We start from the raw sequence: 115,343 nt of genomic DNA, 5'->3' as shown, positions 1-115,343 counted from the left end.
ACCGCATCGTGGCTGCCGACGGGCGTCACGCCGCGCATGCCGCCGGAACGGACTGGCCACTGCCGACCGTCGCACCCTGTCATCTCGAGGCCACGGTACGCGTGCTTCAGCGTCGGCCCACCAACCGCGTGGAGATCTGGGAGGAGGATCGGTATCGACGAGTGGCGTCGACACCGTCCGGCCCTGCGCTGATGGAGATCCTGCAACCTGGGTACGATCGATGAGCCTGACATCTGTTTGGCTGTCTTGAGCGGCGTGCGATCCAGGCGATCCGCGTATTCATCACCGCGTCGCCGCGAAAAACACTCGGGCTGCATATGCATCCGGCGTCTGTGCAGCGCGGGGCGGCGAGCTTGCAGGGTGTGCGAGCGACAGCACTCGCCCTCCGCGGGATGCGACCGCCACGGTTCCCCGATTTGTTCGAGACGTTCGGCAGCGCACACGCAGGCGCCATCGCGCAGGTCGCGTGTGCGGACTGTCTCAGGGGCCAAGATGGAGGCGACTGGTGGAGCCTCACGGCGCTGGTTCGTGCGGCGAGCTTTCTCATTCATGAATGCCGTGCTCCTGCACTGTCTTGAGCAGCGACAGGGTCGCTGTGACTATCGTTGCCCATCACCACCGCCGCATTCCGCTGTAGCCCCGCCAGCTTGGCACGCTTCATCGGCGACCTCCGGAACGCCGCCCTGAACTGCTCCTGATCGAGCGCCAGGATGTCCCGCGCCAGCGTCACCGCATCCTTGCCCGCGATGAACTTCCGCGCCCGGAACGGCGAATCGTCCGCCAGCTCCCGCGAAAACTTCCGGTTCCACGGACACACGCTCTGGGAGATATGTCGGTATAACCGTTTTGAGGTCGAGCTCGATACTGGGACTCGAACGCTCAGCAGGGCGAGTACGCGGGCGAGTGGCCCTATTCCCTTGCGGATGATCACTACACGTGGTGCGGACGCGGTCCACGGGCATGCGTCCCCAGGCGACATCATCACGACCGCGATCGCGGTCGTGATGGGGCTCACGCAAGGCGCGCAGGAAGCGATGAGAGAGGGGCGTCCCACTCATCCTCTGTCCGCCGAGTGACGTCGCCGCGCAGGTTCAATCGTCACGAGGGGCCCCGTCGGTGACGCGACATCGGCAAGCGTGTACTGGTCCAGATGATGGAGGAACGCCAGCAACGCCGCGTCGAGTTCGACGGCCAAACCACAGCGTCCGGACAGCACGCAACCATTGTCGGTGCTGACCTGACACTCCACGAGATTCCAGTCAGGCTCCATCTCGCGGATCACGGCGCCGATGTTGATGCGCGCGGCGGGCTGGGCCAGCCGAATGCCACCACCCACGCCGCGAACCGTCTGCAGCACACCCATCTGTCTGAGCCGGTGCGTGATCTTTCGCAGGTGTGCATCGGAGATCCCATACGCTTCGGCCACTTCCGGAATCGTGCACAGCCGGTCATCGTGGCGCGCCACGTACATCAGGAGGCGCATGGCGTAATCGGTCATCACGGTCAGGCGCATCTATGGTCAGGCGGTTGGTGTGTGACGAAACATCCACGGCGCGAAACGCCAAAGATACATGAGGAAGGCCACGATCCACGCCGCGGCGGACAGGTGCAGTAGATGCACGGCCCACGCGGCCTGCCACAGGGCGCCAAGGCGCAGCGCAGTCGCGACGACGATGAGCCAGTAGCTCCACCGCATACTGCCGTCGAGCGACATGCGCCGACCCAGATGTCCCAGCGCGGTACGCGTGACCATGCCGATGATGAGCACGGAGAAGCCTCCCATCGCGATCAGGTGCACCGGCAGCACGCGTGGCATCGGCACCCCCGCCACCTGTGCCGCCCTGGCGAGAAGGCCGACACCAAGCCCCGCATACCCGAGATAGAGAATCCAGAGCAGCGGGTGGGCGCGCACGCTGTTTGGTTGCCACGCGACGACCTGCCAGAGCGCGATTGCGCCGGCGACTCCCAGCGCAACAACGTGCAGCGTGCGAAAGGCCGTCATGAATGCGATGATCGAGATGACGGCGGCTGCAACCTGCAACATCCCCGTGCGCACATGCGGAGGAATGACGAGACCCGGTCTTGCGCGCATCGCGAAAAATGGAATCACGCGTCGAGAGATCAGCAACGCGATGAGCGCCATGCACTGCAGGCCAACATGCAGACGGAACATCAACTCGGCGTAGTCGCGGCCGCTCCATACGGCCCCGAGAAACGCGAGGTCCGTGGCTCCGAGTGCTGCGATGAGAAACGGGACGCCGTAATTGCGCGCGTTGCGGGAAATGAAAACCGCACGGCCCATTGCCGCGGCGGCGAGCAGGAACAGCAGGACCTCGGCCAGTGCGGCCACCCAGAAGGCCGCCGGCCCGGGGATGAGAAACCCAGTTCGCGCCCCCAGCCAAAGCCCACAGAGCACGCCGAGGGTACGCCGACTCATCGGTCGGATCCCCGTCCAGGAGGTGCCGGCGGTGAGAAGGAAGCCGACGGCAATCGTGGCGACGAAGCCCCAGAGCATTTCGTGGGCGTGCCACGCGACGCCGGTCAACCGCCCGCCGAGGAGGTGTGGCGCAAAGACCCAGACCGCCGCGACCACCGCAGCCCATGCCGTACCGGCGAGATAGAGCGGGCGGAACGGATCGTTCAATAGGGCGGATCGTTCTGACGGCGATTCCGGCGCAGGAGCGGGAAGTGTCACGAGTGGCAGGCGCATATCGACAAAGGTACAGCCAGCATATGTGTTTGGAAATGCCAGTGTGTCAGGCGCTCGCAGACACGCTACGAGCGGTTGCGAGAGGGCCGGACGATTTGTCGGGCTGGCGCTGGCGCCATGTGGCACGTGCACGGGCCGTGTGGTGGGAAGGGAGCGACCGACCTCGTCGTCTGGCCTCGGCAATCCTGTGATTCGTCTCATTCGGAGTTACCTGTGTCCACTGCTCCATGCACGTCGTACCATGCCCTCGCGGTCAGATCGTCCGTTTTCGCAACGGCGTTGGTGTTGGCCGTCGGCTGCGGCACGCCGGCGTCGGCCGATCCCAATCCGCTGGCCGACCGTCCGTCGGGCGCACTGCCCGTGGAGACGCTCACCGTGGCATTCGCGCCCAGTGTGCCCAAGGCCATCGCGAGGAAGACGCCCGCGCATGTCGTGATCAACCTCGAAACACGCGAGATCAAGCGTCGGCTGGCAGACGGTGTGGAGTACACGTTTTGGACCTTCGGCGGCAGCGTGCCTGGTCCAATGATGCGTGTCCGTGAAGGGGACGAGGTGGAGTTCCACCTCAACAACCATCCGACCAGCGTGATGCCGCACAACATCGACCTGCACGCCGTGACGGGACCGGGCGGCGGTGCGGCGTCGTCGCTGACGGTCCCGGGGCACAGTTCGCAATTCACCTTCTCGGCGCTCAACCCAGGACTCTACATCTACCACTGCGCGACTGCGCCAGTGGGCATGCACATCGCCAACGGCATGTACGGCCTGATCCTGGTCGAGCCGAAGGCTGGCCTCACGGCCGTGGACCGTGAGTTCTACGTGCTCCAGAGTGAGTTTTACACGACGGGGCGCTACGGCGCTGCAGGGCTCCAGGCCTTTGACATGGAGAAGGCACTGCATGAGGACCCGGACTACGTCGTCTTCAACGGATCTGTCGGCGCGGTCACCGGGAAGAACGCGTTGCAGGCGAACGTCGGCGAGACCGTCCGGATATACGTCGGCAATGGTGGTCCGAATCACATCTCGAGCTTCCATGTGATTGGCGAGATCTTCAATCGTGTCTACGGTGAGGGAGGCACCATGGTCAACCAGCAGAACGTGCAGACCACTCTGGTCCCCGCCGGTGGTGCCGCCATCGTGGAGATGAAGCTCGACGTGCCGGGCGATCTCATTTTCGTGGATCACTCGATCTTTCGCGCGTTCAACAAGGGGGCGCTCGGCATGATCAACGTCTCGGGCGCAGCGGTGGCCGGCACGTACTCGGGAAAGCAGCATGACGTGGTGTATCTGCCGGAGGGGGGCGCCATCCAGGCTGTCTCGGTCGACACGAACCTGGCGGCCGAGCGTGAATTGCCACGCGCTGAGCTGTTGGCTCGCGGCGAGCATGTCTACAAGGCCAATTGCGCCGCATGCCATCAGCCCGCCGGTCAGGGCGTCGCCGGCGCATTTCCACCGCTGGCGAAGAGCGACTACTTGATGGCTGACCGGGCGCGTGCCATCCGTGTCGTTATGCACGGCAAGAACGGTGCGATTACCGTGAACGGCACACCGTACAACGGTGTCATGCCCAGCCTGGAACTCTCCAATACGGACATTGCCGCCGTCCTCACGTACGTACGCAGTAGCTTCGGCAATGCAGCGACCGACGTCATCACCGTCGGCGACGTTCGGAAGGTTCGTACCAGCCCGCTGCCGAAGGAGTGAGAGCGTGAGCCCCCTCCGGCGGCGATGCGTCCGTCAGCACAGCCTGCTCGCACTGTGCATGGCGCTCTGTGGGCTGGCGGCGGAGGTCAGCGCACAGCACGCGTCACGGGCGTCTGGATCACGGCGCTCTCGCACCGGAGCGCACGCCGACATGCTGCCCGTCGCTGCTGGTCGCTATCAGCCGTTGTACACGGTCGACATTCCGGTGGACGGCGTTCCGGTCCACGCATTCCTGCTCGCGAAAACCGCCGTCACCAACGCCGAATACCTGCGATTCGTCACCGAGAAGCCGCAGTGGCGCCGCTCCCGCGTGAATTCGATCGTCGCTGATGCCTCGTACCTTCGCCACTGGTCCGGTGACCTGATCCTCGGCGGGCACGTCCGGCCGGACGCGCCGGTGGTCAACGTGTCATGGTTTGCTGCGTCGGCGTTCGCTGCGTGGGCCGACGCGCGCTTGCCGACGATGGCGGAGTGGGAACTGGCGGCCGGCCGTTTCCGGCACGCTGTGGGCCCTCGCCTGCAGCAACTCAACACCCGCGTGCTGGCGCTCAATGGAGTCGCGCAGGCGCCGCTCCCTGCCGTGGGTGGTGGCATGATCAGTGATGACGGCATCACCGACCTGCACGGGGTAGTGTGGGAGTGGGTGGACGACTTCAACGGGGTGGTTGCGAGCGGTGAATCGCGCGGCGGCGCCGGCGGTGGTGAGGCTGGCCTCTTCTGCGCGGGTGGTGCTGCCTTCTCGACCGACCCGTCGAATTATGCGGCCTTCATGCGGTATGCGGTGCGTGGGAGCCTGCACGGATCGTATACGCTCTCCACGCTTGGTTTCCGCGTGGCACGCGACAGTTCACGACCACGTCAGGAGCAATGGTGACTCTCCACCGCAGTGGTCGAATAGCTCGGGTGCTGCTCACGCTGATCTTCGCCGTGCTCGTGCGGCCGGTGTGGGCTCAGCAATCAGCCAGACGAGATCGCGGCTCGACTCCGGTGCCGGGCTCGCTGTACGCTCTTGATGCCATGTGGACGACGGAGCGTGGTGTGACCATGCCGCTTCGCGACCTGCGGGGGGACGTCGTCGTGCTGGCCATGGTCTACACGTCGTGCACCATGACGTGCCCGCTGCTCACCAACGAGATGCTTGCCGTGCAGCGCGCACTGCCGCCCGCGACGCGTGGTCGGGTGCGATTCGTGCTGGCGTCGTTCGATCCCGCCCGTGATTCAACGGCCGCGCTGCGTGCATATGTGGCTAAGATGGCACTCGACGAACGATGGCTGGCCATGCGCGCTTCGGCCGCTGACGTGCGCCAGTTGGCCGTCCTGCTCGGCGTGCGCTATCGCGCCCTGCCGACTGGAGACTTCGAGCATTCGAATATCATCAGCGTGCTCGATCCCCATGGGGTGCGCATCTTCCAGACCGAGCGCGTTCCGGTGGACCGGCCGGCGTTGGTCGGCGCGGTCATGCGTGCAATGCTGCCCAGCCCTGCAGACCGCGTACCGCAACGGTGATCATGCACCCGACCTCCCGTCTGGTACATGCATGCGTCGCGGTGCTGCAGGCCCAGCGGACGCGTGTCGGTCTGCGGCTGATTCGGTTGGCGCTCCGCTGCGGGACTGCGCTCGCACTGCTATGCGCTTCGTCCGCCATGGCTCAGCCTCCCGCCCGCTCGGATTCGAACGAGCGCACCGCACCTGCTGCGCCACGCCATGCGCATCCCGACTTTCGCAATCTACGATTCGACGAGGACTGGACGGAGGTGACCCGAAGCCGCGGCGTGGGCGACGCCATCAAGGCAATGCCTGTCACTCCAGGCGGGGCGCTCACGCTCACGCTGGGTGGACAAGTGCGATGGCGCGAGGAATTCGTTCGCGGATTCACGCTGCGCGATCTGGACGACGATCATTCGCAGTCGCGTTTGCTCGTGAGTGCTGACCTCCGGGTGGGGCGAGGCAATGGTCTGCGTGCACGGGCGTTCGTGGAGGGGCGTGACGCGCAGAGCTACGGGCGTACGTTACCCGGCGGGGCGGGCCCCTCCGACAAGGACAGGCACGATGTGCAGAATCTGTTCGGTGAGGTGGGGTATGGACCGTCATTTCTCCGTCTGGGGCGTCAGGAGATCGCCATCAATCGCGAGCGGATGTTCGGCGTCCCTGACTGGGCGAACACACGGCGCGGATCGCAGGGTACGCACCTGCAGCTCACGAGGGGGGCACTCACGCTCGAACTGCTCGACGTGCGTCCAGTGGTGGTGCGACAGATACTGAAGAATCGTGCCGACACCGCGGCGCGGGTTCACATGGTGTCGGTCGGCAGTTCGGCCAGCGCCGTACCGCTCGCTCGGGGGCTACCTGCCGTGTGGCAGGGGTATGTGATCGAGCAGCGGTTGCGCGCCCCGGCCAGTGCCACGAAGCGAGTGACCGTCGGGGGGCGGACGGTGTGGCGTGCGAGCGATACCAGTGGACGGCATCAGTATTCGCTTGAGCTGGAAAGCGCCATCCAGCGAGGCAGCTCAGGCATAAACCCGTTGCGCGCATGGTTCTGGGTCGCGGAATTCTCGGTGGAGTGGCGCCGAGTGCACGGTGTACCGTCGCTGGCGCTGGGAGTGGAGGAAGCGAGTGGCGAACGATCCAGTTCCCCTACCGTCCGCGAAGGCTTCGTCACGCTCTACCCTGCGGCGCATGCGCATGGCGGGTATGCCGATGTGATTGGTCGCACCAACATGCGGGAAGTGCATCTCATCGGCACGTGGGCGCCCCTGCGCACGCTCTCACTGCGCGGCGCCGCATATCACTTCGCGCGCCTTTCGCTCGAGGATGGTGCCTGGACGAAGCAGAACACCGTGTTCCGAGCAGCTGACGGATCCACCGCGCGGCACGTGGCCGACGAAGTTGACCTCACAGGAAGTTGGCGCGTCACTCGTCATCTCGTTGCGATTGCCGGTGGAGCGGTCTTACGCCCCGGTGCCTTCCTGACCGGGACGGCTGCTGGTGCTCGGACGGAACGTTGGTCATTTGTGGGGAGTGCGTTCACGTTCTGAACGCCGAGCGGGTCGTCGTTCGCGAGATTGCTCGGCGACGCCGAGGCATGGACGGCAGCCGCTGGCATCAAGCATCGGCCATACGCCGGCAGGTCACATCAGAAGTGTCGCAGCGCTCAGAACCGCTCGCCGCGGGCCTCGCGTATCTGGCTGCCCGTGGGCCGGATCCGCCCCCACATTGACCAGAAGTAGATGGCGAGTCCAAGCACCTGGCCGAACCCTCCGGCAATCGCCATCCACTCGCCCCATTGCGACTTGCTGTTGGCGAGTGCGAGCTCTCCGAAAACGCGCGTCGCCGTCGCAATGACGAGCACCCAATAGGCTGCAGCGATCCGAGCGGGCGCGTAGCGATGATCGTCCTGGGCAGGGCGTGGGAACAGCCACAGTGCCACGCCAAGGATCAGGAACATCACGAAACCCATCAGCAGTGCATGGATGTGCGCTGACTTGAGATAGGCACTCGGCCATACGTGCAGCAGATCCCTCTGCACCTCCATCCAAGCGCCGATCGCGAGGCCGACGAACAGGAAGGCGATACCGGTCTTGATGAAGCGTCGGACCAACGTGTACATGGCGTCAGCCCACCGGAACGGGCAATGCAACGGTCAGGAGGAACGACGCGCCTTCGGCCGACGACACACTGTGTACCACCGACTTCGGAAGACTGAGCAGGGCGCCGGTGTCGAGCAGATACTCGTCCTCGCCGACCTGCAGGCGGATGCTGCCTTCGAGCACGTGAATGCCGATCGGCCCGTCGGCGTGGTGCTCCGGCATGCCGCCGCCAGCGCCGAGCGCGATCAGCGTCATCCGTAGCGACCCTTCCTTTATCAGAGTGCGCGCAGCGCGGCCGCCTGCTGCGCAGGACTCCGGATCGCGAACGCGTGCACACTCGTCGGGGAGGTCAAACCGGAGCGGAGCACCGGCAAGCGATCGGTCAAGTGAACTCATGAGAGAGCCTCAGGTTGTGGGACGCAGATCTGGTCTGGAATACCCGCCATGTCAGTGGGAGCCGGTGACACCACGACCGCTGACGGTGTGAATGTCATGCTCGTGCACGATCCGTGCAAATTCTGATCCCAAAAGTCAGCGGCCTACCGGCACCGCGTTGGGTGACGAGTGGTGAAGGCACGCGCCTGCAGGCAGTTGCACGCGTGGCACGCGCGCGCTCGGAATTCGCTGGAGATCCGACAGGAGTGTGATCGTATCGACGAGCGGCGTCTGAGAGTCTGCGTGTGCCTTCCGCGTTCGGTCCGACTCGTGGTGATGAGGTGCTCGGAACGCTGCCGGAGCACCGAATACAACCCGCGTCAGACACCGATCATGGCGCTCATCTGCTGCGATCGACACACCTCGGTCGAGCTCTGTCAGTTCAACGGATTTCACGGAACCATGTTGTCCAACACGATTTCTGCATTCCGCTGCAGTCCCCGCAGCTTCGCCCGCTTCATCGGCGACTTCCGGAACGCCGCGCTGAACTGCTCCTGATCCAATCTGAGGATGTCCGTCGCCAGCGTCACCGCGTCCTTCCCCGCAAGAAACTCCCGCGCCCGGAACGGCGAATCCTCCGCCAGCACCTGCGAGAACTTCACATTCCATGGGCAGCAGCTCTGGGAGATGTGTCGGTATAACCGTTTTATGGTTGAGCTCGATACGGGATTCGGAACCACGCGCTCACGCGCCCGCTAACGCAGCAGCCGCCTCCCGATCCCGCATCGTGACTCGGCTGTCAATCGCGATGGGCCTCATGGATTTCCGCCCCCGGTGCCCGCGCCTGACGTCGCACGCAGTGCCTGGGAAAACGGAGAGCGCCCTTAAGGCGCGTCCATCGATCAGCTCGTCAACGACGAAATCCATGCCCCGGTACTGCCCGCAGCCGCTCGGGATCGGGGCTGGACCGCGGTGCCTGACGCTTGACCCGCAACCGCACCCTGCAGGCCTTCCGAGGAATACAGGCGGTGAGTGCGCTTCTTGTTGACCTGCCCCCCCCCTTCGCGTCGCTGCAGGATGCCGACCCCGGTCGCGCCATAGCGCGGTCGGGCATGCGCGATCTCACGGATGCGCGTGCGAGGCGCGGTCTGGTTCGCTGCCGGTCCTGGACGATGCCAAGCCGTCCGGCTGTGCACTACCAGCCGACTCGCGTGATCGATGCTGGTCTTGAACGTGATGACAAGCCACTTGGCCAGCGCTCACCGCCGTGACGACTTCAGGCTCTTTTCGGAGCGCCTCGGCCACTATACTCGCGCTTACTTGCGGTCGCTTTGCGCAATATATAATGTCAGCAATTCAGGGAATCTCGCACAATGCCTTTAAACTTCAAAGTTAGAGGATCCGATGGCAAGCGTCGTGTTCAAGAGTCGAGTTCCCTCCGGTTTCGGAGTGTGGGAGTACACCTACGGGTGCACCTGCGGCAACGCGTCTGGCAAAGACGTGAAAGTTACCGCAAGCAATCACACTGAAGGGAGAATGTTGGCTGAGATGGCGTGCGATGAGCAATGCGGTGAGGGCCGCTCCGCTTCAGAAAGCAACTACTACAATCAGGTCGCCTCCATTCTTAGCCGCGAGCAGGTCGACCCGGTGTTTGTCGTCGCGGTCAACGAAGTCACGCGTGACTTTCACGTAGTGACGCTGTGCACTGGTGATGAGATTGCCGTTCCCTCTTCAATTGTGAAGGACTTTCGCCTCATCGGCAATATGCAGGGAGGCGGTCGATCAAACACATACGCGCGGATGGAGCTAGACTCGGCCCGCCCAGAGGTCGTCACGATTTCACAGCTGGCGGCTGCGCTTCAGAGAACCTTAAAGGACAGTTCCGAAGCACGAGACGGCAAGTCCGCTGGCGAGGAGTACGCTGTCATTAGTATCCCCTGCTCGGGGGCTGCATGTAATCCGACTAACGCCTACTTCGACTGCGTCGGTGACATCACATCGGCAGTAATTAATCGTACTGAAGGTTGCTCCGCGTGGGGCCTCACGCGAATCGGGAAGAGGCGACTCCGCATCACACATGATGCCTTGAACGGCACGAGGTGCGGCACGGGATACGGTGGAAAGTGTTACGTCGATATCTCCTTCATCCGCTGAGGGTTGATGTCACAGGTCAATACGGAGATCGGCGACCCGTCGAGCCGTTGGATTATGAGGACGATTAACGGGCCGGACGGTCTTCGTGCAGTTGCCGTAACCCGGAACGGAAGCAGTTCGTTTGTCATCAAGTGTGACAATGCTGGGCCGAACTCCATCTACATCGACGTCCTTACATCGCCTCCATTTGGGGGCAACTTTGACAAGCGCCGCTTGGACTTTTCATTCGACGCCGAGCCCCTCAAAGAATCAGCGTGGACGTACTGGGAAGAGCACGTTGTGCTCTTTGACGCCGGAGCCTATTTGGAGCGCTTGGCGACGGCCGGGCGCGCTTCATTTCGCGCTTATCGAGCGGATGGAGCGGCTGTTGATCTCGTCTTCGATGTCGCCGGTGCAGATCTGGCCATCAAGTACGTCGCAGAAGTATGTCTCTCGGATCCTATCGCCGAAAACGATCCCATATTTGCAACCGTTTCTCTGGAGCAGCTTAACCGCGTGCGGGCGGCTGGCGACTAGCCTTTAACACTGCAGCAGCGTCCTCACGTACGTCCTTCATGCCTGCCTATCCGCGCAGCGTTCGCTGAATCGTTGGTGGACATGGGTGGGCTGAAACCGTTTCGGCGGCCGTGCGTGAACTTCGCATTCCAGCGGTAGACGGACTGGGAGATGTGTCGGTATAACCGTTTTATGGTTGAACTCGATACGGGATTCAGAACCACACGCTCACGCGTCCGCCAAACTCGGGAGCCGCCTTCCTTCGCCGAATCGTAAGTCGCCTGTCATTCGCGCCGGGCCTCGTTGATTTCACCCCCGGTCCCCGCGCCTGAGGTCGCACGCAGCGCCGGGGCAGACGGAGAGCAACCGCATGGCGCGACCATTCATCAGCTCGTCATAGAGAAATCCATGCTCCGTCACTGCCCGCAGCAGGTCGGGACCAGGGCTGGACCGCGGTGCCTCCGACGCTTGACCCGCAACCGCACCTGCAGTCCTACCAAGCAGTACAGGCGGAGGATGCGCTCGTGGTTGACCCGCGACCCTTCGCGTCGCAGGAAGATCCCAATCCGGGGCGCGCTATAGCGCGGTCGGGCAAGCGCGACCTTACGGCTGTGTATGTGATGCACGGTCGGGTCCGCTGCCGGTCCTGAACGGTAGCAGGCCATCCGGCTGAGCCCTGCAAGCCGACACGCGTGCTGGATGCTGGTCGCGCACGTGGTGACAAACTACTGGACCAGCGCCCGCCGCCTTGTCGGCGGCGGCTCGTCGGACGGGGCGGCATCCAGCATACAGGCGTCCGTGGTGCCCCCGACGTTGCCGACCACCACGACAGCGTTGCGCTTGAGCCCCCCGTGCTTGGCTCGCTTCATTGGCGACTTCCGGAACAGCGCGCTGAACTGGTCCTGATCGAGCGCCAGAATATCCCGCGCGAGTTCGAGAGAGGCTTTGCCCGCCATGAACATCCGCGCCCGGAAGGGCGAATTCTCCACCAACTCTTGAGAAAACTTCACATTCCATGGACAGCAGGACTGGGAGATGTGTCGTATTACCGCTTTGAGGTCACCTAACGACAGGACTCCGGACGCTCGCAGCGACTTGACGTAAGCACTTGGCGCGCAGGAGTTTGCAAGGGAGTGTGGGCTCTCTCCGTATTGTGGCTGCCGCGACCTGCAGCCGTGATCGTCCGGATACATAAGTTCTGGTTTGACCAATTCCTTCTGAGCGCCGCTCGCGCCCAATAATCACAGTTCCCGGCCCTCCGCTGGCGCGTGATAGAAGGCGTGGCGAAGATCTGTTGCACTTCAACTTCTTCGTTCGCCCGCGAGGATTCGGTAACAGGGCGCTCAAACGCACTCACCCAAGCTCGCCATGAGTCTCCATCCGGACGCCCGCCACACCCTGATCTACGAACTTGTGCGTGTCATCCGTCCTTTGTCGGGGGTGGCCTGGGAGCCTGTAGGTGATCTGCTCGCCGAATTCCTCGCCGAGATCCCTCTCCTGCACCGCGGGCAAGGTGTCAAGGGCAATCCCCAAGGCTATACCATCGACAGCTACAGCGCAGAGGGAGATGTTGCGGCGCAGTATGGAACAGCAGATAATTATTTCGATGATCTAAAGAAGCCAGCGATGGATTACGACCACGTTCGTCGACTCCTTCCAATGGCCAAGAAGATCTATCTGCTCTCATCGCAACAAGCGACAGCAGCCGAATTCACTGCGGTCACGGCTTGGCGTGATCAAGTCTGGGAATCAGACGGGATCGTCCTCGATGTGTACGATGCGAGGCGCCTCGCTGAGCACATTGCAGACGTCGTTATCGAGGATGAGGCTGCATACGACACGCTTGCCGGTCACCTAGAGCCACTTCGACAGCTTCGTGATCTCTATGCTTCGACAAACAACATTCCGAGTCTGCCATCCGGTGTGGTTGTGCGGGCTGAGGTAGAGGATGCGGTCGTCGCTGCTCTAAACGCACACGGAATCGCGTTCATTTCAGGCCTAAGCGGTGACGGCAAGTCCGTGACTGCGCTTTCTGTTGCGCACCAATTGCAAGACCAGTTCGCTTGGCCGATCTGGACAACAGAGTTGTCCGTGTCAGACGTGAAGGACCTCGGTGCCGTCGACGTCGCACGTCGGGGTATGGGCATCAACCTGGAGGCGATGCTCCGCTCTCGCCAATGCCTGCTGGTTCTCGACGATCTGCAGTCGAAATCCTCAATCGAGCAAGTGCTTGAGCAGATTCGGGACGCACGCTTCGTCGATGCTCGTGTGATCGTGACGTCGCAGCAGTTCATCAAAACTCCTTTTACGGTAGTGATGCCGCCGATGTCTCTCGCAGCGGCAAGACAGCTGCTTGAGTATCAGGCGGAGCGGTGCCCCGATACAGCGTTTGCAGCTATCATGTCTGCAGTCGGAGGGCACCCGATGGCACTGCGACTCCTGAATGGACTTGCGCGCGATGGGGCGGAGTGGGCAGACGTGGCCGCGGAAGTTTCGCGCGTTGGCGAGCTGACGGTGCCAGAGCGCGCTCAGCGCCTAGTTGACGTTGTCCTTTCCCACCGTCGGGCAGTGCTTGAGAGAGCGCTCGCGCTCTTCGCGTGGTGTCGCTCGCCGCGAGTGCATTCGGGCTTCTTTCGTAGCGCGATTGGGACAGACGCGGCGCGGACGCTCCAAAGGTACGGGCTCGTGACTGGCGATGAGCCAGACACACTCCGCCTGCATGACCTCATCTGGTCAAGCCTGCCCGCACTCACTCCCGCACTCACGATTCCGGTCAATGATTTAGAGAATGCACTGGATGCATATGTCCGAAGTTTGGCGAACAGCGAAGCGCGCGCGATGTTGGTGAAACACCTTGCTCGCGTGCACAAATCTCTTCTCTGGGATATCCTGCATTCCGGCAACTGGCGATACGGGCACCTGTACGCTTCGCTGCAGAGCGGAGTGCCGCGTGACGTCACAGCGAGCATGCTCCCCAGCGCGATTGAGCTTGCGAACACTGTCGCTGCAGACGGAGATGCATTTGGTGCTCGTGCCGCTTGCGAACTCGCCGAGGCGCTCGTGCGTTTGCAAAAGGGGACCTTGGATGCTCCGGCTGTGACCGACGCCGAGCTCCTCGCGCCTTTCGATTCTCTGCTCGCAAGCGCGTTTGTCCCTGCGGAGGAGAAGGTCTATGTGCGACACCATCGCGCGCGCGCTTTGAAGCTGCTCGGTCGGCATGAAGAGGCAGTTGCAGATCTTGAAGGCCTTCTGGCCAGTGTGGAGCCGGACGAAGGGCCGCCGGTTGTTCGGCTTCTCCTTGCGCGCACGCTTACTGAACTTCCTCGCGGTGTTTGCGTTCCTGACGGGGGAGATCGGGCTCGCGAACTACTCCTCGGCCTCTTGCGGGAGGCGAGGGACGAGCCGGGGCGGGTCAGTATGCCAGCTACGCTGGCTGCTGCCGAATTGCTGCGGCGTCACGCAGCCGGCGTAGACTTGGCCACAACACTTCCGGAGTTCATCGGTCTTCTTGAACCGCTCATCATGAGCGCCGCACGCCGTGGGCTACCTTTCGGCCCTCTCGCATTCGGGGCCCTCGCAAAGGTTTGGCGGTCGGTGGACCGAGACTCATTCTGGAGAGTATTCGACGCCTTGCCTGCTCCGTCGCTCACGGACGTGACCCACGCGAACGAGCGAACAGCTTGGGCGGAAGTCTATGAGAATGCCGCTGAACACGACCCCGCGCGGCGCGAGGCAAATCTCACTCAGGCATTGACATTCTTCGCCGCAGCGGACAACCCCTATGGGCAAGGACACGCAGCGCGGCTTGAAACTCAGCTCGGCCGACCAGGCGACGCTGTGTTGCGCCTGCGCGCAGTTCTGGAGAAGCAGATTGGGGCGAACGATCACGCGTGGACTCTTCGACACCTCGCGAATGCTGAGCTCGCTCTGGATCTTATCACCGAGGCCCGTTCGACAGCTCGCGATGCCTGCGAGCGTTTGCCGGAGGGCAGCGCATATGGAGATGATTTTCAAAGGTGGCGCGCAAGCATCTTAGAGTGACGAGGCGCCCAAGACGGTTCGGTGGTGCTGCCAAAGATCCGAGCGGGATCTGAAGATCGTACCGTTCATGCGGGACCGCGGAAGTAGCCCCGATGACAGGAGCGTGTCGATCATGCGCGGCGCTACCGCACATCATTCGACGTTCCCTTCAGGCTCCATCAATAAACCGACATCGGCATATTCACCGCTCCGTTGAGCGCGTGAGCGCGATGTTCTACGAGGAGGTCTCCATGCTCGCAACGGTCGCTCTGTCTGCCAAGCAGCGACAGCGGGGCACCTCGGAGGAAGGTCGATAAGTGCGTGGGGGCCGTGCTCAGTCGCGAGGCCCCGCCTCGCCGACGGACTGAGGTAGCGTATAGGTCGCCGCGAGAATTTCACATTGCCAGCGGACAGGCCCGGACGTACGTTAGCCTTCCGCGCATCCACGAAATCCGTTCCGACTGAGACTGCCCCCCCCTTGTATGGCCGTGCCGCGCGATCTACCCATTGAGAACATGGATGCCCGGCACCGTGCCCTTACACCGGCTATCGCTGCCAGCTTTCACGAGGCCGCCACGGTTTGCCTCGCCCGGCATCACGCGCCACCGACGGAGTTCGTCGTTCGCGCGCGTGACGTATCGGAGTCGACGCATGTCAGCTGGCCTGTTCCCGACCGACGGTGCCTCGACGCATGGAATAACGTGACCGACACGACTGAGGCGGGGGCCTGCGCGTGTGTCATCGCTGCTGCCGAGCTTCGTGAGCAGCTCTACGCCGTGCGGCGTGCCGAGCAGGGCACGGGCGCCGACTACTACATAGGTCCGGTTGGATCGGGTGTGGAGGACTTGGAGGACTGCTACCGGCTGGAGGTCGGCGGAACCGACGAGCGCAACGCCGCTGCCATCGAACGGCTGCTGCTTGAGAAGATCGCGCAAACGCGCCGCGGGCGAAGCAACCTTCCTGCCTTTGCAGGCGTGGTGGGCTTCTTGGAAAAGCGGATTCTGCTCTCCGACGTCATCTCCGGTCCATGACTTGGGCGTCGCACCACTCTGAGAGCGAGCGTCTAGCCAGTGAGGCGGAGGTCGTAGCCCGCGCGCGGGGGGCCGCCGCCGCCGAAGATCTGTACCGACGCGCTGCCGAGGCAGAGGAGCGCGCTCTCAATGATCTTGACGTGCACAAGCAGCGCACGCTCGGCATCACAGCGGTCAGCGCGACAGCCCTTTTTTACAAGGCGCATGAATACGCACGTGCGCAGCATCTCGCGCACACTTGGCTGGCCACGCGCTACCTCCCCGCCTTCGCCTGTGACCAGCTGCAGGACATCCTCATAAATCTGTGGTCTCGGGAGGAGCAGGAACGGGTTGGCCTCCATTTCTTGGAGGGTGATGTCCTTGTCTCGGTAAAGGGTGGCATGATCGTGCGAGGCGGTGCCCCTTTAGACCTCATCGTGAGCAAAGTGAAGGAGGTCCAAGCCTTCTTCTTCCGCACCATTGAGATGCTTCTTGATCAGCCGCTGCGCCGTCGCGGCGATCCGAGCCAAGAAGTGCAGGGGTACTGTCGGCCGTGGCTGTTTCAGGCTCCTCCTGGCAGTTACCAGTTCGCCGTCCGCGTCCAAGAGCCGCCACAGGGCGACCTATTCGCCGCCCAGCGACCGAAGATCGAGCAGGTCGCGACGACATTCCTAGAAATCGTTCGAGCGAGCGCGATAGACCCTGAGTCGCTCTCGACGGTCGTCCCTGATGCAGGATACCGGGACGTCTTCCTGAAGCTCGCGCGCAACTTGGCACCGACCGGCAAGAGTTACGAGCAAATTGACATCCGTGATGCGGCCCGTCCGGACGCGCGTACAGTCACAATGGTCTCCAATACGCGTGATGCCGTGAATCAAGCAATCCGAAAGGCTCGTCCCCCTAGGCCAACCTCACCTGCTGGGGCAGTTGAGCGACGGTTGGCGGGCGTGCTGCGCGCTGTTCACCTTGACCAGGATTGGCTAGAGATTGCGCTTGACGAGCGGGGCGGGTCTCATGTCAGAGTCCACGAAGCGGGTGAAGCCCTCGATGACGTTATCGGGCCGATGGTCAACCGCCGCGTGCTGATGGACGTTGTGCAGACTGGCGAGCGATTCTCGTTTCGGGACATTCAGGCCGAGGAGTAGGGTCCGAATCTCGGTATCTGAAGAGCAGTAGCGCGTCTAAGGACTCGGAATCGGCCCTCGGTGGTGCGCCAGAGGCCGCATAGGTTCAGGCAAAGAACCAAGATCGCATAGACCTTTTTTGACTCGGGACCAAGACAGAGTCGATTCAGCGAACGGTGGCACTTTGTCGCTGTTGCTTATGCGCTGGCCGGCGCTGCGGACAGGACTACCGCAATGGTGACGCGCAATCAACTTTGAAGAACCCGAGCTGGTCGCAAACCAAGACAACCATTCGCGTGCAGACCGTACGTCACGCCTGGCACCTGCGCAACCTCGGACCGCCGGCGCTCGGACGTCTTATTCGACTGACGGGGCGCATCTCTCGGCACATTCATCTCAAACTTCGCGATCTACGCCTGCGAGGCGACAGAAACATATGCGCGAGAGTACGCACTTGCGATGCTCAAGGAATGTTCACAGCAGCGACGTTGCCGGCAAACAGTTTGTCTAGCACCGTGAGGGACTTGGCACTCATCGTCTGTGTGAAAAGGGCGGCTAGGCGGCGCCTCGGCCGGGAGACGCTAACGTAGAACAGGTTTCTCGCCCGGCTGAATCCCTTCTGATGTGCAGCCGTAGGCGTCGCGCCATCAACCATGTACTCGAGCATTCGTGGCCAGTTGTAATGGTTCCAGCCTCCACCAAATACGACCAACACGTTCTCAAATTCGGCGCCTTTCACGCTGTGCTGAGTTGCAAAGGGCGTGAATCCTTCCACAAACCGAACTAGACTAACGAGCTCCTGGTACTTGACATCACGCAATCGCCGATGTCTGTCAACAGAAGGTTTCTCTGGCTCACCCGCAGTCGGATCAAACACCGCGATGTCGCACTCTCGCCGACTCACGCCGTCAGCCAATCGAGGGCGCTGCGTCGTCTTCAGCAAATCCAGCACATCGCCGACCGTTCCAGTTGCCCGCAGAACCTCGAGAGACTTCATGTCGTCTGCCCAGGCCTGCTTCTCTGAAGGCACCCGCAGCACATTCGTGCGGCCGAGCACTTCGAACATCTTCCCGTATTCCTTTGAATTGTATGCAGCACACATCGGTTCGACGACTCTGCCGAGAAAATCAAGGGTGACATCGTCAAGCTTTGAGAGCGCGTCTGAATAGGACTTGAAGATCTCAGCGATTGAGGGATAGCCCTGCTCAGCCCCGAGTGAAGCGTGTGTCAGCATCAAGACTTTCGTAACGCCTGCGGAAAAGTCCCAGCCCTCCTTCTCGAGTCGTGCACGTAGCGTCGCAACGTAGGCTCTTGTGACATCCGGTGGAGTGTCGAACTTCGAGTGTGCTGTATCCGACCGCTCTCCCGTGTATGTGTTCAAGTGAAATGCCCGAGCCTCCCCTTGCTCCGTCTCATCATCGACGACTTGAGGTAAGTCGGGGCGAAGGCGATTGAGCATGTCGACGATAGCGCGCGCAGAGCGAAAGTTCGCTCCCTTGTTGATCCCCTCCACGTTTGGCAACGTCGCCAGGTCGAAGTCGTCCCGATAGATCGTCTGCCAGTGATCGCCGAAAAGTCCGATCAGCGGTCCGGTCTTGGGTTCCAGATAATGAGTGGCCAGCGCACCCATGAAAGCGGAACTGGTGTCTTGGTATTCATCGATAAGGACTACCGGGTAAGTTCTCGCGAAGATCTGCTGGAACTTCGGCATTGCCAGAAACTTGGCCATCAACTCTGGGACATCGTCGTGGTGAAGAGTGATCCTGTCCTCATGAACACCGAAGAAGCCGAGGTCGTACTCAATACGTCGGTTGCCAAGACCACCCGCTTCTCCGATCTTCTCCGCGTGACGTGTTAGGCTCCCAAGCTCTGTCCGCAGAGCGGATTGATATTGGCTCATGCATCCCCAGCAAAACGCATGAATAGTCTCAACAATCACTGCTGGGTGGTCGTCGATTTGAAGCGCAATCTCCCTTTTCGCCACGTTAGTGTAGGTAATACAAGCGATCTTCTGGCCACGGCGGATGTACGTGTCACCGCGATTCGTGAGGAGTCTTTGCAGCGTATGAACTAGAGAGTAGGTCTTTCCAGCTCCTGCTCCCGCTTCAAGTCGAAACGATATGTTGTTGTCGATGCAGTAGTTGACTCTGGCTTGGGCGCTCTCTGCGGCTTGCCGGGCAGGCGATAACGTCTCAGGTGGCATGAAGCACCTCCCCACTAGAGGTTTGTGGCATGGGCAGCGGAGTGGGCTCCGCAAGCCAGAGAAGCCCCTCGCGAATGTATGCAGGAACGTGCCACTCGTCGTCCGAGAGGCCGTACTTGAGTGCAGTTTCGACTTTGCTCATATCTGCAGCGATCTCGAATGACTCGTCGCCCCAGTGCTCGCCATCCTTTAGGTCGAACAGTGAGGGATTGGCGAGGATGAACGCATCCTCAAACGTGCGCGCACAGTAGAGTGAGCCGGCCTCGTGGATCTGATATGCAATCCGACGATAGCCGCGGATCTTCTCCTCAGGCGCCTTGGCTTTCAGTGTCTCGAGCGTGAGCGCTTCGTCCGGCTTCGCCGAGAACCAGTCGCGAAGCGTCGTGTTGATGGATCGCTCTCCCTGCGAGTAGGGGCATTTTACGTAGCGATTTCCGTTGCCGAGCCTTACGGCGTCAAGGTCGGTGATCACCAATGACCGCAGTTCGAGAAAGTCGAGTAGCGGCGTGAAGATCTTCGCATTCGCTCCGTCGACCTCCACTGTAGAGACGTACTGGTGCGATAGCTTCTTGGAATCTTCCAGTCCGGCGTCAATAAAGGCGAACATCCGTGGCATCAGAAGGCGTTCGGTCGCACCTTCAATGAGAATCGCCTTGTCGGCGAAAAACAGGTCGCATTTTGTCAGCGTCATGTATTGATGCAGGAACTTCCGGTCGGTCGCGTTGATTCCGTCTGCTCCCTTCCGGAAATCCTTGATCACGGTTTCCCGTGACGTCTCATCGCTTGCGGTTCTAGCAAGAAAGTAGCGAACCGAGTCAAATGGGGCGGCGTTTGCAATGTGAGACGAGTGCGTAGTTACGACAAACTGGACAGGCCATTCTTGGTCGGGATATTCTCCAGAGAAGGCCTGAACTGCTGCACTCAATTGCTTGATGAAGACTTCCTGCATTTGCGGGTGCAAGTGAGCTTCAGGTTCTTCTATAAATATCAGATGCACTCCAGGCAACGTCGCTTTCGCACGAAAGGCCTTGTGAAAGCTTAGAAGCTGGAGAAGGATGTAGATGAGATTTCTAGCGCCAAGGCCATTGTAGCCCTCAGGCAAATGGACGCCATGAGCCCCGGTGTAGAAGACCTTCGTGTGCTCGCTGAGCAGACTGGCGACATTTAGTGCTGTCTGTGTGCGCAAGTCTGGGTCGTTGAGACCTGGGTATCCAAAACTTTTGATTCTCGGGAGCAATGCCGTGAGCTTCTCGTTGAAGCCGGCATGAATGCTTTGTTCGACTGTCGCGACCGCGACTTTAAGCTCTGCCGCAATTGCCTGGTCAGCTGTCGTCGCGGTGGCGCTTGATGCTGTCGTGAACAGGCCTTCAAGGAGCCTGCCAAGAATGTTTGGTTCGCCGCGCTTGTTGTGGTCAAGAAACCTTTGGGCGCTTACGAGCCCACATTGAAAGAGCATGCTGAGCTGTCTCAGCTCAACGGCGCGTACGTTCGTTGAATCGTTTGGGTCAACGGCTGTAACGTGGTACTCGTAGGCCTTGGGAATCGCATCGCGCAGGTTCCCGAAAAAATGCGCGGTGTCTTCTGAACCACCCGCTGTAAAGGGCGGGTGAAGCAGTAGTGCGAGGGATGTACGCGACGGCCGGTACTCGATGCGTATCTTGGCGGACTTGCAATCAGGGTCAAGGTCGACCACGAACGGCGCAAGCGCGCCAAGTGGCTCGTCCGGATCGTACGAAACGAAGATCGTAGCGGCAATGATCGGTAGCGCCGCGAGAACGTCGTCATCGTCTTTGCCTTCTTGACGCAGTTGCTTGGCGGTCAGGAACTTATCTCGTGTTGCGGCAGAGAAGTCCTCAAGGCGAAGCCGTTTTGGTTCTTCGCCCATGATGTGAGCGAAGAACTCAGTGATCGAAGTTTTGCCGCTGTTGTTGCGCCCGACAATCAGTGTTGTCGTCCTTTCGAGCGACATCTCCGCGCTCAGCAAGAGTCTGAAATTTTCAATCGCGAGCTTTTCTACGCGCATATCTTGTTAGGCCTTGATGAGCGTGGCTCTACAGCGGGATTGTTCTTTCCGCGACCCCCATACAGTCGGGTGACGGAAGTCGGATACGCTCACCGTGCCGGCTGACCTCGGTGCTCCTGCAGCAACTTATAGAATGGAAGCCCCTGCACGACCACTCCCGGGACGTCAAAGGTCTTGAACAGGCACTGGTGGTTCTCGAGCTGCTGCACCCGCGCGGCAAGCTCCGAACTGCTCCCCGGCATTCCGAGTGCTGCCAGTTCCTGCGCCGTGACGTTCGGAACCTTGTGGATGAACCAGGACAACAGTGGCTCGCGGTAGTCCGTAGCTCCCGCCTTGAAGTGGCGGAGAAACTGGGAGGCGAGGATCACTCCCACGCCGAACTCTCGCGCCTGCAGTAGCACCGAACGCAGGACGTCGAACTCGTACCGCATGATGTTGTCTGCCTCGTCGACCAGCAGGTAGGAGTCCACCGTGCGCAGCTGTGGGTCGGTTCCGCGGTAGGGGCGCTTTGGAAGGCGCAACATGTGCTCGTAAAACAGGTTGAGCATGATGGCGACCACCATGTTCTTCGTGCGGTCGTCCTGCCCGAGCTGGTCAAGGGAGAGCACCACCACCCCGTCGAGGAACCTCTCAAAGGCGCCAGCCTCGAGCGGCTCTTTTGTGAAGAGCTCCATGTCGACCATGTCGCTGATGATCGACAGCGGAGCGTCAAGCTTGCCCTGCACGAGCGCGTGGTACGTGTCATGGACATCATAGATCGTGGCTTCGCGACCCGCCGCCTTAGCACGTTCGTATGACGTCTTCACCGCCTGCTTCAGGTTTCCTAGCTGGACCGGCCCAATGCCGCTGTAGATCTTGCCGAGCACGTCCGCGAAAAACTTGAAGCGTGGCATCCACGGCGGTACGCCGACCGTGCCGCGGGTGTCGAATAGGTTCAACGGCAGTTGGTGCGGCATCACGACCTTTGCCCCCACCGCCTCTACGAAGTCGGCAGCAGCGTAGTCCTTCTTGTAGTCGAAGATCAGGAACCGCGGCTTGATACCGTCGTTGGAAGCCGACGAAGATGCAATCTGGTACACAATCGACTTGACGAGCTGCGTCTTGCCTGTGCCGAGGTCGCCGACGACGCCCATGTTCAGCTGGTTCAGTCGCGTCATGCTCGGGCGCAGCAACTTCTCTTCGGTTCGGAAGTCATCGACAGTGCTCCCGATGATCACGCCTATGCCGTCTGGCTTGCTGATCGGTCGCATCGGAGGTGGAGCTGCAGGCAACTGCTGATCGTTCGGCACAGGTACTTCTCGCACCGCACTCTCAAGACCCGTTGAGATGGGAGCGTACGTGCCGTCAAATGGGTCACCATCAACCGCAGAAGTAGTCGTATCGGAGTCAACCCAAGTGCTCGCACCCGTGGTGGGCTCCGTCGCGTCCTTCAGGATCTCAGGCGATTGAACGGGCGTTGTGACGCTCATTGGTCGGTTTTCGCTCTTGGTCTCCGAAGGTGCGGGCGACGAAGGCCTGCTTGCACCAAGGTCAGCCGCTTGCATGTCAGCTTGCACACGTGACGTTCCAGTCGGATAGAAACCCCAATCGCCAACAGCCGTGCGAATTGCGTCGACCAGCGCTTCCGAGCGGCCATGCACGATCTCTGCGCCGTCTCGCGTGTTCACGATGATCGACTCGTGATGCCCGTCGTCGTTGACATCGCGTTGGGCACTCGACGGTGAGCCATCAAAGACCACGAGCCTTCCAATGGCATCAATCTCGACGCTGGCAAGATCGCCAAGAATCGCGGCACTGACACGCTGGTGGAGGCGAGACCAGTCTGCAGGTGCGCGAAGGGCTGCGGGTTGTTGGCTGTAGACGCGGAAGCCAAAGTCCAGCATCGTCAGCAGCAAGTGTTGGAACGCAAGCTGCCAGATCACGAGGCCCGACTCAGTACCTCGGCTGCGTGCCTTCTCAAGGAGTTCGGCGAGCGCAGCCGACTGGGCGAGGGCATCTCGGCGATCCGACGTGCTCATGACCTCCTGTCGGTACTTGACCTCGACGGGCGTCACACGAATCCGAACGGATGAGTCGGTGATCACCATCGCGGCGACCAAGAGGTCTGGCCGCAACAGCTGCGACATGCCAAGCGCGCGCTGCAGGTCCTGCATGTAGCCGCGGAACGGGTCTACCGGGATGACCAGTGCGACTTCCTGCACCTCGCCATCGCTGCGCAGCACTGGGAGTAGTCCTGCCGAACCAGTGGCGCCCCTGAACTCGTCTTGAAGCAGGCGCCCGGCCATGAACAGCCCTAGGTCACCCGCAGCCCCTGAGTGTCCGGCGGAGAGGCCACGCACGGTCGGGATGCCGCGCCGTGCTACCTCGAAGAGAATTCCGGATACGGCTTCGTCATCCATGCCGTCGCACCCGGGCAGCCGCTTCAGGAGCTCGCGCAGCGCCTCGCGGTCGACGTCCTTGACGCGCGAGAGGAGGTAGTAGCCGCTGGTGTCGCCTGCCCGGTGGGAGTACGACGGAAGTTCATAGTCCCAGAGGTACGCGCCCTCAAGCCAGCCACCAAGAAAGCACGCCGGATCCACGGCGCTCGAGGAGACCGCCGTGAACTCTGCCTTCCGGTCGTTGACCAGGGTGCTCACCGCCTGAACGCTTGGCGCGAAGGTGAAGCCCTGTCGTGTGTCTCCGAGGTTCTCGAGCAGGGCTGTCGTGGCCGCGACGTGGTCGGCCAGCGCATCGCCAGACGGAGGGCCGGCTGTCGCCATTCGGCTCTCGCTCAAGAAGGCCCCTGCGCCCGCGCTGAGCTGCGTCCTGATTCTGTGCCGGACGAGCGCCCCAGTGCTCAGGGGCGACGCTGTCGAAACCTGTTCCGCTCCGGCGTTCGTCGTCTCAAGCTGCGCGATGATCCCGAGGTCCGGACGCGGACCGGCTGGCATGCCCGCGTACCAGCGAACCGCCGCATCCGTGTCTTCCGCCAAGTTGGCGATTTCTGACGCCTCCGGTCGTGCAGCGTCGCTGCGCTCATCGTACACCTGAAGCTCACGCGAACCCATCGCGAGCAGCGGACGCGGGCCAGCCTCTGTTACCGAGAATCGGTCGCGAGCCCAGTCGAGTAAGCCTTCGTTGCATGCCTCACTTTGCCCTAGGCTGCTTGCCACCAAGACGTTCAGGATCGGCTTCGCTGTGAGCAGCGTCGCGACATCGTCGAGCGCGCGGCAGACCTGCGAGGCGCTGAAGCCACTCGTCACCCCACCAAGTTGGAGTCCGAGCTCCTTGTCGAACGGTGCGAGCGCTCCATGCGTGCCGAGCCGCCCAACCCTCGTGCCGTTCCACAGGACAGCCCACGAGTCCGAGCCGCACTCTGTCGCCAACATCGGAACTCGGCGCGTACTTCCGCCCGCGGTGCGCAGCGGGAGGGCGAGGATGTCGGGGATACCGTCTGGATCGAGAATGCTCCCGGCGGGACATGGCATACCCGCACGGGACGCATCAAGGAGCACGCGCTGCGCAAGCGCCTGCCAGGCAAGCCTGAGTGGGTGCAAGGGTGATACGAGAACAGCGTCGGGCTCCTGTGCGAGCGTGCGGCCATCCCGTTCGAGCTCCGTGACGACGACGAGGTCGACCCACGCCGCAGCGTCTGGTGCCGCGGAAAGCCATGAGAAGTACGCGCGCACGTACGCGTCGAGCAGCTCGGCAGACTCGGCTTGTTGCAGCCACAACCCGAGCTCCGCAGCTTCCATGAGCCCGTGCCCATCCTCTCCTCTAATGCGAGCCGCCAGTTCAGTGCGCGCAAGGACGAACGCTTCGGGTGGGACAAGCTCGTCGAAGCTTGGACGGGGATCGTGAAGGAAGCGGCCTCGGGAGATGACAGTCCCTTCCTCCGTCTCCCATGATGGCGGACGCCAGCACTCTGCGCAGTCTGAGGAAATGACGACGGGATAGAACGAGCGCGCCACGGCGTCAGCGTCGAGAGCCCATGCCTGAAGGTCGGCGAGTCGAGACTGGCGGTCGATCTGCACAACCAAGCCCCCACGAGTGCGATCTTGCGCGCGATTGACCCGCACGAGCCGGTCGAACACGCTGCGGCACCCCTCGCTCGGCGCCTCCACACATGTGATGTTGAGCCGTAGTGTTGCGCTTGTGCCATCGGGCCACTGGACGGCGAGGTCGTAGTAGCACTCGCTTGTCGCGAGCAAGTCGACGCCCCATGGCCCGCCCGACTCCGCGACAGGCGGTACCACCATCGCTGAGAGTGGAGCTGCGCCGGCGGTGCTCGCGTCCTCGCCGGTTGCTATAGGGCCGAGCGCAATCCCACTCGCGACGTGGATGTCCAAGAAGTGTCGCGCTTCGCCACTCAATGACAGGTTGCACTCGTGTGTCACTTGGCTTCCGGCCTTGGTCCTACGCGGCAGCTCCAGCTTCACGGCGTTCCTGCAGGTCACGACCACGCCCGCCCCCCATGAGGCGAGCGACACGACACGAACGGTCGCCTTCTTGTGGCTTCCCGACAGTGCGACATACGGAACGGGACGCTCGTGCGGCGGGAGGCCATCGTCGCGCACGTCTGGGTTGCCGAGGGTGTCCACTATCCACTCGCGGCGATTGCCTTTTCCCGGCGCCTGACGGGTCACCGTGCCGTCGAGCGGTCCATCGGTTTCGGCTGGGCCCGAAAACCGCAGTTCAACGGGACCTGCGACGACAATGGGTAGTCCGCGGCCAGCCTTCACAAGCGCGTTCGTGCATTCGAGCCCAAGCGCACCGGGAGCGGGACCATCGCTGTCCTGCTCCATCAATTCGATGAGGCGACCCGAAGTGAGCACGCTCCACCAGCGAGGAGGCTCGGAAAGGTCGTCTGACGCGCACGGTCCGAAATAGAATGGCGCCGTTTCAGTCGTTAGCGCATTCGCTCGGTCGCAATTGTCGCGAAGGTGCCGAAGACACAAGTCGATGGCGAGTTGTTCGTCCTCGCTGGCTCCCTGTCGAAGGCGCTCCGCCGTGGGAGCGAACCCGTTGTTCTCCACCAACTCAACCAAATGCCTCAAAGCCTTGGTCTGCTGGTCCTTGTCAACTCCAGCGCCTGTCGGCGGGAAGCCGCATGCAAGGCTCCATTGAGTCGCGAAGGGAACACTCGGGTCGCTGATTGCCAGGACCCGTGCCAGCGCGGCCCAGCACCGGCGTCTCTCCCGGTCATTGTGCTGATCTGCGGCATCCGCCGCTCGAACTGCGCGCTCGAGGAGCGCCACGGCATCTGCGCGTTCTTTCTCACCGCGCCAATCGGTGCGCGAGAGCGCGGCGTCCACGATCTCCTGCACAAAACGGTCGTGCCACCAATCATCAACGGTGGCGCTGCCGCCGTTCGCTGCCTGCGCGACGCCGAACTCATCGCGCGTGTTCCCGAGGGAAAGGATCGCATCTTGGCCTGGAGTCGCAAGCGTCAAGAATCGAGGGCAGGCCGGCGTATTACGCAGCGCAATCAGGTGGTCGCGGTCGCAAAGTCCTGAAGCTCCAACAGCAGGGTTGCCACGACCGTTGGCGAGAGATGGAGCGGGCAAGAGCACTGGAAGCGTCACAGGTGTGCCATCCGCCAACTCAAGCTGCAGTCCATCCTCTGAAGCAAGCCGCTCGAGGACGAGTTGCATGTAGTGGACCGGAGGTCCGTGGAACACGCTGCGGAGCTCCGCATCCGGACGCTGAAGCGTGCGCACCATCGCACGCATCTGTGCCTCGACGCGTGATGCGAGCTCGGCAATGAGCTTGCTCATTCAATGCCTCCATTCTCGACGTCACGACGGCGCGCGCCAACGTCTCGTGAAATCTCGAACGGCGGAACAAGTAACATCCCGCTTTCCGCATCGGGGCTATCCAAAACGAGGCCAAGCATCCGCAAGCTCCGCCCAATCTCGCCCGTGGCGAAGTTGTCGGGGTACACCTTGAGGCCGTAGCACTCGAGGTGCTCAGAGAGTCGCTGTACAGACCTGGGACCAGCTGCCTCCGCGAGGCAGCAGTGAACGAGCGTCAGGAGTGCAACTGGGCCAAGCGAGACCACCCATGGGGCGGCAGCGTATCCGCCTCGCTTCTTCAGGTGGAAGCCCTGGTCATAGCCGCGCAAGCTGTCATCTGCCGTCTGGCGCTGGCCGAGGCTGTGGCGGCAAAACTCGGCGATGTTGGAGCCGATTCCGCGTTTGCACGCGAGTGTGCGCGCTTGTTCATCTTGCAGCTTGGCTAACGCTCCGAGCACATCGCGCTCCGCGAGCTTGGCGGAGCGGGACTGTACTGATGCCAGAAATGCCGAGACATCGGCGAGTGAGTCGAGCGAACCGGTCGAAATCCCCTGCAGCTCCAGCTCGTGGAGTACCAGGTTGATCCCGAGCCGCGCGTTCAGGTATCCTGATGCTCGATCACGCACGATGGGTATCGCTGGTGATCCATATACCAGGCTGCGACTGGCAGGAGCCACGAGCGTGCGCGTGAGCGCCGCCGCAGATGGTGCGTGACTGCCCCCAAGCACGGCGCGCAGTTCTCTCCAAAGGCGGTCGCTGACCTCACAGAGCCACATGACGTGAGCCACCGCACCGATGCGGAGAACTGACTCGAGTAGGCTTGACCACTGGCGCCGCGTCATTTGCCGCTTCGCTCGCAAGACGGCACGAAGGTCAAGCACGAATTGGCGTGCAGGAAAATGAAGCCCTTCGCGCTCCTGCGCTGGCCAACGACATAGTGCGGAGATGGACCGCGGCTGCCAATCAACCGTCACAAATCGTTGGCGCTCGAATTCGAGCTGTAGCCACCGTGCCCAGATATCGTCGTCTTCGCCCACGCTGAGAGCGTCGTGCAATTCACTCCAGAGAGACTGCGCCGCCTCATCGCTGGGGCAGCCGATGGCGACCATCGCGGACACCAGCTGCCCAGGATTCCAGGAATTGCCGCTCAGGCGAGCTGACCCAGAGTAGAGCGCAGTGTCTGGGATCACAGGACTTAGCTGCAGGAATCTCTTCGCTGATTGCTGCGGCTGTTTGGGGCTTTGAAGCGCCCCATGTAGGATCGTTCTCCACGTGTCCTGCTCGATTTGTCTTGGCCCCGCTACACTCTTGCGGACTTTGCGCGAGCGTTTGTCCAGCTCACGACCCTGCGCGGGAATCTGGCCCTCTGTCACGCCGAGGAAGCCAGCGGCACGATACGTTGACGCGAGCACGACTTCTGCCGTCGCAAATTCAGGCGCGGGCCGCAGGTTGAATGACGAGTTCTCGTAGGCAGGGTGTGAGCATGTCCACGGGCTGCTAAGGAAGGATTCGACGCTCACTGCTCGGCTCTGTCGCGTACGAGGAATTTGCCCATTTCGCGGACGATGACATCATCGCGAATCCCGATGAAAATTCTTGCCTGATCTAACTGCTCTTCATCTCGTACGACGCGACCCGCGAGACGCGCACGAACCGCGTCGAGTGAGGCCTTTACTGCGCGCGGCAACGAGGCGCTGAGCATGCCGTCCTGCAGTTCGCGAATTGAACGAAACAGCTCGTAGGTCAGCGGGATTGCCTGACTCGCGGCGTTTTTCCCGGCAGACAGGTAGCGAAGGTCAGACCGTGGGCGTCCTGCCCCGGTGGCCGTTGGTACGCGCACCTTCTGCCGGTCAGTGCGAAGCACCACGCGCCTGGTCTCTGGCGGCAGTGGCTCCCCGAACGTCGTTGTCAGGTCGACCACGAAGTGTTCTCGGTCATTGAGCTGTCTTTCTACCTCCCTGACCGCGTTGTACAGGAGCTGCTCATCGCCAGCGATCACGTGCTCAAAGTCGCGCAGCACCTGCGCATCGCGCACGACCGCTGCTGCTGCCCCAAGACTGCGCCGGACCATGCGGCACGCGAAATCGCGCAGGAGCATGTGCATGCGTGCCGCGGTTGCTGGCCGGCGCCGACGGACGTCTGACGCACCGACTCGCTCATCAGCTTCAGCGAGGCGAGTGAGGAGGTCGACCTCGAGCGGTGAGAGGCTGTGATACCGACGAATCATCGTGAGCCCCTCGCGTACGCCATGGCTGAATCGGGCGTCAAGCTCACGCAAAGGAACCTTAGAGCGCGCACTCACGTCCACGTCCGAATCGGGGTCTGCGAGCGCGGGATCGAGCAACGCACAGATGCTCGCCAGTTGGTCGCGGAGTGTGCCAGGAATGGACGCCGTGCGGTCCATGGTGAGGAAGTGGTGCAGTCCGAGCAGCGTGCTGTCCTGCTCCAGTCCCAGTTCCTTGAGGTCGGACCGAATTCCTGCCCGTCCGAGGCGTGGCCACTGTCCGAAGAGCGCGTGCTGGTATTGGGCAGCCACAAGGAGGAAGGGGGCCGCGAGCCGCGTGGCATCTGGTTTGCCGGACCCGCGGGCATTCATCTCTAGCAGCCGCGCGGCCCACTCGCAGGGCCCGAGGACAGTCCCCGCGGCCTCCACTGGTGCTCCTGCCAACACGTAGGACAACAGGGAGAGCAGATCGCGGAAGCTCCATCGTTTTCCTGAGGCAAGCTCGTACCATCGCAACACCTGCAGGAGCGATGTCCGGTGCCTCGCCCCGGCCAGCAGCCCGCGGCTGCTACAATGCGGGCAGCGGTCGCCCGCCGGGCAGGTACCCTCGGCTGGCCACCTATCGGCCGTCGTGGCCAATGCGAGCACTTGCATCGCAGGTGAGTCGCTGGGCTCATCCTCTGGCACGTCGCGCGTCACCAAGAGGGACTCCACATCCATCGGCCAGACCGCGACCGCTGCAAAGTCCAAGAGTGGCCAGCAGCGGGGGGCCGCGAGACCAGTGCCGGCGGCTCGAACAACCGCCTCAATCAGGGCGCGAACGTTCTCCCGGCCACTCTCCGTTGCGAGGATGAGCGCGTCATCAAGGACGCCGCGATTTACGCACGCCAAGTAGACATGCGACTTGTCCGCTGCGACCTCTCGCTCGAGATCATCAACTAACAGAGCGGCCGCGCTCTGCCCAGCTAACGCAGGGTCGGCAACCGACGCGTCCTGCACCAGAGTGAGTACCAACTCGCGCGCGGAGCGGAGCGCTGAGCCAATGTCTACTTGGACAAGTCGCGGAACCGTGGATCCGTCGGTCGGCGCGAAGCGTGGGGCAAGAATTGCCTCAAGCTCGCCATCGAGCGCGAGTTCACGCTCCAAGGCGCGGATCGCCTCCTCAACCGCCTCCGTCTTACCGTTGCCCGGCCCGCCGACGAGAAGCACGATGCGTGGAGCGTCAGCATGACGGCCAGCCACGTCGCGAGCCCAGTCTCGAAGCCGTGACAAGAGAGGTGTCTCAATCAAGTCCCCAGCCGGGCGGCCTGTCGCGCCATAGAACAGCCGGCGAACACCGCCGGTCCGGTGTCCTGCCCAATCGAGGAGCCCCCGTGGGTAGGTGTTCGCAATCAGCGCAGATTCTGACACAGTGTGGGCAAAGGGGGATGCCAGATGAGCAGGTGGGACCCGGGCTGGCTTCTTCAGAGGGGGGGCGTGCGCGGACGCGCGTTCCTTTTCGGCAATGGCACGTGCGCACGAACATTTAGCACGAGGCCCTGACAGTCGCCTCATGGTAGCGGATTTATCCTTATGCCCGGCGGAGTCAACCAGCCCAGCGGGATAATCTTTTGGCGTTCACCACACCGCCCTGAAATGTCACGGGCTTCAGGGGGCAGGGTGCGGCGGGCGTTTGTCTCGGACTATTCCCGAAGATTGCGTCCAAGAGCCCGGGCGACACGGGACAACGTAGCAGGCTCGTGCAATCGGCACTCCCAGATTCGCGCCACCCGCCAGCCGGAAGCACGCGGCGCCCTGGTCACTCGTCGGTCTCGTGCACGATTTGTCGCAACCTTGGTGGCCCAGAATTCGGGGTTTGCGCGCGGCGGCCGATAGTGCCTGGGGCAGCCGTGCCAAAAGCAACCGCATCAACAAATACGACGACCTTTTCGCGGCGCCACGCGAAGTCTGGGCGACCCGGGTACGGCTGGTGTCGCCGCCAACCAGAGAGGCCGTGCCTCCGGAGCAGGACCGCGAAGGCAGCCTCGGTAGTGAGGTTTCCCACTCCCCGTATCGCCCGCCAGATGCGACGCCGAGCCTCTGGCGTACTTGCGAAGGTAGGATCAGAGCGCTGCTGAGCTGGCAAGGTTTGGTCGCGCGTCGTGCTCGCCTGGAAGGTGACGTGACTGGGCCTTAGCTTTCCGTGATCCTTGCGGCCCTTAGGAAGCGGATCCGAATGCACACGAAGTGAATCTCACCCTTGTAGACCTGTTTGCGGGGTGCGGAGGGTTATCCCTCGGCCTCGAGCTTGCCGGTTTCGTGCCTGTGCTCGCAGCCGAGCTCAACAATTCGGCGCGGGCCACTTATGTGGCCAACCGCGACGGCTCTGTGCATGTCGAGACGGACGTGCGGCAGCTCGCAGACGCCGAGCCCAGCAAGCTGCGGAGGCTTGCCGGACTGGGCCGGAACGAACGCGTGACGTTGGTTGCGGGCGGGCCGCCGTGCCAAGGGTTCTCCGGCATCGGTCACCGACGCACGCATAGCGATGTCGAGAAGCATGAAATCGCGTCCAACCACCTGTACAAGGACATGATTTCGGTGATCGACAAGCTGCAGCCGGAGGCGTTCCTGTTCGAGAACGTCCGTGGGCTTCTGTCCGCACGCTGGTCACGGGACGACCCGCGAAAGGTCTGGGACCGGGTTCGTCGCCACTTCCTACGGACGCTCGGGGACAGGTATGTCATCGCGTACGACGTTGTCCGGGCCTACGAGTTCGGCGTGCCGCAGAACCGTCCGCGAGTGCTCATGGTCGGTCTTCGTGAGGAGCGGTGGGAGGCAATACGTGAACTTGCCCATCCTTCAGTACGCACGTTGTCACGTCAGGCCATAAACGCTTGCACGGCGCGTGACGAACAGCTTGCGACAAAGGCGCTGTTGCTGCCACCTGCGCTATCGCCTGAGAGGCGGCGCGAATTTTTGCCGGACATGGAGGAGCTCCTTGGCGACCTCATTGATCCAAGTTGGGAAGCGTGGGCACATGCCGGCTGTAAGGGGGCCTTCGAGACGTGCGCGTACCCCGCTGCCGCGAGAGCAGGCTGGCAGCATGCCATGCGCGCGGCTGTATCAGGTGACGGTGTCGCGACTCGGAAGGGTGCGCCTCTAGCGGAGCAAGCGTACAGCCGGCACGCCGCACATGTGCGAGCGCGGTTTGGGCTCATCCGACAAGGGAAGGAAGTTCCGGAAGCGCAGCGCACGAAGAAGTTCGCGCAGCGCGCCCTTCCAGCAACGTGGGGCGACAGGGCGCCGGGTATCACTGTTGCGTCGCTGCCAGATGATTACGTGCATTTCGCACAATCACGCTCGTTGACGGTGCGCGAGTGGGCCCGGCTGCAAGGTTTCCCCGACTGGTACCAGTTCAAGGGGCCTCGTACAACTGGCGGCGACCGTCGCGCGGGAGACGTCCGCAGTGGTGAAACGGTGCGCGAGGCGCCGCGGTACACCCAGATTGGTAATGCCGTGCCTGTGCCTCTAGCTGCTGCCATCGGCTGGCAATTGCGTCGGTGCTTGGCGAGCGCTGAACCTGACGAATCCCGTGGACACCATGCCGCTCCGCTCGCGCGCTTCCTGCGGGCAGCTTTGGACCGCGAACTCGGTGTGGATCTCGATGATTCCTCATCCGTCGTGCAGTACGAATCTGGACTCTGTAAGTGATCGTCTGAAATTCCCCACTCAGTGTGGAGAAGTGAGCGATATCGAACGGCGTTGACACCGGCAGCCTGCTCCCTGAGCAGCTCTGCAGACCGCATGGCGGGTGCCGCCGCCTAGAGTGCTGCGCATGCCTAACTGCGCTTAGGCGTGCGCAGCGGGGTGAGACCCCTAGACTGAAACGAACCGCGCGCCTGCACGAATCGCGCACCCGCGCGACAGCGCGCAGGTGCGAGAACCGAGCATGCGCGCGGGGACGCCCGTCCGAGTGAGCCAGCGTCCGCACGATCCGCCCACGTCGTGCAACGCCTGAACCCATCGCAGCCGCCCCCCCGCTGGATCGCGTGGGCAGCGCTCTCCCTCGGAGCCAGTCCGCTCCCGGCCTGGAACGTCGGTCGCAGCCCCCAATTGTCTGCAGGCAGCCTCCTCCGGCGCCGCAACCGGCAGCCCCCCCACGACCGCACTAGGCTTTCGCCACAGCCGATCCGACTGCCCCTCACGGAGTCGCCGGCGGTCCGAGCCGCGAGCGCGGCCTCGGTCACATCGTCGGAAGGGAGGTTGTTCAGATGGATATCACCACCAAGGAACTGCTGGCCGTGGCTCGGGGCCTCGTGGGTTGCAACAACAAGGCCTTCCCGACTGGGCGCGAGATTATCAAGGCTGCGCGGAATCGTGGCAGCGCTCTCCGGGCAAGCTATGCGCTTCGCGCCGTTCAGGTTGAGCGCGGCGTCAACGCGCACCTGCGTGCCACGCTGCCCGATGATTTCCTCGTCGAGCTGGTCGAACCGGCGGTCGCTCCGGTGCCGCCGTTCGACGATGTCACCGGCATCCCGACGGCCGCGCTGACGCTCCTGAAAGACGCAATCGTCGTCGCTGGTGCCGCGGCGGAGCGTGAGTGGAAGGACCTGCGTACGGTTCGCGCCGCTGAGGCAGAGGTCTGGCAGCGGGACACCGCGGAACTGGCGTCGCAGGTACAGACGCTTGCGGAACAGCTCGATGAAGCGACGCGTGCGCATCGGGAGACCGTAGCGATGCATGCCGCAGCGATATCAGCGCTCCGCGAGGAGGCTGGCGTGCTGCGCAAGGAGGTCGAGTTCGTTCGTCGGGAAGCCGAGCTCGCGAGCGGTACCGTCACGGAGTTCAAGCAGGCGCTGGCAGCGGCACGTGAAGCCCTTCGCGTCGAGACCGAGCGGTGTCGAGTCGCAGAGACCCGGGTTGCGTCGCTGGAGGCATCCCTGGCGGCCCAAGCTGCTGCGACCACGTCGCGGGCGCGGATTGTCGTGGCGCGCAAGCGGAGCCTAGGCGCGCGAAAGGCTCCTTCGTCCTGATCACCGCGACGAATGTCGGGTCACTGATCCCGGTCACGCTCCGCGCTGCAGTCGGCGTGGCTGGAATCAGCTGGTCATCAAGGGGTTTTGCATCGCGCCTCTTTTGCGCCGTCCGAGGGTAGCTGTCGCGCTTGGCTTCCCTCACAGCAGGGCGCACGCACGGCTGTCCAGACCGCTCGATTGGCCGCATTCAGGCCGGCCCACCTCCCGCTTTAGCCTGTTGGCATGGCAGCACACGCGAACGCGTGCTCCGGGCACTTCCGCCCCGCTGTCGACGGCCCTCTTCCCAAGCTCATCGTATGTCTCCCAGAATCACGCGCCAGCAGCTCGGCGGCGCTCCGCCTGTCCCGGCTGAACGGAATGCGCTCAGCTTCCCGACGATTCCGCTCCCCGCAGACCGTGCCGAATGGCCCACGCTTGATGCCACCGTGATGGCACGGGTGCTCTTCGCTTTGCGGTTCCACAATTGCATTCCTGATGCCCGCTTGATCATTCGCCTGTACGGCGGATCAAGTGAATTGCTCACTCCGCTCTTTCGCGCGGCAGCCCTCGCGAATGTCGAACCTGTCGCGCTCGATGACGCGCTTGGTGGCACCGGGCATCCGCTTCGGCTGGCCTACGTGCTCTCAGGTTTAGGGGGCACTCAGGACGTGCATCCGTCCTTGCTGGCCTTCTCGCTGGATGTCATCCGCATGCTGCTCGGCACGGGCCAGCGCGCTGATCAGCATGTTGCCGACTATCTCGCCGAGCGGGTCGTCGGCGTGTTCGGCGAGGCGGGGGCGTGCGCATTGCGGTCAGCTGACTTCGACCCGATCCGTTCGCCCGAGTTTCCGGTACACCCGAAGATCCAAACGACGTGGGATCGCGACACGGGCAACAACGTTTCGACGATTCGCCTGTTCTGACTTCCTCGTGCTCACTGGACTTCGCGACCTCACGGTCGCGAAGTCCAGTGCTGCGAGGCTCGGGTTGGCGCGAACACCGACGATGAGCCGCGGATCTGGGATTACCACGCGATTCGCGTGGTTACACACGGCGTCGTCTATTTGGGGTCTGCCTTCGATAGGCCGAGCACATGCACGGTGGGTGCACCTGCCTCGGAACGAGGCAAGATGGGGTGCCGTGTGCGCGTCCCGAATCTCAGCGGACGCTGGCTCCGGGCTGCCATTCGTGATGACGTGGCGCACCGGCGTCGCTTACAAGCCGCTTGACCACTCCCCTCAGTTCTGATCAAGCGGGGCGGTGTAGCCAAGTGCCCATGAGACCAAGACTTGACCAGTACGTGACACCGATCTTCGTACCTTACAGCATAATCATGCCGCCATTTCCGACGAGGATGTTCATGATCTCGTGCTGTAAATGCCGGAGGAATCGGGCGAGAACGCCGCTGAGACCAGCACGAGACCAGCAGGGGTTGTAAGGCTCTCCGCGCCCACGGCGCCAGAGCGGCATGGTGCGGGTGCGCCCATTGCCTGCGGCGCGCATCCCTCGTGACACCCTGCCAATGACCAAACATTTCCGCGCCACGCAGCCGCCCGCAGGGCTGGCCCGCTTCCGTCCATGCCTGACGCGCCCGCTCTCGTTGGACGGCTGCCTTCGCGCCTTGAAGACCATCTGCGCTGCAAGCCGGGCTCCAACCGGCGGCAGGCCCTACGCCGATGCCGTCAGCGACAGCGTCGAACACGGCCTCACGAGCACCGTCCGTGCGGCCCTGCGGCACGCCATGGTCGACACCGCCGATGTCCGCGTTGCATTGCCGGACCTGCCGCAGCACGCGGCGGCTGCGGCACGGGGACGCGGTCACGCGAACCCCAGCGAGGCTGCCAGCCGCGCGCGGCGCGCATTGCGGCTGCTGACCGGCATCGATCCCGCGTCGCGCAAGCTCGACTCACCGCATCTCTTCCTGTCCGCAGGGTTCCTAGAGCTCCGGAGCTTCGCCCGTCGGCGGCAAGACCAGAGCAAGCTGGTCGTCCTCGCGCGGACGTGCGCGGCAATGGGTGCGTTCGCTGCCCCCGAAAAAATGCCGTCCATGGACGAGCTTTACGCGTACGCCGGGACGGAGCCGAGCCCTTACGCCGCGAACTCCATCCGCAACGCCTGCTCCGCGTACCGTCGCATTCGCGCAGACGCAATCCGTGCTGACGCAGCCAACGCTGGAAAATACGCTTCGCTGGACAGGCGTCCCCACTGGCGCAGCCGCGTCGCCCGTGTCGTCCAGCTGTCTGGCGACGCCGTGACGACCTGTCATCGTGACCGGCTCGGGCTACTCGCGGAGCAGCTCTCCGGCACGTACCCAAGCATCGCACAGGAGCTGACGCTGTATCTCGGCACCCCGGCGTCGGGCGCCGTCTCCGACGCCTGGCACACGGCCATCATGGATGCCGTGGTTCGAACCGTATCCCTGCTTGAGGGGCTGTACGACAGGCCTGAGCTCGTGTCGCATCTCCCCATCCGCGGTGAGGTACGCCTCTGGCACCTGTTCGCGGTCGATGTACCGTTGCCGGGTGTAGTGCGGGAGGTGGGACACGCCGACTTCATTGCGAAAGTGGGGCAGGTCGCGCGGGCGTCCGGCCCCCTGATCAAGCGCCTGATGCTCGAGGATGGCCCAGCCGCACGCACCGCATCGGCACTTGGAGGTGATCAGGGCGCGTCGGAGCATTGGATCCCGGAAGTCTGCGTCCGGAACGAGTGTGCGCTGTGGTCGGTCGTGACGGCGGTGTACGCGGAGGCGCTGGATGCGAACGACTGGGCGATTCAGGTGACCAGACGTCGTTTCGTCATGGAGTGGCTGCACGCCTCCAAGCCCGGCCCGGACGTGAGGGAGGGTACCGGGATCGACAAGGTCTGGCTGGTGACCCACCTCAGCCTGCCGCTGCTCAGCACGGTCGGTCTGACCTGGATGGCCAACCGTGCGCATGCCGCTCGGGTGGAGTGGCAGCATCGGCTTTCCTGTGGAGCGAGCGACGCCGTGTGCGCTGCCGCGTATCGCCGGTATGCCTTCCTCCTGCACGACTACTGCGCCGTCGCCATGGTCTGCGACGACGGCATGCGCCGGAAGAACTATGCGAATGCTCAGCATGGTCGGCACGTGACCACCACCTACATCGATGGTCGTCTGGTCCGCGTGGATGTGCGGTTTGGTACGAACCGACAGGTGGACCCAGCCAGTCTAAAGATCTCGGAGCGGCGACGCCGGTCGCAGCGGGCTCGCAAGCCGGTGCAGCCGCACGTCCACCAGCTCAGTCCCACAGGTGTCGATCACGACCTGCTCGACTGGTGGTTCCGCGAGGTCTCCCATGGTTTCACGTACAAGCGGCCGGTCTGTGAGGGAACGCTCCCCCCGAACGCGGCGGCGTTGGACGGTTTGGCGCTGTTCCCGAGTGCGCCGCGCTCACGGCGCCGCATCCGGGTCGGTGGCCAGTTCGCCGCCCGGGTGCATGAGGCCCTCTATGACATCATTCGACTGCTCCACGGCGACGCCGTGCCAGCGAGACGCTCGCTGCTCACGCGGGCACAGAAGGTGGCGTGCACGCTCCACAGGATCCGGCTGCTCATCGGCACCTATTGGGGCGGTGCCCGGGGCGACTGGCAATACGCGGAACACCTGACGGGTGATCTCGCGACGACCCTCAAGGAGCACTACGCCTCCGAGATAAGTGCCGCCGTGATGGATCACCTCGCGGGACGGCGGGACGACTGGCGCCATCTCAACCACCTCGACGACCTGATGGATGCCATTCGGCAGCGTCGTGATGTCGTGATCCGCGATGACCCCCGTGTCGTAGCGATTCTGCATGCTCGCGCTTGGCTCCTGCCGCCTGAGTCGGCGTCCGCCGCCCCCCGCCGCTGGCGTGCGCGACGCAATCGCCGTCCAGCGTAGACGTCCGCCGGGCGCCTGCCTCTGGCGGCCGGCTCGCAGTCCCGAGTACACCCGTCGTATGGCACAGCAACGGACGACGGCGACACTCAGCATCCGCGAAGCACGTGCGTATCTGCACTCGCGGCACGGCATCAGCATGTCGCGTGCGACGTTCTGGCGGATTTTTCTTCCTCCCGGCGTCGAATGGATTGGTCATTGGAACGCGACCCTCGAGCGGCGAGGGGCAAGCGTCGGCTGGACGTTCTTGCCCACCGATGTCGACCGGATGGCCACCTGCTATCTGGCCGGTCGGAGCGGAGCCCCCGTCTGGTATGCGGTTGCCGACGGAACGACGGGACTGCCGCTGAAGTCGCCTCGTGCACGGCTCTCCGGACCGGGCGCAACCAGCGCGTCCGCCGGTGCACTGGCTGACCTGATGAAGTGATGTCGCGGGCGGGGGGGGACGAGGTACGGCTTTTAAGATGGCATCTCGACCTGGCGCGCCGGTCGCGCCATGAACGCTCATGGCTAACTGCCAAGGGCACGTGCTCCCAAGCCCCGGTCTCTCGCCCCGCCGAATGACCAAGACACGGGGCGGGCGCTGCCCCAGATGCCTGTGTTTGGGCGTGGAATCGGACCTCCCCCCGGCCGCCGACGGTCATTCGCTCCGAACCCCTGTAAGCTCGCCCCAACGCCCCCACCCCCTGCGCTCCGCAGCGGCCACCGGCGTCACACAGGGTCCCGTTCAGGGAGCTTGGTGCCACTGCGCTGTCCCACCCGGGTCAGCGCGAGAACACCGGAGTTTTTTCCATGCTGAAGGTGAAAGAAGACGCGCTGTATCCCGTGCTGTTGCATCAATTCAAGGTCGACAATCCCGCGATGCGGGCCACCGCGGGTCGGATGTGCGATAACGGTTTCACGCTCGACGCCGTGCTGACCGCGCTTGCCGAGGATGCGTCGGAACGGTTCACCATCCGCGGTGGAGCGAGTCGAGCCCCTCGCGGATTTCTGCCCGACTACGGGATCTGGTTCGCAAAGCTCGCGACGCCCAGCAGTGTGTCGACGAGCCGGTTCGTCATGCTAGACCTGTTTGCTCGCACGTCGTCGAACTACTGGTCAGCGACGCGACAGACGACGCTCGGTCAGCTGGACTTTGTCCAGACGTTCGACCTCTCCAACGCACTCTTCACGAGCATGTTGGACTCGATGCCGCTCGCGGCCACCCTGCGTGAGCGGATTGCGCGGATGCAGGTGTACGAGTTTTTCACTCTTCCGCTGGTCGCGCACCTGACGGCCACGATTGGTCCGATGGCTCTGGTGGAACGGGAACGGTTTTGCCCGTTCATCGTCAAGACCGCCAGCATCGCTGACGTCAATGTCTTCGTGCCAGCGATGCTCTAGGTCGAGCGTTGCTCACATCCGCATCCACGGCCGTGACGCTGACGCTGACCGACGTGGGTGCGATGGAGTCGTGCTGAGCGGGCGCTAACGGCGTCCGTCCAGCACGGGTCGCAGCTAAGGACGCAGGCTGCGTAGGTCGGCGCCCGCGTCGACGCCCAGAGGAGTCGGAGCCGGGCCCCCGCTGAACAACTCGCACGGTCCGGCATCGCGGTTCAGACCGCGCGGCGGACGCCACCAACGGCTCCGCACCGACAGCCGGAGCATCCATGTCCGACCGCTCGACAACCCTCGCCGCCCTACTGGCCGCGCTCACCACCGCCCGCTCGCCGGAAGACTGCGCGGCGGCGCAGGTCGCCTTCTACACGGCTGCGCGTCTCGCTCTCGTACCGGTCTGCGCAAGCCTTTTGCGTGCCGCACCGGTGTCGACGTGGCAGTCCCCGGAGGATCTCGCCGAAGACACCCTCGTTGACGCCATCCCGGCGCTCCAGCGTGGCGCGTGCCGCGACCCTCGGAATGACGGTGTCATGCGGTGGCTGGCAACCGTCGCTTCCCGTCGCCTGATCTCTGAGGCCCGACGGCGCGCTGACACCTGCGATACGGAGGTCGCCGACGTCCTGCGCGCCACGTACGCCCTGAACGCGCACGCCGAGGCCGACACCGTGCACCCGATGCGCCACGAGTACGAGGAGGCCCTGGCCGAGGTTCCGGATGCCATGGCCGGCAGCTGGCGCGTCGTCATCGAGGAGCAGCGGACGAAGACCGACGCCGCCGCTGTACTCGGCGTCCATCGCACGACCGTGCATCACCACGTCAAGGCGGTTCGGCGCCACCTCGCCACGCGGCTCGCCCACTACGCACCGTGACCGCGGACACCACGCTTCGCCGGGCGCGTGCACCGCCCGTCTCCAGCACTGTCAGCGCGTCCGACGCAACACCGGCGCGATACGGGGGAGCGGCCACGTGGCCGCTGGACGCCTCCCCTCACCGACGCCACATGGCCGTGACAGTCCGTTCGACGACGGTTCTTTCGCCCCCGCGACCAGACACTCGACCGCGCCGGGTTCCGCTCACGCACGTCGACTGCCTCCGACAGACGAATCGAGGTGCGACGACGACCGCCGTCGCACAGCTGCGCCTCGCTGCGCGCCCACGCAGGAGGGCCAGATGGCAGCCACGCGCAGGCCGGTGGTGCCTCGCCGTCGTGCATGAAGTCGCGGAGAGGGCCGAGCCCCCGCCAGCACGCCCGAATGCTCTGGTGTCGACGCCGACCTCCGGCGGCGACACGACCCGTAACGCCGGCCTTTGCCGGAGGAGCACCCCATCATGGCCCCTACCAGGAGCTATCCCATTCCCCCGTTCACTCCTCTGCTCGCGTTGCTCCAAAACGCGATATCCGAGGTCGAAGAGCTGGGCGTTCCGTCCATGACCGCATGGCTGGAGTTCTGGCGGCCGCGCGTCTTCCGATATGTGGCGCCGTTGCATGCGGGCCTTCGTCATGTCGAGGTCACGGTCGAGGAGCTGACGGAGCACTCGCTCCTCTCCATCTGCGCAGAGCTCGACCGCTGCCCGGCACAGACGGACGGCGCGCTGCATGCCTGGATGTCGTCTCGCACAACCGCGGCGGTGCTCGAGCATGCCGCCACCCTGCGGACAGTGACGCGTGCCGCAGGACGGGCAGCCTGATGACGGCGCCGACTGCCCCCCGGCGTGGCTTGTCCACACAGACCAATGTCATGCCAGAGGGTGACACGCTGGCCCTGCTGCTCATGCAGACAGGAGCACCGCAGGACAGCTCGGACGGAGAGGCGCGCGCGCACGACACGCAGGACGCGCTGCGTGCGGTGGATTCAACTCCCCGGGTCACCGTGCTCACGCGACAGCAGGCCATGGTCACCATGGCGGAGGGCGACGCCGAATTGCTCGTCGTCGCGCTGGGCGCAGCCCTCCGTGCCGGTGCCGGCGCGACGACGGCGCTCACGGTCGAGGAAGTCGCTCGAGTTCGACAGGTCGCGGTGCTCGTGCACCGTACCCTGCCACCTAGGGTGCGCGCCGCCATCCGCGTCCGGGCCGACCGGATGGCGGTGCCCACAGCGACCGCGTCAACGACCAATAGTCACACCGACGACCTCTGGTAGCCATCGCGACGTAGGTCGATGCGTCGGTTCTTCGCATCGAGCGGGTCAATGCAACACCTCCGCGATAGCACTACGGAGGCCGCCCGTAGCACATCCAGCACAGGTCGGTTGCGATATGTCCCATCCCGCTCCCGCGGATCTACGGCCACAAGGGCTGTCAGAACCGCGCCCGCGTGGATGGGCATGTCGCGAACCTCCCGCCATCACTCCCGTCAGCCGGCCATCTCCGCCGCCGGCGCACTCGCGTCACCCTCATCGAATGGAGCCCCCAAGAATGAACCTCCGAATGCACGCTGGTCCACCGCTGACGCAGGAACCTGAGACGCCCGTGAATACCGCGCGCGAGGTCGCCGCGCTCATCGATGAAACCCGGCTGATCCTGCGCCGCAGCGCCGCCGACCTGCTCTTCGCGATGTTGGAGTTCCCATTTTTCGGTGTTGCCAACGGCCACGCGACTCTTCGGGAAGCACTCGAGGGCAGCACCACTGTGCCTGCGGCGCTGCCCGGCCTGCATCGGTGGCTTCGTCGCATCGTCGCCCACACGCTGCAGGCGGCCGACGGGGTGCGAGCCACGGACCGCAACACCGCCATTCTCGCGGCGTTTTTTCGCGAGATGAGCGTGTGCATGGAGACGGCACCTGCGGGGCTCACGTTGGTCGCCCATATCGACCACGGAGCGCCTCCGGGGGCCGCCGGTTTTCTCACCAGGGCAGAGCACGACATGGACCGCACGGATCACCTCCCTGCGGACGAGGCAGCGGAGTTGGCGCGCGTCGTCGAGACGCTGCGTGCCGTGGAGTGGCATCGGTGGGTGCCCGTCACCGCGCCTGCGGCCGTGGTGGCCGTCGCCGGCCGTGCCAGCGCCGCCGCGTGCATCAGTCTGGACGATGCCACGGGCGCCACGCGCACCCTGCGGCGGACGGTGCTCGAACACTCGGAGCGCGGAACGCCTGATGCGGCCATGAGATGGGCCACGGCGCTCTCCGGGCCGGGCATCGACCTGCCCTTCTGACGCCTCCGGCGGTTGGCTTACGTCGGTCGCGTGGCAGTGCGTGTCCGTCAGGACCTCAGACACGCGTCACGCCTTCCGCCGCCGCTGACGGGCGGCGGCACGGGAGCGCGATCACGACGGGGTGCAGCATGGAAGCGGATGTCAGCTCGGTCGCTCACCCGGCGTCCGGCACGAAATCGCGTGCGCTCTGGTGCGATGGCGGACAGACCCGATGATTCGTAGCCGAAGGCTCGCGTGTTCGAGTTGAGACCAGAGGACCCGACGCGGGGTCACCGCAACGCGGCCTCGCCGTCTTCCGCTGTTCGTCGCTCCAGTCGCAGCTCCATCAATCGTTTGGCGCCCCCCGTCCATGCCGCGCAGCCTGCGCCAAGACGCAATCACGCGTCCTGTCCATGCCAAGGGGGAGCACATGCAGAATCACGATGGCAACTCGAATCGGTCCGCACGGAACGCAGAGATCACCATCCGTTATGCACGCCTCTGGAAATCCATCGTCAGTGGCGTGGTGACACGCCCGAATGAGGATGTGGCGTCGTGGTACGCCGCTGCGCAGCATGGCATCCGGGCAGCCCTCCACGAGTCGACGATGGACTCGATCACTTCGCCCGAGATGGTTGGAGAGGCGGTCGAGGTGAAAAGCGCAGCCTGATCGAACAGTGACGGCGGCCGTACGCAGCGCCCTTCTGGTATGGCCACGAGGGCTATCACCGGCAGCCCGCTGCCTGCGTTCGCCGCCGCTGCATCAGTGGTGGCCGGCGCGAGGCACACCATCGACGGTTCGCCGCCAGCGCGCGTCGGTCGCGTAACTGCTTGTGGTTCAGACGCTTACGCATGTTGGCCGGTAGGGGGAGTGCGAGGGGATGGCCGGTCTCACGGCGGACCGGCTGCTGCGTGGTGGCCGCTTTAGGCTCTCCCCTGCCGCACCAACATCACCGATGCGGCGCCCCCTTACCCGGACGGTGCCTGTGGATGCCCCCCCGAAGACGGACTGCGGTCCGGAATCGTCGGCAGCAATCACAATCCCCCAATCCGCCACTCCCCCAAGTCTCACCAGCTCTCTGCCAGTTCATCTCGCCGCCCTCTTCGGCATGCATGTCGTCGAAGGGCATTTCAAGAAACTCTCCGACCGGCTGAGTGATGCCGCCGGAGACCGCGTGCGCCGCCGGCGCTGCGCGGAAATCATCTCGCATGACCTTTGGGAGAACGCCGTATGATGATCACCTTCGCCAAGTGGCAGGAACGCGTCGCCGTCAATACTGGGGTGCCGACGCGCGTTCGCTATACGAGGACGAGCACCGAATCTGGCGAAGGCCAGATCGTCTCGCACGCGCAGCAGGGCGAGGCAGCCGACCGAGAGTGGGGCGTGATAGATCCCACGTGGGTGTGGCGAGACGATTCTACCGGGGCGACGTTCGACCGCCCGCAACTGCAGGATCTGCTGGCCTTCTGTCGCGCCCACCCGCGGACGCGGAATGATCCGGGCCGCATCGAGATGTACGACCCGAGCCGATTCGGCCGCATCTTCGATGACAAGGGTAGGCCGGATGTGGCGGCCTACCAGAAGCTGCATGCGGAACTCACGAATCTTGGATGGATGCCCCAGTTCGTCACGGTGAAGACGCCCGGCGAGAGCCTGAGCGACATAATAGTGATTGTCCTGCTCGCGTTCATGTCAGTGAACAGTTCCAAGAAGTCGTCTTGGCCCAAGCGTAAATCGAGCCGTGCGGGGCGCGGGTGCAGTTCGCAGCACGCACCGAAGGGCGTGTCATGATGATCACCTTCGCCAAATGGCAGGAACGCGTCGCCGCCAACGCGGAGGTGCCGACGCGCATTCGCTACACGAGGAAGAGCACCGAATCTGGCGAGCGTCAGATCGGCTCACACGTGCAGCAAGGGGAGGCAGCCGACCGCGAGTGGGGAGTGATCGATCCCGAGTGGGTTTGGTGCGACAACTACACGGGCACCACATTCGTCCGCCCGCAGCTCCAGGACCTACTGGCGTTCTGTCGCGCCAACCCTCGCCCGCGGAACGATCCCGGCCGTATCGAGATGTATGATCCCAGTCGGTTCGGCCGCATTCTCGATGACGAAGGTCGGCCGGACGTGGCAGCGTTTCAGCAGCTGCATGCGGAACTCACAAAGCTTGGCTGGCGGCCACAGTTCGTCACAGTGAAGACGAGCGGTGATAGCCTCAGCGACATCATTGTGCTCGTCCTTCACGCGCACATGGCGGCGGCCTACTCCGTCACACTGTCGCTGAACGTCACGCGCGGAATGATCAAGAGCGCCTCGCAAGGCTGGTGGACTGGTGGGTCAGCCCCATGGGGCACCCTGCGAAAGGACGTCGCCGCGGACCGTGTGCTCAAGGATCGCGAAAAATCGTCCGCATCCGCCAACACCATCCTCCTGCCGAACGACGTCGAAGTCGCCCAATGGACCAAGGCGGCGCGCCTGATCGTGGGCGGTATGTCGCTGGACGGCGTCGGGCGGGTCCTCTACAACGAAGATGGCGTATCCGGAAAGCGTGGAGGTCGGATGACACACAGCACTCTGCGCAAGCTACTGACCAACACCGCGCTGATCGGGCGTTTGTCATTTCAAGGCATTGCCGAGAAGGAAGGCAATCGCCCAGTCATGATCGTGGACGCGAAGTGGCCCCCAATTGTCGACGTGGAGCTCTTCGAACAGGTCCAGCGGCGCCTGTTGAGCCGCGGCGTCGAGGGAGCACCGCGTCGCCGTCGTCATGCTGAGCAATTCCCATTGACGCTCGTCTGCGCGCACTGCGGCTTGGAGTACAACGGCGGCAAGCTCAAGGAAGCGCAAGGGGGCGCGCGAATGTACGCCCACAGCAAGCCGAAGAACCGTCGCGGTGAACGCTCCCACGAACGATTCAAGGATGCCGGCTGCAAGGTCTGGTATGTCGATGCGGCGGAGATCGAGACGAAGATCAAGGATCTGATCGTACGGGAGCGATCCAGCGAAGCGTTCGAGGATCAGGTCCGGCAGTTCCTGCTCGAGAAGGACAGTTTTGGCCGGTCATCGTCCAACAGCGTCGCGGCGGCCGAAAAGACCCTTCGTGATCGTCGCGGCGCCTACGAACGTGCCGCGAAGATCATGATGGCGACGGTCATGGCCGATTCCGGAGCGTCTGTCGTCGGCGACGATGTGCTGACCGAGCAGCTCGCGCAGCTTCGTCGTCAGGTGGCCGTCGCCGAGGGGAATGTCAAGACCGCGACCCGACATGCCGAATCGGGCGTCAGAGCCTTCGAGAAGCTCTCGTCGCTGATTCACGAGACGCGGAACATCGCTGCCGCGTGGGATCGACTCGGCGGGGCCGAGCGCCGCTCCATCTTCGATCACTGGGTCTATGCCGTCTACATCGCGGTGGAGCCCATCAAGGGCATGCGCCGCGCGAACCGAAAGACGGCCGTCGTCGTGCTGCGCACGGATCCGTACGCGCCGCGCCATTTCGAGATGGCTGGGAGCTACGTCGCCATGCCGGATAGGGCCGACGCGATGGCCGCGATGACTTCGGGGGCCGCCTCCACGGCGGCCCTCGATTCGAGCGCGGCAAAGGCAGACGGGCCGCCCAGCCTGCCCAGTGCCCAGGCGGCATGCGACCTCACCAGCGGCTCGTCGTCGTCCAAGGCGCCGATCAGCGTGCCGACGTCCGACTCCATCCCCGCGTTGCCGAGCACCACGGCCGCGTTGCGCTTGAGTCCGACGCGCTTGGCCCGTTTCATGGGAGAGTCCTTAAACGAGGCAGAGAACTCTGCCTGCGACATGCCCAGCAGCTGTGTCGCGAGGGACCGTGCGTCCTGTCCGTCGAGGACCGGCCTGGCCGCGAACGCAGCCAGCGACAGCTCCTGCGAGAATTTACGGTTATACGGACACACCTCCTGACAGATGTCACACCCGTAGATCATCCCACCCAACCGCGGCCGAAGCGCCTCGGGAACCTCTGACTTCGACTCGATCGTCAGATACGACACACACCGCGTCGCATCCAGCACCCGGGGCCCCACGAACGCCTCCGTCGGACACGCCTCGAGGCACCGCGTGCACGTACCGCAATGCTCGGTCTCGAACGGATCATCGACCTCCAGCTCGAGCCCCAGCAACAACACGCCCAGAAAGAAGAACGACCCGTGCCGCGGTGAGATCAGCATCGTGTTCTTGCCCATCCAGCCGAGCCGAGCCCGCCGCGCCAGGTCCCGCTCCAGGATCGGCCCCGTATCCGTGTACGCCTTCCCGGGCACCGCCACGCCCAGCTCCGCCGACGCCCAGTCCTGGACACCGCGCAGCATCGGCACCAGCACCTCGTGGTAGTCATCCCCACGCGCATACCGCGCCACCGGCCCGTCCGGCTCGCGCCCGCCATAGTTCACGCCGATCACCAGTGCACTCACCGCCCCCGGCACGGGCAGCGTCGAGTCCCGGCGCTTCTCGGCCCCACGCGCGAGATACGCCATCTCACCCGCGTACCCGTTCGCAAGCCAGTCATCGAAGGCGCGCGCGGTCTCCATCGGCCCCAGCCGGCACACCCCCGCCAGCATCGCCCCCCGCGCATACGCCTCGGCCTTCAACCGGTGCGCGAATCCCGTCGGCGCCACCAGCGTCATGTCACGTCAGGTCGGCAGGTGCCAGGTCCACCGCGCGTAGTTCGCGATGTCATCCACCGGCGGCACCGCATCGTGGTCGCCATACGCCGTGTGCATGCGCCACTGCACGTAGTCCCACGCCGGCAACGGCAGGAACGGGAACCGTGCGTACCAATTGCGCCGCCGGAACCGCCACCCTACCAGCAGCAACGGACCGATCAGCGACGGCTCCCGCACGCATCGCCACACCAGCGCCAGTACCAGCGACGTCCAGGTCATGCCTGAAACGTAGAGCCTCGCGCAAGCTCTTGAACAGCATGACGCAAAGGCGCGAAGGGCGCAAAGAAGGGACTGGAATGGGCTCTACAGCGGTGGCAAGGCACGGAGTCCATTCCAATCAGCGGTTCTTTGCGTCCTTTGTGCCCTTCGCGCCTTGCGTCAAAGCAGTTGACCTTCCGGTTGCGATGCCAGAACCCAGCTACTTGAGCGCGAACGTCACCTTCACCACCGTCGTGATGTCCTTCTCGATGCTCGTCACGTCGTTCATGCCGTAGTCCGACACCTCGGTCGAGAACCGCGGCGTGATCTGCACCACGCCCGTGTTCGCGCTGCGCACGTTGCCGACCTCGGCCCCAGCCGCCTTCGAGATCACGTCCGCCCGCGCGCGCGCATCTCGCGTCGCCTCGCCCATCATCTGGATCCGCAGCTCGGCCAGCTTCGTGTACAGGTACTGCGGTGACGCCGCCTCGAACGGGATCCCCTGGCCGGCCAGCTCGCCCGCCTCGCGCGCCAGCTTCTCGATCGCACGCGGGTCGAACAGCCGTACCTCCACCGTCTGCGACACCTTGTAGCCGGCCACCTGGCCTGTCTGCTGGCCCTCGCTGTTCACCACCATCATCCGGTTCGTCTCCACCGGCCGGACCGTGATCACGCTGTCCGCCAGTCCGCGCGACCTGAGCCACGCGCGCACCCGGTCGCCATACCCCGTCACCTCGGCGTACGACCCCGCCACCGTCGGCGACTGCACCGTGACCGTGCCATTCCAGATGCCAAGGTCCGCGACGATCGGGCGACGCGCACTCCCCGTCACCTCGATCACGTCGTTCTTCCGCCCCACGTCGCGCACCGCGCCGGCCACCAGGAACGCGGCCGCCACGATCCCGACCGCCACCGCGATCAGTCCTGCACTCGAGCTCCTGCTGCTGCCATCACTCATCGTTTCGTTTCCGGTCTCGAAATGTGTGCTGTGATTCTGGCATCTTGAACAGCGTCAACGCAAAGGCGCAACGGGCGCGAAGGACGCAAAGAGCACTACACCGAAGCCGCCGACGGTGTGGCACGATGCATCGCCTTTCTGGTAAAGAGCAACCGCAACAGCAGTGCCTGTCGTGGCACCGACCGCCGCCCCGCACACGCAGTTCCCCAAAAAGTCAGGCTGACTAGCTCCTACACCGCCCGCCCAGCGCCAGACCCCTTTGCGTCCTTCGCGCCCTTTGCGCCTTTGCGTCAAAGCCGTTCAACGATCGAAAACGAACACCTAGACCCCGAGAAAACGCATTGAAGCGTGAAAGACCTCGGTCGTCCGGCGCCACGGCCCCTCGGCCGGCACGTTCGTCAGCATCGGCACCAGCATGTGCTCCCGGTGCAGCGCCCCGTGCGACGACCGGTGCGGGATCGGCTCGTACCGCCCCCGGTAGTCCCAGTCCCGCGTCGCACTCAGGATGAAGTCGCCGCAACGGGTGCAGTCGTTGAGTGTCAGCACCTGCACCAGCGCGTCCGGATAGTCCGTCGCCATCGACCGTTCCCACGCCTCCGCCGCCGTGATGCCGTGCACCTCGCCCAGCCCCAGCGGATCACCACGCTCACAGGTGTAGTGATACCGGTCACCCTCGCGCCACGCCATCGCCGCCCCGCGCCCCGCACCCCCGCGGATCTCGACCCGCGACTCGTCGTGCGGCAGCAGCAGCAGGTCCACCGACGGCCGGCCCAGCAGCAGCTCGGCCGTCTCGTCCCAGCGGTCGCGCAGGCGCGGCCACCAGGGACGCGTGCGCGACTGCAGCTCCACGAACAGGTGCGCCATCGCGTTCCCGCTCACCATCACCGCCATCTCCGGATCACGTACGCCGAAGATCTTCGGATGTGCCAGCACCCGCAGCCCCACCTCGTCGCGGAACAGGTCGGCGAGGTCGTCGTGGGCCTGCACCCCCACATGGCCGTGGTCGCTCACCACGAACAGCGCCAGCTCGTCCATCCACCCCGCGCGCGTCGCCGCCGCCGTCACGTCGGCCACGAACCCGTCCACGATCGTGAGCGCATCGCGCACGATCCGGGCGCCATGCCCCACGCTGTGGCTCGTCTTGTCCACCCCGCAGAAGCTGGCGAAGGTGAACGGCGGGCGCTCGGCCAGCACGCGGCCCAGCATCTGCCGCGACAGGCTCCGGTCCACGTCCAGCCACCCCGCCACGTCACCGCGGAAGTGGGTGTACCCCGCCCGCAGCGCGAACGCCGGGCTGTTGGTGAGCTTGTTCCGGTGTGGCAGGCCGCGGCCGATCATGTTCATCATCGCCAGCCCGCCCCCCGCCCGCTCGAACGCCGTCGGGCGCTCCGGCGTGAGGTCGCGGTCCACCTTCCGCATCTCGCTGCCGATGTAGCTGCGAGTGTAGTGCGGCCAGCCCGTGTCGCGGCGGCTGCGGTCGAACCACCGCAACCCCGGCAGCCCCACGTGGCCGGGATGCTCGCCCATCAGGAACGGCGCGTACGCCGGCCCCGTCACCGACGGGAACACCGTCGTGAGCGTATGGCTTCCCTGCGCGTCCTGCAGCGCCTTCAGTGCGGGCACCTCGCCGGCGGCGATCGCGGCAGCGAGGGTGTCGGGGCGGGCGCCGTCGGCGACGACGATGATGACGTGGGGCAACGCGACCGGGGGGAGTGCCGGGGGGGACGGCCCCACCCCTGCTGAAGGGGACGAAGCCGGACGGGACAGCCACTACAATTCTACCCGGCGCGGCTCCGGCGCGGATGCATCGGCGTCGCCCCTGCCTCTCCTCGTCCCCACCAGCATGCCCGCAAAGCGCGCGAAGACGCCCGCCACCACGTCCGTCAGGACGCCCGCCGCCACGGCCGCCGGACGGTCGAAGCCCGTCGCGCCACGCCGCGGCACCCGCGCCGCCGGCGCCACCACCGCCGGTGGCAAGACCGCCAACGTCGCCACCATGCAGCGCGCCGAAGCCGAGGCGCTGCAGGGCGCCATGGAACGGCACGTGGAGGGGCACCGCAGCGCCGGTCGCGAGACCCCCGCCAGCAGCACCGTCATCTCCCCCACCAAGCAGCCGCTCAAGGGCACCGCCCAGCCGGCGGCGAAGAACGGGCGCAAGCCGCCGCTGATCCGCCCCACCGTGGATACCGACATCCGCGACCAGGTGCCGCTCACCGAGGACGCCAAGCTCCTCCAGGCACCGGGCCCGCGCGACGACTTCACCCGCACCGACCCCTGGCGCGTGCTCCGCATGACCGGCGAGATCATCGAGGGCTTCGATGCCCTCGCCGCCGTCGAGAAGGGCGTCTCCATCTTCGGCTCGGCCCGCACCTCACCCGATGACCCCCAGTACCTCGCCGCCACCGAGGTCGCGCGGCTGCTCGGCGAGGCGGGCTTCTCCATCATCACCGGCGCCGGCCCCGGCATCATGGAAGCCGCCAACAAGGGCGCACGCCTCGCCGGTGCCCCCTCCATCGGCTGCAACATCGAGCTGCCGTTCGAGCAGGGCGCCAACCCGTACGTCGACACCCTCGTCAGCTTCCGCTACTTCATGGTGCGGAAGACCATGTTCATCAAGTACAGCAATGCCTTCATCTGCTTTCCCGGCGGCTTCGGCACGCTCGACGAGCTGTTCGAGGCGGTGACGCTGATCCAGACGGGGAAGATCTTCCAGTTCCCCGTGATCCTCTTCGGCACCCACTACTGGGCTGGCCTCATTCGCTGGCTGCAGTCGCGCGTGGCCGGCGAACGCAAGATCAGCCCCGGCGACCTCGACCTGCTCCTGCTCACCGACGATCCCCGCGAGGCCGCACGTGCCGTGATCGAGGCCCACGCGGCACAGAAGAGCCGCCCCGCCGGCAAGGGCCGCTGATGGACGCGATGCAGCGCCTGGACCGGGCGATCAAGGTGCTCATTGCCATGATCACCCTCGGTGCGCTCGCCCTCGTCGGCCTGCGCATCGTCGCCAGCAAGTCGCTGCGCGTGGACCCGCGGGCGGAGTGCACCGCCGCGGGCCGCGTGTACGTGGACTCCACGAAGACCTGCCGCCCCCGCTGAGGACGCCCCATGGCCACCGTCGCCCCGGTCCCGTTCAACACCCCCGCCTGGGATGCCGGCGGCTGGATCGCCACGCCACCCCTCGCCGGTGATGCCACCTGCGACGTCTGCGTGGTCGGACTCGGCGGCAGCGGACTGGTCGCCGTGCGCACGCTGCGCGCGCGGCAGCTCGACGTGATCGGCATCGATGCCGCCGATGTCGGTGCGGGTGCCGCCGGTCGCAACGGTGGCCTGCTGCTCGCCGGCCTCGCCGACTTCCACCACGATGCCGTGCGCCTGCTCGGGCACGACACCGCCGTCACGATGTACCGTCGCACGCTGGCCGAGATGGATGCCATCTTCGACGAGTTCCCGGAGTGCACGCGCCGCACGGGATCGCTGCGGCTGGCCGCGTCACCGGCCGAGCTGGACGACTGCCGCGTGCAGTTCGACGCGATGGTGCGCGATGGACTGCCGGTGGAATGGTACCGCGGCCCGGATGGCGAGGGGCTGCTGATGCCCACCGATGGCGTGATGCAGCCGCTGCAGCGCGTGCGCGGCATGGCGCGACACGCACTCGCGGCCGGCGCGCGACTCCACGGTGCCACCCGCGCCACCGCGATCAGCGGCACCCGCGTCGTCACCGATCGCGGCACCATCACCTGCCGCCGCGTGATCGTGGCCGTCGACGGCCGCATCGAGCTGGTGCTCCCCGAGTTGCAGCCGCGCGTGACGACGGCGCGACTGCAGATGCTCGCGACCGCACCGGCCACCGACGTCAGCATCCCGCGACCCATCTACTTCCACGACGGCTTCGAGTACTGGCGCCAGCTCGACGACGGGTGCGTGGCGGTGGGCGGGTTCCGGGACACGGAGCTCGAGACGGAGTGGACGCCGCTCGACGTGCCGACCGACACCATCCAGGCACGCATCGAGCAGTTCCTGCGCGGGCATATCGGCACCGCGGCACCGATCACGCACCGCTGGGCCGCGAGCGTGGCCTACACGGAGGACGGTGCGCCGATCTGCGAGGAGGTGCGCGACGGCGTGTTCGCCATCGGCGCCTACAGCGGCACCGGCAACATCATCGGCGGACTCTGTGCCCGCGACGCGGTGGAGTGGGCCACCCGGACGATGCCCGGCTGACCGGCGCCGTCACGGCGTGTAGAAGGCTTCCTCGCGCGCCCGACGCAGCCGCGCATCCTCCTCCTCGGCGTCCAGCACCTTCAGGTTCTCGTCGTACCGCACCCGCTGTGCGTCGGTCAGGATGGTGCGCAGCAGCTCCAGCTCACGCTTGCGCAGCGCGGCCATGCGCGACAGCGCCCGCTCCACGTCCTGCCGCGCGAAGTTCTGGCTGTTCTGCAGCAGCGCGCTTCGTGCGGCGCGGATCGGGCCGGCCTCGTCGTTGAAGAGCTTGCGATACTTCTCCTCCAGCAGCTCGATCGCATCGCGCTGCAGGTCCGTCAGCTCGGTGACACCCAGCAGGGGGCGCTCCAGCGAGGCCCACTGCGCCGTCAGCTCCTCGATCGACAGCCGCACCGGCGCGTTGCTCGCCACCTGCTGTGCCGCGGCGGGACGGACGGCCATCGGGAACATCACCAGGGCGACCAGGGTGACCTGCGCCATGCGCCGGCGGATGGTGCGCTGAACCGTCGTGCGCTGTTCCATGCTGCACTCCTGCGGAAGTGGGGCCACGTGTCATCGGGCCGGAGCCGGCCTGCACGATGCCGGAACGGGGCGGGGCAGGCAAGTCTCGCCTGTCGCCCCGCCCCGTTCATCCTGCGGTGTGCGAACGCCTACCGCGGCGGGCCACCGCCACCCATCCGCCCGCGCATCGCATCACGCTCGGCGTCCTCCGCCTTCACGTTCTCGTCGAACTTCGGGTGCTGCGCCGCCGTCAGGAGCGCGCGGGCCGCGGCCAGCTCTTCCTTCCGCATCGCCACCATCGCCTCGCGCATCTTCATCATCGACGCCATGTCCGGCGTGTTCCCGCTCTGGCGCGCGGCCATCATCGCCTCGCGCATCGCCGTGTTCATCGTCACGAACTTCGGCTTGTAGGCTGCCTCGAGCTTGCCGAGCGTGTCCTTCTGTGCATCGGTCAGCCCCTCGACGCCGGCCAGTGGCCGCTCGAGCAGCGCCATCGCATCCGGCGCGCGCCGCATGCCGCCCGGTCCGCCACCGCCCGGCGGCCCGCCCTGGGCGCCAGCAGTGACAGTCGAACCGATCAGGAGCGCCGCCGCGAGGGCTGCAGCACGCATGGAACGCATCATCAGGGTCTCCGTGGAGGTGTGGTCGTACAGGTCAGTTGGCTCCGCACATGGCGGGGCTGGCCGGGCGCCAACGGCGTGACGCCGTCCGCCCTCACCATCCCGTACCCCGGAGCACGCGATTCCGTTGGTGCACGATGCCGGGCACGCCTGCACTGACGAGCCGGCCAGGTCGCGATAGGATTCGGCTCTGCCAGAATGCGCCGAACACCGTCCCGCCGTTTGAGGTCAGATTGGCCGACCAGCCCGATCCCGCGCCGCGCCCGCTCCATCCCGAGACCCTCGCCATCCGCACCCAGGTCGCGCGCGGCCCCGAACGCGAACACGCGGTGCCGCTCTTCCTCACGTCGAGCTTCGTGTTCGACGATGCCGAGCAGGCGCGGGCGCTCTTCGCCGACGAGGAGCAGGGGAACATCTACAGCCGGTACTCCAACCCGAACACCGACGAGTTCGTCCGCAAGGTGGCACTGCTGGAGGGCGCGGCCGACGGCATCGCGTTCGCCAGCGGCATGGCGGCGGTCTTCGGCAGCCTCGCGGCCTTCCTGCGCAGCGGCGATCACGTGGTGGCCTCGCGGGCCCTGTTCGGCTCCACGCACCAGCTCTTCACCAAGCTCTTCCCGCGCTGGGGCATCACGGCCACCTACGTCGATGCCGATGCGACCCCCGAGCAGTGGGCAGCCGCCTGCACGCCGGCCACCATGATGCTGTTCGTCGAGACCCCCTCCAATCCGGGCCTCGCGCTGATCGACCTCGCGATGCTCGGCCAGCTCTGCGCCCAGCGGGGATTGCTGTTCGTGGTCGACAACTGCTTCACCACCCCCGTCCTGCAGCAGCCGATCCGCCACGGCGCCCACCTCGTGGTGCACTCCGCCACCAAGTACATGGACGGGCAGGGACGGGTGCTCGGCGGCGTGGTGGTCGGCACGGCGGAGCTCATCGCCGAGCTGCGGTTCTTCATCCGGCACACCGGCCCGGCGATGTCGGCCTTCAACGCCTGGGTGCTGTCGAAGAGCCTGGAGACGCTCGCCCTCCGCATGGAGCGGCACTGCGCCAGTGCGCTGGCGGTGGCCACGCACTTCGAGGGACACGCGGGTGTCTCCCGGGTGCGCTACCCGTTCCTGAAGAGCCACCCCGACCACGCGCTGGCCCGGCGGCAGATGTCGGCCGGCGGGGGCATCGTGGTGCTGGAGCTCGAGGGCGGGCTGGAGCGCGCGCGCCGCTTCCTCGACGCCGTCGAGCTGCTCTCGCACACGCCGAACCTGGGCGATGCGCGCAGCATCGTCACGCATCCCACGTCGACCACGCATTCCAGGCTGAGCGAGGAGGAGCGGCAGCAGGTCGGGATCGTGCCGGGGATGGTCCGGATCTCTGTCGGGCTGGAGCATGTGGACGACATCATCGCCGACATCGCGCAGGCCGTGGCGCGCTCGGCCTGACGGTTGCGCCGCGCCGCGCATGTCTGGAAATTTCGGGTGTCCGATGCCGGTTCGACGGCCGGCGGGCGACATCACAGGCTCGGAGCACAAGTCACGGAGAGTTTAGAATGCGTAGCATTGCGTGGACAGGACCGGTGTTGTTGCTGGCGTTGGCAGCATGCGGCGGCGGTGAGAAGAAGGCGGCTGGCGACAGCGCCACGGCCACGACGGTTGCCGTCGCGGCCGACACGGCAGCAGGCGCCGCGGCGGCTGCCACGAGCCCGGGCGCCGAGAAGTACACGCAGGTGTGCGGGGCCTGCCACCAGGCCAACGGCGAAGGGCTCGAGGGCAACTTCCCGCCGCTGGCCGGCTCGGAGTGGCTCAATGGCAAGGCCGAGGTGCCGATCGCGATCGTCCTGCACGGCATGCAGGGCGAGATCGAGGTGAAGGGCAAGAAGTACAATGGCGCCATGGCGCCGTGGGGTGGTGCGATGACGGATGCCGAGATCGCCGCCGTGCTGACCCATGAGCGCAGCTCCTGGGGTAACAGCGCGCCGGCCGTCACGGAGGAGGAGGTGAAGACGGTGCGCGCGAAGTACGCGTCGCGTACCGCAGCCTGGTCCCCGGCGGAGCTCGCACCGCTTCGCTGACCGCCGTCGCACGAATGCAGGCACTGGCCGGCCGCGCACCTCGCGCGGCCGGCCAGTGTCACATCGTGCACCGGCACGCGGGCTACTCGCGCACCTTTGCCACCGCGGTGAGGGATGCGCCGCTGCGCGTGCGCACGGTCACCCGCACCGAGTCACGCATCGTGAGCGCCCGCGGCAGGCCGTGGGCCATGATGTGCAGGCCACGGGGGCCCAGGACCACGGAATCGTGTGATGGCACCGGCAGCGAGTCGAAGTCGGCCATGTGCGACATGCCCGCCGAGTCGCGTGATTCGTGGAACGTGGAGTGTGCGACGCCCTCCACGCTCACGCCCGTCAGCACCAGCGTGGTGTCCGTCGGGTTGTGGATGGTGAGATAGATCGCAGCCATGGCGCCGGCCGGGGTGGGTCGGACCCAGGCGGCGTCGAGGGCTGGTGACGTGCGTTCAGGTGCGCGTGTGCAGCCGGCCGCACACGCCACCGCGGCGCCGCACCCGAGAGCGCGGGCGGCGCGAAGCATGGACATCAAGGGCATGGCTCCGCTGGAGCACCGGCTGTCACCGGTCTCCGGGATGGAGTGGAAGGAAAGGGAGTCTGTCCGGCTCACGCGCGGCACGACAGCACAGGCGTGTGGCGTCCGGGGGCCCGGAGCGGAAAGCCCGGCGCCAAGGCCTGCCTGCACTGTCGCACGTCGGCGCTCTGCGCCCGTTTCCGGCACGGCACGGTGGTCGACGCGTGTTCGACGCACAGGTCCGCCAGCGTGCAGGACGTCGTGCCTGCTCAGCCGTGCCGGAGGTGCCGCGTGGGCGGTGGCCCGTTGGCGAACGGCAGCACATGCGCGAAGCGTGTTGCGACCAGCGTATCGTTGCGTGCTGCAACCTGCAACACTTGCACGTCGGCAAGTGCGCACGGCACATTGACGACGGGCGCCCCAGGCAACGCGATTGCCGGGGTGCCCGCGCAGCAGCCAAGACAGAGGCACTGATGCGCGGCGTGCCCCGCCGGTGTGTCCGTGGCCGGCGCATCATGCGCGTCGGGCGCATGTGTGATGGCCGCCTGGCCAGGGGGGGCACAACGATCCTCCGACAGGTCTGCGGTGTATCCTGCCGTGGCACTCGGCGGCAGCCCGTCGTGCATCGGGCACACATGCAGCGGCAGCGGTTCCGCCACCAGGAGGCAGAACCAGACGCCGAACAGGGCGGTGACGAGCCGCTGCGTGAGTGAACGCTGTCGCATGCTGTGACGAAACGTATCGACGGCCGCGCGGCGGCGCACCGCGTGAGGCGGCCCGCGCCTCCGCCCGGTCAGTTGCCCGAACACCCGCTGCACGGTGCAGCCTCGATTTTTCCATGGAGTGCCGATGAACCGCCCGACCCGCACCGGTCCGGCCTGCCGCCGTCTCGTCGTCCTGTTCGCGGTGTGTTGCGCCGGCGCACCCGCGGCCCACGCGCAGTCACGCCCCTCCGGCGCTGCCGGCGAGGTGCCGCGCGTGGCGAGCGAGGTGATTGCGACGGTCATGAGCCCATACTGCCCCGGCCTGCTGCTCTCCAACTGCCCCAGCCCCTCGGCCGACTCGTTGCGCCGCGCGATCGTCGCGCGTGCCGCCGCGGGGGCCACCGAGGCCGACCTCCGCGCGGAACTCGTCGCGGTCTACGGCGAGGGTGTGCTCGCCGCGCCCCGCCTGCGCGGGATGGGCGCGGTCGCGTGGCTCGTGCCCTTCCTTCTCATCCTGCTCGCCGGCGGCGTGATCGCCCGCTGGATCCGGCGCCAGCGGCCTGCCGCGGCACCGGCGGCACCGGCGGTGGCCGCCGTCGCCGCAGTGCCGGGCGACGCCGAGCGACTGCAGCGGATCGCCGACCGGGTGGAACGTTCGCGCTGAACGCCCCGTATCCCCATCGACAGGACGGGACACGCGCCGATAGACTGCGCCCCGCCGCCGTTTCACTGGTCCATTCTCCGGCCACGCACATGACCGCTTCCGTCACTCGCTCCCTGCTCCTTGGCGCCGGCCTCTGCGGAGCCGTGGCACTCCTCGGCCTCAGCGATCGTCCCGCCGTCGCCGCCGAGGCGCCGGCCGTGCACGCCGTCGCCCCGCTGCCGCCGGTCAACAAGTACGCCGAGGTCTGTGCCGTCTGCCATCAGGCCACAGGGCAGGGCCTGCCTGGAGCCTTCCCGCCGCTCGCCGGCTCGGAGTGGCTGAACGGACGCCCCGACATCCCGATCGCCATCGTCCTGCATGGCCTGCAGGGCGAGATCACCGTCAAGGGCGCGAAGTTCAACAGCGCCATGATGCCGTGGGGCGGCGTCCTGAACGACGAGGACCTGGCCGCCACGCTCACGTATGCTCGCAGCCAGTGGGGCAACAGGGCGGCGCCCATCACCGCCGCCCAGGTCCGCGCCACCCGCGCCCGGTTCGCGTCCCGCACCACCCCGTGGACCGCGGCCGAGCTGCGCGCCATCCGGTGACGGCACCGGCCTGACGTAACCGGCCTCGCCGGTCCGTCAGCGCTGGTCGCGAGGCCGGCGCCGCACCGCCGCCACGAGGTTGCGCCGCGAGTACTCGCCGAAGCTGGCTCGCCCGGTCATCGACTCGCCGCCGAGCTGCTCGCGCAGGATCCGGGCATCGCTGTCGCCGCGGTCGATCCGGTGCGCGATGCGGGTGATGAGGTCACGCGTCCACGCCGCCTTCGCGCGCAGCGCGGCCGCGGCATCGGGCACCAGCCCGCGATGGGCGTCGAAGAGCCGCAGTGGTTCCAGAGCGGCAGCGCGCTCGAGCGAGGCCAGCAGCGTCCATGGGTCCTCGTCATGGTGCGCGATGCGGACCTTCACGCCCAGGAACAGGTCACCCGAGAACAGGGTGCGCGTGCTTCCATCCCAGAAGGCGTGGTGATCGACGCTGTGCCCCGGCGTTGCCACCGGCACCAGGGAGTCGGGCACGAACGCCTCCTCGGGTGTCACCAGCGGCGGCATCGGCGTCCAGGTGAGGCTCCGGTAGAGCCGGATCGGTGCCACCGCGGTCACCAGCGGACGCGTGGCGGCGGGCAGCCAGAGTGGAAGGCCGCGACGCGCCACCGCCTCCACGTTCCCGGCGTGGTCCTCGTGGTGGTGCGTGACCATCACGCCGCGCACCGGGTGCCGGTCCAGCAGTGCCTCCAGTTCCGCGCGCCTTGCCGGGATTCCCGTGTCGACCAGCACCCCGTCGGCGGTGAGGAACGCGCTCGCGGTGTATCCGATCAGGCGGCTGCGACGGGTGGAGAACTTCCACTCCGTCACCCCGGCATGCACTATCTGCTCAACCACTGACCGGCCTGGCCCGGCCCTGGCTGGCGCCGGCCGCGCGCTGATTGTGCGCGGAATCCGCGCGCCGTAGGTTCCCGTTTCCGCCCGGCCCCGATGGCCGGGCGAAGTCGTTTCCCCCGTGCAGCAACGGTTGGTCCATGATCGAAGCCCTCAAGGAAAAGCTCTCGAGCGAAGTCGCCAAGCTGCGGCATGAGCTGACCGTCACGCTCCCGCAGGAAATCAAGAAGGCGGTGGATCACGGCGACCTGCGCGAGAACAGTGAGTATAAGGCCGCCCTCGAGCGCCAGCGCTTCGTGCAGGCGCGCCTCGGGCAGCTCGTGCAGCGCCTCTCCAAGCTCTCCGACATCGACATCACGCAGATCCCCACCGATCGCGTGGGACTCGGCAGCCGCGTCACGGTGGAGGATCTCGTCTCCGAGGAGCGCGAGGTGTACGAACTGGTGTTCGGCGACGGCGGGGAACTGATCGACGGGCAGGTGAGCATGTCGTCGCCGATCGGGCTCGCACTGCAGAACAAGGCCATCGGCGACATGGCGCTGCTCAAGCTCCCGGCCCGCACCCGCCGGCTGAAGATCGTCGAGCTGCTCACCTTCCATCAGCTCGAGCTGATGGACTGATCGCGGCTGCGCGGCTCAGTCGTCGATCGCGAAGAGCCGCGCCGCCTCTGCATCGTACGCCGCGCTCGCGGCATCCACCGTCGCCGCATCCCACCCGTGCACGCGGCCCAGCAGCGCCGCCACCTGTGGCGCCAGCGCGCGGCCCGCATCGCGCCGCTCGTATGCGATCGGCATCCGTCGCACCAGCACGTCGGCCACCGTCCACGCCCCCTCCGTCACGGCGGCCCACAGGACCTCAGCCGGGATGTAGGGCAGGTCGGGGTCCAGCCGGTCGCCCAGCAGCGGCTCCCGCTCCACCAGGCCCCACACCAGCCGCCACCGAGTGCCGTACGCGCGCACGAGCTGGTCCGCCGTCTCGGACTCCGGAATGACCCCGCGCGCGGCTCGCACCTCGGCCTCGTGTCCTTCGTCACCCGCTCCCGGGAGCGCCGCCTCGCCCGTCATCGACGGCGTCGGTGCGGCGCGACCCAGCGCGCGCTCCACCACGTCGACGATCTCCGAGGCCATGGCCCGGTAGGTCGTCAGCTTGCCGCCGGTGATCGAGACCAGCCCCGAGGCCGACGTGGCGATCTCGTGCTCACGCGAGGCGTCGTTCGCGCTCGTGTCGGCGTGCGCCACCAGCGGCCGGATGCCGGCCCACGCGCTGATCACGTCGGCCGGTGAGAGCGCCGCCTGCGGGAAGAAGTGGTTCGCCGCATCCAGCAGGTACGACACGTCACGCCGGCTGGCGCGCACCTCGTGCGGACCCGACTCGGCGGCCGTCTCCGTGGTGCCGATGATCGTGTGCACCGGCGACGGCAGGATGAAGAACACACGGCCATCCGACGGGTGCAGCAGCGTGAGCGCATCGGTGACGGGAACCAGGCCGCGGGCAACGGCGATGTGCACTCCCTTGCTCCCCAGCACCGACTCGTGCGCGACGCCATCGTCCAGCCGGCGCGTGACGTCGCTCCAGGGGCCGGTGGCATTCACGACCACCCGCGCCACGACGTCGGTCGATGCGCCCGTCACCCCGTCCGTGATGCACGCGCCACGCAGGCGGCCACCACCGTCGTGCAGGAACCCGCCCACCCGGGCGTGGTTGAGCGCCACGGCGCCCGCCTCCGCAGCCGCCAGCACGTTCGCGAGCGTCAGCCGCACGTCGTCGGTGGCGGCATCCCAGTACTCCGCGCCACCCACCAGCCCCTCCGGCCGCAGTCCGCGCTCGCGCCGCAGGATCTCGCGCCGGGACGCGCCATGGTGCGGGCCCACGTTCCGGAACAGCGAGAGCGCGTCGTACGCCAGCAGCCCGGCGCGCAGCTTCCAGCGCGGGATGCGAGCGCCGCGATACACCGGCCACACGAACCGCAGCGGGCGCACGAGGTGCGGCGCGATCGCCAGCAGCGTCCGCCGCTCGCGGCTCGCCTCGAACACCAGGTGCAGGTGCCCATGCTCCAGGTACCGCACGCCGCCGTGCACCAGTCTCGACGAACGGGACGACGTGCCGCTCGCCCAGTCGTCCGCCTCCACCAGCGCCGTGCGCAGGCCACGCAGCGCCGCATCGCGCGCCACACCGGCACCGGTGATCCCGCCACCCACCACCAGGAGGTCGAAGGGCTCGCCCTGCAGGCGCGCCCACGCCTCCCCCCGCTGGCCAAGGCCAGGCAGCAGGCGGGAGCCCGGCGGATGCGCAGACGGCTGTGACACGGCGATGCGGTTCGGGAAGGTGGCGCGGCGCCCGGGAGCGATGCGCGTGGCAGTGGCCAGTCACCGACGGCTAAGTTATGGGAATGACATCGATCGGATCGCTGCGCCGCGTGGCCATCGTCACCGGGGTTCGTACCCCGTTCGCCAAGGCGGGCACCCTGTACAAGTCGCTCTCCGCGATCGAGCTGGGCCGACTCTGTGTCGCCGAGCTCCTGCAGCGGACGAACCTCAACGGCAGCGACGTGGACGCGGTCGTCTTCGGGACGGTCGTCCAGAACGTGCAGGCGCCGAACATCGCCCGCGAAGTCTCGCTGATCCCGCTCCTGCCCAAGGCGGTGGACGCCTGGTCGGTGAGCCGCGCCTGCGCCAGCGCCAACCAGGCCATCGCCGATGCCGCCGACCAGATCGCCCTCGGCCACATGGACTGCGTCATCGCCGGCGGCGCGGAGTCGCTGTCGAACGTGCCGATCCTGCACTCGGCCGGCTTCTCCGACGTGCTGATGTCCGCCAACAAGGCGAAGAACCTCAGCCAGAAGCTCAGCGCCTTCTCGCGCGTCCGCCCGAAGGACCTCGTGCCCGTGGCCCCCGCCATCGCCGAGCCGTCCACCGGCGAGACGATGGGGCAGAGCGCCGAGAAGATGGCCAAGCTCAACGACATCTCGCGCCAGGAGCAGGACGAGTTCGCGCTCCGCTCGCACCGGCTGGCCGCCGCCGGCCTGCGTGACGGGCGGCTGGCGCAGGAGATGTTCCCGGTCTACGTGCCGCCGCGCTACGAGAAGATCGCCACCACCGACAACGGCGTGCGCGAGGATGGCACCCTCGAGCAGCTCGCCGCGCTCAAGCCGGTCTTCGACAAGCGGTACGGCACCGTCACCGCCGGCAACGCCTCGCCGCTCACCGACGGCGCCGGTGCCGTGCTGCTGATGAGCGAGGAGAAGGCCGCCGCGCTCGGCTACACGCCGCTGGCCTACATCCGCTCGTACGCCAGCGCCGCCGTCGATCCGGGTGCGCAGCTCCTCCAGGCGCCCGTCATCGCTGCGCCGCGCGCCCTGCAGCGCGCCGGCCTCACGCTGCGCGACCTCGACCTGATCGAAATGCACGAGGCCTTCGCCGCCCAGGTGCTCAGCAACCTGCGCGGCTTCGAGAGCCCGGAGTGGGCGGCCCGCGCCGGCCTGTCACAGCCGCTCGGGGAGGTCGACCGGGCCAAGCTGAACGTGATGGGCGGCTCGCTTGCCATCGGGCACCCGTTCGGGGCCACCGGTGCCCGCGTGACCACCACGCTCGCCAACGAACTCGCGCGGCGTGGCGGGCAGTTCGGCATGCTCACCGTCTGCGCCGCGGGCGGCCTGGGTTTCGCGATGATCATCGAACGCGCCTGATGTCCTCCTCACCGCCATGACCGCACCCGCCAACACGCCGTCCGCCTTCACCTTCGAGGTGGAGCAGGGCATCGCCGTGGTCACCTTCGACGACCCGTCGGTGCCGGTGAACACCTTCACTGCCGCCGCCCAGGACGAGCTGCGCGGGCTCTTCGAGCGGGTGCAACGGGACCCTGCCATCCGCGCGGCCGTCGTGCTCAGCGGCAAGCGCGACAACTTCATCGCCGGCGCCGACATCGAGGCGTTCCTCGGATTCCGCACCGCGGCCGATGCCGAGGCGGCCTGCCGCGCCGGTCATGCCGACTTCCAGCGCCTCGCCGACGGGAAGCCCGTCGTCTGCGCCATCCATGGCAGCTGCCTCGGCGGCGGCACCGAGCTCGCGCTGGCCTGCCACTGGCGCATCGCCTCCGACAGCCCGAAGACCTCGCTCTCGCTGCCCGAGGTGCAACTGGGCCTGATCCCCGGCGCCGGAGGCACCCAGCGCCTCCCGGCGCTCATCGGGCTGCAGGCGGCGCTCGACATGATCCTCACCGGCAAGACCGTACGCGCGAAGAAGGCGCTGCAGCTCGGCCTCGTCGATGAGATGGTGCATCCCAGCATCCTGCGGCGCGTGGCACTGCAGCGCGCCACCGAGCTCGCGGCCGGCACCCGCCGGCGCGAGGCGAAGCCGAAGGGCGCCGGCGAGATGCTGCTCGACGAGAACCCCATCGGCCGCGCGATCGTCTTCCGCAAGGCGAAGGAAGGCGTGCTGGAGAAGACGAAGGGGCTCTATCCCGCGCCGCTGGCGGCCCTCGATGCCGTCGCCGCGGGCTACAGCAGCGACGGTGACGGCTACCAGACCGAGGCGCGGCTCTTCGGCGAGCTCGCCATGACGCCGGAGTCGCAGGAGCTGGTGTTCCTCTTCTTCGCCACCACCGCGCTCAAGCGCGACATGGGCGTGGACGTGACGCCGCTGCCGGCGGCGCTGCCCATCGGCAGGCTGGGCATCCTCGGTGCCGGCTTCATGGGGGCAGGCATCGCCAGCGTCGCCAGCCCGGCGGGCACCATCGTGCGGATGAAGGATGCCGACACCACCCGCGTGGCGAAGGGCCTGGCCGCCGTGCGCGAGGTGCTCCGCGAGAAGCTGGTGAAGAAGCAGATCACGCGCACCCAGTTCGACGACCTCGTGCTCGCCGTCAGCGGCACCACCGACTACACCGGCTTCGGCAACGTGGACCTCGTGATCGAGGCCGTGTTCGAGGACCTGCAGGTGAAGCAGCAGGTGCTGCGCGAGCTCGAGCACGTGGTGCCGGCGCGCACCATCATCGCCAGCAACACCAGCACCATCCCGATCAGCCGCATCGCGGTGGCCAGCGCGCGCCCCGAGCGCGTGCTCGGCATGCACTTTTTCTCGCCCGTGCACAAGATGCCGCTGCTGGAGGTCATCACCCACGACGGCAACGATCCGCAGGTGGTGGTGAGCGCGGTGGCGTACGGCCGGAAGCTCGGCAAGACGGTGATCGTGGTGCGCGACGGCCCGGGGTTCTACGCCAACCGCGTGCTCGCGCCGTACGTGAATGCGGCCGGCCTGCTGCTGGACGAGGGGGTGGCGATCGACGCGATCGATGACGCGCTGGTGAAGTTCGGCTTCCCCGTCGGCCCGGTGACGCTGGTGGACGAGGTCGGGCTCGACGTGGCGACAAAGGCCGGCGCGATCGTGGCCGAGGCCTTTGGTGGCCGGATGGCACCGAACGAGTCGATCCAGCGCGTGATCAAGGCGGGCCGGCTGGGTCGCAAGGGCCGTCGCGGGTTCTATGCGTACGATGATGCCGGCAAGAAGGGTGGCGTGGACGGCTCGGTGTACGAGCTGCTGCCGACCGGCCAGAAGCGCACCGTGGTGCCCGCCGAGGACATCGTGCAGCGCTGCGTCTACGCGATGCTCAACGAGGCCGTGCTCTGCCTCGAGGATGGCATCCTGCGCTCGGCACGCGACGGCGACATCGGCGCGGTCTTCGGGATCGGCTTCCCGCCCTTCCGCGGCGGGCCGTTCCGCTACGTCGACCGCCTCGGGGCCGCCCGGGTGGTTGCCACCCTCGATGGTCTGGAGCGATTGTTCCCCGGACGGTACCAGGCGGCCGCACGCCTGCGCGCCATGGCTGAGCGCGGTGATCGCTTCTATCCCGAGACGGGGAAGCCAGTCTGACTGACCAGCCCGAAGTCCACGGGGGCGAGGCCGTGCTCGCCCCGCCTGCCCCGCCCGATGATCGCGAGCTGTCGGCGCTGCTGGACGACATCGTCCGGCGGTTCGCCGGCTCGATCCGTGCCACCGGCGCACGGTACCGGCTGCCACCAAGTGACATCGGGGAGGCCGAGCAGGAGGTCCGGATCCGGCTCTGGCGGGTCTGCGGGTCGACTGAGAACATCTCGCGCCTTTCGGCGTCCTATCTCCAACGCGTGGTCACGACGGCAGTCCTGGATCTCCTGCGCCGTCGCCGCCGCGCCGCGACGCACGACCCGGTCGAGGATCTCCCGCTGCCCGCTCCCGGGCCGGGTCCCGACGCCGACGTCGAGGCGGCGTCGCTCGGGGCCGTGGTCCGGTCGGGTGTGGAGTCCCTTGGCCTGGCCCGGCGCGCAGTGGTGAAGCTGCACCTCGACGGGTATCGTCGCGACGAAATCGAGGTGCTGCTGGGCTGGACCGAAGCCAAGACCCGTAACCTGCTCTACCGTGGGCTGTCCGACTTGCGCGAGTACCTGGTGGCACGTGGGATCGAATGGGGGAGTGACGCATGACGAATCCTGAGGACCTGCAGCTTCCCCGTGATCCGGGGCCCATGCCCGCGGCGCTGCGCGACGCGTTCGGCTGGGCCCGTGACGCGGAGCGCGCCTCGTCCTCGATGGGGCTGCCGGAGTCGCTGGATGTGCTCGCCGATCCCGAGGCTGCCGACGAGGCACGCCTGGCCGTCATCGAGCAGCTCCTGGCCACGCCGGCCGGTGCCCGCGAGCTGGCCCATGTCGTGGCCGCACGCGCCAGCACGGCCGGCACCCCCCACGCCTATTTCACCCGCCGGGAGGCCGAGCCCGCGGCATCGCGCGCCTTCGCCGCCGCGGCCCCTCGCGGTCGGGGGGCGATGGCGGGACTCAAGCCCATCCTCCTCGCCGCCTCGCTCATCCTCGTCGCCGGCACGAGCTGGTACGTGTACACCCTGCCGGAGCAGGAGACGGCGGCCCAGGCGATCCGCTCCGCCGGCTCGGCCGTGGAACTGCTCGCCGTGCCGCCGATGCCGGCCACCGCGCCCATCACGCTGTCGTGGAAGATGCTGCGCACCGACGACCGCTACACCGTCGAGGTCCTCGATGCCTCCGACGCCCCGGTGTTCACCGGCGACACGCACACCACCCGCCTCGTGATCCCCGCCGCCACCCTCAAGCGCGGCACCTATCGCTGGTTCGTCCGCGCCCGCGGCACCGACCGCTCCGAGATCCGCTCCCGCGTCGAGTCCTTCACCGTCCGCTGACGCTCAGACTGTCAACTGCGAACCGCTCAGCCGCAGAGACGCAAAGGGGAGTGAGAGGACGCAAAGGGATCGATGCGCGTCGCAGGCTTCGCACGCACGACAGTCCGAAGAGTTGAGAGGAACAGCCGTGGTTGTTGCAGTTCCCTCAACCCTCGCGATGCTCGCCCGCACATGGAAGTCAGCGTGCTGCGCAGACCTGCCGTTGCTGTTCCTTTGCGGCGGCCGCAGGCCGCTTTGCGTCTTTGCGTTAAAGCAGTTGCCGTTGTCCCGGCAGGCCGTCAGCGCGTGAACGTGAGCGCCCCGTCACCGATCACGCTGAACGCCGCCCAGAAGCGCGCCGGGACGCCCGCGCGACGGAGGGACGTCTGGGCCGCGTTCATCGCATCCGCCGCCGGGCGCCCCTCGGCCAGGTTCCGGTAGAACCGCTCCATCAGCACCCGCGTCCAGCGATCGCTCACCGCCCAGTGGCTCGCCACCACCGTGCGCACACCGCGGGCGAGCAGCGGTGCGACCAGCCCGTCGATCGCGTCGCCGCGCGAGCCGAAGTCGCCCGTCGTCCGGCACCCCGACAGCACCACCATCGACGCCCCCGAGCTCAGCTCCGCCAGCTCCCCGCCCGAGACGTAGCCGTCCTCCAGCGAGTCCGGGCGCAGGATCAGCCAGTTCGCACCCAGTGCCTGGTCGCTCGTGAGCGCGTGCGCGGCGGTGTGCAGCACCGTGTAGGAGCTGCGCGCCGCACGCTTGAGCGCCGACTCCGACGCGTCACCGCCCGTCAGCGCCAGCGAGCCGCGCCCCCACGCCGCCGCGGCGCGCGCCTCGTCGGCGGCGGCCAGCAGCGGCGCCAGCGGGTTGCCGCGCTCACTGCGTTCCACGCTCAGCTCCATCGACTGCGGCGTCTCGCTCGCCACCTCGGTGTCGCCGGCGCCCAGCGCGAGCACTCGCGCATCCACCGCACGCGGCGCCGCCGCGTACGCCAGCGCCAGCGACACCGAGGGGGCGATCGTCACCACCATCCGGTCGCCCAGCACCCCGCGCGCCGTCATCGGCAGCGCCTGGAACGGCACCCGGTACAGCGCCCCCTGCGGCACCACCACCAGGTGGCGGATCCCCGCCGGCAGGCTGCGCAGCGCGTCCCCCAGCACCGCCGTCGCCACGCGCCGGCCGGCGCCCGCGCCCGTCTCACCACTCTCGAGCAGGGCGAGCCATCGCACGATGTCGCGATCCAGTGAATCGAGCGGCGCCAGCGTCACCCCCCGCGCCTGCGTCGACGTGATCACCATCAGCGAGGTGCGCGCGATGTCGGAGCCACCGGCGTACACCAGCAGCGCCGTGTGCGGCTTGAGCGCCCGTTGCACGTCGGCCAGCACCGTGGCGCTCGCCCGCACGCGCCGGCGCGCCTCACGCAGCACTGCCGTGTCCCGCGTCGTCTCCGAGCCCAGCGTGCCGTTGAGCAGCGCACGCGCGCGCGAACGCTCCGCCACCGCGAACACCGTCGGCAGCCAGCGTGGCGATTGCACGAACGCGGCCAGCACCCGGTCCACGTTGCCGCTGGTGCCCCCCCACATGTCCGGCGGCATCAGCACCTTCCGCAGCCCAGCCTCGGCCAGCGTGTCCCGCATGTCGTCCAGCTCGCGGTTCGCCTCCACCAGCGTGCGCGCCGCGCTCACCGAGTCGCCGGCCAGCAGCGACGCCAGCGCCAGTGCGCCATCCACGTTGTGACGGAACAACGGCTGCGACGCGCGGGAATAGGTGTCGCGCACCCCCGCCAGCAGGCGGATCGCCTCGTCGCTGCGGCCGTTGCGCAGCGCCAGCAGCCCGCGATACTCCGTGAGCTGCGTCATCCAGGCCGCACCCCGCTCCCGCACCACCGGCTCGATGCGGTCGAGCAGGTCGCGGGCCACGTCGGTCCGGTTGGTGCGCACCGCGATGTCGGCCAGCGCGTAGGTCGACCGGATCCGCATCGATGGCAAGCCCAGCGAGTCGCTCACCAGCGCACTGTGCTGCGCCACCCGCTCGGCGTTCTGCAGGTCACCCACCAGCAGCATCGCCTGCGCCTGCTCCAGCAGCCCCTCCTCGTATCCGACCCGGTCGCCGCTGGCCTCGAACAGCCGCAGTGCGCGACGCAACGCGGCCGTCGCGGCGGCGGCGTCCCCCGTCTGGCGCGCCACCCCGGCCACGCTCAGCAGCGCCCACGCCTCGATGTTCCGGTCGTCGATCCGCTGCGCGACACGGATCGCGGCCGTCAGTTGCGCACGCGAAGACCGGATCATCCCCACCGTGCGCAGCGCATACCCATGCCACTGCAGCGCCGCTGCGAGCGTCGGGTCGTCATGCGCCGCCCGCGCCGTGGCCTGTGCACGCTCCAGCCAGGTCACCGCCTGGTTCACCAGGCCCTGCCCCATCAGCTGCGAGCCCAGCGCCAGCTCGCAATTCGCACGCAGCGCCGGCAACCCCACCGCATCCGCGAGCGCGAAGCTCGCCGACGCATGCGCCATCCGGCGCTCGGGATCGGCCACCACCCGCAGGCAGGAGAGGCGCGCCTGCAGCACCGAATCCTGCGACGTCGCCAGCGCCGCCACCGCCTCGATCCCGGCCAGCGTGGTGCGCTGGTGCACCCGGCGCTCCAGCGCCAGCTGGACGAATCGCGTCTCGGCCCACTCCTCGCGCGGCATGCCCGCGCTGTCGGCGAGCGCGACCGCCATCAGGCGCTCCACGTCGCGGAAGTCGCCACGCACCAGCATCGCTCCCACCCGCTCCCGCGCGATCGCCGCACGCCAGAGTGGTTCACGGGCCACTCGGGCGGCGCTGTCCAGCCAGGCCATCGCATCGGCGTACCGCGAGTCGAAGCGCGACAGCATCGCCAGCCCCAACCGCGGCGCCGCGGCCTCGGGACGCGCGGCCGCCCACGTCCGCCACTCCGCCATCCGGGACGGCATGCTGTCCTGCGCCTTCGCGCGCCCCGCAAGACGCCAGAGCACGCGCGGCGCCAGTGTGTCGTATGGACTGCCCGGCTGGGCCTGCAGTGGCAGGGCCAGGCCGATCGCGGCCAGGGTCAGCGCTCGGAGTCGTTGCATTGGACGAAGAATGTACGCCGGCCTCCCGCTTCCGGAGGCGCGCGCCGTCCCGGGCTGCGCGTCCACGCCGGCCGCGCTAGGATGCACCGTCGATCTCATGCACCTCCTCCCAGACCGGACCGCCTCGGCATGAACGGCATGACCCCCCGGCACCTGCACAGGATCGGCCGGACAGCGACGGCGTGGCTGCTCTGCCTGCCGGCGGCGTCCGTGGCCGCGCAGGGATCCCGCGCGCCCGAGCCCGCTGCCGTCCGCGCGGCCTTCGCCGAACGCACCGCGGATCGGACCTTCCGCGGCCTCGCCGCCGCCTGGCGTGACGGCGACTCCATCCGGTTCGCCACCGCGGGTGTCAGCGGCCCCGGCGGCACGCTCATGTCTCCCGGAATCCGGGTGCCCCTCGGTGAGGCCGGTGCCCTCCTCACGGCAGCCCTGTTCGCCAACCTGGTGGCCGCCGGTGAGCTCGCGTTCGACCAGCCGGCGCAGCCCCTCCTGCCGGAGCCCATCCGCCTCCCCATCAGGAACGGCCGCAGCATCACCCTCGGCGATCTCGCCCTGCATCGGGCCGGGTTGCCCAACCAGCCGCCCACCACCGGCGGCACCGTACGGCAGCGGCTCGCCAATGCCGTCAACGGCGTCACGCTCGCCGGTGACATCGGCTCCCGCTACGCCTACTCGCAGCTCGGCATCGACCTCCTCGGCGCCGCGCTCGCCACGCAGCTCCGGATGCCGCTCGACGCCGCCGTCGAGGCCAGGATCCTCAAGCCGCTGGGGCTCGCCGGCATCCGGTTCAGCAGCGGCGGTTCGCGCGCGGGCGAGGATGCCTCCGGTCACGCCAGGGACGGCACGCCCCTGCCGCTCGGTCCCCTCCCGGAAGGGCGGTGGCATGCCTCGGTGAGCCGGCTCGCCCAGCTTGCCGTCGCCGCCAGCGACACGGTCGACGGACCGCTGGCCAGTACCTTTGCGCTCATGATGCGAACCCGGAGTCTCGGTGCGGATCCAACCCTGCCGGTGGCCCTCGGGTGGCGCGTGCTGCGCCTCGACGGCCGCGACATCTACTGGCACGATGCATTGGATGTGCCGGGCTTCGCGCTCTACCTCGCCATCGATCCCGCCCGCCAGCGCATGGCGACGGTCGTCAGCAACACCGCGCGCCCCGTGGACGCCATCGCCGGCCAGATCCTCCTCGGCCGCGTCCCCCGGATCGCTGCCGACCCCCCACGCCGCCTCGCCGACACCCCACGACGCCCGAACCGGACCGCCCGCCCGCGGCCGGCACGGTCCACCCCACGATCACGACGCCCGCGCTGATGCCCCGATTCCGCCTGTCGCGCTCCCTTCCGGTCCTGCTTGGCCTGCTGGGTGCCTGCCGTCCCGCTGCCGAGGGCGAGACCCCGCCCGTGCGGCGCGGCAATGACCCCATCGCGGTGGCGCTCGTCGCACCCATCGGGTACGTGAAGGAGAACGAGCGCCTCATCACCTGGCACGCCTCACCCGGTGTGTCGCGCTATGAGGTCGTCGTCTCCGATTCCGTCGAGGTGCCGGTCTTCACCTCGGTCACCCGCGACACGCAGGTCACCATTCCCGAGGGCTTCCGGTACTCGCTCTCCCAGAACTACCGCTGGTACGTGACCGCGTACCGCGACCGCGACTCCACCGCCTGGCGCTCACCGGTTGCCGTCTTCCGGCTCGAGGGCGAGGGACGCCGCATGCCACCGCTGCCGCAGCCATGATCCGTCGCCGTCTCGCGCTCGTCGCCGCACTCGCCACGCCGCTGGCCGGCGCACTTCCCGCCCAGGCCCCGGTGCCGCCGCTCACTGTCGAGCGGATCTTCCGCAGTCGCGAGTTCGCGGCGCAGGGCCTCCCGTTCGTGCAGTGGATGAAGGACGGGCGCAGCTACCTCAGCGTGAAGACGGACATCGGCGGCGCCATGCTGGTCCGGGTGGATGCCGTCAGCGGGGCCGAGACGGTCCTGATGCCCGCCGGGACGCTGCGGGATGCGAGCGGCACCCCGATCGACGTCGAGGACGTGACCCTCTCGGCCGACGAGACGAAGGCGCTGGTCTTCCATTCCTCCGTGCGCGTGTGGCGCACCAACACGCGCGGTCTGTACCACGTCGCGGACTTCGCGACGAAGACCGTCACGCCACTCGTCGCCACCCTCGCCGCTGCGCCGCTGCGCCAGGCACAGGGACCGGGCTTCCTGGCCCCCGGTCTCGGCAGCGGTGCCGCCGACCCGAACCTGCAGATGTTCGCGAAGTTCTCCCCCGACGGCCGCAAGGTGGCCTTCGGCCGGGCGAACGACCTCTGGGTGAAGGACCTGCAGACCGGCACCGAGACGCGCCTCACCACCGATGGCAGCGACGACATCATCAACGGCACCACCGACTGGGTGTACGAGGAGGAGCTCGGGCTGCGCGACGCGTTCCGGTGGAGCCCCGACAGCCGGCGCCTCGCCTTCTGGCGCTTCGACCAGTCGGCCGTGCCGGCCTATCCGATCGTGGATGACATGGCGCCGTACCCGCGGGTGTCGGTGCTCCGCTACCCGAAGGCGGGTGACGCCAACTCCCGCGTGACCATCCACGTCATCGGCGCCGATGGCAGCAACCGGCATCCGCTCGACGTGGGGCCCGACACCGGCCAGTACATCACGCGCATGGAATGGGTCGACGCCGACTCGATCTCGGTGCAACGGGTGCCGCGCCACCAGGTGCAGCTCGACCTGCTGCTGCTCAGCGCCACCTCCGGCGCCGGGCGCACCGTCGTCACCGAGCGCGACACGGCCTACGTGAACAGCGAGGGCGAGGCCGTCACCTGGCTCGCCGACCACCGCCGCTTCCTGCTGCGCAGCGACCGCAGCGGATGGCAGCAGTATTACCTCTACCGGCGTGACGGGACCCTGGTGGGCCGCATCACGCCGGACAGCATGGACGTGCTCGACCTGCTCGCGGTGGACCTGAAGGCGGGCGCGGCGTACGTGCAGGTGGCGGCCCCCACCCCGACGCAGCAGCAGCTGCTGCGCGTGTCGCTCGACGGCCGCCGCGCCACGCGGCTCACGCAGGGCGACGGGGCGCACGCGCTGCTCGTGAGTCCCACCGCGACCTTCGTCTTCGAGGCCTGGTCCCGCCTCGGCGTGCCCCCGGTGGTGTCGCTCCACTCGCTGCCGCGCATGGTGAAGGTGCGCGAGCTCACCGACAACGCGGCCGTGCGCGCGCGGCTGGTGGCGCAGGACATCCAGCCGCCGCAGCTCTTCCGCGTGCCGATGCCCGACGGCACCGCCCTCGACGCCTATCGCATCCTGCCGCCGGGGTTCGACAGCACGCGCCGGTATCCCGTGCTGATGCACGCCTACGGTGGCCCCGCCGCGCCGCAGGTGATCGACCAGTGGGGCGGCAGCCGGTACCTGTGGCACGTCTCGCTCGCGCAGCAGGGGTACGTCGTGGTCGTGGTGGACAACCGCGGGGCTGCCTTCCGCGGCCGCGACTTCCGGAAGGCCACACAGCTGCGACTGGGCCTGCTGGAGACGCAGGACCAGCTCGACGCCGCCCGCTGGCTGGGCCGACAGCCATGGGTGGACGCCGGGCGGATCGGCTTCTGGGGCTGGAGCTTCGGCGGCTACCTCGCGTCGATGGTGGCCGCGAAGGGCGGGGAGCTCTTCCGGGCGGTCATCGCCGTCGCGCCCGTGACCGACTGGCGCCTCTACGACACGATCTACACCGAGCGGTTCATGTGGACGCCGCAGCAGAACGCCGCCGGCTACCAGGAGACGTCGCCGCAGCTCGCGGTGGCCGGCATGCGCGCACGGTTCCTGCTGGTGCACGGCACCGGCGACGACAACGTCCATCCGCAGAACTCCGTGCAGCTCATCGAACGCATGGTCCGCGCCAACCGCCCGATGCAGCAGCTGTTCTACCCCAATCGCACCCACTCCCTCAGTGGCGGGAACACCTCGGTGCACCTCTACGAGTCGCTCACGCGCTTCATTCGCGAGAATCTCTGATGCGCCCCGTCTGCGCCGCGACCCTCGGCATCACCTGCGCGCTGTCATTGCCGGCCTGCGCCACCCCGCCGTCGCCGGCGCGCACCGACCTCGCGGAGCGCCAGCGGATCGCGGGCGAGGCCGTGCGCACCGCCCCGCGCCGCGCCCCCGCCTGGCGCTGCACGCCGGCGATGCCCTCGCCGATGCCGTCACCGGCCACGCGCGCCGAGCGCACCGGCTTCTGCGAGACCACGCCGTACGAGGAGGCGATGGCCTTCCTCGACACCGTGCGCGCGAAGGCCGCGCCGAACCGGCTGATGCGCATCACGCGGCTGGGCGCCTCGCCGCGCGGGCGGCCGCTGATGGCCGTTACGGCCTGCGCGCGCCTCGCCCGCACGATGCTCAGCTGCGATGAGCTCATGTACGCCTCGCGACGCCGGCCGGTCGTGCTGCTGCAGGCGAACATCCACGCCGGCGAGGTGGAGGGGAAGGAGGCCGTGCTCGCACTGCTGCGCACCGTCGTCACCGACCCGCGTGCGAACCTGCTCGACAGTGTCACGCTGGTGGTGGTGCCGATGTACAACGCCGATGGCAACGAGGCCCTCGGCCCGCAGGCGCGGAACCGCGGCGCACAGCTCGGCCCCGCCATCATCGGTGAGCGCGCCAACGGCGACGGGCTGGACCTGAACCGCGACTACATCAAGTCCGAGGCCCCCGAGACACGGGCGCTCCTGCCGATGCTCTCCGGCGGCGGCATCGACGTCTTCGTCGACCTGCACACCACCAACGGCAGCTACCACGGCTACAACCTCACTTTCTCGCCCTCGCTCCATCCGGGCGCACCGCTGGCGCGGTTCACCAGCGACACGCTCCTCGCCGGCGTCCGCCGCCGCCTCTGGCCGCGCGGCGTGAAGACGTATCCGTACGGCAACTTCAGCAGCTCCTTCGCACGCGAGGTCTCGCTCGACACGCGGAAGGAAGGTTGGTTCACCTACGATTCGCGCCCGCGATTCGGCTCCAACTACTTCGGCCTCACCGGCGGCATCTCGATCCTCAGCGAGGCCTACTCACACGACCCCTTCGCGGTGCGCGTCGCCAGCACCTACGCCTTCGTGCGCGAGCTGCTCGGCACCGTCGGGGCCGATCCGTCGATCCTCGCCCGCGTCTCTGCCGCGCGCCGCCTGCTCGCCGCCGGACGCCCGCCGCGCGGTGTGGTGCTCGAGACCGCCCTCACCACCACCCCCTTCCGTGACAGCGTGCTGGTGGAGGAACTGCTCCCCGACCGCGACAGCCTCGCCGCCGAGCCCGGGGTGCCCGTCGGGATCCGCCGCAGCGGCCGCATCGTGCCGCAGTGGATGGCCGTGCACGACCGCTTCGAGGTCACGCATGCGACGGGCGTGCCCGCCGGCGGCTGGCTCGTCGAGGCGGCTGACACCGCCGTGTTGTCCCTCCTCGCGCGACACGGCGTGAGGGTGCTGCCTCGGGTCAGCGGCATCCGCAGCATGGACGTGGAACGCTTCCAGCTCGACTCGGTGCAGCAGGTCGGGCGGGCGTTCCAGGGACACCGCGAGGTGCGCGTGCAGGGCCGCTGGATCCGCAACCGGATGTTGCCATCCCCTGACTTCCGGTGGGTGCCTGCGGCCCAGCGGCAGGTGCTCGTCGCGGCCCAGCTCCTGGAACCGCAGTCCAATGACGGGGCCACCACCTGGAACTTCTTCGACGAGCGGCTGCTGATGGGCAAGTTCCACCCCGTCATGCGGCTCGTGTCACAAGTGAGCCCGCGCTGAGCAGCGGGACTGGCGCGACCCCGCGGCTATATTCGGGGGCTTGCACCCCGGCGAACCGCCGCGGCGCGCCCACCAGACTCCCGCCATCCTGATGCTGCGCAACGCGCTCCTCTACCTCTCCGGCCAGCAGGGCATCTTCAACTTCGTCCGGCACAACGGTGTCGCGAAGAGCTTCGCCTCCCGCTTCGTGGCCGGCGAGACGGTCACGACGGCCATCGAGGCGGTGCGGGTGCTGAACGGCAAGGGCATCAGCGCCTCGCTCGACCTCCTCGGCGAGAGCACGACGAACGAGAAGGAGGCATACGCCACGCAGCGCGAGTACCTCGGCCTGCTGGACCTGATCCACCGGCAGAAGCTCGACGCCAACGTCTCGCTGAAGCTCACCGCGATGGGCATGGACATCAGTGACGAGCTCTGCATCCGCGTCACCCGCGAGATCCTCGACCGCGCGAAGCAGTACGGCACCTTCGTGCGCCTCGACATGGAGTCCAGCGCGTACACGCAGAAGACGCTCGACCTGTTCGAGCAGCACTTCTACCCCGACTATCGCGCCAACGTCGGGGTGGTGCTCCAGAGCTACCTGTACCGCACCGAGAAGGACGTGCAGCGTGCAGTCGAGATCGGCGCCCGGGTGCGCATCTGCAAGGGTGCCTACAAGGAGCCCGCCGAGGTGGCATTCCCCGACAAGGCCGACGTGGACCGGAACTACGTGAAGGCCATGCACCACCTGATCGAGCACGGCAACTACCCCGGCATCGCCACCCATGACGAGGCGATCATCGCCGAGGCGCGGCGCTTCGCGACCGAGAAGGGCATCGCCAGCGACCGCTTCGAGTTCCAGATGCTCTACGGCGTGCGGCGCGACCTCCAGGAGGCGCTGGTGCGCGACGGCTACCGCATGCGCTGCTACGTGCCGTTCGGCACGCAGTGGTACCCGTACCTCATGCGCCGGCTGGCGGAACGGCCGGCGAACGTGGCCTTCATGACGGGCAACGTGGTGCGCGAGTGGGTCGGCGGACGCCGCGGCGCGTGAGTGCCGCGTGAGCGGCCAGCACCTGCCCGCCGACCACGCGCTGGGTGACGCCGGCACCATCGGCGGCTACGCGCTGGTGCACGGCCGCCCGGCCGCCTTCGAGGGCAGCGACGGCTTCTCCTACTCGGTCGAGCTCTGCGTGGACCAGGTGAACGACGCCGGCACGCAGTGGGCCGCCTACCTGATGTTCCTGCGCTGGCGCCGCATCGGTGCGTCGGGCGTCGACGGGCACCTCGAGACCGACTACCTCACCCGCGCCGGTTCGCAGGCGGCCGCGTGCGATGCGCTCGGTGCCTTCCCGCTGCAGGCCGCACGCGCCTGCCTCGAGCAGCGCATCGCGGAGACGGCACCGGCGCCGGCGCGCCGGTGGTTCGACGTGATGCGCGACGACGACGTCAGCCCCGGCGGCGCATGACTGACCCCGGGACGCTCCCCACTCCCATGCTCGGGCGGGTCCTCGGTGGCACCGGCGGCATCTGGCGCGTGCAGCGCACCGATGGCGGCGAGGTGGTTGATGCGGCACTGCGCGGGCGGCTCAAGCGCCACGATGACGCGAAGGCCAAGCAGGCCCGCGCCGACCGCGACGGCAACCGCGCCCGCGCCAGCGTGCGGTCCCGCGCCACCGAGCGCACCGACGACCTCGACGCGCCCGCGCTCAAGCTCGCCGTGGGCGACGAGGTGCAGCTGGAGCAGGACGGTGACGGCGGGAGCTGGACCATCGCGGCCATCCAGCCGCGTCGGTCGCAACTCGCACGCCGCGCGCCCGGCGGCGCCCACGGCGAGCGCATCGTCGCCGCCAACGTCGACCAGGTGCTGCTCGTCTTCGCCGCCGCGAACCCGGAACCGCACCCGCGCATGATCGACCGCTTCCTCATCATCGCGGAAGCCAACGACATCGCCGCCCGCGTGGTGATCAACAAGTCGGACCTCGTCTCGCCGGAAAGCGTGCGCCTGCGCTTCGCCGACTACGAACGCGCGGGCTACCCGGTGCACGTCACCAGCACCACCACCGGCCGCGGGCTCGACGCGCTGCGCGGCGTGCTCGAGGACCGCACCACGGTGCTCAGCGGGCCGAGTGGCGTCGGGAAGAGCAGCCTGATGAACGCCATGTTCGCGGGCCTCGACCTGCGTGTCGGCGAGATCTCGCAGAGCGTGAACAAGGGCCGGCACACCACCGTCGGTGCGTTGCTCCACCCGCTGCCCGGCGGCGGCTACGTCGTCGACACGCCCGGCCTCCGCGAGATCGGCATGTGGGGGCTCACGGCCGAACACCTCGACGGATACTTCCCCGAGTTCCGGCCGTTCCTCGGTGAGTGCCGGTTCGCGGATTGTGTGCATGTCGTCGAACCCGGGTGTGCCGTGCGCGAGGCCCGTGCCCGCGACGTGATCTCCGCCACGCGGTACGACACGTACGTGCGCCTGCTCGATGAACTGGCAGGCGAGGCGGCCAGCTGGGAGAAGGCATGAGCGGCGGCAGCGGCGGCATCGAACGGCGGGAGATGGTGGCCTGGGTCATCGCCGGCGCACTCGCACTCGCGCTCATCGGCCGCCTCACGATCGAGCGCAGCCCCGATCCGACGTTGCGCACCGACGATCCGGCGGTCGGACAGGCCCGCGCGGCCGTCACCGGCATCGTCGTGCGCGACAGCGCCAACCTGCGCCTGCCGCTCGCACCGGCGGGCCGGCCGGCCATCCTGATGGTGAACTCGAAGACCTGCTCGTTCTGCCGCCTCGCACTGCGCGACATCGCGTCGCTGCAGGGGAGTGACCCGGTTCCGATGCTGCGCGTCGTGACCCTGGAAGGGGCCGCTGCCGGTCGCGCGATGCTCGCCGAGATGGGCGTGCGCGGGGCCTTCAGCGCCGGCCCGGATGGTGAGGGCGACCAGGTCCTGCTCACCTTCAACATTCCCGGCACGCCCGTCTTCGCGCGCACCGACAGCACCGGCCGCATCGTCGAGACGGTGCCGGGCTATCCCGGTCCCGACGTGATCGGGCGATGGCTGCCGGTCATGCGCGGCCGCTAATGGCGTGTATTCGAAGTTCGGATGGCACAAAGCCGGATGGGGCGCCCGGATGGCCAGGCGAACACCGCAGCAATACCAGCGGTATTGCGAGGATGTTCAACGCCGCCAGCCGGGATGCCCCGCCCGGCGACTGCGTCCGGAACTTCGATTACACGCCACGAGTCCCACTTCGCACACCCCCGAGTCCATGCTGCCCCACCGGCACTCCCTCGCTGCCTGCGCCGTCGCCCTGCTCGCCGCGCCGGTGCACGGTCAGACCCTCGCCGACGCACGGACCTGCGAACGCGCCATCACCGGCAGCGCCGTCGACCGCGTCGCCGTGCAACGGGCGATGGCGGCACGACCGGTCACGCCGGTGGCCGAGTTCGCGGCCGGCTGCATGAGCGTCATGGGGGCGCGGTGGGACAGCGCTGCCGCGCAGTTCCGGCGCGCCGCGCGCGGCAACCCGCGCAGCAGTGCCGCCTTCCTCTGGGTCGGCAACATCACCGGGCAACTCGCGCGCATCGGCGATGCCGCGACCAAGGCGCGCCTCGCCCCGCAGGTCCGCGATGCCTACAGCACCGCCATCGCCCTCGACGGCACGAACATCGACGCGCGTGAAGGGCTGATGCAGTACCTCATCGAGGTGCCCGCCACCCTCGGCGGGAGCCTCACGCTCGCCGGCCAGCAGGCCGAGGCCATCACGCGCCTGAATGCTTTCCGCGGCCTCGGCGCCAGCCTCGCCGTTGCCTCGGCGGGCCACGACAACGTCGCCGTCGAGCGCCTCCTCACGCAGGCCACCGTGCAGTTCCCCGACAGCCTGCTGGGATGGGCCAACCTCTCCGCCGTGCAGGCCGACGGACAGCGGGCTGCTGCGGCGTTCGCCACCATCACCCGCTGGCAGGCCCGCGGCACCCACCGCATGTTCGCACTCTTCAGCCTCGGACGCACCGCCGCCGTCACCGGCGCACAGCTCGCACTCGGCGAGCAGGCGCTGCAGCAGTACCTGCGCGGCACCCGGGGACCGTCGGATCCACCGGTCGCCAATGCCCACTATCGCCTCGGGCAGATCTACGAGCGCCAGAAGCGAAATGCCGAGGCCCGCGCCGAGTACCAGGCGGCGCTGCGATCGAACCCGAAGATGCGTGATGCGCAGGTGTCGCTCGACCGCGTGCGCTGATGCACCCGCCGCGGACGGTGCTCGCGTCCCTCGCGGCGATCGCACTCACCGGCGTCGCCCTCTCGGTCACCACCACGCGGGGCGGCGCGCCGCTCGCCGGCCTGCTCTTCCTGCTCCTGCCACTGCTCGCGGCCGCATGCTGGCGCCGGTGGCGATTCAGCCGCGCTGCGCTCTGCCTCGTGGCCGGCATTGCGCTCCTGCCGCTCACGGTGGGCCTCGTGCTCACCTGGCCGCACCGTGTCGCGATGTTGCCCTACGCGGTGGCCGCCCTCGTGCTGGTCACCGGGCTGGCGGGCCTGTTCTCGCCCGCCGCGCGCGCGTGGCATGCGGCGCAGTCCGCACCGCGCGCGCGCCGCTGACGCAGGCGCTCACCGGCTGCGCAGTGTCCCGAGCCCGCCATCCACGCCCAGCACCTGCCCGGTGGTCCACGCGTTCCGTGGGTCGAGCAGGAAGGCGATCGCATTCGCCACGTCCGACGGCTCACCGAGCCGGCCGAGCGCATGCATCGCCACCGACGCCTGTTCGGCCGGGGCACTGACCGTGATGCGCGCGGTGAGCGGTGTGCGCACCAGCCCCGGTGCGACGGCGTTCACGCGGACCTGCTTCGCCGCGTAACTCGCGGCGGCCGACAGCGTCAGGCCGATGATGCCGGCCTTCGCCGCGGCGATCGCCTCGTGATTCGCGAGCCCGATGCGCGCCGCCGCCGAGGACACCAGCACGATGCTGCCGCCCGCCGGCGCGGTGTTGGTCATCATCGCGCGCGTGGCCGAGCGCACCAGGGCGAACGCCGAGCGGAGGTTCACGGCGATCACCTCGTCGAACTCCTCCGGCCGCGTGAGGTGCGCCGGCTTGAGCAGCAGCGAGCCCACGCAGTTCACCGCACCATCCAGCCGCCCGAACCGCGACACCGTCGCCTCCACCACCTGCTCGATCTCCTCGGCCCGCGTCGCATCGACCACCTGCTGGCCGGCCCCCAGCTCCGTGGCCAGCGCGTGGAGGGCGTCCGCATTGCGCGCACCGAGCATCAGCTGCGCACCGGAGGCGGCGAGCTGTCGCGCGAGCACGGACCCGATGCCACCGGTGGCACCGAGGATGAGATGAACGGAAGGCGTCATGCTGGGGCGAATGACACCGGCACCCTCCCGGTTTCATCCGCCCGCACCCTCAGGGCGAGAGCCGCTCCAGCACCCAGCCGCCCTCGGTGCGCCGGTAGCGCAGCCGGTCGTGCAGGCGGCTCTGCCGGCCCTGCCAGAATTCGAGCATCACCGGCGCGACGAGGTAGCCGCCCCAGTGCGGCGGAAGCGGCACCTCCGTCTCACCCGGGAACCGCGCGTCGGCGTCCCGGACGCGCGATTCCAGCGTGGCGCGGTCGGGGAGGGTGCTGCTCTGCTCACTGGCCCAGGCGCCGATCCGGCTGCCCCGCGGACGGGACTCGTAGTACGCCGCCGACTCGTCCCGGCCGAGCTGCTGCACCGTGCCCCGGATGCGGACCTGGCGCTCCAGCTCGTGCCAGAAGAACACCAGCGCCGCCGCGGGCCGTGCCAGCAGGTCGCGCCCCTTCTGACTCCGGTAGTCGGTGAAGAAGGTGAAGCCGCGGGAATCCACACCCTTGAGCAGCACCACGCGGGCATCTGGCGCGCCATCGGCATCGACCGTGGCGAGCGTCATGGCGTTCGGCTCGGTCGCGGCCGCATCCACGGCGTTCGCGAACCAGCGCGAGAACTGCTCGATCGGGTCGGGGACCACGTCGGCCGTGTCGAGTGACGCCAGCGCGTAGTCGCGCCGGAGGTCAGCGATGGAAGTCATCAGGGTCGATCGGTGAGGGAAGCGTGCGCCGCCTGGCGGCGGGCTCCGGGGCGCCGGGTCAGGCCAGCCGACGCGCTGTGATACGATGCAGCCCGCACTCGTGCGCCGCCGTCAGGAGTTCACCACGATCGTGCACCGAGATCACCCGCGGCATCAGGACCACCGGGCACTCCAGCAGCGCACCCAGCGTCTCGCAGGTCGCGCCGATGATCTCCGGCTCCTCGTGCAGAAGGTGTGCGTCTGCCAGTATCACGCCAGCAATCCGCACGTCATGGGCCAGAAGCGCGGCCGCGATCAGCCGCACATGCCCGACGGCCCACCGGGTCACCGGTTCCACGATCACCACCGACAGCCGCCACCGCGCCACCATCTCGAGCATCGACTGCGATGGCGAGATCGGGTCGAGCAGGCCGACCGCATCGTGCACCACCAGCACGGACCGCCCGTCCGAGAGTTCCTCCCGAGCGCGATCGAACGCCGCGTGGTGCAGCAGCGTGCCCGAGGCATCGGCCGCGTGCATCGCGGATCGCGGATGCTCCAGCGCGAACGGCGTCACGTCGCGCGGGTTGTCCAGGTGGCCGGCCGCCCAGCGGATGAGCGCGCCACGGCTCCCCTGCTCGCAGGGATCGTCCACCCCGGTCTCCACCGGGACCATCGCCGCCACGTTGCCCCCCTCCGAGGCCAGCAGCGCGATCAGCATCGCGCACGCCAGCGCCGAGGTGTCGTCGGGCGTGAGTGCGGTGACCGCGAATCCGGGCAGGAGCGCCGCTCCGCCGGCGGCCCCGGCACCGGTGCTGGCGTCAGTGGACATGCAGACAAACTCGTGCGGCGGCGCCCTTCTGCCAACCACCGGCGGCGGTGAAACCCGGCACCGGCGCCGCGCCGTACGGACCTCCATTCCATCGCCCTCCCCATTCCCGGAGCATCCCGATGCCGGCTTCCCGCCGTTCCGTCGTCCTGGTCGCCAGCCTGGCCTGCCTTGCCGTGGGTTCACGACTCGGCGCGCAGCAGGTCGTGCGACTCACCCCCGCCAGCGGTCGCGTCGCCATCTGGAACCTCATCGGCACGGTGCGGGTGGAGCAGGGCACCTCCGACGACGTCGAGGTGGAGGTCACGCGGCTCGGCGCACATGCCGGACAGCTCGTGACCCGCACCGGCGTCCTCGATGGCGCGCAGACGCTGCGGATCTTCCACCCCGCCGACGTGATCCGGGCCGCGGACGAGGCGCATGCGGCGCGGCGCTACTCCACCACGATCCGCCTCCGCGACGACGGGCGGTTCGGAATGTCCGGCGGCGATGGCCGGCGAGTCCGGCTCAGTCACGACGGCGGCGCCGAGGCGTCGGCCGACCTCGTGGTACGCGTGCCGGCCGGGGTGTCGCTCGAACTGCACCTGGGTCTCGGGGACATCGCCGCACGCGGAACGATGCGCGCGCTGTCGCTGGAGACCGGCTCGGGCACCATCCGCACTGGTGAGACGCGCGGTCCGCTCCGGCTCGAGACTGGATCGGGTGCCGTCGCCGTCACGCGGCACGACGGCGACCTCGACGTCGAGACCGGGAGTGGATCGGTGACCGCGAGTGACATCGATGGCGCGACCGCGGTGCGGATCGAATCGGGGAGCGGTGCACTGAGTGTGGTGCGCTGCCGGGCCACCGACCACCTCGCGCTCGAGACCGGATCCGGACGCATCAGCGCCCTCGGCATCGAGGCGGCGTCGATGCGGCTCGAGACGGGCAGCGGGTCGGTGGAAGTGGCGCCGCGCAGCTCGGCGGGCGACCTGGATGTGGAAACGGGCAGCGGCTCCGTCACCCTCATCGCACCTGACGACTTCAACGCGGAGCTGCGTCTCTCGGCTGGCTCCGGCGGGGTCGAGTCCGCCGTACCGATGGCGGTCTCCCGCCGTGAGCGGGGGGAGCTGGATGGTCGCATCGGGACCGGCCGCTCGCGCGTGACCATCGAGACGGGGTCCGGCGGTGTGCTCGTGCGTCCGGCCAGCATCCGGCGCACGATCTGACGCGGTGGGCGGGGGCGGGGGCGGGGGAAGAGACGAAGGCGGCGCGCACCTCAGAGTGGTGCGCGCCGCCTTCGTCTCGTCATGCCGTTGCGACCTGACCGGACCTCAGTGCTTCGCCTCGGCGGCGGCGGCCGGAGCGGCACCACCAGCCGGCTTCGCCATCGAGGACTGCGGGATGGAGCCCTTGGCGTGGAACATCGGGTCCGTCGGCTCGCGCCACGTGGCCTTGTGGATGGACCAGGCGCCGAACCAGAGCGCAATGGCGACGACCGTGGTGAGGATGGCGTAGGGCCAGCCTTCCTTCGTCGGGTTGATCGGGACGTGACGTCCTTCGGTATGGCTGGCCATCGGGCGAAAGCTCCTCGTGCGACGGGATGCCGGGGGACTTCCTCCGGCTGGCAGGACTCAGCGTGCGCCCGGACTGCGGACCTGGCGCACGAAATGACTGTGGACGACAATAACACCGGCGGGAAGCGCCCCGCCGGGGGTCAGAGTGCCGGGGTGCCCTCCACCACGGCCACCAGCTGGTCGATGGTGTACGGCTTGGCCAGCAGGCCGTCCACGTTCAGCGCCTCGGCACGGCCCATCATCGGCGACCCCGGGCCATCGCCCGAGCTCAGGACGTAGCGCGTCCCGCTGCAGCTCGGGAGCATCCGCATGCGCCGGATCAGCTCCACGCCGTCCATCTCCGGCATGTGCAGGTCGCACACCACCACGTCGAAGGTGAACTGCTCCGCGATCCGCAGGGCATGCAGCCCGTCGCTCGCCCCCACCACGGCATGGCCGCGCGAGGTCAGGAAGCGGGTGAGGAAGCTGATGATCGCCGCCTCGTCGTCCACCACCAGGATGTCCAGGGCGCGGCCGATCGGCACGCTGTCCGCTGCTGGCGGGGCGGCGGCGGCAGGCGCCAGTTCCACGTCCTCGTCCACCTCCGGGGCCCCCACCAGCGGCAGCCGCACAATGAACTCGGTGCCGCGTCCCAGCTCGCTCTGCACGTCCACCACGCCACCATGCTCGGTGACGATGCTGTGCACCACGCTCAGGCCCAGCCCCGTGCCCACACCCTCTTCCTTGGTCGTGAAGAAGGGCTCCCAGATCCGGCCCAGCAGCGAGGGGGAGATCCCGGCACCGTTGTCCGAGACCTTCACCAGCACGAAGGTATCGTCGTCCTCCGTCTCGGTGGAGATCCGCAGTTCCAGTGGCGCCTGCTTCATGGCGCGCTCACCGCGCATCGCCTCGAGCGCCTGCCGCGCGTTCACCACCAGGTTCAGCATCACCTGCTCCAGCCGCGCCGTGTCGCCCTGCACGTAGACCGGCTGCTCGGCGAGCGTCAGGATCACGCGCACGCCGCGCGTGTCGAGGGCGTAGCGCTGCGTGTCGACGATGTGGCGGATCACGCCGTGCAGGTCCACGAGCTCGCTGCGCGTGACGTTCCCCTGTCGCGCGAAGGTGAGCAGGTCGCGCACCACGCGCTCGGCGCGGCGCGCCTCACGGCCGATGGTCTCGAGCGCCTTGCGGTCGTCGTCGGGCCACGAGCCGCGCAGCAGCAGCTGCGAGAAGCCGCTGATGGCGGCGAGCGGGTTGTTCAGCTCGTGCGCCACGCCGGCCAGCATGTGTCCCAGCGAGGCCATGCGCTCGCTGCGGCGCAGCCGCTCGTCACGCCGGTGCCGCTCGGTCACGTCCTCGGCGATGCCCTCGAACACCGGCGGTCCCCCGTCCTCGTCCTCCACCATGCGCAGCGAGAGGCGGACGTCGATCAGCTCCCCGTCACGCCGGCGCCAGGTCACCTCCACCCAGTCATCCAGCTCGCCGGCCTGCGCCGTGCGCACCAGCCACTCGTGGTCGGAGGTGTCGGCGTAGACGTCCCGGGCGAGGTCGAGGGCGAGGAGCTCCTCGCGCGTGTCGTAGCCGAGCAGCTCGAGCATCGCCGGGTTCACGTCCAGCATCCGCTGGTTGCGCTCGGCGCGGTACACGCCGTACACCGCACGGCGCACCAGTGCGTCGTAGTTGGCGCGCGTGCGCATCAGCGTCTGCTGCGCCAGGCGGCGCTCGCTCATGTCGCGCGTGACGGTGATGTAGCCCGTCACGGTGTCGTCGGCGTCGCGGATGATCGTCACGCGCGACTCCACCCAGATCGACGTGCCGTCGGCGCGTCGCAGCAGCCAGGTGGCGATCGGGAAGCGCGTGCCGGCCGTCATCTGCTCGAGCAGCATCAGCGCGATGCGACGCTCCGTCTGCGACATCAGCGACGTGAAGTGCGTCCGCACCAGCAGCGGCAGCCGGATGCCGAACAGGTCCTCGCAGTAGCTCGAGGCGTAGGTGACGATGCCGGCCGGGTCGATCGCGACGACCGCCGCCTCCAGCGTCTCGGCCAGCAGCCGAGAGAGGTCGCGGCCAGGTGCGCCAATGGCCTCGAATGCCATCGGTGTGGCGCGTGGTGGACGCGGATCCATCAGGACGTGCTGCCGGTGCACATGCGGGGGAAACTACACGAGGGGCCGGTCAACGCGACACTCCGGCCGTCACTGCCACGCGGGCACGCCGCCACCGACAGCGGACATCGGCGGTCATTGCGCGGCCCCGCCGGCACCCAACGCCGCCTCGATCGCTGTCCGGACTTCCATGTCCCCTGACGGGATCGCGCCGGTGTGGCGCCAGAGCAGGCGCCCGTCGGCCGACACCAGCCACGATTCCGGAATGCCCACCGCGGCGAACCGGCCGCGCACCGCATCCTCCGGGTCACGCCCGAGGGGAAACGTGGCACCCATGCCCTTCGCACTCGCTGCCACCGCGCCATCACCGTCGGTGTCGATCGAGACGGCCAGCACCCGCAGCCCCTTCGGCGCGTACGCGGTGTGCAGGGCCTGCAGCTCCGGGAACTCCGCCTTGCACGGGGCGCACCAGGTGGCCCACACGTTCACGAGGGTCACCGGCTGGCGCTGGCTCCCGCCGACGCGGGCGCTGTCGCCCCCGATCGTCGCCACCACGAACGCCGGCACCACACCCCCGATGGCCACGCCCGCCGCGGCGGACGCCGCCGCGGGCGGTGGCGCAGCGTCACGCGCACCACAGCCCGTGAGCATGGCCGACAGCACCAGGACCTTCACCCCATGCCGCATCGCTGACCCCCGAAATGCAGTGCCGCCCCAGTCGATCGGCGGAATCGGTTCCCGATCCGCAAGATACGGATGAACCCGCAACCCTGTTCAGCCGAGCGGAAGAGTTCGCCACACGGCACCATGCCGTCAGACGTACTGCCGAACCCGACTGTTGAACGGCCCCCGCTCATTCTCCCGGCAGCGGCGTCTCCACCAGCACCGCGGTGATCAGGAGCACGACCAGCGCGAGGCCGACCTCCGTGAACAGCGCGCGACGCAGCAGGATCGTGCCACGAGACGACTCCACCTGTGGACCGAGCCGACGCCAGTTCAGTGCGCCGAGCCCCACCACCACGCAGGCCAGCAGGGTCTTGCCCAGCACGAGCTGCCCCCAGGAGGTGCGCCAGAGATCGTCCACGGCCGTGACGTGCAGCACGGTGCTCGCGACACCACTCGAGAGCAGCAGGGCGGCTCCAGCCAGCGCCACCCGCGGCACCAGCGGGACCAGCAAGCGCAGCCGCACGTCGGCCGTCTCGGCATCCCGGTGGTGCACCTGCCCGTCGCGGTCAGGAATGGCGGAGCCGAGCCAGGCAATCACCAGCAGGCTTCCCAGCCAGAGAGAGGCGCCGCTGACGTGGGTCACGTCCATCGCCACGGCAAGCAGGGTGGCGGTCTCGCTGCCGATGGCGTGTCCCTGCCACGCCGGCGCCGCGCACAGGCCGGCGGCGCAGGGCGCGGCGGCCATGAGCCAGGGCCGCGGCTGCACGTGTCGTGACGCGAACCACAGGGCCAGCAGCGTCGCCAGCGCCAGCACCGCCTGCCACGCGAATCCCGCGCCCCAGGTGGTGGATCCGAGCAGCGTGCCGAGTCCGGCGCCCAGCGGGTCACCCGGTGAACGGAGGGCAATGAGCTGGCCGGCCAGCCGCACCAGCAGCGCCGGGATCAGCAGCAGGCCGGCGACGACACCTGCCCGTGCCGCGCCGCGCACGATGCCGTCACGTGCCGCCGCATCGCCGCCGGCCCGGGGAACCACGCCCAGCGCCACGGCGCAGCTCCCTGCCATCACCAGCGTGGCGATGAACGTCAGCCACCGTGCGACGATCCACTCCACGCGCGCCAGTCGGTCAGCGCGGTGCGCCGACGTCGAACGGGATCACGCCGTTCAGCACGTGCCCGTCCCGTGCCATCGTGCGCCACACCACCTGGTAGTGCCCCGGGGCCAGCGCGGCACCCACCGGCGCCGTGATCGGCGAGTTCGGGGCCGAGGCACGGCTGAGCGGAGCCAGCGCGCGCTCCACCGCCGCCGCCCCCACGCCCGACGTCACCTTGATCGACGTCACCGCCAGCTCCGGACGCTGCGAGAACCAGAGCTTCACCTGCACCGGCGATGCCGTGAGCGCCTGGTTCGCCATCGGCTCGCTGCGCAGCAGCTTCAGGTGCCGTGCCGCCGCACCGGCGGCCACCGGCGCGATCACCAGCAGCAGGAGCGCTGCCGCGCGTCGCCGTGCCGGCCCGCCCCTCACTGGCCCAGCACCAGCGCGAACACCAGCGGGGCCACGATCGACGCATCGCTCTCGATCATGAACTTCGGTGTGTCCACGCCCAGCTTGCCCCAGGTGATCTTCTCGTTCGGCACCGCGCCGGAGTATGAGCCGTAGCTCGTCGTGCTGTCGCTGATCTGGCAGAAGTAGCCCCACAGCGGCACCTCCTCGCGCTGCAGGTCCTGGTGCAGCATCGGCACCACGCAGATCGGGAAGTCACCCGCGATGCCGCCGCCGATCTGGAAGAAGCCGAGGGACGCATCCGTCGTCACCTGCGTGTACCACTCCGCCAGGAACATCATGTACTCGATGCCGGTCTTCACCGTGTGCACGTGCTTCACGTCACCGGTGATCACGTGGCCCGCATACATGTTCGCCAGCGTCGCATCCTCCCAGCCCGGCACGATGATCGGCAGGTTCTTTTCGGCCGCAGCCAGCAGCCATGAGTTCCGCGGGTCGATCTGGTAGCTGTCCTTCAGCTTCCCCGACAGCAGGATCTTGTACATGAACTCGTGCGGGAAGTACCGCTCGCCCGCCCGGTCGGCCGCCACCCACTCCTCCAGCACCACGCTCTCGATGCGACGCATCGCCTCCATCTCGGGGATGCAGGTGTCGGTCACGCGGTTCATGTGCCGGTCCAGCAGGTCCTGCTCCTGTTCCGGCGTCAGGTCACGCCAGTTCGGGATCCGCTCGTAGAAGTCGTGGGCCACGAGGTTGAACACATCCTCCTCGAGGTTCGCCCCGGTGCAGCTGATGCCGTGGATCTTGTCCTGCCGGATCATCTCGGCCAGTGACACGCCGAGTTCGGCCGTGCTCATGGCGCCAGCGATGGTCACGAACATCTTGCCGCCGGCGTCGAGGTGCGCCGTGTACCCGTCCGCCGCCTCGATCAGGGCCGCGGCGTTGAAGTGGCGGAAGTTGTGGCGCAGGAACGCCGAGACCGGCGCAGCAGTCGATGGAGTCATGGTCGGGAAGGTCGGCGCCGCTGGTGGCGCGCGGAAATCGGTGGCACGGAGGCGAACGCCGCAAGATAGCCGGTCGGCGCGTCACGGCCGGGGGCCGGCCCCGGTCGCGCGCCGCGGGCTAGGCCGGCACCACCTGGCTCATCACGGCGACGAAATGGCAGGCGCTGCCCGCCAGCACGAAGAGGTGCCACACGGCGTGCGAGTAGCGGAGCTTCTCGTTGTGGTAGAACACCGTGCCCGCCGTGTAGGCCACGCCGCCGGCCAGCAGCCAGGCCAGCGCCGCCACCGGGATGGCCTGCAGCATCGGCCGCACCGCGAAGATCGCCATCCACCCCATGCCGATGTAGACCAGCGTCGAGAACAGCTTGAACCGGCCGGTGAAGAACAGCTTGAACGTCACCCCCAGCGCCGCCAGCCCCCACACCACGCCGAACAGCCACCAGCCCAGGGTCCCGTTCAGCGCCACCAGCGTGAAGGGCGTGTACGTCCCGGCGATGAGCATGTAGATCGCACAGTGGTCGAAGACCTTCAGCCGGCGCTTCGTCACCGGGTTCGGGATCGCGTGATACAGCGTGGAGGCCGTGTAGAGCAGCAGCATCGAGCTGCAGAACACGATCGCACTCACCATCTGCAGCCGCGTGCCCGACTGTGCGGCGAGTGTCACCAGCACCGCGCCCGCGGCGGCGCTCGCCAGCGCCCCCACACCGTGCGTCACGGCGTTGGCGATCTCTTCCCTGTGCACTGCCTCTGCCGTGACAGCCATGCGGCACCTGTGTGGCGGACGCTGGAACCTACCCTACTGCACGAGGTAGGTGATCTGCCCGGTGGGGTGCGCGGAGCAGTAGCCGCCGTAGCTGCCGGGCAGCGGCACGCTGAAGCTGCGCGTCGAGTTCGCTGCCACACCGAACATGCCCAGCGACTGGAACGTGGTGTCGCGGTTCTCGATGCGGATGCGCGTGTTCCGGCCCCGGGCGCTCACCCGGATGGTCTCCGGCAGCGCCGTCGTGCGGCCGAACCAGTCCACCACCACCCCACGGCCGCCGAGCTCCACCCGCAGCTCCACCGCCGGTCGCGGCCATGCCCACCAGGTCGCCACCAGCGTCAGCACCAGCACCCCGGCCATCGCCGCGAACCGCCGGTGCGGCTCACTCACGGACGGCCACCCGCACCGTGTCCACCCGCGACGGGCGCAGCAGCAGTCGCATCACGACGGTGTCGCCCGGCACCAGTGCGGCGCGCAGGCCCAGCACCATCACATGCAGGCCACGCTCGGCGAACACCAGCGAATCGTGCGGCGGCACGGTGAGCGAGTCCTGTGCCTGCATGCTCGCCATGTCGTTGGCGTCGGTCGAGAGGTGGAACATCGCACGTCCCGCCACGTCCACCTGCACGTCGTGGAGCACGAGCGCCGTGTCCCCTGGGTTCCGCAGGGTGAAGTAGATCGCGGACGAGGCCCCCTGCTCGGCGGGCCGCATCCACGGGCCGGTGGCGGCGGAGGGCGCACCCGTGCTGCTGCACGCACCCGCTGCCGCGCACGCGAGCAGCACCACCAGGCTCCTGCGTCGGGCAGCACTCACAGCAGCGCCCGGATGTCGTCCGCGATCTGGGCCGGTGTCAAGCCGGCACGATGCATGAGCCGGAGCCTGCCCTCGGGATCGATCACGAACACCTGGCTCGGGTGGCTCACCGTGTACGTCGTGCTGGTGTCGGCCGGGTTGCCGTCCCGGTAGGCGGCGAGCTTCCACGTGGCGAGCGTCGCATCGATCTGGGCCCGCGTGCCCGTCAGTCCCGTGAAGGTGGGGGAGAAGCCGGCCGCGTACCGCTGCGCACCCGCCGGTGTGTCGCGTTCCGGGTCCACGCTCACGAAGACGAAGCGCACGCGCTGCGCCGCGTCGCCGAGCGCGGTCGCGGCCCGCTTCCATTCCACCAGCGTCGTCGGGCAGACGTCGGGGCAGTGCGTGTAGCCGAAGAACACCATGACGACCTGGCCGCGCTGCGCGCCCAGGTCGAAGGCCGTGCCGGTGGAATCGGCGAGCCGCAGGGCGGGCGCGGCGTCGGGCGGATCCAGCACCACGCCGTTGAACGACGGTGCCGCGCAGCCGGCGGCGAAGAGGCAGGCAAGAAGGACGGCGGAAGATCGCATCCCTGAAAGCTACCGGTGCCGGTGTGCGGCGCGGGCGCACGCGGCCCTCGAGCCCCACTCGCCCATCGGGCACTGTCTGGTTATCATCTGATTCTCAATAACCCTGCCGTCAGGAGCGGTGCGGGTGTGACGTCACGTCAGGGCCCCGGAGGCGGAATGGAACGGAACACGAAGCAGCGGGGCGCCATCCGGCGGGTGTTCAGTGCGCTGCACCGCCCGTTGTCGCCGGCCGAAGTGCTCGAGGCCGCGAAGGCGGAGGTGCCGAGCATGGGGATCGCCACCGTCTATCGCACCATCAAGACGCTGCTGGACGAAGGGGAGATCAAGGGCATCGATGTGCCCGGTGAGGCGCCGCGGTACGAGGTGGCACACCTGGGGCACCACCACCACTTCCACTGTCGCACCTGCGACCGCGTGTTCGAGGTGGAGGGGTGTCCTGCCGACATCCAGAAGCTGGCCCCCGCCGGCTTCACCACCGAAGGACATGAGGTCATGCTCTTCGGTCGGTGCGTCGGATGCAAGGCGGCCTGATCCGCATTCTGTCCCGACGCTGACGATCTCCAGTGTCCGGGTCCCGGTGAGCAGGCTGTGCCGATCGGTGCGTTCATCTCCAACCGGCCTCTTTCGGCCTCGGTGACCGCAGCGTAAAGTGGCTCATGGGACTTGCCGTTCGCACGCCCAGGGTCACCGAACAGCGGTGTCCCGAGACGCTGGTCTTCCCTCCACCATCTCCGCACATGATCAAGAAACTCGCAAGCTCTCTGGCAGTGGCCGTCGTGCTGCTTGCCGCGCCGTCACAGGCGTCTGCCCAGGTCAAGCTCGGCTACTCCGACGTGGGCGGTGTGGTCGGCCTCGGCAACATCGGCAGTGCAAGCATCTCATTCGGTGGGCGGTACGAGCGCGTGTTCAAGAGTCTCCCGGACCTTGGAGACGGCCTGCTCGGCATCGGCGTCAGTGCCGACGTGTACAGCTGGAGCGCGGGGTCCGCGAGCTTCCGGTACATCCCGATCGGCGCGACCGCGAACTACCACTTCAAGATCGACCCGAAGAAGAAGCTCGACGCCTTCCTCGGCGCCGGTCTCGGCTTCCAGGTCGTGTCCTGCGACTTCCCCGGTTCGAGCATCGGATGCAGCGGCTTCAACAGCGGCGTGTATTTCATCGGCCGCGCGGGTGGCCGCTACTTCCTGACGCCGCGCACGTCGGTGTATGCCGATGCGGGTGCCGGTGCTGCGACGCTGAACGTCGGCCTGACGATCAAGCTGAGCAAGTAGTCGGAGTCACGGGTGCCGCGCCTCGTCGCGGCGCCCACACGAGGCGGGCGATGCATGCGTGCATCGCCCGCCTCGTGCATCGTGGCCCGCATGCGAAAGGGCGGGCGATGCCATCCGGCACCGCCCGCCCGTCGTGTCCTGCCTGCTGCCACTCAGCGCGCGTAACGCTTCTTGAAGCGGTCGACACGGCCCTGCGTGTCGATCATGCGCTGCTGGCCCGTATAGAACGGGTGCGAGTGGCTGGTGATTTCCATGGTGATCACGGGGTACGACTTGCCGTCGGTCCACTCCATCATCTGGTCGCTGGACTGGGTCGAGCGGGTCACGAACGCGAAACCCGACGAGGCGTCCTTGAAGATCACCGGGTGGTACGCGGGATGAATGCCTTCCTTCATAGCAGCTGATCTCGTCTTGGGGTCACGCGCCGGGCAGGGCCTTGGTCCCGGGTTCCCGGGTAGCCTCGAAACGTAGCAGGGCAGGTGGCCGGATGGCAGGGGCCGCCCGTGACCCCAGCGAGACCCGGGCAGCACCACCCCTTGCGGCCCCCCGTCACTCGGTATTTATTGATACTCGCGTATCAGTTGCCGGTATCATTAATGCCGTTCCGGTCTGGTTCAGGGCGTCGACAGGGCGCCACGCAGACCGCCACCCGACGGACGATTCATGGGCATGTCCCTCCGCACCAGCCAGCCGGTCAGGCCGTCACTCGACGTCGTGGGTGCCACGGCGTCGCTCGCATGTGCGGTGCACTGTGCGGTGGTGGCGGTATTCCTTGGCGCGATGCCTGCCGCTGCGTCATTCCTGGCCGCCCCGTGGATCGAGTGGATCTTCCTCGCAGCGTCCACACTGATCGGCCTCGCCTCCCTGCTCCCGGGCTACCGCTCGCACGGCCTGAAGACGCCGCTGCTGCTCTTCACCGCCGGCATCGCGATGCTCGCCGTGCTCCGCGCGACGCACGCGTCGCCGTCGCTGGCGGAGATGCTGGTGGTGATCGTGGCAGCCGGGTGCCTGGTGTCCGCACACTGGCAGAACCGCGGCGCGATGCATCGCTGCCGCTGCGGCCCGGCGCACCACCACTGACGGCGTCACCGCATGGCCCACTGCGCCATGCGGTCATTCCACTGCACCGCGGTCGTCAGCCGTCCTGCGAGACGGAGCCCGGGGTCTGCATCGCGCCGTCCTCGCCATTGACCACCGCGCGATAGCGCACGGGCATCGCCGGGTCGAGCGACTCCCGCACGCTGCAGTAGCGCGTGATCGCGAGGTCGATCGCGCGCTCCACGTGCACGCGCTCCACCCCCTCGCCTGCCACATGGTAGGTGAGCGTGATCTCGGTCAGCCGCCGGGGGATGGTTTCCGCGCGCGACCCCACGGCGTCGATGCCGAGTGACGCCAGCGGGGTCCGCCGCTTCGCCATGATGTCGACCACGTCGACGGCGGTGCACGCGGCGAGCGCGCTCACGACGGCGTCCACCGGGCTCTGACCGGTGACGCCATCGCCATCCAGCCGCAGCGTCGGGCCGCCGGGCCTTCCGGTGTCGAAGCGGTGCTCGCCCTGCCAGTCGAGCCGGATCTCGGCCACTCGCTTTGGTGGAGTGCTCATCGTCCTGCGTCTCCGGGTCCCGCCACCGCCGCCGCGCACCCGCGGGGTGGGTGTGCGCACCGTGGCATCATGAGGGGGTGCCGCCTGCGTCCGCGCCGGTGGCGATGGGCGTGCGGACGGCGTTGCCGTACTCGGTCCAGCTCCCGTCGTAGTTCTTCACGTCACGGTAGCCGAGGAGGTAGGTGAGTGCAAACCAGGTGTGCGACGACCGCTCGCCGATGCGGCAGTAGGTGATCGTCGGCCTGGCCGGGTCCAGGTGCTGCTCTGCCTCGTAGATCGCGCGCAGCTCGTCCGCCGACCGGAACGTGCCGTCGGTGTTGGCCGCACGGGCCCACGGCACGCTGCGGGCGCCGGGCACGTGCCCGCCGCGCATCGCCCCTTCCTGCGGGTACTCGGGCATGTGCAGCCGCTCGCCGGTGTACTCCGGCGTGGAGCGCACGTCGACGAGCTGCCCGTGCCGTGCCGAGTGGGCCAGGACGTCGGGCAGGAAGGCCCGCAGCGGTGCATCGTTCCGCGCCGGCGCCACGTACGACGACGCGGCAAACGACGCGAGCTCCGTGACCAGTGCGCGGCCCTCCTGCTCCCACTTCATGCGGCCGCCGTCCAGCAGGCGGGCATTCCGGAAGCCGAACAGGCGGAACACCCAGAACGCGTACGCCGCCCACCAGTTGTTCTTGTCGCCGTAGAACACCACGGTCGTGGTGTCGTCGATGCCCAGACGCCGCAGGAGCGCCTGGAACTGCGCCGGGCCGACGTAGTCACGCATGACCGGGTCGTTCAGGTCGGTGTGCCAGTCGATCTTCTGCGCGTTCGGGATGTGCCCGAAGTCGAACAGCAGCACGTCCTCGTCGCACTCCAGCAGGCGGAGCGCGGGATCGTGGAGGTGGTCGGCGAGCCACGCCGTCGTCACGAGGACGTCGGGGGTGGCGTAGCCGCGGCCGGCGATTCCGGGGTCCGGGGCGCGCAGGGTGTCAGGCATGGGTGGGGAACGAGGGAAGACGACGAAGCGTACGGGACTGGAATGCTCGGCTTTGCTCCCGCGAGCGACGGCACACGGCACGGGCACGGCGTATCGTCGCCACTGGGGTGGCATCCCGCCAGTGACAGGAATCATCCATGCACTGCGGGAGTAGCTTCAGCCATGCCTTCCGATCGTCCGGTTCGCCCCTGCAGTCCGGTGTCGTGGTGTCTCGCGTGACGGGGGCGGCGATGGATCCGTATGCCCGCCATGTGCTGGTGTGCACCGGGACGTACTGCAGCCCCGACCGGCGGGGACGCCATCTCTATGCCGAGCTCGCGCGGCTGCTGCAGCGGGAGGACCTGCTGTTCGGGCCGCAGCGGGTGAAGCGCGGCGAGACGCCGTGCCTCGGTGTCTGCGCCGGTGGCCCGGTCCTGGTGGTGTATCCGGAGGGCGTGTGGTACGCCGGCGTCACGTCCGCCCTGCTCGAGCGGATCGTGGTGGAGCACCTGGGCCAGGGCCGGGTGGTGGAGGAGGCGGTGTCTCACCGGCTCGACGGCCCCCGGTGAGCGGTCTCGCGCCGGCGCTGCTCGGCTGCGATCGCCTCGTCCAGGGCGCGCAGGTGTCGTGGCCAGACGTGCAGGGCACGGGCACGGAAGCTGGCGAGCGCCTCCGGTTCGTCGAGCAGGAATTCCGCCAGCCGACGGTGTCCCTTCCGTAAATTGCAGGCACTACAGGCCGTCACTACGTTGCCGCCGGAGCTGTCCCCGCCGCGCAGCAGTGGTTGCACATGGTCAATCGTGAGTGCCGCCGGCGCACACTGCACGCCGCAGTAGACGCAGCGCCACTCGTCCCGCCCGAAGATCTCCCCGCGATTCACGATGGTCGAGTTTCCTGATCCACGGCGGACCTTCTTCGAGGCCGCGCGCAAGCTGATTTACGATCCCGATGCCCCGGCCGCGTCGCTCGACGATGTGCAGGACATCCCGCGACTCACGCCACATTCACTGGACAGGGCCCGCATGGCACGCACCCGCGACCGCATTCTGAGCAACCTGGAAGAGATGTACAAGGAAGCCTTCGACCGTGCGAGGGCCACCGAGGATCCGTCGCAGATGGTCGCGCTCGACTTCGCGTACCGTCGGGAGCAGCTGTACTTCGAGATCCTGCTCGACCTGCGCGACTCGATGGACCGTCGCCCCACCTGAGGTGGCGCCGGTCACGCTGGCCCTCGTCAACGGACGGATCCGGACCGGGGATCCGCGGCGGCCCGTGGCCGACGCGATCGCCGTGGACGGTGCACGGCTGGCGCTGGTGGGGTCGAGTGCGGAGGTGCGCAAGCTGGCGGGTCCCGCGGCCAGGGTCGTGGATCTGCGTGGCGCCATGCTGCGCGCCGTGCCACCGGACGCCGTGCTGCGACGGGGGGAGGTGGCCAGCGTCACCGTGACGGCGCCGGACGCCCGGGAGCTCTTCCGCATGGTGAACGGGGTGATCGAGCTGGACGTGCTGCCATGACCGTCGCCATCCGACGGTGTCGTCGGCTGCTGTGCGCGCTCGCCACGATCGCCGCGCCTGGCGCGGCACTCATGGCGCAGGTGCCGTCGTCCCGACCCGCGCCGCGCACGCAGGCGTGGTTGTTCAGTTATGCCACCGCCGTGCACGCGGGCGGGCGGGCAGTGGGTGGCACCGGGCTCACGCTGGACGTCGCGGTGCGGAACGGCGTGGCGCGCGTGACCTTTCGCGGCGGGGCGCTGACCGCGCTCACGGGCGCGCGCGGCGCGCTGCTGGTGCGTGCCGGCGACACGCTGATGTCGGTGGTGAATCCCGACAAGAGGGAGGTGTTCGTGCTGCCCGCCGGCCAGCTGAACTCGGTATTGGGCGGCATGCCGACCGGCGGCATGGCGATCGAGGTGAGCGACGTGGCGAGCACCATCCGGCGCAGTGGCGCCGGCCCGCGCATCGTCGGCCACGAGACGCAGCACGTGGTGCTCGAGCAGCGCTTCACCATCACCGCCGGCCCGGCCACGATGCGGCGGTCGATCCGCACCGAGCAGCGCGTGGAGCTGGACCTGAGCGCCAGCCTGGCGCGGCTCGATCCGGGGTTCGGGGCGTTCGCGGAGCAGGTGGCGCGCGCGGCCGGCGCGCCCGAGGCGGCGCGGCGTGCCCTCCGCGCGTCGCAGCGCGGCATGCCGGCGGGTTTCCCCCTGCACAGCGCGACGACCGGCGTCTCGATCGCGGGGACCGACTCGCTCGCCACCACATCCGAGTCGCTGGTCAGCGGCCTGCGCCGCGAGGTTGTGGACACGCTGCTGTTCACGGTACCATCGGACTATCGCGTCACGGAGCTGAGCCGGTTGCTCCGGCCCGGGCAGCGTCGGTAGCGTCCGCGCACGTTCCGTGACGTCGTACGATCGGTCCGGACCGGCGCGAGATGTCTTGCCGTGCCGGTCGCCCGCTCCATTCCCCTGGCTCCGGAGACTCCCGTGTCGATGATCCGCCGTACCGGCCGACTGCTCGTCGCCTGCCTCACCCTCGCCGCCTGTTCCGGGAAGTCCGCCGACGGCGGCGCCGCTGCCGGTGGCGCCAGCAGCGTGAAGGGTGGGACCATTCCCGGCAGTGGCGACGGGTTCCAGGTCACGATGACCGGCACGGTCGAGCGGCCGGCGGCGGGCCCGCAGGCCGCCGGTACCGACACCACCATCACCACCGTGCGTGTGCTCGACGGCAAGGCCCGGATCGACTTCTCGCGCGGCGCCGCCAACGGCCTGTCGACCGGAGGCTGGATGCTCGTCGAGTCGGATGGCGCGCGCATGTCGATGGTGGACCCGGTCGCGAAGAAGGTGATGACGATGGACGGCCTGCTCGGCAAGGAAGGCATGGGGGGCATGGGCGGGATGATGCAGATGACGGTGAAGGACACCTCGTCCCAGGTGGAGGATCTCGGGGCCGGTGAGACCGTGCTCGGCTTCGCCACGCGGAAGTATCGCGTCACCACGCGGTACACGATCGAGATGTCGATGATGGGTCGCGCCCTGCCGATGCGCACCGAGCAGAGCTCCGTGGTGCACCTGAGCAACGATGTCGCGCTGCTCGATGCCGGCTTCTCGGCCTTCGACAAGGCGTTCACCTCGTCGATGAACGGGATCACCGGCAACCAGGCGGCGGAGGCCATCATGGCGCTCAATGCCAGCCGGCCGAAGGGATTCCCGCTCATCCAGGAGCAGGAGTCGCGCGTGATCCGTGACGGCGACACCACCACCACGCGCAGCGCGTATCGCGTCACCGGGTTCTCGCGCAGCGCGGTCGGCCCGGCCGACTTCACGATCCCGGCCGACTACTCGCGGAACGACGTGGGGGCCTCGCTGCGCGATGCGAAGGCGAAGGCGAACGAGGCGATGCAGCAGGCGGCCGGAGCGGCGGACCGGATGCGGCGCGCGGTGGAGAGCGCGGAGACGGGCCGGCCGGTCCCGTGACCGACAGACGGCTCGGACGTGCCGCCCTCACGGGCGTGACGGCGGTGCTGGTGGTGCTGGCTGGCGCGCGGCCCACGGCGGCTCGTGCCCAGGCCGTGCACGACAGCGTCACCGGCAGTGTCCTGCGCGTGAGCACGGTGCGCACGATGCCGGCGGGCTCCCGCGCGCGGGCCATGGGCGTCGGCCTCCTGGTGCGCCGGCAAGGCACACGGCAGCGCGTGGACGTGCTGCGCGCCGTCGACGACAGTGTGGGGGACGACTGGGCGAGCCTGGACAACGCCCCCGACGAGATCCGCCTGCACAACCGCGCCTCGCGCTCCACGGCGGTGCTCCGGTTCTCCGACCTCCGGCTGATGTTCGACTCCCTCATGCGGGTGCGGTTCGACAGCATGACGGCCGTGGGCGAGGACCTGGGCCCGGGCCCCCGGCTGCTGGGTCACGCCACCCGTCATGTGCAGGTGCGCCGGTCGGTGCGCATGACGAGTGCGCGCGACGGGCGCGTCCAGACCGTGCACATCGTCACCGAGACGGACGAGTGGGTGGCGCCATCGCTGCCCGGCGAGTGGGGCGCGAACTCGGTGCTCACGCTGACGTCGGCCAGCCTCGCGGGCGTGATGGAGCAGATCTTCGGCACCGCGGTGGCCCCGGTGACCGTGCGCGGTGGCGGGACGCTGCCGGCCGGCCTCGCGCTCCGCACCGTCACCCGCAGCCGCACGCGCACCACCGGCTCCTCGGTGCTGCTGCCCGGCACCGCGGATGCCGGTGAGGTGGTGACCGTCGATTCGGCCGAGGTCACGTCGATCGAGCGGCGGGTGCTGCCCGATTCGGTGTTCGACGCACCGGCGGGCTACAAGGTGATCAACATCACCGCGGAGATCCGGAAGCTCGTGGAGTCACTCGAGACACTCGGCGCATCGCTGCAGGGCCTGGCCGGCCGCAAGGCCCCGAAGCCGTTCAAGCCCTCGTCGGGCAAGCCGGCGTGGAAACCCTGACGCCACCACGCTCGGCCCGCGCCGAGTGGTGCGCAGACGACGACGGCGGTCCGCAGCACATCGCGGACCGCCGTCGTCGCTCGCGGCGCGGCACTCAGTAGGCGAGGATCTTCCGGTACGCCTGGCGGAACGTCTCCTGCTGCGGGAGCGTCGCGTCCTCGAGGCTCGGGGCATAGCCGACGAAGGTGTCGGTGCTCGCCACGCGCATCACCGGCGCATCGAGGTGCTCGAAGCACTCCTCGGCGATGGAGGCGGCGATCTCGGCGCCGTAGCCCCACGACTGCGCGTCCTCGTAGCCCACGATCACGCGGTTCGTCTTCCGGATGCTCGCATACACCGTCTCGCGGTCCCACGGCGACAGCGTGCGCAGGTCGATCACCTCGGCACTCACGCCCTCGTCGGCCATCTGGTTGGCGGCCGCCAGCGCGCGCTGCACCGTGGCGCCGTAGGTGACCACCGTGACGTCGGTGCCTTCACGGGCCACCCGTGCCTTGCCGAAGGGGATCAGGAAGTTCGCCCCGGGGTTCATCGCCTTGTTGTACGTCTGGCGGTAGAGGTGCTTGTGCTCGAGGAAGAGCACCGGGTCGTCGCAGCGGATGGCCGTGCGCAGCAGTCCGCTGGCGTCGAGCGCGTTACTCGGGCAGACCACGCGCAGGCCCGGCGTGTGGGTGAAGAGTGAGGCCCCCGTCTGCGAGTGGTACACGCCGCCGCGGATGTACCCGCCGTAGGTGGTGCGGATGACCACCGGCGCGGCGAAGGCGTTGTTCGAGCGCCAGCGCATCGTCGCGAGCTCGTCGCGGATCTGCATGTACGCCGGCCAGATGTAGTCGAAGAACTGGATCTCGACCACCGGCTTGAAGCCCCGCAGCGCGAGGCCGATCGCGCGTCCCACGATGTTCGCCTCGGCCAGCGGGGAGTTGTAGACGCGCGTGGCGCCGAACTCCTTCTGCAGCCCGTGCGTGACCTTGAAGACGCCCCCCTTGCCCTTGACCTTCTCCAGCACGTCGGCGCGGCTGGCATCGGCCACGTCCTCACCGAACATGAGGATCCTCGGGTCGCGCCGCATCTCGTCCTTCATGCACTGGTTCAGCAGGTCGACCATCGTCGACTCGCTACCGCTGAACTGCGGATCGTCCTCGGTGTCGAACTGCTCGCCGGTGGGATCGGTGGACGGGGAGTAGACCGCGTGGTACACCGTGCTCGGGTCGGGCTGGGCGGCGGCGAGCGCGTCGTCGGTGGCGAGCAGCAGCTCTGCCTCCACGCCGTCGGCGATCACGGCCAGGTCCTCGGCCGTCGCGAAACCGTGCTCCTGCAGCCAGGCCGGGAAGGTCCGGAGGGGGTCGCGGGCGGCGTCGGCCTCGCGCTCCTCCGCGGGCCGGTACATGGTCTCGTCATCCGAGAGCGAGTGCGAATACGGCCGGATCACCTTCGCATGCACGAACGCGGGGCCGTTGCGTTCCCGCGCGTAGCGCACGGCCCGGTGCATCGCCTCATAGCTGGCGAGCAGGTCGCAGCCATCCACTTCCTGGATGTAGAGGCCGGGAAATCCCTTCACCAGCTTCGAGATCGACCCGCCCGCCGTGCCGACTTCCACCGGCACGCTGATGGCGTAGCCGTTGTCCTCCACGAGGTAGACGATCGGCAGCTTCAGGTTGCAGGCGGTGTTGAGCGACTCCCAGAACTCGCCCTCGGACGTGGTGCCGTCACCGGTGGTGACCAGCGTGACCTCGTCGGTGGTGCTGCCATCCAGCAGGCGCTGCCGCATGGAGGCCTCGGCGCTGCCGACGGCCTGGAGGAACTGCGTGCCGGTCGGTGACGACGAGGAGACGATGTTCATCGCCGGGCTGCCCCAGTGGCTCGGCATCTGCCGTCCGCCGGAATTCGGGTCACGCGCCGCGCCGACGGCCGAGTACAGCATGTCGACCGCGGTCATGCCGAGCTGCAGGCAGAGGGCGCGGTCGCGATAGTAGAGGAAGAACCAGTCGTGGCCGGGCCGGAGGACCATCCCGGCCGCCGTCAGCACGGCCTCGTGGCCGGCACCGGAGATCTGGAAGAAGATCTTGTTCTGCCGCTTGAGCTGCACCTCCTTGTCGTCGATGCGCCGCGAGAGGAGCATCGTGCGATACGCGGCCAGCAGCTGGTCGCGGGAGAGGCCGGCGGTGTAGGTGTCCGACGTGGCGAGGGAAGTCATGCCGCGACTCGGTGCGGGGAAGGGACGGCGGCGCGCGGTGACGCACGGGCACGCATGGCGGGCGGGACGGCCCTGGTGGGGGGCCACCGGCCGGTGAGTAAGCTAAGCATCCAGCGACGTCCGATATACGGGTCGCCGTGCGCCACGGGACACCCGACGGGGGCCTCCGGACATGGCGCAGGGAACGGAACATGCCGGCGGGATTGGCGGACGCGACGGGTGCGGCGATCTTCGGGGGACACACACACTGGATGGAGTCGCGGACCATGCACACGAGACTGATGCGCGGCGGGCTGCTGGCGCTGGCGCTGATCACGACGGCGGCGCCGGAGTCCGCTGCGGCGCAGGGCGGGTTGCTGGGGCGCGTGAAGCGGCGCGTGGAGGAGAACGTCAACCGCCGCGCCGAGCGCGCCGTGGATTGCGTGATGGGCGACCAGGCCTGCATCGACAAGGCGAAGGCCGAGGGACGCGAGGTCAAGGTGGACTCGACGCGGGCAGCCGGCGCGACGCCGGCGTCCGGCGCGGCACCCGCCGGCACGCCACCCGCCGGCACCCCGGAGGCGGTGGGAACGGGTGCCGGTGGTGGCGGCGCCGGCAACGCGGTGTGGACGAACTACGATTTCGTCCCCGGTACCCGCACGATCTTCGCCGAGGACTTCTCGAACGACCAGGTGGGCAACTTCCCGCGCCGCTACGAATTCGTGAACGGCAACGTGGAACTCGTCACCTATCGTGAGCGCACCTGGCTGCGGTTCACCTCCACCGGCCAGATGTACATCCCGCTCCCGCAGGTCCTGCCGGAGCGCTACACGATCGAGATGGATTTCTGGGGTGCCGACAACGTCTGCTGGATCTTCCCGAGCGGCAAGCTCACCGGCGGCTATCGCATCGAGCTCGGCGCCCGTGCCTACGGCGGCGTCGTGACGCCGAACGGCCTCGCCTCGGGCGGGCTGGGCTACGACCAGGTGAACCTCGTCCACATGGGCCGGATCATGGTCGACGGCACGTACATCAAGGTGTACGTGAACGAGCGGCGGGTGGCGAACGTGCCGAACTTCAACGACGAGAAGGCGAACCGGATCGGCTTCTACTGTGATGGCGGCATGGCGCTCGGCGGCATCCGCGTGGCCGAGGGGGGCCGGAAGTTGTACGACGCGCTGGCGGCGGACGGGCGCGTGGCGACGCAGGGCATCTACTTCGACACCGGCTCGGACCGGATCCGGCCGGAGAGCGCGCCGACGCTCCGGGAGATCGCGGACATGCTCGTGAGCCATGCCGACCTGCGCCTGGGGATCGAGGGCCACACCGACAACGTGGGCATGGCGCCGGCCAACCTCGCGCTGTCGCGGCGGCGCGCGGAGGCCGTGAAGGCCTATCTCGTCACCACGCTGAAGGCCGACGCGGCACGGCTCGAGGCGACCGGGTTCGGGGCCTCGAAGCCGTCCCAGCCGAACACCACGCCCGAGGGCCGGCAGACCAACCGGCGCGTGGAACTGGTCAAGCTGCCATAGTCGCTGTCACTTCAAGGGAGGACGTCGCGCCACCGCGAGACCCGCGGCGCGCGGTGGCGTGGGCAGTGCCGGCCGGCCGCGGGGTGTCCCCGCCGCCCCGGTTTCACGTTCAGCGGGGCTCCCTCCGTGACATCACATTGTGTCTTCTGTGACCTGATCAAGGGTGCTGGCGAAGTGTCCATCTGCTACGAGGACGCCGATGCGGTGGCGTTCATGGACATCCAGCCGGTGAACCGCGGGCATGCGCTGGTGGTGCCGCGTGAGCACTACGCGTCGCTCGAGGACATTCCCGGGCCGCTCGGCAAGCACCTGTTCGATGTGGCCTGGCGCCTGGGCGAGGTGATCCGCGACGTGACCCGCTGCGACGGCATGAACCTGCTGGTGAGCAGTGGCAGCGCGGCGGGGCAGGACGTGTTCCACTACCACGTCCACGTGATCCCGCGCATGCACGACGACGGCTGGGACGTGCCGCTGCCGTTCACCGGGGGCGAACCCACGTCGCGCCAGCACCTCGACGCGACGGCGGTGCAGATCCTGACCGCGCTCCACGACCCGATGCGGGTGCGGGAGTCGGCGGAGCGGTTCGCGCGGCGGAGTACGGACCCCCGCTGAGGCGCGCACCACGGGACCGTTCAAGGGGACCGTTCAAGGGGACGGAGATCTTGAACGGTTCGAAGGGACGGGGATCGTGCACCGGATCTCGAACCGCGCCGTGACACGGTTGGTGCGCCCCCGCTCTTGCCAAAACGAATCGCGCTGCTGAAGATGTTGCTCAGACGCACGTGCATGCATCAGGAACGTCACCGGCCATCGAGGGCACTGGATGATTCGTTCAGGACTGCGCTACGGGATTCGTCGGGCGGCATCGGCATGACCGCCTTCTGGCACCAGCACCAGACCCCGCACCACCTGCGCCGCCCGCTGGCGCGCGCCCCCCGCTGCGAACGCTTCGAGCGGCGGGACAGCCTCCCCCCCGCCGTGCGGCGGGCCCTCAAGACCGCCGCCTACCGCGACTGCGACCGCCGCTGCGTGTACTGCGGGTGGATCATGCCCTTCGCCGAGGCCACGCTCGATCACGTGCACCCGATCGCGCGTGGCGGGCGGTCGCAGCCCGGCAACGTGGTCGTCGCCTGCAGCCCCTGCAACCGGCTCAAGGCCGACCAGCACCCGCACGACTTCTTCGCGCGCTGGCCGTCGGCGGGAGAGAACTTCATGCGCTACGCGCGCTCCGTGCACCGCGCGCTGAAACGCTCGGCGCGCCGCGCGGTGAGCCTGGCCTGGGCCGAGGCCGCCTAGCCAGCACCTGCCGTGGCGCGCCAGGCCCGCACGGTCAGGGCCGGCGTGTCGCCGCGGTCCCCACCCGCTGGAGCGCCGCGGCGAGCTCGCGCACCAGCGCACCGGCGTGGAGCGTCGGACGGCCCCACTGCTCGCCATCCACCTCCACCACCGCACCGTTGCGCACGGCGCGGAGGTCGCGCCAGCCCGCCGTCGCCCGCAGCGTCGACAGCTGCGCCTGACCGCCGGGCCGGCGGCCCACGATCAGCACGTCGGGATCGCGCGCGATGAACGCCTCCAGCGAGAGCGTCGGGAAGTCGCCGCCGACGTCGCGGAACGGATTGTCGGCGCCGGCCACCGACACCAGCTCGGCGATGTAGCTCGTCGACGCGGCGACGATCACCGGCGACCGGCTGATCAGGTACACCGCCGTCGGTCGCGGGCGCTGCGCGCTGCCCCGCTGCACCGCACGGAACTCGGCGCGCAGCGCACCGGCGGCGGCCGACGCGCGCGCCTCGAGGCCCAGCATCGCGCCGATGTCGCGCACGGTCGCGAACATCGCCGCCGTGTCACGGGTCTCCACCAGGTACACGGGCACCCCAACGGCCCGCATCCGGTTCACCGCCGCCGACGTGGCGGACCCCTTCCACGCGATCAGCAGGTCCGGCCGCGACGCCAGCAGCACCTCCACGCTCGGGTCGATCCCGCCGCCCACGTTCGCCGCCGCCGCCACGGTGTTCGACGTGTCGTACCGCGTGCGCGCGGCGACACGGTCGGCGGCGCCGAGGGTGATCATGATGTCCACGGCTGACGACATCAGCGCTGCGACGCGCCGCGCGGGTGCCTTCAGCGTCACCGTGTGGCCGGCCCCGTCACGCACGCTCACCGGCTGCGCCGGGAGGGTGCCGGCGAACGACAGGACAGCGGCGAGCGTCAGAAGCGTTGAGCGTTCCATCGGACCAGGGAGGCGCCGGTGCTGGTCAGCGAGAAGGTGCTGACACGGGCGTGATCGAGGGCAAGCGACATGGCGCGCGAGGGCGGCATGTCGAGGAGGACGACGGCGGCGGCCCGGATGCTGGCGGCATGCGCCACGACCAGCAGGTCGGTGCCATCGGGCTGCAGCGAGTCGAGCCAGCTGCGCACGCGCCGGACGACGTCGTCGAACGACTCGCCTCCCGGCGCGCGGATCGAGGGCCACGCCGGGGACCAGTCATCATCCGCGGGACCCATCGCCGAGTCGATGTCGTCCCACGTCATCCCGTCCCAGGCGCCGTAGTGCATGTCGCGGAGCCGCGGCTCGACCTCGAACGCCTCAGTCGTGAGGATCATCGTGGTCTCGCACGCGCGCTGGAGGTCGCTGCTGACGACGCGGGCGGGATGGCCGGTGAGCTGGCGGGAGAGCACGCGGCACTCGCGCCGGCCGGCCTGCGAGAGCCGTGCATCCGCCTGCCCGAGACAGCGCCCCTCCTCCCGGAACGCACTGCCTTCACGCACGAAATGCAGCGTCAGCACCGGCGCGTCACCACTCGGCAGGCCGGGGCGCAGGCGCATCAGTAGTCCACCGGCCGGAGGTAACTCTCGCCGATGGCGGTCGGGCCGATGAGCGCAACGGTGGGCAGGCGGCGTTTCCAGTGCGTCGACTCGAGGCGCCGTCGGACGATCTCGATGTCGCGGGCGTCGAAGCCACGCTCGGCGAGTTCCTGCGGCGTCCAGCCGTTGAGCATCCAGTTCAGCAGTTCGTCGGCGCGCGCGTAGCTGATGCCGAAGTCGCCCTCATCGGTCTGGCCCTGGATCAGGTCCGCGCTGGCCGGCTTGTCGATGATGCCGGCCGGCACGCCGAGGTGCCGGGCCAGCGCCCAGACCTGCGACTTGTACAGGTCGCCGAGCGGGTTGATCGGGGGCGAGTCGTCGGCATGCCAGGTGTAGTAGCCGAAGAGTCGCTCCGTCTTGTTGCCCGTGCCCAGCGGCACCCCGCGGTGCTTCGCGCTGAGGTCGAACAGCGTGATCATCCGCGTGCGGGCCATCACGTTGCCGCGACGCGCGGGATCGGCATCGGGCTCGTGCTGGAGGTAGCCGTCCACGGCGGCGGTGATCTCCATCGTCCGGTGCTGGATGCCCAGGGCGTCGATGACCAGCTGCGCGTGTGCCAGGCTGTCGGCGCTGGATGACCGGTACGGCATGCGCACCGCGAAGACGTTCTCCGGTCCCAGGGCGCGCGCCGCGAGGTAGGTGGTCACCGCCGAGTCCACGCCGCCGGAGAGGCCGATCACGGCGGTGGTGAAGCCGCGGCGCGCCATCTCGTCGCGGATGAACTGCACCAGCCACTGCGCGACCAGCGGGGCGTCGATGTCGAGCGGGGCGGGGCCGCCGGAGATCCTGTCGTCGCCAGCCGTCACGCGCACGGCCGGCGCGCTGCGCGGCGGGGTTGGGGGCACGATCGGTCGTGCGGGTGCGTCGGCGGGGTCGAAGGAGAGCGAGTACGGCGCGCGCGCCATCGCGGCGGCGATGTTGCCGGCAAGGTGCGGCCAGGCGTGCGACACGTCGCTCAGCAGCGGGGCGTCGGCACGGGCACGCACGAGGTCACGCATGTCGAGCGTGACCGTCGCCAGTGCCGGCTCGAACAGCGGCAGCGTGAGGCGGATGTCGCCGTGCGGGCCAGCGAGGATCGACGCGCCGCTGAACATCTTGCCGCCCTCGCTCCCGACCAGGTTGCTGAGCGACACGAACATCCCGTGCTCCTCGGCGATGTCGCGGATCAGCCTCTCCCAGCGGTAGACGCTCGCCGGGCCGCCATTGGCGTCGTTCCGCGGCCAGGGCCCGCGCGCCGGTGCCGCCGACGACACGAAGACCACCTCGGCCCCGTCCAGCGCCGCCACCGTGCCGGTGATGGAGTGCCACGCGTCCTCGCAGACCAGCATCGCGGCGCGTCCCCACGGCGTGTCGAAGGCGCGGATGTCGCGGCCGGCTTCCACGAAGCGGGCCTCGTCGAAGAGGCCGTAGGTGGGCAGGAAGTTCTTGCGGTGCACGTGGCGGATCACGGCGGCATCGCCACCGAGCGACACGTACATCACGCTGTTGTACAGGGTGCTGCGCCAGCGTTCGTAGAAGCCGATCACCACGTCGATGGTGGCGCCGTCCGGCGCCCGCTCGCGGAAGTCGTGCTGCAGGTCCGCCGCGAGTGTGCCGGCACTGACCGCCAGGTCGCGCACGCCGCCCTCGAGGAAGTACCCGGTGAGGGCGGTTTCCGGGAAGTGCACGACCTCGGGGCGCGGGTCCCGGGCCGCCGCCTCCGCGATGAGGGCGGCAACCTGGGCGCGATTGGCGGTGTAGTCGGCCTTGGACGGCCGGAACTGCGCGAGGCCGAGGCGAAGCAGGCGTGGCATGCAGGAAAGATACACACACGACGCGCCGGGTTCGCGGCGGGGCCGCGCGCACGAATCCTGCGCGGGCGCTCCCGGGCGGCCCTGCCCACCCCGACCACCTACATTGGACCCGTGTCCCGCCTCATCCTCTGCTTCGCCCTCGCCGCCGGCCCGCTCGCCGCGCAGGGATCCGATCCCGCCGCCATCGTCCCGCTCCCGCAGTCGTCGATGGTGCTGGCCCGCGACGGGACGGTGATCGGGGAATTCGGGCGGCAGGTGCGGACCAGTGTCGCGATCGCCTCGCTGCCACGCCACGTGGGCCAGGCGTTCGTGGCGGTGGAGGACCACCGCTTCTACCAGCACGACGGCGTGGACATGGTCGGCGTTGCCGCTGCCGTGAAGGACGCGGTGCTCGGGAATGCCCGCGGGGCGAGCACGATCACGCAGCAGCTGGTCGGCAACATGCACCCCGACATCATCGACCGGCGGGACGCGTCGATCGGGCGGAAGCTGCGCGAGCAGTCGGCGGCGCGGGACATGGAGCGCCGCTACACCAAGGCCCAGATCCTCGAGGCGTACCTCAACACGATCCACTTCGGCCATGGCTGGTACGGGATCGACGCGGCGGCGCGGCACTACTTCGGCAAGCCTGCCACGCGCCTCTCGCTGGCCGAGGCGGCGACGCTGGCCGCGATGCCCAAGGGACCGGCGCTGTACGACCCGGTGCGGTTTCCCGACCGCGTGCGGGAACGCCGGAACCTCGTGCTCGCCCTGATGGAGCAGCAGCGCTACATCACCGCCGCGGAGAAGGCGGCGGCCCAGGCCGCGCCGCTGGTCACCACCCGTGACTCCATCGATGCCAGCTTCAGCTACATGGTGAACGTGGCGCGGGTGCAGGCGGAGCGCGGCGGGGTGAACCTGCGCGATGGCGGCTACCGCGTGCTCACCACGCTCGACCCGACCCTGCAGCGCGCCGCCGCACGGGCGCTGCGCGAGGTGGTCGCGAAGGCCGAGGCGACCGTGCCCCGCCGCCGGACGCGGAAGGGCGCGCCCGCGGCCGCGCCGGCGCCAGCCGGCACGCTGCAGGGCGCGGTGGTGATGCTGTCGCCGTTCACCGGTGAGGTCCTGGCGCTGGTGGGCGGCCGCGACTTCGCCGCCAGCGCCTTCGATCGTGTGATCGACGGTCGGCGCCAGCCGGGCTCCAGCTTCAAGCCGTTCGTGTACGGCACGGCGCTGCTGCAGGGCGTCCCCGCCAACACCATCGTGCAGGACACCGCACTGCAGATCGCCCTGCCGACGGGGCGGACCTACGCGCCGGAGAACTCCGACGGGAAGTTCCTCGGGCCCCTCACGCTGCGCGAGGCCCTGGTCCAGTCGCGGAACCCGGTGGCGGTGCAGCTCGGCATGCAGGTCACGATCGACAGCATCGCCGCCCTCGCACACCGTATGGGGCTCGAGGCGACCATCGCGCCCTACCCGTCCAGCGCGATCGGCACGGCCAGTGTGCGACCGCTGGACATGGCGGCGGCGTATGCCGTGATCGCCAACGGCGGCTCGTCGGTGAAGCCGCGCTTCGTGACGCGCGTCGAGGACCGCGGCGGCCGCGTGGTGTGGTCCCCGCGGATCGCGGCCCCGCAGTATGCACTGGACACGCGGGTGGCCTTCGTGCTGCGCGAGATGATGCGCGACGTGGTGGAGCGGGGCACGGCCACGGCGGTGCGCCGCCTCGTGCCGGCGCGCATCCCCGTGGCCGGCAAGACCGGCACCACCAACGGCAGCACCGACGTCTGGTTCGTGGGCATGACGCCGGAACTCGTCGGTGCGGTGTGGGTCGGCTACGACACGCCTCGCCCGATCTCCGGGGGCCAGGCCGCCGGCGGGACCGTCGCGGCACCGATCTTCGGGCGCACCGTACAGGCGTTCTACACGGCCGGTCGCAGCAGCATGCCGTGGACCCCTCCGCCGGGTGTCGTCTCGGCCGAACTCGATCGCGTCACCGGCCTCCCCGCCAGCGACTCCACGCCACCGGCGCGGCGCTACACCGAGTGGTTCGTCGCCGGCACCGAGCCGGGCGCGATCCCGGTGGACATCTGGAAGCTCATGGAGCTGGGCGGCATCGGCCGCTGATTGCGCGCAGGGCTGCGCGACGTGGTGGGTGTTGCAAAGTTGACGAAATGCGAATAATGTTGGGGCAGCGTCGCGTCACCCACGCCGCTGACACCCACTGATGCCCGGGACGGCGCGTCAGTTCACGCGAACCCGGTCCGGGCACATGCACGCCACACGCAACGGAGGAGCGCCGCCGCACCACGTCGTCGTCTCGCGCCTCGGGATGACAGCGGCGCTCGTACTCGCGATGCTCTTGCCGTGCGCCGCGTCCCTGCGCGCGCAGGCGGCCGCGCCGGATTCAATGCGCGTGCCGCCGGGGCCGCGTGACCTCGCCGCTGTGCAGTCCTGCCCGCGGGCGCAGTGCGAACTCACGCTCGAGCGCGGGACGGTGCACGGCACGCGACTGCGGGTGGGTCATCCGGGATCGCTGGAGTTGATCGGCTTCACGGGCCGCGCGTCGATCCGTCGGCTGCAGGCCGTGCCCGCCGCCGGCGTCGAAGCGGCGCGCGCCCGCAGCGCCCTGCGTCGCGCGATCGTGGGCACCGTCGCCACCCTGCTCGCGGATGCCGCCATCTGGGTGGCGCCGAAATACCTTCGCGATTCGCAGATCCAGCAGCGGTGGCTGCTCGTGGCCGCGATCTCGAGCGCGGGCGTGCTCAACTGGCAGTACCAGACCAGGGGTGCCGATGGACACTTCGAGCGGGCGGTCACGAACTACAACCGTGAACTGCCGCCCTGACGGCTCGTGTGACACCCGCTGCATCGTCACGGGCCACCGCCGCAATTAGTTGTCCGATGCGTGCCCGCTCACGTTCCGCCGTACCACTCGTACCCGCGATCACTCCAGTACCCACCATTCGGACCCGGCAGCACCACGATCTTCGTCAGGAACTTGGTGTTCTTGTAACCGAGCTTGATCGGTCCATGCACCCGCGCCGGTGCCCTTGATCCGCCCGAGTCTCTTGATGTCGAGGTGCAGGAGCGCGCCAGGCTGCGCGTGCTCGTAGCGCACCAGCGGCTGCGGCGGCGCCAGCGACGGGAGGCGATTGAGCTGGAGGCGCTGCAGCATCGTGACGAGCAGCGCGTAGTGTGACGCAATGCGCAGCGACGACCGCCGTTTCCGCCGCGCTCTCTCGACCTGTCGGTGCCGATGCCGCGGCAGCCGACGGGCCAATCGATGCGGCCGGGACGGCCGATCCTGCAGCCCCGCTTCGCCCTCCGTCCGGCACCGCTTCAACCACTTCCAGATGGTGCGCGGAGACGCAGGCGCCCCGCGACACCTCGGCCATCGGCACCACGGCGTCGACGCGCTGGAGCACGGCGAGTCGCCCCGCTGGGGTCAATCGTGCATTCCTGTGGGTGTTCACAGGGCCTCTGGCTGGTTGCCGGTTGAGTGTCTCGACAACCCCAGATTTCAACCGCTACGCCCCGTGCACTACCTCTCCGTCAATTACAGCTGGTGCGTCCGAGCTAGGCGGTCGCAGAAGGGCGGAGGAACCCGGCCTCGCCGGCGCGCCGCACGACGCGCGCGAGACGGTCCGCGGCCTTGAACCAGTTCGTGCGCACCGCACGCTCAGCGGCGGCGGGCGATCCCGACGCGATCGACTCCACGATCGCATCGTGCTCCGCGAAGGTCTCCTCGAAGCCCGATCCTATGAGCGGTCCGTAGAAGTACTCGTAGCGGTCGAGATGAGGCCGCAGCTCAACCAACAGCAACTGCAGTCGCGGTCCGGCCAGCGCCGAGCGCAGCGTCTGGTGGAACGCATTGTGAAGCTCGAACTGCCGGTTCCAGTCGGGCGCACCCTTCGACGCTTCGCATCGGAACTCCGCTTGCGCCTTCGCCATAGATGCGGCCAGCGCCAAGCGCTCGGCCGACCGACGCTCCTCGACGCGGCGGGCGACCAAGCCCTCGAGCGCGCCGGCCGCCGTGTACAGTTCGCGGGCTTCGTCCGCCGTCATCGGGGCCACGGCGAGCCGGACCTTCGCGCCGTCGCTCGCCCCGGTTGGCACCAAGAGGCGTTCCTGCTGGAGTCGCCGCAGCGCCTCGCGGGCCGGCGTTCGACTCACCTGAAGCTGCGTCGCAACGTCGATTTCGGTGAGGCGCGTCCCCGGCAGAAGTCGACCACGCACAATCAGGGCACGAAGCTTGTCGTGCACTGCGAGCGACGCGGTGGCAGGAGTGGCGGGGAGTACCATTGAGCGCCGATGAGGCATTCGGGTGCTGGTCGAGGAGAAAACGAATACTGGCGAGGGAGCCTCGGCCCCGCCATCCCATTCGTCGTCAGAGCGGTCGGTCTCCGTGATACCCACTCCCAAGGACGATACGCGCTGACACCAGGTACCCGGGTATGCTCGTCACCTTCTCGATCGAGCGCGAAGCGCGAAGGTGATGCCGGTAAGTGACACGTCTGCCGTCTGGCGTCTCGCCACCCGTCACTGGGTGATGCCCTGCATCTCCTGCGATGATGCCGCGCTTGAAACCCGGGGCGCGCGCGTGCAAGTGGCGTCATGCGTCACGAGTCTCGCTTCATATCCCTGGCGTTCCCTCGCGGTGTCGCCATATCCCGGGGGCCAGACGCACACCTCGCCAAAGCGCCGCCGGCGATCGTCCCCACGGCAAGCCCCCCCCCCCGCAGGCGTCGGCATCGCGCTCGCACTCGCCGTCGTCGTTCGACGTGACACCTCCGACGTCGAGCGGAGCGCAACCCAGCGCTGCCCGCGGAATGCGGGGTTGCCCGGCTAACGGACCTTCCTGCCTTCCGTCCGGTTTCCGCCCTGCAGAAAGGTGAGGCTCTGAACGGCCCCGTTCGATCCAAGGTTGAACGTGACCTGCGCGCCGATCTCCCGTATGAAGAATCGGTCCTCAGCTTCCGCCAGAAGTTCGACCGGGGGACTTCCGGTTGCCGTGGCGATCAGGACGCCATTCTGGCTCTTCACCTCGATCAGGAAGGACGGTTGCAGCTCATACACGCCGACGTACCTGGCCAGGATTTCTGGCGCGAGTGTGATCGCCTCGCGTTCCGCTGCCGGCTTCTTGTCTGTTTCGTGTCCGACGCTCCTGCTGATGCGCTCCAGGTACAGCACCTGTCTCTTCCCGTCCTTAAGCGAAAAGCCGTACGTCGCGAGACTTCCTTCGAATCTGAACTGGCTGTCTGAGACGGCGAGAAGCCTGATCGGTCGACCGCCCTCGCGCGTGCTGTACAGCGCACCTTGATCGTAGGTCACGAATCGGACGACATCGTCGAACTGATATGCTCCCACCCATCGGCGCAACTGCGCTTCGCTCAGGGCGACGGCAGCCTTCTCCACGATCGATTGTCCGAGGAGCATCGAGACAGCCTTCAGGTTGTACGATTCAGGACCTCTCCCATCATCACGATTCGTCAATACGATCGCGTACACGTCGCGTCCGGGCACGTAGATCCCGGAGGTTGCGTAGCCGTTGATGCCGCCCGTGTGCTCGAGGGTAGGCACGCCAGCGAGTTCGTTGATCGCCCAGCCATATCCATAGTTGCTCAGACGTCCGGTCGACAGCCGGTGATTCGTGAACGCCAGGTGCTTGGCGCTTTCCGAGACGAGCGTGTTACGCCGAAGGGATCGGCTCCACAGCAACATGTCGTCGACATTGGAGAGCAGTGCACCCGCGGCGTAGGCAACGGTTGGACTCATGTATTCCGGATTCTCGACGTTGCCTTCGTAGAGCTGGTAGCCGCTCGCCCTGCTCGGGATCACCGTAAAGTTGCTCGCGTAGTAAGAGTGCTTCATGCCGAGCCTGTCGAAGATGTTCTTTCGGACAAACTCCCCATAGGAGACCCCCGACAGCTTTTCGATGATCATGCCCAGGAGCGCGTAGCCCGAGTTGCTGTACGCGTATTGTGTGCCAGGGGTGAACTCAAGGGGCAGGTGCTTGACACTCTCGACGATCTCTTCGGGCGACAGATCCTGCCGGGTCTTGGATCGAAACGTGACCAGATTGGTGTAACTCGTCACGCCGGACGAGTGGTTGAGCAGATGGTGCAGGGTGATTTCGTCGCCTCGTGGATAGTCCGGAATGAACTTCGAGAGGGGGTCTTGCAGCGCGAGTTTCCCCTGTTCCATCAGCATGAGGATCGACACGCTGGTGAACTGCTTCGTGATCGACGCGAGCTGCAGGACGTTGTCGGCCCTCATCGGCACTCGCAGTTCGAGATCCGCCATCCCGAAGGCTTTCCGATAGAGGACGTCGTCGCCGCGCGCGATCAGGACGGTCGCGCCAGGAGCATCGGCGGGGTACGCCTGTCGGAAGATGGCATCGACGGCCGCGATTTCGGTTCTCGTCAACGCGGACGTGGAAGCTGCGCGCGCGGGACGTGCAGCGCCCTCGCCTTGTCCGAGCACGCACTGCGGCGCCAGGAGTGCGACGAGTGTCAGTGTGTATTTCATCGTCTGTCTCGATTGAGAGTTCCTGAGGGATCGGCTGCTGCGTGCGTCCGCGGACACGGCGTCTTGATCACCGAGGCCGCGCGACAGCATGCGGCGCCGCCGAGCGGGCGGCCTCCACACCCTTAATGTATACATTGTGAGTGTACAACAGCCCGGTGCAGTGCGCTAGGTGCAGATGACGAAGACGTTGTTCAGAGACGCGCCGCCAGTCGTTCCGCGCGGGTCTGCAGTGCGATGCCCCCTCGGTGGGGGCTCAGCATCCTGCTCGTCGTCGCGGGGCAGGGGCTCGTGGGGCCGGCCGAGCCGCACCGCGCGCGATGGAACGCGTCAACGCATCGCGTCCCCGATAGCGGCACGGCGGCGGCGCCCCTGGGCCAGCGCCGTTCACGCGCCAGACCCGCTCACGTCCCCCCGTACCACTCGTACCCCCGGTCGCTCCAGTACCCACCATTCGGACCCGGCAGCACCACGATCTTCGTCAGGAACTTGGTGTTCTTGTAACCGAGCTTGATCGGTCCATGCACCCGCGCCGGTGCACCGTACGCCGGCGTGAGCGCCTGCCCGTCCTTCGCCAGCACCACCATCGTCTGCGGGTGCATCGTGCTCTCGATGTCCCAGCTTTCGTGGTAGCCATCGTCGAAGCTCAGGAAGTCCACCGCCATCGCGTCACCGGTGGGCTGCACCGCCGCAAGCAGCGTGCGCATCGGCAGCCCGGTGAAGTCGGCCACCGCCGACCAGCCCTCCACGCAGTAGTGCGGCACGCGCTGGGTGGTGAGTGGCATGGCCCGCAGCTCGTCCAGCGTGAAACTGCGCGGTGACCTGACCGCGCCGCCCACGTCCAGCCGCCAGGTGCCGCGTGCTGCCACATCCCACACCGGCACGGTGTCGCTGATCCAGTACGCCGGGAAGCGCGCCCCCGCCGGCGGCACGCCGCCGGTGCGGGCCAGCGATCCGTCACCCAGCAGCCAGCGCTCGAACTTCTCGTTCTGCTGCGTGGCAAACGTCAGCAGCTTCTCCGCCGATCCCGGGCCCGGG

The 115,343-nt window shown here is 67.8% G+C and carries 108 protein-coding genes; 59 read left to right on the top strand and 49 right to left on the bottom strand.

Translation table 11 applies throughout. The annotated features are described in order from the left end of the window. Positions 1 to 547: 547 nt before the first annotated feature. The 3 genes from IT355_13330 to IT355_13320 form a co-directional block, all read right to left on the bottom strand. Positions 548 to 817, bottom strand: a complete 270-nt coding sequence (locus IT355_13330; GenBank protein MCC7054242.1) for a hypothetical protein — start codon at positions 815 to 817, stop codon at positions 548 to 550. Between the two features lie 237 nt (positions 818 to 1,054). Next, positions 1,055 to 1,513, bottom strand: a complete 459-nt coding sequence (locus IT355_13325) for an Rrf2 family transcriptional regulator (GenBank protein ID MCC7054241.1) — start codon at positions 1,511 to 1,513, stop codon at positions 1,055 to 1,057. A 6-nt stretch (positions 1,514 to 1,519) separates the two neighbouring features. Beyond that, positions 1,520 to 2,710, bottom strand: a complete 1,191-nt coding sequence (locus IT355_13320) for an NnrS family protein (GenBank protein ID MCC7054240.1) — start codon at positions 2,708 to 2,710, stop codon at positions 1,520 to 1,522. 282 nt (positions 2,711 to 2,992) lie between these two features. On the opposite strand from IT355_13320, the gene nirK reads away from it, so the two are divergent. The 4 genes from nirK to IT355_13300 all read left to right on the top strand — a co-directional run bounded on the left by nirK (position 2,993) and on the right by IT355_13300 (position 7,449). Further along, positions 2,993 to 4,414 carry a nitrite reductase, copper-containing gene (gene nirK, locus IT355_13315; GenBank protein ID MCC7054239.1) on the top strand — a complete coding sequence of 474 codons (1,422 nt, stop codon included), beginning with the start codon at positions 2,993 to 2,995 and terminating at the stop codon, positions 4,412 to 4,414. A gap of 151 nt (positions 4,415 to 4,565) precedes the next feature. Next, positions 4,566 to 5,288 carry a formylglycine-generating enzyme family protein gene (locus tag IT355_13310; protein ID MCC7054238.1) on the top strand — a complete coding sequence of 241 codons (723 nt, stop codon included), beginning with the start codon at positions 4,566 to 4,568 and terminating at the stop codon, positions 5,286 to 5,288. Between the two features lie 29 nt (positions 5,289 to 5,317). Further along, positions 5,318 to 5,920, top strand: coding sequence for an SCO family protein (locus IT355_13305; GenBank protein ID MCC7054237.1), 603 nt, complete (start codon positions 5,318 to 5,320; stop codon positions 5,918 to 5,920). A 137-nt stretch (positions 5,921 to 6,057) separates the two neighbouring features. Continuing rightward, on the top strand, positions 6,058 to 7,449 hold the full coding sequence (locus IT355_13300; protein MCC7054236.1) for an alginate export family protein: 1,392 nt from the start codon (positions 6,058 to 6,060) through the stop codon (positions 7,447 to 7,449). A 116-nt stretch (positions 7,450 to 7,565) separates the two neighbouring features. Here IT355_13300 and IT355_13295 read toward each other — a convergent pair whose 3' ends face one another. From IT355_13295 to IT355_13280, 4 genes are all read right to left on the bottom strand, one after another. Next, positions 7,566 to 8,021: a hypothetical protein gene (locus tag IT355_13295; GenBank protein MCC7054235.1), complete on the bottom strand. Its 456-nt coding sequence runs from the start codon at positions 8,019 to 8,021 to the stop codon at positions 7,566 to 7,568. A gap of 4 nt (positions 8,022 to 8,025) precedes the next feature. Then, positions 8,026 to 8,256, bottom strand: a complete 231-nt coding sequence (locus tag IT355_13290) for a cupin domain-containing protein (GenBank protein ID MCC7054234.1) — start codon at positions 8,254 to 8,256, stop codon at positions 8,026 to 8,028. Between the two features lie 572 nt (positions 8,257 to 8,828). Continuing rightward, positions 8,829 to 9,038 (bottom strand): hypothetical protein, encoded by a 210-nt coding sequence (locus IT355_13285; protein MCC7054233.1) that lies wholly within the window; start codon positions 9,036 to 9,038, stop codon positions 8,829 to 8,831. Between the two features lie 240 nt (positions 9,039 to 9,278). Continuing rightward, positions 9,279 to 9,572 carry a transposase gene (locus tag IT355_13280; protein ID MCC7054232.1) on the bottom strand — a complete coding sequence of 98 codons (294 nt, stop codon included), beginning with the start codon at positions 9,570 to 9,572 and terminating at the stop codon, positions 9,279 to 9,281. A 208-nt stretch (positions 9,573 to 9,780) separates the two neighbouring features. Here IT355_13280 and IT355_13275 point away from each other — a divergent pair, with 208 nt between their 5' ends. Further along, on the top strand, positions 9,781 to 10,530 hold the full coding sequence (locus IT355_13275; protein MCC7054231.1) for a hypothetical protein: 750 nt from the start codon (positions 9,781 to 9,783) through the stop codon (positions 10,528 to 10,530). A gap of 6 nt (positions 10,531 to 10,536) precedes the next feature. Beyond that, on the top strand, positions 10,537 to 11,046 hold the full coding sequence (locus IT355_13270) for a hypothetical protein (protein MCC7054230.1): 510 nt from the start codon (positions 10,537 to 10,539) through the stop codon (positions 11,044 to 11,046). A 704-nt stretch (positions 11,047 to 11,750) separates the two neighbouring features. Here IT355_13270 and IT355_13265 read toward each other — a convergent pair. Beyond that, a complete protein-coding gene (locus IT355_13265) occupies positions 11,751 to 12,014 on the bottom strand; it encodes a hypothetical protein (GenBank protein ID MCC7054229.1) in 264 nt (87 codons plus the stop codon). Between the two features lie 379 nt (positions 12,015 to 12,393). On the opposite strand from IT355_13265, the gene IT355_13260 reads away from it, so the two are divergent. The 3 genes from IT355_13260 (at position 12,394) to IT355_13250 (ending at position 17,200) form a co-directional block, all read left to right on the top strand. Next, complete coding sequence (locus tag IT355_13260; protein MCC7054228.1) at positions 12,394 to 15,066, top strand: hypothetical protein; 2,673 nt, start codon at positions 12,394 to 12,396, stop codon at positions 15,064 to 15,066. A 461-nt stretch (positions 15,067 to 15,527) separates the two neighbouring features. Then, a complete protein-coding gene (locus IT355_13255; GenBank protein MCC7054227.1) occupies positions 15,528 to 16,076 on the top strand; it encodes a hypothetical protein in 549 nt (182 codons plus the stop codon). After that, on the top strand, positions 16,073 to 17,200 hold the full coding sequence (locus IT355_13250) for a hypothetical protein (protein ID MCC7054226.1): 1,128 nt from the start codon (positions 16,073 to 16,075) through the stop codon (positions 17,198 to 17,200). Before IT355_13255 ends, IT355_13250 begins: the two co-directional genes overlap by 4 nt. A gap of 442 nt (positions 17,201 to 17,642) precedes the next feature. Here the strand turns inward: IT355_13250 and IT355_13245 are convergent, their stop codons facing one another. The 6 genes from IT355_13245 to IT355_13220 all read right to left on the bottom strand — a co-directional run bounded on the left by IT355_13245 (position 17,643) and on the right by IT355_13220 (position 31,624). Beyond that, a complete protein-coding gene (locus tag IT355_13245; GenBank protein MCC7054225.1) occupies positions 17,643 to 19,382 on the bottom strand; it encodes an ATP-dependent helicase in 1,740 nt (579 codons plus the stop codon). Further along, positions 19,372 to 21,405 (bottom strand): AAA family ATPase, encoded by a 2,034-nt coding sequence (locus IT355_13240; GenBank protein MCC7054224.1) that lies wholly within the window; start codon positions 21,403 to 21,405, stop codon positions 19,372 to 19,374. Before IT355_13240 ends, IT355_13245 begins: the two co-directional genes overlap by 11 nt. Positions 21,406 to 21,494: 89 nt before the next feature. Further along, positions 21,495 to 27,161: a hypothetical protein gene (locus IT355_13235; protein ID MCC7054223.1), complete on the bottom strand. Its 5,667-nt coding sequence runs from the start codon at positions 27,159 to 27,161 to the stop codon at positions 21,495 to 21,497. Then, the gene (locus IT355_13230) at positions 27,158 to 28,699 is read right to left on the bottom strand and encodes a hypothetical protein (GenBank protein MCC7054222.1); all 1,542 of its coding nucleotides are present in this window, start codon (positions 28,697 to 28,699) and stop codon (positions 27,158 to 27,160) included. The genes IT355_13235 and IT355_13230 overlap by 4 nt, the downstream gene beginning before the upstream one ends. Continuing rightward, positions 28,696 to 30,612, bottom strand: coding sequence for a hypothetical protein (locus tag IT355_13225; protein ID MCC7054221.1), 1,917 nt, complete (start codon positions 30,610 to 30,612; stop codon positions 28,696 to 28,698). Before IT355_13225 ends, IT355_13230 begins: the two co-directional genes overlap by 4 nt. Before the next feature lie 589 nt (positions 30,613 to 31,201). After that, positions 31,202 to 31,624 carry a hypothetical protein gene (locus IT355_13220; protein MCC7054220.1) on the bottom strand — a complete coding sequence of 141 codons (423 nt, stop codon included), beginning with the start codon at positions 31,622 to 31,624 and terminating at the stop codon, positions 31,202 to 31,204. 5 nt (positions 31,625 to 31,629) lie between these two features. Here IT355_13220 and IT355_13215 point away from each other — a divergent pair, with 5 nt between their 5' ends. The 13 genes from IT355_13215 (at position 31,630) to IT355_13155 (ending at position 46,725) form a co-directional block, all read left to right on the top strand. Further along, complete coding sequence (locus IT355_13215) at positions 31,630 to 33,093, top strand: DNA cytosine methyltransferase (GenBank protein MCC7054219.1); 1,464 nt, start codon at positions 31,630 to 31,632, stop codon at positions 33,091 to 33,093. A 560-nt stretch (positions 33,094 to 33,653) separates the two neighbouring features. After that, on the top strand, positions 33,654 to 34,415 hold the full coding sequence (locus IT355_13210; protein ID MCC7054218.1) for a hypothetical protein: 762 nt from the start codon (positions 33,654 to 33,656) through the stop codon (positions 34,413 to 34,415). 299 nt (positions 34,416 to 34,714) lie between these two features. Beyond that, the gene (locus IT355_13205; GenBank protein ID MCC7054217.1) at positions 34,715 to 35,320 is read left to right on the top strand and encodes a hypothetical protein; all 606 of its coding nucleotides are present in this window, start codon (positions 34,715 to 34,717) and stop codon (positions 35,318 to 35,320) included. A gap of 599 nt (positions 35,321 to 35,919) precedes the next feature. Next, positions 35,920 to 38,295, top strand: coding sequence for a hypothetical protein (locus IT355_13200; GenBank protein MCC7054216.1), 2,376 nt, complete (start codon positions 35,920 to 35,922; stop codon positions 38,293 to 38,295). Positions 38,296 to 38,353: 58 nt separating this feature from the next. Further along, positions 38,354 to 38,719, top strand: a complete 366-nt coding sequence (locus IT355_13195) for a hypothetical protein (GenBank protein MCC7054215.1) — start codon at positions 38,354 to 38,356, stop codon at positions 38,717 to 38,719. Positions 38,720 to 39,084: 365 nt separating this feature from the next. Continuing rightward, positions 39,085 to 39,675 carry a hypothetical protein gene (locus IT355_13190; GenBank protein ID MCC7054214.1) on the top strand — a complete coding sequence of 197 codons (591 nt, stop codon included), beginning with the start codon at positions 39,085 to 39,087 and terminating at the stop codon, positions 39,673 to 39,675. A 266-nt stretch (positions 39,676 to 39,941) separates the two neighbouring features. Further along, entirely contained in the window at positions 39,942 to 40,538 is a 597-nt protein-coding gene (locus tag IT355_13185; protein MCC7054213.1) for a sigma-70 family RNA polymerase sigma factor, read from the top strand. Positions 40,539 to 40,998: 460 nt separating this feature from the next. After that, positions 40,999 to 41,358, top strand: coding sequence for a hypothetical protein (locus tag IT355_13180; protein ID MCC7054212.1), 360 nt, complete (start codon positions 40,999 to 41,001; stop codon positions 41,356 to 41,358). Positions 41,359 to 41,408: 50 nt separating this feature from the next. After that, the gene (locus IT355_13175) at positions 41,409 to 41,810 is read left to right on the top strand and encodes a hypothetical protein (GenBank protein MCC7054211.1); all 402 of its coding nucleotides are present in this window, start codon (positions 41,409 to 41,411) and stop codon (positions 41,808 to 41,810) included. 328 nt (positions 41,811 to 42,138) lie between these two features. Further along, complete coding sequence (locus IT355_13170; protein MCC7054210.1) at positions 42,139 to 42,822, top strand: hypothetical protein; 684 nt, start codon at positions 42,139 to 42,141, stop codon at positions 42,820 to 42,822. A 349-nt stretch (positions 42,823 to 43,171) separates the two neighbouring features. Beyond that, positions 43,172 to 43,471 (top strand): hypothetical protein, encoded by a 300-nt coding sequence (locus tag IT355_13165; protein MCC7054209.1) that lies wholly within the window; start codon positions 43,172 to 43,174, stop codon positions 43,469 to 43,471. A gap of 561 nt (positions 43,472 to 44,032) precedes the next feature. Beyond that, entirely contained in the window at positions 44,033 to 44,593 is a 561-nt protein-coding gene (locus IT355_13160; GenBank protein MCC7054208.1) for a recombinase family protein, read from the top strand. Continuing rightward, entirely contained in the window at positions 44,590 to 46,725 is a 2,136-nt protein-coding gene (locus tag IT355_13155; protein ID MCC7054207.1) for a recombinase family protein, read from the top strand. Before IT355_13160 ends, IT355_13155 begins: the two co-directional genes overlap by 4 nt. 725 nt (positions 46,726 to 47,450) lie before the next feature. On the opposite strand, the gene IT355_13150 is transcribed toward IT355_13155, so the two are convergent. The 3 genes from IT355_13150 to IT355_13140 all read right to left on the bottom strand — a co-directional run bounded on the left by IT355_13150 (position 47,451) and on the right by IT355_13140 (position 50,337). Further along, positions 47,451 to 47,702, bottom strand: coding sequence for a hypothetical protein (locus IT355_13150; GenBank protein MCC7054206.1), 252 nt, complete (start codon positions 47,700 to 47,702; stop codon positions 47,451 to 47,453). 199 nt (positions 47,703 to 47,901) lie between these two features. Beyond that, on the bottom strand, positions 47,902 to 48,639 hold the full coding sequence (locus tag IT355_13145; GenBank protein MCC7054205.1) for an SIMPL domain-containing protein: 738 nt from the start codon (positions 48,637 to 48,639) through the stop codon (positions 47,902 to 47,904). 321 nt (positions 48,640 to 48,960) lie between these two features. Continuing rightward, positions 48,961 to 50,337 carry an alkaline phosphatase family protein gene (locus tag IT355_13140; GenBank protein MCC7054204.1) on the bottom strand — a complete coding sequence of 459 codons (1,377 nt, stop codon included), beginning with the start codon at positions 50,335 to 50,337 and terminating at the stop codon, positions 48,961 to 48,963. Positions 50,338 to 50,671: 334 nt separating this feature from the next. Between IT355_13140 and IT355_13135 the strand changes: the two genes are divergently transcribed. From IT355_13135 to IT355_13125, 3 genes are read left to right on the top strand one after another with little or no spacing between them, the layout of a single operon-like run. Further along, positions 50,672 to 51,550, top strand: coding sequence for a TIGR00730 family Rossman fold protein (locus IT355_13135; GenBank protein ID MCC7054203.1), 879 nt, complete (start codon positions 50,672 to 50,674; stop codon positions 51,548 to 51,550). Further along, positions 51,550 to 51,735 (top strand): hypothetical protein, encoded by a 186-nt coding sequence (locus IT355_13130; GenBank protein MCC7054202.1) that lies wholly within the window; start codon positions 51,550 to 51,552, stop codon positions 51,733 to 51,735. Before IT355_13135 ends, IT355_13130 begins: the two co-directional genes overlap by 1 nt. 9 nt (positions 51,736 to 51,744) lie before the next feature. Then, positions 51,745 to 52,860: an FAD-binding oxidoreductase gene (locus IT355_13125; GenBank protein MCC7054201.1), complete on the top strand. Its 1,116-nt coding sequence runs from the start codon at positions 51,745 to 51,747 to the stop codon at positions 52,858 to 52,860. Between the two features lie 9 nt (positions 52,861 to 52,869). Here the strand turns inward: IT355_13125 and IT355_13120 are convergent, their stop codons facing one another. Together IT355_13120 and IT355_13115 are read right to left on the bottom strand one after the other, a co-directional pair. Next, positions 52,870 to 53,382 (bottom strand): hypothetical protein, encoded by a 513-nt coding sequence (locus IT355_13120; protein MCC7054200.1) that lies wholly within the window; start codon positions 53,380 to 53,382, stop codon positions 52,870 to 52,872. Between the two features lie 128 nt (positions 53,383 to 53,510). Continuing rightward, a complete protein-coding gene (locus tag IT355_13115) occupies positions 53,511 to 53,984 on the bottom strand; it encodes a Spy/CpxP family protein refolding chaperone (GenBank protein ID MCC7054199.1) in 474 nt (157 codons plus the stop codon). Positions 53,985 to 54,214: 230 nt separating this feature from the next. Between IT355_13115 and IT355_13110 the strand changes: the two genes are divergently transcribed. Both IT355_13110 and IT355_13105 read left to right on the top strand, forming a co-directional pair. Beyond that, on the top strand, positions 54,215 to 55,417 hold the full coding sequence (locus IT355_13110) for a PLP-dependent transferase (GenBank protein MCC7054198.1): 1,203 nt from the start codon (positions 54,215 to 54,217) through the stop codon (positions 55,415 to 55,417). Positions 55,418 to 55,524: 107 nt separating this feature from the next. Beyond that, positions 55,525 to 56,046 (top strand): cytochrome c, encoded by a 522-nt coding sequence (locus tag IT355_13105; GenBank protein ID MCC7054197.1) that lies wholly within the window; start codon positions 55,525 to 55,527, stop codon positions 56,044 to 56,046. 82 nt (positions 56,047 to 56,128) lie between these two features. On the opposite strand, the gene IT355_13100 is transcribed toward IT355_13105, so the two are convergent. Further along, the gene (locus IT355_13100; protein MCC7054196.1) at positions 56,129 to 56,434 is read right to left on the bottom strand and encodes a copper chaperone PCu(A)C; all 306 of its coding nucleotides are present in this window, start codon (positions 56,432 to 56,434) and stop codon (positions 56,129 to 56,131) included. A gap of 389 nt (positions 56,435 to 56,823) precedes the next feature. Next, positions 56,824 to 57,318, bottom strand: coding sequence for a hypothetical protein (locus IT355_13095; GenBank protein MCC7054195.1), 495 nt, complete (start codon positions 57,316 to 57,318; stop codon positions 56,824 to 56,826). 85 nt (positions 57,319 to 57,403) lie between these two features. On the opposite strand from IT355_13095, the gene IT355_13090 reads away from it, so the two are divergent. Continuing rightward, a complete protein-coding gene (locus IT355_13090) occupies positions 57,404 to 57,922 on the top strand; it encodes a cytochrome c-type biogenesis protein CcmH (GenBank protein ID MCC7054194.1) in 519 nt (172 codons plus the stop codon). A gap of 89 nt (positions 57,923 to 58,011) precedes the next feature. Then, on the top strand, positions 58,012 to 58,509 hold the full coding sequence (locus IT355_13085; GenBank protein ID MCC7054193.1) for a cytochrome c: 498 nt from the start codon (positions 58,012 to 58,014) through the stop codon (positions 58,507 to 58,509). A gap of 36 nt (positions 58,510 to 58,545) precedes the next feature. On the opposite strand, the gene IT355_13080 is transcribed toward IT355_13085, so the two are convergent. Then, positions 58,546 to 59,343 carry an MBL fold metallo-hydrolase gene (locus IT355_13080; protein ID MCC7054192.1) on the bottom strand — a complete coding sequence of 266 codons (798 nt, stop codon included), beginning with the start codon at positions 59,341 to 59,343 and terminating at the stop codon, positions 58,546 to 58,548. Positions 59,344 to 59,480: 137 nt separating this feature from the next. Between IT355_13080 and IT355_13075 the strand changes: the two genes are divergently transcribed. After that, a complete protein-coding gene (locus tag IT355_13075) occupies positions 59,481 to 59,960 on the top strand; it encodes a GreA/GreB family elongation factor (protein MCC7054191.1) in 480 nt (159 codons plus the stop codon). A 15-nt stretch (positions 59,961 to 59,975) separates the two neighbouring features. Here the strand turns inward: IT355_13075 and IT355_13070 are convergent, their stop codons facing one another. Next, the gene (locus IT355_13070; protein ID MCC7054190.1) at positions 59,976 to 61,610 is read right to left on the bottom strand and encodes a glycerol-3-phosphate dehydrogenase/oxidase; all 1,635 of its coding nucleotides are present in this window, start codon (positions 61,608 to 61,610) and stop codon (positions 59,976 to 59,978) included. Positions 61,611 to 61,729: 119 nt separating this feature from the next. On the opposite strand from IT355_13070, the gene fadI reads away from it, so the two are divergent. The 4 genes from fadI to IT355_13050 are packed head-to-tail and all read left to right on the top strand — an operon-like array spanning position 61,730 to position 66,519. Further along, positions 61,730 to 63,025 (top strand): acetyl-CoA C-acyltransferase FadI, encoded by a 1,296-nt coding sequence (gene fadI, locus IT355_13065; GenBank protein ID MCC7054189.1) that lies wholly within the window; start codon positions 61,730 to 61,732, stop codon positions 63,023 to 63,025. Between the two features lie 16 nt (positions 63,026 to 63,041). Next, the gene (gene fadJ / locus IT355_13060; protein ID MCC7054188.1) at positions 63,042 to 65,207 is read left to right on the top strand and encodes a fatty acid oxidation complex subunit alpha FadJ; all 2,166 of its coding nucleotides are present in this window, start codon (positions 63,042 to 63,044) and stop codon (positions 65,205 to 65,207) included. A gap of 32 nt (positions 65,208 to 65,239) precedes the next feature. Further along, a complete protein-coding gene (locus tag IT355_13055) occupies positions 65,240 to 65,794 on the top strand; it encodes a sigma-70 family RNA polymerase sigma factor (protein ID MCC7054187.1) in 555 nt (184 codons plus the stop codon). Further along, positions 65,791 to 66,519, top strand: coding sequence for a hypothetical protein (locus IT355_13050; protein MCC7054186.1), 729 nt, complete (start codon positions 65,791 to 65,793; stop codon positions 66,517 to 66,519). The genes IT355_13055 and IT355_13050 overlap by 4 nt, the downstream gene beginning before the upstream one ends. A 278-nt stretch (positions 66,520 to 66,797) precedes the next feature. Here the strand turns inward: IT355_13050 and IT355_13045 are convergent, their stop codons facing one another. Continuing rightward, positions 66,798 to 69,593, bottom strand: coding sequence for a CHAT domain-containing protein (locus tag IT355_13045; GenBank protein MCC7054185.1), 2,796 nt, complete (start codon positions 69,591 to 69,593; stop codon positions 66,798 to 66,800). Positions 69,594 to 69,722: 129 nt separating this feature from the next. Between IT355_13045 and IT355_13040 the strand changes: the two genes are divergently transcribed. The 10 genes from IT355_13040 (at position 69,723) to IT355_12995 (ending at position 79,931) form a co-directional block, all read left to right on the top strand. After that, entirely contained in the window at positions 69,723 to 70,901 is a 1,179-nt protein-coding gene (locus IT355_13040; GenBank protein ID MCC7054184.1) for a beta-lactamase family protein, read from the top strand. After that, the gene (locus tag IT355_13035; GenBank protein ID MCC7054183.1) at positions 70,901 to 71,323 is read left to right on the top strand and encodes a hypothetical protein; all 423 of its coding nucleotides are present in this window, start codon (positions 70,901 to 70,903) and stop codon (positions 71,321 to 71,323) included. The genes IT355_13040 and IT355_13035 overlap by 1 nt, the downstream gene beginning before the upstream one ends. Next, positions 71,320 to 73,590, top strand: a complete 2,271-nt coding sequence (locus IT355_13030; GenBank protein ID MCC7054182.1) for a S9 family peptidase — start codon at positions 71,320 to 71,322, stop codon at positions 73,588 to 73,590. The genes IT355_13035 and IT355_13030 overlap by 4 nt, the downstream gene beginning before the upstream one ends. After that, the gene (locus tag IT355_13025; GenBank protein ID MCC7054181.1) at positions 73,590 to 75,356 is read left to right on the top strand and encodes a hypothetical protein; all 1,767 of its coding nucleotides are present in this window, start codon (positions 73,590 to 73,592) and stop codon (positions 75,354 to 75,356) included. The genes IT355_13030 and IT355_13025 overlap by 1 nt, the downstream gene beginning before the upstream one ends. Positions 75,357 to 75,447: 91 nt before the next feature. Further along, complete coding sequence (locus IT355_13020) at positions 75,448 to 76,389, top strand: proline dehydrogenase family protein (protein MCC7054180.1); 942 nt, start codon at positions 75,448 to 75,450, stop codon at positions 76,387 to 76,389. A gap of 7 nt (positions 76,390 to 76,396) precedes the next feature. Then, positions 76,397 to 76,804, top strand: a complete 408-nt coding sequence (locus IT355_13015) for a hypothetical protein (GenBank protein ID MCC7054179.1) — start codon at positions 76,397 to 76,399, stop codon at positions 76,802 to 76,804. Further along, positions 76,801 to 77,856: a ribosome small subunit-dependent GTPase A gene (rsgA, locus tag IT355_13010; GenBank protein ID MCC7054178.1), complete on the top strand. Its 1,056-nt coding sequence runs from the start codon at positions 76,801 to 76,803 to the stop codon at positions 77,854 to 77,856. Before IT355_13015 ends, rsgA begins: the two co-directional genes overlap by 4 nt. Beyond that, positions 77,853 to 78,413 carry a hypothetical protein gene (locus tag IT355_13005; GenBank protein MCC7054177.1) on the top strand — a complete coding sequence of 187 codons (561 nt, stop codon included), beginning with the start codon at positions 77,853 to 77,855 and terminating at the stop codon, positions 78,411 to 78,413. The genes rsgA and IT355_13005 overlap by 4 nt, the downstream gene beginning before the upstream one ends. Positions 78,414 to 78,600: 187 nt before the next feature. Continuing rightward, positions 78,601 to 79,572 (top strand): tetratricopeptide repeat protein, encoded by a 972-nt coding sequence (locus IT355_13000; protein ID MCC7054176.1) that lies wholly within the window; start codon positions 78,601 to 78,603, stop codon positions 79,570 to 79,572. Further along, complete coding sequence (locus IT355_12995; protein ID MCC7054175.1) at positions 79,572 to 79,931, top strand: hypothetical protein; 360 nt, start codon at positions 79,572 to 79,574, stop codon at positions 79,929 to 79,931. The genes IT355_13000 and IT355_12995 overlap by 1 nt, the downstream gene beginning before the upstream one ends. A gap of 9 nt (positions 79,932 to 79,940) precedes the next feature. On the opposite strand, the gene IT355_12990 is transcribed toward IT355_12995, so the two are convergent. Genes IT355_12990 through IT355_12980 form a run of 3 tightly spaced genes read right to left on the bottom strand, consistent with a single transcriptional unit; the run spans position 79,941 to position 82,189 of the window. Then, a complete protein-coding gene (locus tag IT355_12990; protein ID MCC7054174.1) occupies positions 79,941 to 80,687 on the bottom strand; it encodes an SDR family oxidoreductase in 747 nt (248 codons plus the stop codon). Positions 80,688 to 80,736: 49 nt separating this feature from the next. Then, positions 80,737 to 81,378 (bottom strand): pyridoxamine 5'-phosphate oxidase, encoded by a 642-nt coding sequence (pdxH, locus tag IT355_12985; GenBank protein ID MCC7054173.1) that lies wholly within the window; start codon positions 81,376 to 81,378, stop codon positions 80,737 to 80,739. A gap of 58 nt (positions 81,379 to 81,436) precedes the next feature. Further along, the gene (locus IT355_12980) at positions 81,437 to 82,189 is read right to left on the bottom strand and encodes an AAA family ATPase (protein ID MCC7054172.1); all 753 of its coding nucleotides are present in this window, start codon (positions 82,187 to 82,189) and stop codon (positions 81,437 to 81,439) included. Between the two features lie 119 nt (positions 82,190 to 82,308). Between IT355_12980 and IT355_12975 the strand changes: the two genes are divergently transcribed. Continuing rightward, entirely contained in the window at positions 82,309 to 83,394 is a 1,086-nt protein-coding gene (locus tag IT355_12975; GenBank protein ID MCC7054171.1) for a DUF4097 family beta strand repeat protein, read from the top strand. 105 nt (positions 83,395 to 83,499) lie between these two features. Here IT355_12975 and IT355_12970 read toward each other — a convergent pair whose 3' ends face one another. From IT355_12970 to IT355_12925, 10 genes are all read right to left on the bottom strand, one after another. Beyond that, positions 83,500 to 83,742: a hypothetical protein gene (locus IT355_12970; GenBank protein MCC7054170.1), complete on the bottom strand. Its 243-nt coding sequence runs from the start codon at positions 83,740 to 83,742 to the stop codon at positions 83,500 to 83,502. A 140-nt stretch (positions 83,743 to 83,882) separates the two neighbouring features. Beyond that, the gene (locus tag IT355_12965) at positions 83,883 to 85,847 is read right to left on the bottom strand and encodes a PAS domain S-box protein (GenBank protein ID MCC7054169.1); all 1,965 of its coding nucleotides are present in this window, start codon (positions 85,845 to 85,847) and stop codon (positions 83,883 to 83,885) included. Between the two features lie 114 nt (positions 85,848 to 85,961). Then, on the bottom strand, positions 85,962 to 86,513 hold the full coding sequence (locus IT355_12960) for a TlpA family protein disulfide reductase (protein MCC7054168.1): 552 nt from the start codon (positions 86,511 to 86,513) through the stop codon (positions 85,962 to 85,964). A 166-nt stretch (positions 86,514 to 86,679) separates the two neighbouring features. Continuing rightward, positions 86,680 to 87,603: a CopD family protein gene (locus tag IT355_12955; protein ID MCC7054167.1), complete on the bottom strand. Its 924-nt coding sequence runs from the start codon at positions 87,601 to 87,603 to the stop codon at positions 86,680 to 86,682. A gap of 13 nt (positions 87,604 to 87,616) precedes the next feature. Continuing rightward, complete coding sequence (locus IT355_12950) at positions 87,617 to 88,015, bottom strand: copper resistance protein CopC (protein ID MCC7054166.1); 399 nt, start codon at positions 88,013 to 88,015, stop codon at positions 87,617 to 87,619. Further along, positions 88,012 to 88,998, bottom strand: coding sequence for a deoxyhypusine synthase family protein (locus tag IT355_12945; protein MCC7054165.1), 987 nt, complete (start codon positions 88,996 to 88,998; stop codon positions 88,012 to 88,014). The genes IT355_12950 and IT355_12945 overlap by 4 nt, the downstream gene beginning before the upstream one ends. Before the next feature lie 118 nt (positions 88,999 to 89,116). Continuing rightward, positions 89,117 to 89,761 carry a hemolysin III family protein gene (locus IT355_12940; GenBank protein MCC7054164.1) on the bottom strand — a complete coding sequence of 215 codons (645 nt, stop codon included), beginning with the start codon at positions 89,759 to 89,761 and terminating at the stop codon, positions 89,117 to 89,119. 33 nt (positions 89,762 to 89,794) lie between these two features. After that, positions 89,795 to 90,151 (bottom strand): hypothetical protein, encoded by a 357-nt coding sequence (locus tag IT355_12935; protein MCC7054163.1) that lies wholly within the window; start codon positions 90,149 to 90,151, stop codon positions 89,795 to 89,797. Further along, complete coding sequence (locus IT355_12930) at positions 90,144 to 90,545, bottom strand: copper chaperone PCu(A)C (GenBank protein MCC7054162.1); 402 nt, start codon at positions 90,543 to 90,545, stop codon at positions 90,144 to 90,146. Before IT355_12930 ends, IT355_12935 begins: the two co-directional genes overlap by 8 nt. Before the next feature lie 26 nt (positions 90,546 to 90,571). Next, positions 90,572 to 91,141: an SCO family protein gene (locus IT355_12925; GenBank protein ID MCC7054161.1), complete on the bottom strand. Its 570-nt coding sequence runs from the start codon at positions 91,139 to 91,141 to the stop codon at positions 90,572 to 90,574. A 156-nt stretch (positions 91,142 to 91,297) separates the two neighbouring features. Here IT355_12925 and IT355_12920 point away from each other — a divergent pair, with 156 nt between their 5' ends. Together IT355_12920 and IT355_12915 are read left to right on the top strand one after the other, a co-directional pair. After that, on the top strand, positions 91,298 to 91,672 hold the full coding sequence (locus tag IT355_12920; GenBank protein MCC7054160.1) for a transcriptional repressor: 375 nt from the start codon (positions 91,298 to 91,300) through the stop codon (positions 91,670 to 91,672). Positions 91,673 to 91,878: 206 nt separating this feature from the next. Then, positions 91,879 to 92,412 carry a hypothetical protein gene (locus tag IT355_12915; protein ID MCC7054159.1) on the top strand — a complete coding sequence of 178 codons (534 nt, stop codon included), beginning with the start codon at positions 91,879 to 91,881 and terminating at the stop codon, positions 92,410 to 92,412. A 152-nt stretch (positions 92,413 to 92,564) separates the two neighbouring features. Here the strand turns inward: IT355_12915 and IT355_12910 are convergent, their stop codons facing one another. Next, positions 92,565 to 92,807 carry a type B 50S ribosomal protein L31 gene (locus IT355_12910; GenBank protein ID MCC7054158.1) on the bottom strand — a complete coding sequence of 81 codons (243 nt, stop codon included), beginning with the start codon at positions 92,805 to 92,807 and terminating at the stop codon, positions 92,565 to 92,567. Between the two features lie 274 nt (positions 92,808 to 93,081). Here IT355_12910 and IT355_12905 point away from each other — a divergent pair, with 274 nt between their 5' ends. Beyond that, complete coding sequence (locus tag IT355_12905) at positions 93,082 to 93,492, top strand: MerC domain-containing protein (GenBank protein ID MCC7054157.1); 411 nt, start codon at positions 93,082 to 93,084, stop codon at positions 93,490 to 93,492. A 55-nt stretch (positions 93,493 to 93,547) separates the two neighbouring features. Here the strand turns inward: IT355_12905 and IT355_12900 are convergent, their stop codons facing one another. After that, positions 93,548 to 94,015, bottom strand: coding sequence for an OsmC family protein (locus IT355_12900; GenBank protein ID MCC7054156.1), 468 nt, complete (start codon positions 94,013 to 94,015; stop codon positions 93,548 to 93,550). A 67-nt stretch (positions 94,016 to 94,082) separates the two neighbouring features. Continuing rightward, on the bottom strand, positions 94,083 to 94,994 hold the full coding sequence (locus IT355_12895) for a sulfurtransferase (GenBank protein ID MCC7054155.1): 912 nt from the start codon (positions 94,992 to 94,994) through the stop codon (positions 94,083 to 94,085). A 230-nt stretch (positions 94,995 to 95,224) separates the two neighbouring features. Between IT355_12895 and IT355_12890 the strand changes: the two genes are divergently transcribed. Next, positions 95,225 to 95,542: a (2Fe-2S) ferredoxin domain-containing protein gene (locus tag IT355_12890; protein MCC7054154.1), complete on the top strand. Its 318-nt coding sequence runs from the start codon at positions 95,225 to 95,227 to the stop codon at positions 95,540 to 95,542. Here IT355_12890 and IT355_12885 read toward each other — a convergent pair. Then, on the bottom strand, positions 95,518 to 95,853 hold the full coding sequence (locus IT355_12885; protein ID MCC7054153.1) for an HNH endonuclease: 336 nt from the start codon (positions 95,851 to 95,853) through the stop codon (positions 95,518 to 95,520). The genes IT355_12890 and IT355_12885 overlap by 25 nt on opposite strands. A 1-nt stretch (position 95,854) precedes the next feature. Here IT355_12885 and IT355_12880 point away from each other — a divergent pair, with 1 nt between their 5' ends. The 5 genes from IT355_12880 to IT355_12860 all read left to right on the top strand — a co-directional run bounded on the left by IT355_12880 (position 95,855) and on the right by IT355_12860 (position 99,438). Beyond that, a complete protein-coding gene (locus IT355_12880; protein MCC7054152.1) occupies positions 95,855 to 96,181 on the top strand; it encodes a hypothetical protein in 327 nt (108 codons plus the stop codon). Position 96,182: 1 nt separating this feature from the next. Further along, on the top strand, positions 96,183 to 96,488 hold the full coding sequence (locus IT355_12875) for a hypothetical protein (protein MCC7054151.1): 306 nt from the start codon (positions 96,183 to 96,185) through the stop codon (positions 96,486 to 96,488). Beyond that, positions 96,485 to 97,354: a hypothetical protein gene (locus IT355_12870; GenBank protein MCC7054150.1), complete on the top strand. Its 870-nt coding sequence runs from the start codon at positions 96,485 to 96,487 to the stop codon at positions 97,352 to 97,354. The genes IT355_12875 and IT355_12870 overlap by 4 nt, the downstream gene beginning before the upstream one ends. A 102-nt stretch (positions 97,355 to 97,456) precedes the next feature. Next, positions 97,457 to 98,446, top strand: a complete 990-nt coding sequence (locus IT355_12865; GenBank protein ID MCC7054149.1) for a hypothetical protein — start codon at positions 97,457 to 97,459, stop codon at positions 98,444 to 98,446. After that, positions 98,443 to 99,438 (top strand): hypothetical protein, encoded by a 996-nt coding sequence (locus IT355_12860; protein MCC7054148.1) that lies wholly within the window; start codon positions 98,443 to 98,445, stop codon positions 99,436 to 99,438. Before IT355_12865 ends, IT355_12860 begins: the two co-directional genes overlap by 4 nt. Positions 99,439 to 99,532: 94 nt before the next feature. Here IT355_12860 and IT355_12855 read toward each other — a convergent pair whose 3' ends face one another. Next, the gene (locus tag IT355_12855; GenBank protein MCC7054147.1) at positions 99,533 to 101,629 is read right to left on the bottom strand and encodes a dehydrogenase E1 component subunit alpha/beta; all 2,097 of its coding nucleotides are present in this window, start codon (positions 101,627 to 101,629) and stop codon (positions 99,533 to 99,535) included. 266 nt (positions 101,630 to 101,895) lie between these two features. Here IT355_12855 and IT355_12850 point away from each other — a divergent pair, with 266 nt between their 5' ends. The 3 genes from IT355_12850 to IT355_12840 all read left to right on the top strand — a co-directional run bounded on the left by IT355_12850 (position 101,896) and on the right by IT355_12840 (position 104,436). Then, positions 101,896 to 103,140 carry an OmpA family protein gene (locus IT355_12850; GenBank protein MCC7054146.1) on the top strand — a complete coding sequence of 415 codons (1,245 nt, stop codon included), beginning with the start codon at positions 101,896 to 101,898 and terminating at the stop codon, positions 103,138 to 103,140. A 126-nt stretch (positions 103,141 to 103,266) separates the two neighbouring features. Next, positions 103,267 to 103,752 carry an HIT domain-containing protein gene (locus IT355_12845; protein ID MCC7054145.1) on the top strand — a complete coding sequence of 162 codons (486 nt, stop codon included), beginning with the start codon at positions 103,267 to 103,269 and terminating at the stop codon, positions 103,750 to 103,752. Between the two features lie 258 nt (positions 103,753 to 104,010). Continuing rightward, positions 104,011 to 104,436: an HNH endonuclease gene (locus IT355_12840; protein MCC7054144.1), complete on the top strand. Its 426-nt coding sequence runs from the start codon at positions 104,011 to 104,013 to the stop codon at positions 104,434 to 104,436. Positions 104,437 to 104,470: 34 nt separating this feature from the next. Here IT355_12840 and IT355_12835 read toward each other — a convergent pair whose 3' ends face one another. From IT355_12835 to IT355_12825, 3 genes are read right to left on the bottom strand one after another with little or no spacing between them, the layout of a single operon-like run. After that, a complete protein-coding gene (locus IT355_12835; protein ID MCC7054143.1) occupies positions 104,471 to 105,370 on the bottom strand; it encodes an ABC transporter substrate-binding protein in 900 nt (299 codons plus the stop codon). Then, the gene (locus tag IT355_12830) at positions 105,349 to 105,966 is read right to left on the bottom strand and encodes a histidine phosphatase family protein (protein ID MCC7054142.1); all 618 of its coding nucleotides are present in this window, start codon (positions 105,964 to 105,966) and stop codon (positions 105,349 to 105,351) included. Before IT355_12830 ends, IT355_12835 begins: the two co-directional genes overlap by 22 nt. Further along, entirely contained in the window at positions 105,966 to 107,798 is a 1,833-nt protein-coding gene (locus IT355_12825; GenBank protein MCC7054141.1) for an NAD+ synthase, read from the bottom strand. Before IT355_12825 ends, IT355_12830 begins: the two co-directional genes overlap by 1 nt. A gap of 111 nt (positions 107,799 to 107,909) precedes the next feature. Between IT355_12825 and IT355_12820 the strand changes: the two genes are divergently transcribed. Next, positions 107,910 to 109,904: a PBP1A family penicillin-binding protein gene (locus IT355_12820; protein MCC7054140.1), complete on the top strand. Its 1,995-nt coding sequence runs from the start codon at positions 107,910 to 107,912 to the stop codon at positions 109,902 to 109,904. Positions 109,905 to 110,049: 145 nt separating this feature from the next. Next, positions 110,050 to 110,625: a hypothetical protein gene (locus IT355_12815; protein MCC7054139.1), complete on the top strand. Its 576-nt coding sequence runs from the start codon at positions 110,050 to 110,052 to the stop codon at positions 110,623 to 110,625. Positions 110,626 to 110,724: 99 nt separating this feature from the next. On the opposite strand, the gene IT355_12810 is transcribed toward IT355_12815, so the two are convergent. The 4 genes from IT355_12810 to IT355_12795 all read right to left on the bottom strand — a co-directional run. Continuing rightward, positions 110,725 to 111,123 (bottom strand): hypothetical protein, encoded by a 399-nt coding sequence (locus IT355_12810; protein MCC7054138.1) that lies wholly within the window; start codon positions 111,121 to 111,123, stop codon positions 110,725 to 110,727. Between the two features lie 233 nt (positions 111,124 to 111,356). Then, entirely contained in the window at positions 111,357 to 112,043 is a 687-nt protein-coding gene (locus IT355_12805) for a GntR family transcriptional regulator (protein MCC7054137.1), read from the bottom strand. A gap of 582 nt (positions 112,044 to 112,625) precedes the next feature. Beyond that, positions 112,626 to 114,308 (bottom strand): serine hydrolase, encoded by a 1,683-nt coding sequence (locus IT355_12800; GenBank protein ID MCC7054136.1) that lies wholly within the window; start codon positions 114,306 to 114,308, stop codon positions 112,626 to 112,628. Positions 114,309 to 114,709: 401 nt separating this feature from the next. Beyond that, the coding region (locus IT355_12795; protein ID MCC7054135.1) for a molybdopterin-dependent oxidoreductase at positions 114,710 to 115,343 on the bottom strand (634 nt) is incomplete at its 5' end.

The sequence above is a fragment of the Gemmatimonadaceae bacterium genome (genome assembly GCA_020851035.1).
Lineage (GTDB): Bacteria > Gemmatimonadota > Gemmatimonadetes > Gemmatimonadales > Gemmatimonadaceae > JACMLX01.
Note: the sequence above shows the minus strand (reverse complement) of the source record. Positions and strands in the feature narration are given on the sequence as shown.

Coding starts and splice junctions, on each gene's coding strand:
- IT355_13150 (MCC7054206.1), bottom strand. CDS start 47,702: ATGACCTGGACGTCGCTGGTACTGGCGCTGGTGTGGCGATGCGTGCGG.
- IT355_12990 (MCC7054174.1), bottom strand. CDS start 80,687: ATGACGCCTTCCGTTCATCTCATCCTCGGTGCCACCGGTGGCATCGGG.
- IT355_13250 (MCC7054226.1), top strand. CDS start 16,073: ATGACTTGGGCGTCGCACCACTCTGAGAGCGAGCGTCTAGCCAGTGAG.
- IT355_13160 (MCC7054208.1), top strand. CDS start 44,033: ATGATGATCACCTTCGCCAAGTGGCAGGAACGCGTCGCCGTCAATACT.
- IT355_12850 (MCC7054146.1), top strand. CDS start 101,896: ATGCACACGAGACTGATGCGCGGCGGGCTGCTGGCGCTGGCGCTGATC.
- IT355_13180 (MCC7054212.1), top strand. CDS start 40,999: ATGGCCCCTACCAGGAGCTATCCCATTCCCCCGTTCACTCCTCTGCTC.
- IT355_12980 (MCC7054172.1), bottom strand. CDS start 82,189: ATGTCCACTGACGCCAGCACCGGTGCCGGGGCCGCCGGCGGAGCGGCG.
- IT355_13255 (MCC7054227.1), top strand. CDS start 15,528: ATGGCCGTGCCGCGCGATCTACCCATTGAGAACATGGATGCCCGGCAC.
- IT355_13130 (MCC7054202.1), top strand. CDS start 51,550: ATGGACGCGATGCAGCGCCTGGACCGGGCGATCAAGGTGCTCATTGCC.
- IT355_13260 (MCC7054228.1), top strand. CDS start 12,394: ATGAGTCTCCATCCGGACGCCCGCCACACCCTGATCTACGAACTTGTG.
- IT355_12840 (MCC7054144.1), top strand. CDS start 104,011: ATGACCGCCTTCTGGCACCAGCACCAGACCCCGCACCACCTGCGCCGC.
- IT355_12835 (MCC7054143.1), bottom strand. CDS start 105,370: ATGGAACGCTCAACGCTTCTGACGCTCGCCGCTGTCCTGTCGTTCGCC.
- IT355_13030 (MCC7054182.1), top strand. CDS start 71,320: ATGATCCGTCGCCGTCTCGCGCTCGTCGCCGCACTCGCCACGCCGCTG.
- IT355_13310 (MCC7054238.1), top strand. CDS start 4,566: ATGCTGCCCGTCGCTGCTGGTCGCTATCAGCCGTTGTACACGGTCGAC.
- IT355_13275 (MCC7054231.1), top strand. CDS start 9,781: ATGGCAAGCGTCGTGTTCAAGAGTCGAGTTCCCTCCGGTTTCGGAGTG.
- IT355_13235 (MCC7054223.1), bottom strand. CDS start 27,161: ATGAGCAAGCTCATTGCCGAGCTCGCATCACGCGTCGAGGCACAGATG.
- IT355_12895 (MCC7054155.1), bottom strand. CDS start 94,994: ATGCCTGACACCCTGCGCGCCCCGGACCCCGGAATCGCCGGCCGCGGC.
- IT355_12880 (MCC7054152.1), top strand. CDS start 95,855: ATGGTCGAGTTTCCTGATCCACGGCGGACCTTCTTCGAGGCCGCGCGC.
- IT355_13240 (MCC7054224.1), bottom strand. CDS start 21,405: ATGCGCGTAGAAAAGCTCGCGATTGAAAATTTCAGACTCTTGCTGAGC.
- IT355_13005 (MCC7054177.1), top strand. CDS start 77,853: ATGAGCGGCGGCAGCGGCGGCATCGAACGGCGGGAGATGGTGGCCTGG.
- IT355_12920 (MCC7054160.1), top strand. CDS start 91,298: ATGGAACGGAACACGAAGCAGCGGGGCGCCATCCGGCGGGTGTTCAGT.
- IT355_12940 (MCC7054164.1), bottom strand. CDS start 89,761: ATGGCTGTCACGGCAGAGGCAGTGCACAGGGAAGAGATCGCCAACGCC.
- IT355_13000 (MCC7054176.1), top strand. CDS start 78,601: ATGCTGCCCCACCGGCACTCCCTCGCTGCCTGCGCCGTCGCCCTGCTC.
- IT355_13045 (MCC7054185.1), bottom strand. CDS start 69,593: ATGCAACGACTCCGAGCGCTGACCCTGGCCGCGATCGGCCTGGCCCTG.
- IT355_13300 (MCC7054236.1), top strand. CDS start 6,058: ATGGCTCAGCCTCCCGCCCGCTCGGATTCGAACGAGCGCACCGCACCT.
- IT355_13020 (MCC7054180.1), top strand. CDS start 75,448: ATGCTGCGCAACGCGCTCCTCTACCTCTCCGGCCAGCAGGGCATCTTC.
- IT355_12825 (MCC7054141.1), bottom strand. CDS start 107,798: ATGCCACGCCTGCTTCGCCTCGGCCTCGCGCAGTTCCGGCCGTCCAAG.
- IT355_13270 (MCC7054230.1), top strand. CDS start 10,537: ATGTCACAGGTCAATACGGAGATCGGCGACCCGTCGAGCCGTTGGATT.
- fadJ (MCC7054188.1), top strand. CDS start 63,042: ATGACCGCACCCGCCAACACGCCGTCCGCCTTCACCTTCGAGGTGGAG.
- IT355_12960 (MCC7054168.1), bottom strand. CDS start 86,513: ATGCGGCATGGGGTGAAGGTCCTGGTGCTGTCGGCCATGCTCACGGGC.
- IT355_13105 (MCC7054197.1), top strand. CDS start 55,525: ATGCGTAGCATTGCGTGGACAGGACCGGTGTTGTTGCTGGCGTTGGCA.
- IT355_13165 (MCC7054209.1), top strand. CDS start 43,172: ATGCCGCGCAGCCTGCGCCAAGACGCAATCACGCGTCCTGTCCATGCC.
- IT355_12855 (MCC7054147.1), bottom strand. CDS start 101,629: ATGACTTCCCTCGCCACGTCGGACACCTACACCGCCGGCCTCTCCCGC.
- IT355_13090 (MCC7054194.1), top strand. CDS start 57,404: ATGAACCGCCCGACCCGCACCGGTCCGGCCTGCCGCCGTCTCGTCGTC.
- pdxH (MCC7054173.1), bottom strand. CDS start 81,378: ATGACTTCCATCGCTGACCTCCGGCGCGACTACGCGCTGGCGTCACTC.
- IT355_13200 (MCC7054216.1), top strand. CDS start 35,920: ATGACCAAACATTTCCGCGCCACGCAGCCGCCCGCAGGGCTGGCCCGC.
- IT355_13245 (MCC7054225.1), bottom strand. CDS start 19,382: ATGCCACCTGAGACGTTATCGCCTGCCCGGCAAGCCGCAGAGAGCGCC.
- IT355_13145 (MCC7054205.1), bottom strand. CDS start 48,639: ATGAGTGATGGCAGCAGCAGGAGCTCGAGTGCAGGACTGATCGCGGTG.
- IT355_13050 (MCC7054186.1), top strand. CDS start 65,791: ATGACGAATCCTGAGGACCTGCAGCTTCCCCGTGATCCGGGGCCCATG.
- rsgA (MCC7054178.1), top strand. CDS start 76,801: ATGACTGACCCCGGGACGCTCCCCACTCCCATGCTCGGGCGGGTCCTC.
- IT355_13120 (MCC7054200.1), bottom strand. CDS start 53,382: ATGGAACAGCGCACGACGGTTCAGCGCACCATCCGCCGGCGCATGGCG.
- IT355_12900 (MCC7054156.1), bottom strand. CDS start 94,015: ATGAGCACTCCACCAAAGCGAGTGGCCGAGATCCGGCTCGACTGGCAG.
- IT355_13210 (MCC7054218.1), top strand. CDS start 33,654: ATGGATATCACCACCAAGGAACTGCTGGCCGTGGCTCGGGGCCTCGTG.
- IT355_13190 (MCC7054214.1), top strand. CDS start 39,085: ATGCTGAAGGTGAAAGAAGACGCGCTGTATCCCGTGCTGTTGCATCAA.
- IT355_13085 (MCC7054193.1), top strand. CDS start 58,012: ATGACCGCTTCCGTCACTCGCTCCCTGCTCCTTGGCGCCGGCCTCTGC.
- IT355_13325 (MCC7054241.1), bottom strand. CDS start 1,513: ATGCGCCTGACCGTGATGACCGATTACGCCATGCGCCTCCTGATGTAC.
- IT355_13100 (MCC7054196.1), bottom strand. CDS start 56,434: ATGGCTGCGATCTATCTCACCATCCACAACCCGACGGACACCACGCTG.
- IT355_13175 (MCC7054211.1), top strand. CDS start 41,409: ATGCCAGAGGGTGACACGCTGGCCCTGCTGCTCATGCAGACAGGAGCA.
- IT355_12870 (MCC7054150.1), top strand. CDS start 96,485: ATGACCGTCGCCATCCGACGGTGTCGTCGGCTGCTGTGCGCGCTCGCC.
- IT355_12995 (MCC7054175.1), top strand. CDS start 79,572: ATGCACCCGCCGCGGACGGTGCTCGCGTCCCTCGCGGCGATCGCACTC.
- IT355_13185 (MCC7054213.1), top strand. CDS start 39,942: ATGTCCGACCGCTCGACAACCCTCGCCGCCCTACTGGCCGCGCTCACC.
- IT355_12910 (MCC7054158.1), bottom strand. CDS start 92,807: ATGAAGGAAGGCATTCATCCCGCGTACCACCCGGTGATCTTCAAGGAC.
- IT355_13205 (MCC7054217.1), top strand. CDS start 34,715: ATGTCTCCCAGAATCACGCGCCAGCAGCTCGGCGGCGCTCCGCCTGTC.
- IT355_12970 (MCC7054170.1), bottom strand. CDS start 83,742: ATGGCCAGCCATACCGAAGGACGTCACGTCCCGATCAACCCGACGAAG.
- IT355_13025 (MCC7054181.1), top strand. CDS start 73,590: ATGCGCCCCGTCTGCGCCGCGACCCTCGGCATCACCTGCGCGCTGTCA.
- IT355_13075 (MCC7054191.1), top strand. CDS start 59,481: ATGATCGAAGCCCTCAAGGAAAAGCTCTCGAGCGAAGTCGCCAAGCTG.
- IT355_12975 (MCC7054171.1), top strand. CDS start 82,309: ATGCCGGCTTCCCGCCGTTCCGTCGTCCTGGTCGCCAGCCTGGCCTGC.
- IT355_13040 (MCC7054184.1), top strand. CDS start 69,723: ATGAACGGCATGACCCCCCGGCACCTGCACAGGATCGGCCGGACAGCG.
- IT355_13035 (MCC7054183.1), top strand. CDS start 70,901: ATGCCCCGATTCCGCCTGTCGCGCTCCCTTCCGGTCCTGCTTGGCCTG.
- IT355_13155 (MCC7054207.1), top strand. CDS start 44,590: ATGATGATCACCTTCGCCAAATGGCAGGAACGCGTCGCCGCCAACGCG.
- IT355_12830 (MCC7054142.1), bottom strand. CDS start 105,966: ATGCGCCTGCGCCCCGGCCTGCCGAGTGGTGACGCGCCGGTGCTGACG.
- IT355_12915 (MCC7054159.1), top strand. CDS start 91,879: ATGATCAAGAAACTCGCAAGCTCTCTGGCAGTGGCCGTCGTGCTGCTT.
- IT355_13125 (MCC7054201.1), top strand. CDS start 51,745: ATGGCCACCGTCGCCCCGGTCCCGTTCAACACCCCCGCCTGGGATGCC.
- IT355_13295 (MCC7054235.1), bottom strand. CDS start 8,021: ATGTACACGTTGGTCCGACGCTTCATCAAGACCGGTATCGCCTTCCTG.
- IT355_12890 (MCC7054154.1), top strand. CDS start 95,225: ATGGATCCGTATGCCCGCCATGTGCTGGTGTGCACCGGGACGTACTGC.
- IT355_13115 (MCC7054199.1), bottom strand. CDS start 53,984: ATGATGCGTTCCATGCGTGCTGCAGCCCTCGCGGCGGCGCTCCTGATC.
- IT355_12905 (MCC7054157.1), top strand. CDS start 93,082: ATGTCCCTCCGCACCAGCCAGCCGGTCAGGCCGTCACTCGACGTCGTG.
- IT355_12965 (MCC7054169.1), bottom strand. CDS start 85,847: ATGGATCCGCGTCCACCACGCGCCACACCGATGGCATTCGAGGCCATT.
- IT355_13320 (MCC7054240.1), bottom strand. CDS start 2,710: ATGCGCCTGCCACTCGTGACACTTCCCGCTCCTGCGCCGGAATCGCCG.
- fadI (MCC7054189.1), top strand. CDS start 61,730: ATGACATCGATCGGATCGCTGCGCCGCGTGGCCATCGTCACCGGGGTT.
- IT355_12815 (MCC7054139.1), top strand. CDS start 110,050: ATGCACGCCACACGCAACGGAGGAGCGCCGCCGCACCACGTCGTCGTC.
- IT355_12800 (MCC7054136.1), bottom strand. CDS start 114,308: ATGAAATACACACTGACACTCGTCGCACTCCTGGCGCCGCAGTGCGTG.
- IT355_12925 (MCC7054161.1), bottom strand. CDS start 91,141: ATGCGATCTTCCGCCGTCCTTCTTGCCTGCCTCTTCGCCGCCGGCTGC.
- IT355_12945 (MCC7054165.1), bottom strand. CDS start 88,998: ATGACTCCATCGACTGCTGCGCCGGTCTCGGCGTTCCTGCGCCACAAC.
- IT355_13290 (MCC7054234.1), bottom strand. CDS start 8,256: ATGACGCTGATCGCGCTCGGCGCTGGCGGCGGCATGCCGGAGCACCAC.
- IT355_13135 (MCC7054203.1), top strand. CDS start 50,672: ATGGAACGGCACGTGGAGGGGCACCGCAGCGCCGGTCGCGAGACCCCC.
- IT355_13195 (MCC7054215.1), top strand. CDS start 38,354: ATGGCACAGCAACGGACGACGGCGACACTCAGCATCCGCGAAGCACGT.